We start from the raw sequence: 115,343 nt of genomic DNA, 5'->3' as shown, positions 1-115,343 counted from the left end.
GCCGCATCGGCGGCCGTGTGGTCACATGTTTCAATTCCATAAGGTACGATTAAAAGGCCGGCTACACCGCAACTCAGAATACTATCTAACCAGTTTCAATTCCATAAGGTACGATTAAAAGCCCGTTGTTCTATCAGCTAAATCTTCACTGAAAGGTAGTTTCAATTCCATAAGGTACGATTAAAAGCGTGTATTGCTTGGCGGTTGCACCTTCGTAGTCGTGTTTCAATTCCATAAGGTACGATTAAAAGAGAAATAACGTCGAGGTGCTGTTCCATGATGTGATGTTTCAATTCCATAAGGTACGATTAAAAGTACACACTGGTAGGAACGTAGGCCCTGATTTCTTGTTTCAATTCCATAAGGTACGATTAAAAGTCAAGATTTCGTAAGCTACGATTTCGGAGATGAGGTTTCAATTCCATAAGGTACGATTAAAAGCATTTGAAACTGAACGCATCGTAATGATGAGACCTCGTTTCAATTCCATAAGGTACGATTAAAAGCAGGATTCTCTAGATTTATACTATCAGTATTTAGATGTTTCAATTCCATAAGGTACGATTAAAAGCTAAAAGATACAAAGAGCCGATAGTTTGCAGGATTTAGTTTCAATTCCATAAGGTACGATTAAAAGCGCAGGGTTATCCTATTAATTGCGGTAGAATACTGTTTCAATTCCATAAGGTACGATTAAAAGATCTGTCCTTCTGAACGTTTACGCAAATAGATCTGCGTTTCAATTCCATAAGGTACGATTAAAAGAACAATACAAATAAGTCATAACGTAATAAAACAAAAATGTTTCAATTCCATAAGGTACGATTAAAAGACGGTAAGCAGCGACTGATCTCCGCTGTACACACGTTTCAATTCCATAAGGTACGATTAAAAGCTCCAGTAGACACTAAAGGAAGACCACTCAGATACGTTTCAATTCCATAAGGTACGATTAAAAGTCTCTCTCCAGTCTTCCTTCACGTCGGCTGTGATGGTTTCAATTCCATAAGGTACGATTAAAAGTATACAGATGTGCGTCTTTCACGCCCGATTCTATCGTTTCAATTCCATAAGGTACGATTAAAAGGACATTGACGGTGACGGTATTGTAGAACCGTTTGAAGTTTCAATTCCATAAGGTACGATTAAAAGGTAATACAAATTATGCTATTACAACACTTGTAAATGGGTTTCAATTCCATAAGGTACGATTAAAAGAGCACTGAATGCGGTTACAATCGAAGCCATGCGACGTTTCAATTCCATAAGGTACGATTAAAAGACCACCTTTAGAATACGTAAGAAACATAGAATGCTGTTTCAATTCCATAAGGTACGATTAAAAGCCACCAGGCCGGCTGCGGATAGTAAGGTTTCAGCAGTTTCAATTCCATAAGGTACGATTAAAAGCATGAAGACACAGAATTATTGCATATCCATCGATGTTTCAATTCCATAAGGTACGATTAAAAGCAGGAAGTTGGTATCACAAACGAGGATATCGCCGATGTTTCAATTCCATAAGGTACGATTAAAAGTGAGCTACGATTTCGGAGATGAGCGATATCTACACAGTTTCAATTCCATAAGGTACGATTAAAAGCTTGCCTCCGACCTCCGGTTCAGATATAGACGCAACCGTTTCAATTCCATAAGGTACGATTAAAAGTTTCCATCAAGGCGGACGGGAAAGACCTGCTAAACAGTTTCAATTCCATAAGGTACGATTAAAAGAACGTGTAAGCGTGTTTGTATCTGTGATGATATAGTTTCAATTCCATAAGGTACGATTAAAAGTGTTTTGGGGTCAAGCGGCTGGCAAGTTGGGTGAAGGTTTCAATTCCATAAGGTACGATTAAAAGGTTATACCATGTACTTTATCGCCATGGCTCAGACGTTTCAATTCCATAAGGTACGATTAAAAGAACTATGTGGCCGCAAACGAGGTTTATAATTCAGTGTTTCAATTCCATAAGGTACGATTAAAAGGTCATCAGCAGAGCGGCCGCATCAGCGGACGCATGTTTCAATTCCATAAGGTACGATTAAAAGGGCGGCGGATTTCCGGGTAGGTGATAAAGACTACTTGCGTTTCAATTCCATAAGGTACGATTAAAAGGAAACAATCAGACCTCCCATCTTGTTGTTAGCCTGTTTCAATTCCATAAGGTACGATTAAAAGATACCCGTGTTTGTCTTGAGATATAGTCCTTTCAACTGTTTCAATTCCATAAGGTACGATTAAAAGCCATAATTAGATAGTGTTCTGTACAGCGGTGTATTGTTTCAATTCCATAAGGTACGATTAAAAGCGTGCCGCCGCTGCACCTAGGGAACTCCCTCCCCCAGTTTCAATTCCATAAGGTACGATTAAAAGTCATGCAGGTATAGTGATTTGGCGGCGGAATATACGTGTTTCAATTCCATAAGGTACGATTAAAAGCCAAATGCCCCTGACCTGCAACGGTGGCATCATTGGTGTTTCAATTCCATAAGGTACGATTAAAAGCCAGTTTAACCAGCGCCAATCGTTTATCTAATATGCGTTTCAATTCCATAAGGTACGATTAAAAGAGCAATATATCAGCCTCATTAGCACGAGCCTTAGTTCGTTTCAATTCCATAAGGTACGATTAAAAGTCTGAATGATTCTCAACTTCGTGTACTTATGAATTGTTTCAATTCCATAAGGTACGATTAAAAGCCTGTACGGTCATATTCCGGCACAGCATAGTCAGTGTTTCAATTCCATAAGGTACGATTAAAAGCTTCGGTAAATTGACTTTCAAAAACCTTTTCACCGGTTTCAATTCCATAAGGTACGATTAAAAGTCAATGTTGCAAACTCAACATCATGTGTACCTTGGTTTCAATTCCATAAGGTACGATTAAAAGTACCATAACCAAGGTAATTCAACAACTTAAAAGACGTTTCAATTCCATAAGGTACGATTAAAAGCAAACGATATTGCTCCACATTTTCCGGTTTACAATGTTTCAATTCCATAAGGTACGATTAAAAGTTCGTTTTCCAAGCTATACCATGTTCTTTATCGGCAGTTTCAATTCCATAAGGTACGATTAAAAGGTATATCGGCATCGGTGATACCTACGTACTGGGATTTCGTTTCAATTCCATAAGGTACGATTAAAAGCATTCGTGAAAGAGTTTTGCGCTCAAAGAGAGTTAGTTTCAATTCCATAAGGTACGATTAAAAGACGTGATATATATAGGGTGGCCTATAATTTCCCGCAAGTTTCAATTCCATAAGGTACGATTAAAAGCCGTGAGGTTGTTCAATCTAGCCCGCTGGATAGCCGTTTCAATTCCATAAGGTACGATTAAAAGAGGGAAACCAGTGCAGTCGGTATCATATAATCACCTGTTTCAATTCCATAAGGTACGATTAAAAGTGCCTTACGAAGAAGAAAAGGCAGATAGAACTACAGGGTTTCAATTCCATAAGGTACGATTAAAAGTTGCGGTTGCTGGAATATGCTGGACAGCATGTTTTTGTTTCAATTCCATAAGGTACGATTAAAAGTATGACTGTAATTACTTCCATGGTGGCCTAAATCGTTTCAATTCCATAAGGTACGATTAAAAGACGATAAAACCGTTGCAGGCATGGGTCATCTAGCATTGTTTCAATTCCATAAGGTACGATTAAAAGCCACCGCTGGGCACTCCGTGCCCAGCTCTGCTTGGTTTCAATTCCATAAGGTACGATTAAAAGAGTTATATCATGTTCTTTACAGGCATGGTTCCGACGTTTCAATTCCATAAGGTACGATTAAAAGCGGCTGATTGGTCGCCCGTGTTGGTCGCGGCTGAAGTTTCAATTCCATAAGGTACGATTAAAAGAAACATTTTCTATATTATCTACTTTCATAATTATAGTTTCAATTCCATAAGGTACGATTAAAAGTGAATCAATATCCATTATCCTGGATTGTATTTCCGAGTTTCAATTCCATAAGGTACGATTAAAAGTACTGCTGCCTTCGCATCTTCTTCGGTAACTTCAATGTTTCAATTCCATAAGGTACGATTAAAAGAGAAATAGATTCAGCCTGTTGGGCATTCATATGCATCGTTTCAATTCCATAAGGTACGATTAAAAGCGAGCGTGTCTTCTTGGTCAAAGAATAATAGCACAGTTTCAATTCCATAAGGTACGATTAAAAGGAAGCTCAATTCGGAGATACTGCTGCCGTTACTGTGTTTCAATTCCATAAGGTACGATTAAAAGGTTGCTACTGACCAGTTGCTGGTCAATATGTTTGTGTTTCAATTCCATAAGGTACGATTAAAAGCCTTCAAACCAATATAAAAAAATTATTAGTTTTCAGTCTGTTAGTATTGGCAAATATATAAAAAAGAAATCAAAATATTGTCGATAGTCAATAATAAAAAAAGTACTGACTATCGACAATATAGGTAAATGATTGTGTATCAATAAGTCAAAGAACGTGTGTTATAAGACTTGTTATATTGCAAATGGTAAAAGCTTTACATCGACAAGAATGAGCTATAGAAAAATATCAATGCTGCTTCGTTCTTTTCCTACAATTTGTTTGTCGAGGGCTTTCTGTGAAGGTCCACTGAAGATGATGATACTATCTTCATTCTTGTCCATGAATTTATCACTTTGCATCAGCAATTCTTTCAGTTTTGCTTCAGAAATTTCTCCCTCGAATACGGAATTCTGTATCCAGTTCAGGTATTTCCGGCAGAGCTTAAGCATTTTGTTAACTCGTTTCTCACCGAAATCGTATACTAGAATTACATACATAAGCTGTCATATTTTATTACCAATACATCTTGAACGGCTTATATTCTTCTATGGAAAGAAGATGTTTTGCCAGTTTGTAGCATTCCAGTTTTACCAGATGCCGATAACTGACCGAACGCTTCAACGAACGGTGCTGGATGGTCTCTTGAAGTCGGTCTTCTATAGCTTTTATGAAAATCTTTTTGCCGGTGGCGTTCAGTAGGCATCTGTTCAACTTCCGGTCGAAATGTTTTGTTTGAATCTCCTTTTTGTTGAGTACCTTGAAGACTACCCGATCAACAATGATAGGCTTGAAGATTTCGGCAATATCCAAAGCCAGTGAATACCGACGTTCACCCGGCTTATGCAGATAGCTGATAGTCGGATTCAATTGTGTTTGGTGGATGGCACGCAGGCATAGGGTATAGCATACCATGTTACCGAATGAAATCAATGCATTCACTTCGTTACGGGGAGGTTGTTTGGACCTGCCAGCCATTTCGAAATCGTTAATAATTAGATTGAACGCTTCGTAATAGTATTGCCGGATCTGCCCTTCTATCCCCATCAGCTCTTCTACACTGGTGGTTTCTTTGATTTTTGTGCTGAGTTGTTCAATAGGGGAGATGATGTCCACCATATCCTTGCCGCGACGGTCGTAGTATTTCAAGTTCTTGACCATGTTATAGGCAGCTCCTTCGATAAATTTTTGGGCAATGACCAGTCGTTTCTTTTTATCTTGATAGTAGGCAGTCTGTGCCAACAGCATTTTTCCGGACAACAGCGAGTCGCGAGGCATGAACGAACCGGTGTAATTCTCATAATAATCGAAGAAATGTACCGCTACATCCTTTTGTCCTAAAAAATTAAACAAGGAGCTGTTAGCCCGCAGACTACCGAATACATAGAATTCGCTGATGTCTTCTATCGGTAGGTAACGTGATTGTGTATCTGGAGAGGGCAATTCTCCATCTTCTGATACCGGTGTGAATTTTAGGGTATTGTCCTTGCGTTCCAGTATGCCTGGATTGAACAGGTAAAATGTCTTTTTCATTCTTCTTCCTCCCTGCTATAACAAAATTCATAATAGCTGCAATTTTTGCAGATTCCTTTTTTCTGTAAGGGTGGACATGCATCATCGGAAATGATTCGGACGATGTCTGTTTTCATATCTTCGATTTCCGAACGGTCTGGCTCGCTCAAAAAAACTTCTTGTGTCCGACGAAGGGTAGGGTATTCCAGGATGCCGGTCACACCTGCTATCCCGTTCTGCTCGAATACATAAAGATAATATTTCAGTTGCCATTCATGGGCGATTTCCACTTTATTCGATTTCTTGATTTCGTGGATAACCTTGTTCTTGGCATCGTAGAAATCTACTTTGATTCCATCCAATTCTATCTCTTCGTACTTGGCGGAACGTTGTGGATAGCTGTCTTCGTGGATGAGTTTACCTTCGAACACCAGGTCGGAGGTGTGTTCGAAATTAATACCATTGGCAAACAGCCATAACTTACGTTTGCATACTTGGTAATAGTTGAAATGTGTGCCGGTGATTTTCATATAAAGTTGAAATGTACCAATGACTTTTCAAAAGGTCATTGGTACATGTAATTAGTCATTATAATTGATGTTCATAGTCAAATGCCATCATTCTGCTTATTAGAGAATTCTTTGCATTTTCCAACGCCTCGGCAGTTTCCGATTCTGTCACAATGTAGCTGGCACAAGGCAAAGTAACGTATAATTCAGCACCCGCATTCTCATCCACTATCGGTTTAGCCTTTGGCTTTTCACCATCATCAACCAATTTCGCACGGATAGCAGAAGCGATTGTATTTGCATTATCACTTATGGCAACCGCCAATGTTTCCATCAAACTGAATGTACGAGCCTGATTGGAAGTGATTCTCCAATTGATCAAAGCATCTGCCAATGCAGGAATTACTTTTTCACGTTCTTCTTTAGGCAAAACCAAACACTTCCCAAAGGCATTCATACTTTCTACCCAGCCTTTCTCTTTTAAGAAACTAATCATTTCTTTTCTAATCTCCGGTTCATGCTGATTCGTAGATACGCAAAATAAAGTACGCAAATCAATCGCAATATCATAAACAAAAAGACCAGTTGTCCTTTTGTTATCCGGAATCCAAATTCTACGGTTCAAAGAACGATTATTTTTATCCAAAAAATCTTCAATTTCTTCTTCTGTCAATAATTTATTAGTTCCCTTTATACGAACATTTACAGGATGATAATCAGGATGATCGCTTCTATCAAACGAAATACACTCTTCATCAATTCCAGCTAATAAAGGATGCAATGGACGCATAGCAGATATAGACAAAGGGCTTCGACGTTTTAATACACTTTTTTCATCTTTCTGCTCTGACTCCTCCTCATTATCACTACTTATAGCCATATTTTTGGCTCGCATCCACCCACCAATAAGCTGATCTACATAGGTAGGATTACAAGTAGCCCAAGGCTCTTTAGGCTTCAATATCTTATTATTCTCCTTTTTTATTTCGATTTCATAATTGAATGTAACAGGGGATACTGGTACATTCAAATTATCTGTCAACAACTGAAGGACAGACCTTTTAACCTGTTGACCACTTGAAAGAGGTAAATACTTATTAAACCGAGCATCATAATAAGTCTTTTGTCCCTTTTGAACACAAAAAACTGTATGCTCTGCATGTTTCAATGCACGCAAATAAATGTAAGGATTCATAATCATTTCTTTTTAATATTAGTAAACGTTGCGTAATGAAATCTGATTAAAGTAAGAAAATATGGTACATTGTCAGAAGGCATAGTATTAACAATTGAAGCTATTTCTTTCAATTTCTCCACATTATCTGCACTTTCAACGACATTGACCATATTTTTCATAAAGCTCATCTTATTGTTTGCTTCCAACACCATCCTAACTTTATTCTCATTCACCGTTTTAGCTCTTTTAGCACTTGAACATTCATAAAGCTCAAATGCAAATTCTTGAGCTTTATCCCATAATTCTTGATTGTTTAACATTGCCATAATCCAACTTTGATATACATTAAAATTTATTATTTGTTCTTCCTTATCGGATAATTTTGGTATTTCTCCTTCCAAATATTCCTTCAATCCTTTAGGTTCCATTGCATAAAGACCAATTACTCCTTTTTTACATCCTTCCGAGAAAGCTTGAGCAGTTCCCCATAACTTCTCAGCTTTTCTCCCCGATTCTATTCCAAAAAATTTTGTATACAAATCAACAGGAGCTATAATTTGTGATAAATCAAAAGGAATAAAACCAATAGTTATATTCATTTGTCCAAATCCATATACATATCCCAATAATTTTATATTCTTATACTTACGAGCTATACCTATTAAGATTTTTGTCCATGAAACTGTTTTTATAGTAAAATCTTGTCCTTTCAATACAAAAGGATTAAAATTCGCCATATAATTATTTTTATCAAAACCTCTACTGTATTTATGCGATAACCAATTGCCATTCCATGTTACAATCTTATTACCAGGCAATTTTTCATTATTATTCAGAAGTTCCCTATAAATATTCCATCCATCATATATGTCAAGAAGTATATTTCTATCATAAAATAGAATAGACAATCCACCTTTATAGTCTTTTACATTACCTTCTATTCCTACTCCAAGTGCTGCCCCAAACCAAGAGTAAAAAACATCTTCTCTACTTATCTTATTAGAAAGATTTGAAACCTGTCCCGAAGTTGTAGCAAATTCCTTTTCATCAGATGCAGGATATCCAATAGCCACACTTGCGTCAGAACATCCTTTTTCCATAACCTTGTTTATAAAAGTATTTAACTTTTGTTTTCTTTCTTCTTGCGTCAAAGTCTCAATCTTCTGTTTCTTTCCCTTCCCTAACTGTTCTAACTGAACAAAAGGAGAATTTTGCGCCCAATACAGATACTTATTACTATCAAAAAACAATGGATAAAAGACTTCCAGGAAAAACTGCTCCGCACTATACGAAGTACCATACCTCGTATTATATGCTTCCAAAAATATTTTACCAATAACAGATGTTACCATACTTACAACATTTCAAACTGTTTATAATATTCAGGTTTGGCATAAGCCAAATCCAGTCCCATACTTTCAGTATAACTTTTATCCGGTACCACAAATGGATACGTTCCCACTTTTACGACTTGTAGATGATTAAATCCTACAGATTTAAAACTCATGGGTATCTCCATTTTAGTCCGTTCACCACTATCTCCCTCTTTATACGATTCTACATCCGATTCCAAAATGCAAGATACAGAGTTGATATTCAGTGCCTCCAACAAAGTCGATTTGGCACGGTGACATAACTTCTTAAGTATCCATTGATTATCCTTGAAAATGACACCTGAATAATCGATGTTCATGAAACGGGTATCAGGGTAGACCTCATCCAACATCTGTTGAACCTTGTTTTCTTCCAAGACTGTCCCATTGGGTAGAACTGCATAACTTCTCTGAAGGACCTCTTCATCGTATGGCAGTGCGTCATTTCCCGTATAAGGAGCCATCACATAAATCGGTTTATAATGGCCTATCGTTTCACGGCTACGTTTCCTGTTTATCCGACCAAATCGCTGAATCAACGCATCGATTGGAGCGCATTCCGTTATCATCATGTCAAAACTGATGTCAAGACTAACTTCAACGACTTGGGTTGATACCACTATACATGCTTCCTTACTGATGTTATAATGGTTCTTCAAACTATTTTCCAAATGTTGACGGTCTATCCTCTTGAAATGACTATGAATTAACATGATAGGAATATCCGGATAATCCGTTTGAAGCGACAGATAAACTGCTTGTGCCCTCTTGACCTGATTACATACCACGAGAATCTTATTATTATCAGAAAGAGCTTTTTCCATTGCTGGGAGAGCATCTTCCAATTCATTTATTTTATGAATCACATGCCTATTAAATTCATTCAACTGATCAGAAGAAAGATACACCTCATATACTTGTGACGGTCCACCAAGTATTTCTAATATCCGATTATATAAAATCCGAGGCATTGTGGCTGTTCCCACATGTATCCTGCATTCAATATTTGCCAGTATTTCAATGATTCTTAATACGATAGCTTGTATTTCACTAGAATAAGTATGTATCTCATCCAATATAACATCACATCTATATAAATCGGCCAGCATTGCCTCATATCCTTTTACTCCATAGACAATAGAAGCCATCTGATGAGGAGTCATCACTTTAATGGAGGCACCTATGTGCTTTTGCATAATACGTTCTTCCCATTTCCCCTGTTCCAATTTCAGATTAGAAGCCGCATGCAAGAGATGGATTTGTGCGTTCGTATCCTTTAAATCTGATTTCAAGCGGTCATACATAGCATTAATCGATGCCTGGAAAGGCAATGTGTAAAAAATACGTCCTTTACATCTCCTCAACAAGAAATCCGTTTTTCCAGCTCCTGTCGGTGCTGTAACAAGCGTATGTTTACGCGCATCATCTACCTTACATAAAGATAAAGGATATAAACTGTTTTGTCTGCAATAAAAAGATAGGTCTGGCAAGATAAATAATTTGCCAATTTCATCTTCTGTTTTATCACCCAAAGCTGATGCCAAATGATCAGCTCCCATCAAAACTCCTTTCCATACAGAAAAACCTAAACCAATCTTTTCACAATAGGATAGCGCATAATTGTAATTGTCTTCTGCTTCGTCTAAAGTAATCTCATGAACGGCTAAACCTAATGAAGACAATATACCTAAAGCATCAGGTACCCATGAAGTGAAATCTTTGGAATGGATGCCGAAACTGTCTTCCATATCTTCCAAGTCAAGCAATCCCAGTTCATGTATATCTTTATAAATGGACTTGTGGTGTGCCACTATCATTTCGATGGCGACTTTTCTTTCCTCCTCTTCTAAAATTGAAAGAAAGAACAAAGAAGCAATTTCATGTCTGAAAATAAAATCACAAGGGCGTACATACCCATGTTTCAATGTCTTTTGGAAAACACTACTTGCCTTGCCTATATCATGCAATATAGCACCTTTTCTAGCTAAAGAAGCGTCAAGACCGATATTGCGTGCTATACTTTCGGCTGCAATGGCAACCAAAAGCAAATGTTCAGACAAAGGAATCAAACCATTATCCTCATGCTTGGCTAATATGTAATCATAGCTATTCCCCATATAATCACAATATAGATTGGCCGTCTATCTCCAGCCAACCGTACATAGGTGTATTATCAAACCGATTGTATCCAACCATAAAAGATTGCTTTGATTTGCCAAACCGCATTTCAAACCCCTTAATGGAATTAAAGCTGCTTTCATCCATCTCTTTAATCATGGAATCTGGAAGGAGTATATCTTCATTACGACACAAACAGACATGTTGCGTGCTTGCCTTTAATGCTTCACCATAATCTTCAAATGCCAAATACAATATGGGGTCAATCATAATTCCCCGATTCAGGACAGCCTTTTCCCGTATTTTTTTCTTGCCATTGAATCCCCTTGTTTGAGTCTGTTCTTGCTGCACGTCGATGGATGAGTAAGATAACCGATAACGTTTTATTTTACTTATCACACCATTTTGAGAAAGAGTCTCAGGAAAGAGTTTCTTTTCGATACCCTCCAATGTGGACGGAGACAAAAACTGTTGGCTATAGGTCAATCCGTCACGAACAGCTGTCCAAGGTTTTATAAAACCAAACTTTCCTGTATATTTGACAACGTAATACATGATATATTGATTTTTTCAAGTTAGTATATTGCTCCAAATCCAATGCCTGTAGAGTTGCCTATTCCAACATTCCAGGCAAAAGCTTTTGTTTCAGGTTTCCCTTTTATATAGATAGGACATAAGCTTGCTTTGTTTCTTATGTTGCGGTAATTGATATACTTGATTTTTTTCTTTTCATATGTTAAATCAAATCCTATTTCAAGAGTCTTATCGCTAGGTAGGCCAGCCTTTTGCATTTTATGAAGTAATGTCTCTTTCATTAGATCATTCGATTCAGGATCTTCGAAAGTGTAATGTTTGTCCTTTAGATTTTCAGGAAAGGATCTTTTCAGGAAAATAGGACTGCCTAAAGAAAAAATTTCTTTGGAATTGAAATCAGGAGTTTCTTCAATTGATATATCTGTTATTCTCATTCCATTGAATAGTTCAGGTGTTCTACGTATTTCATCTATTATTATTTTAAGCTTTGCATCATCATAAAAACTAATAAACCAATATGCTCCATCAGTAAAATTAAATCCTTTTTCAACCTGCTTGCCATTATGTAGCCACGAAAATGAATACAAAGACATAATATCATGCAACTCGTTTTTCCCTAACCATTTATGTATTGTACCAACTAATTTCTGTTGGTAATTAAATGGGATTGTTTGGGTATTTGCTGTAGTTCTTAAATGTATCCTCATATTTGTTGAATATTATATGCCTCATTTTAATACTTTTCAACGAAAATAGGAAATTTAAAGGAAATTTTTCCCTTTTCGACTATGTTTATCAACACATCCCTCCATACTCCCTGAAACAATTTGTTCCGCAACAACTTTTGTACGGATAAAATCCGCTATATTTACCACATCCGATTATCTTTGTACATCGTTTGTTAACGCTAGCATACTATGAATAGAATCTTTACAAGCCTGGCAGCAGTCGGATTGGCACTGGCTGTCTATGCGGCGGAAGGGGAAACCTCCGTGGCCGGAACACCGCTTCGGGTGATTCCGATACCTGTGAACATCGAACTGGAACAGGGAGTGTTTATCGTTCCCGAACAGGGTATGACCTGCTACATCGAAGGGGAGCGGGCGGAACAACTGACCGGCTACCTGGAGCAGGGTCCCCTGAAATGGATACCGGTGGAGAAGGCGGGAAAGGCCGATGTGGTGATAAAAATTGCTGACAGGAAACCACGCAAGGGGGAAGCGGAGGACGACCGGACGGCGGAAGGATATTCCCTACAGATTACTCCGAAACGGATTACGATACGGGCTGCCGGAGAAGCCGGTGCCTTCTATGCCTTACAGACCCTCCTGCAAATGACGGAGGAGAGGAGGAACCGCCGGCTGGTGTGCTGCACGGTGGACGACCGGCCGCGCTTCGCATACCGGGGACTGCACTTCGACGTGTCCCGACATTTCCGCTCCAAGGAATTCCTGATGAAACAGATGGATGCCATGGCGCTGCTCAAGCTGAACAAGATGCACCTGCACCTGACCAACGGCACCGGATGGCGCCTGGAGATTGACCGCTATCCGCGCCTGACGGAGTTCGCGGCATGGCGGCCCAACCGCTCGTGGATGGACTGGTGCGAGGCCGGTACCAGGTATTGTGAGCAGGATACGCCGGGAGCCTACGGGGGGTATTACACGAAGGAGGATATCCGCCAACTGCTGGCATACGCCGAAGAACGGCACATCCAGGTGATTCCGGAAATCGAAATGCCGGGACATAGCGAAGAGGTGCTGACGGCTTATCCGGAACTCTCGTGTACGGGCGAGCCTTACCGGCATAGCGACTTCTGTGTGGGCAAGGAGGCTACCTTCACCTTCCTGGAGAATGTGCTGACGGAGGTCATCGACCTGTTCCCCTCGGAGTATATCCACATCGGAGGTGACGAGGCGGGAAAGGGCAGTTGGAAGACTTGTCCGGATTGCCAGCGGAGGATGAAGGAGGAGGGGCTGAAGGATGTGGACGAATTGCAGAGTTACCTGATTCACCGCATCGAGGCGTTCATCAACTCGAAGGGGAGGAAGATGATCGGCTTCGACGAGATCCTGCAAGGGGGACTGGCACCGAACGCTACGGTGATGTCCTGGCGGGGAACGGAAGGCGGTATCCGGGCGCTGAAGTCGGGACACGACGTGATCATGACACCGGGAAGTACCTGCTACCTGGACTATGCGCAGGACGCGCCCTTCAAGGAACCGGTCTCCATCGGTGGGTACAGCCCGCTGGAGAAGGTCTATGGCTACGAACCGGTGGAGGAGGGCCTGACGGAAGAAGAGGCGGCTCATCTGCTGGGGCTTCAGGGGAACCTGTGGTCGGAATACATCACGGAGGATGACCATGCGGAATACATGTATTATCCGCGGGCGTTCGCCATTGCCGAAATCGGCTGGAGCCGGCCGGAACAGAAGGACTACGCTGGTTTCCGCAACCGTTCCCTCGGGCTGATTGACCTGCTCCGGGCACAGGGATACACGACCTTCGACCTGGCCAACGAATACGGGGAACGGCGCGAGAGTCTGGCTCCGGTTACGCATCTGGGTAAGGGATGTAAGGTGATCTACAACCTGCCGTACAGCCCGCAATATCCCGCCGCCGGAGAGACGACCCTGACCGACGGTATCTGCGGCGGATGGACCTACGGCGACAAGAAATGGCAGGGTACGCTGGAGGATTTCGATGTAACCGTCGACCTGGGGAAGGTGCAGCCGGTACACTACGTGGGGGCCACATTCATGCATTCGCCGGGTGCCTGGGTACACGTGCCGCAAAAGGTGGAGGTATCTCTGTCGGTAGACGGAAAGACGTTCACACCCGCCGGAACCGCATGGTGCGACATCCCCGACGACGTGCCCAAGCTGCTCCTGAAAGAATACGGTACGGTGTGCCAGGGAGAGGCCCGTTACGTCCGTGTACATGCCGTGAAGAATCCTCGTCCGGGTGCCTGGCTCTTTACCGATGAAATCGTGGTTAATTAATAATGAATAATGAATAACGGGGAGACCTTGTCCATTCGTCAACTGACCTCTTGTGTGGGGATGATTTAAAAGCCAGTGTATAGGTGGTTGGTTTTAGGACGCACGGACCGTGCGTCCCTACATTTGCGATTGTATAGGGTTTGTAGAGGGGGATGGTAGTCGTGGAGTATTGAATCGGGAAAAGTTATGGGGTGAAATGCATTTGGGTAGACAAACCTGTAATCAATGAAGAGCGATGTTGTTTCGTGTAGGGACGCACGGCTCGTGCGTCCTCTTTTTCACCGACGATGACACCTTCAGTTCATGCATGTATTCCTTGACCCCTTGTGTGGGGATGATTTAAAAGCCAGTGTATAGTTGGTTGGTTTTTAGGACGCACGGACCGTGCGTCCCTACATTTGCGATTGTATAGGTTTCGTACAGGGGATGGTAGTCGTGGGGATTGAATCGGGAAAAGTTATGGGGTGAAATGCATTTGGGTAGTCAAACCTGTAATCAATGAAGAGCGATGTTGTTTCGTGTAGGGACGCACGGCTCGTGCGTCCTCTTTTTCACCGACGATGACACCTTCAGTTCATGCATGTATTCCTTGACCCCTTGTGTGGGGATGATTTAAAAGCCAGTGTATAGTTGGTTGGTTTTTAGGACGCACGGACCGTGCGTCCCTACATTTGCGATTGTATAGGTTTCGTACAGGGGATGGTAGTCGTGGGGATTGAATCGGGAAAAGTTATGGGGTGAAATGCATTTGGGTAGTCAAACCTGTAATCAATGAAGAGCGATGTTGTTTCGTGTAGGGACGCACGGCTCGTGCGTCCTCTTTTTCACCGACGATGACACCTTCAGTTCATGCATGTATTCCTTGACCTCTTGTGTGGGGATGATTAAAAAGCCAGTGTATAGGTGGTTGGTTTTAGGACGCACGGACCGTGCGTCCCTACAGAGAGAAATGGTTCCGGCCTTAGTTTGGGGGCGAAAAAGCGGAGGAGCGGAGAGCGGCGAGAAGAAACGCAGGCTGTTTGAGCGAAGCGAGTTCCTGCGTTTCCGCCGGGAACCGCTTCGGAGCCGTCCCCAAACGGAAGCCGGCGTTTTTTCTTTTTGTTACCTTTTTCTTTTGGACGCCCAAAAGAAAAAGTAAAAGCACCTTGAAAAAGTAAAAGAGCATCAAACCGAAAAACGCCCTTTCCGAAAAATCATCCAGACTTTCGGGAAGAGCGTTTCATGAGATATAGAAGTCGTATTGAGCCAACAACGTCCTGCGTGTAAATGATGGTTTGTGTAGTGGAGATAATATATAAAAGTTGTCTAGTTAACGTGTTGTGATACTACCGATATACGAATGGCCGGCCAAGGCTCAATACCTATTGAAGAAAGAATGCCGATGTGTGAGTTATCCTGAAAATGTTATCCTGAAAACGAGTCCTGAAAAAATCTTTTTCCCTTCCTAAAAACTATTACCTGAAATATCTTGGAGTGATTCACTTACCCGTTGAAATGTGAAGTATATCTTTGACCTATGGAGTAGTGCCTGTGTGAGAATAAGTAAAAGGGAGTTTTGTTTTTGATTACGGTGCAAAGGTATCACTTTTCGGAAAAACCGGATGCATCACCCGTGGAAATTCTGCATTATCTCCCTGATTTATTGATTTAAGTCAATTGAATGAATAATGAATAATGAAAAACAGAGATGGCTTAATCATTCGTCAACTAACTTCATGTGTGGGGATGATTTAAAAGCCAGTGTATAGCTGGTTGGTTTTTAGGACGCACGGACCGTGCGTCCCTACATCTGTGATTGTATAGGTTTCGTACAGGGGATGGTAGTAGTGGGGATTGAATCGGGAAAAGTTATGGGGTGAAATACATTCGGGGGGACAATTCACGTCCCTACAGAGGAAGATGGTTCCGGCCTTAGTTTGGGGGCGAAAAAGCGGAGGAGCGGAGAGCGGCGAGAAGAAACGCAGGCTGTTTGAGCGAAGCGAGTTCCTGCGTTTCCGCCGGGAACCGCTTCGGAGCCGACCCCAAACGGAAGCCGGCGTTTTTTCTTTTTGTTACCTTTTTCTTTTGGACGTCCAAAAGAAAAAGTAAAAGGAGACGCCTTACCGAATCGCCGGAACCGTGAGGAACCGCGTACCCGGGAAATACTTCTCCAGGTAGCGCCGGATATACGCCTGCGTATCCTCCTGGATAGTCGTATCCTTCACCGGCGGATAAAGGTTATAAAGCACCGTATCGAGAACGATGTTCCGGCTACGGATAGCCTCGAAACTCAGCAGCGTATGGTTGATGCTGCCCAGCTTGCCCGAAGTGACAAAGACGAGCGGATAATGCTTCTGCGCCACATAGTCGATGGTGAGGAAATCTTCGGTAAGGGGAACCATCAGACCGCCGGCTCCTTCCACCAGCACCCGGTCGTAGCGGCGGGCCAGTTCGAGGGTAGCCCGTTCAATCTTGTCGAAATCGATGGGACGTCCGTCGATGCGGGCGGCCAGGTGAGGCGAGCAAGGATAAGAGAAAATCTCGGGCATGGTCAGCCCTTCCCGGTCCTCGGGCAGGTAACCCGTACCCATGATGCGGCGGTGCAGGTCGATGTCTTCGCTATGGCCGACATTGCCGGTCTGGATGAACTTCTGGGTGATGACCCGGTGGCCTTCGCCGGTAAGTTCCTTGGCCAGCCAGGCTGTACAATAACTCTTTCCGGCATCCGTATCGATGCCGCTCACGAAATAAATGTGCTGTGTATTCATAAGGTTTTGTTTTGAGCGATGATATAAATGGGGTGATAAGTCAGGGTGACGTTTCCGTCTGCCTGTGCGAACCGGCGGGTATAGTCTTCGCTGAAGGCCTGGAGGCGTCTGCGGGTCCATGTCCGTTTCTCGGTGCCGGTGACGCCGGTCAGCTTCAGGTGACGGAGGACGGCCGTCGGGTCGGCAAAGGGGAGGGAAACAACTTCTTCGGCGGCGTAGCGGACATCGAAATGCAATGCGACCAGCCGCCGTACTTCGTCCAGGGGCAGGTAGTCCAGTCCGTGACCCGTCAGGCTCCGGATTTCGTGCATGTTGGACGGTCCGAAGGTGGTGAAGGCCAGGATGCCGCCGGGCTTCAGGAAGCGGTGGCTACGGGCAAAGAAAGCGGCCGGGTCGTTGAACCATTGCAGGGTGGAACAGGAGGTCATCAGGTCGGTCCCTGAAGGGAACTCCAGTTCCTCGGCATCGCCGGCCACGAAACGAACCAGGCCGTGGCAGGCAGTCTGTCCTCTCTCGGAAATCAGGCTCTCGACCAGTAAATTTTCTACACATTCTTCCATCTCCGGACAGAGGTCGTTCAGCAGTAGGGTCTCGGGCTTCAGGGTGTGCAGGAGGATGGAGGAATAGCTGCCGGTGCCGCAACCGAACTCCACGACGTTCCGGAAGTGGAAGGCATCCCCTCCGGTGTGTTGAAGGACCAGCCGCATCATCTTCTCGGCCACCTGCTGCTGGACCCGTGCTTCCCGATCGTAGGTGCCGCGGGCTTTGGCGAAGCGTTCGGCTATCAGTCGTTTGTCCATACGTCTTGCAGGTATCGGTGAAACAACGCTTCCTGGTAATGGGCATCGGCGGTCTGGCAGACGGGTACGCCCAACTTCTGCCACGCCTGTACCTGGTTGGCGGGAGGGATGATGCGGTCGGCGGTGCCTACTACACCGAGGTCCCACACCGCTTCGCACGGAGGGAGTGCGGCGTACCGGGCGGCGATGGAGGCCAGCTCTTCGCGCAACTCTTCCAGTGGACGACGGGGCGTGCGTTGGAGGAAGGCCTTGAAGGCGGCGCTATCGGCACACATCCGGCGCAGGAACTTGTGGAGGGAGACATCGGTCAGCCCGTCCAGGGTTCCCTGGAAAATGGCGGGAGGAATGCCGCAGGTCTCGTCGATGGGGAAGGGGGTGCCGTTGATGGCTATCCGCCGGCTGACGGGAAGCGGGGTGCGGGGCATGATGCGGGTGGCCGCCCAGACGCCCATCGACCAGCCTACCACCCGGATGTCGGTGTATTCCGTCAGGAGCGAGGCGTCGAAGTCGAGGGTCCGGTAGTCGTAGCAGAGCATGTAGTCGCTATCGGCGGGACGGTAGTTCTTGAAAGGGGTTTCATCGGCTCCCCAGCCGGTAAAGAAGAGCAGGAGACGCGGATGATGTTCGTGTATCAGATATATCTGTTTCATGGAATTTTCGTTTTAAAGGGTTCAGGACTTTTCGGGGATGCAGGCGATGAGCCGGAGGATTTCGTCTTCGCGGACACCGGCCGTCAGGGAGAAGCGGATGCGGGAGGTGCCTTCGGGGACCGTAGGCGGACGCACGGGAAGGGCATAGAAGCCGTGGCGTTGCAACTGGTCCGCACGGAGGACGGTGTCGGCGCTCGGACCCACCATCAAGGGCACGATGTGGCTGGTGCTGGGACAGGCGTACGACCGTGCCGTCAGGGCATCGCGCAACAGGCGGCCGATGTGTGCCAGGTGTGCGCGCCGTTCCCGCATGTCGGCCAACTTGCGCACGATGAATAGGGTCCAGGCGATGTTGACGGGGGGCAGGGCGGTGGTGAAGATGAAGGTACGCATCCGGTTGATGAGGTAGTCGCGTACCACTTGGCGGCAGACGATGTAGGCTCCGGAGGAAGCGGCGGCTTTTCCGAAGGTGCCTACCAGGAAATCGATGTCGCCGATGCAACCGGCTTCTTCGGCGCAACCCAGTCCTTGCGGGCCACGTACGCCGAAGGCGTGGGCTTCGTCGACGTAGAGCAGGAGGTTGTCGTACCGTTTCTTCAGGGCTACCAGTGCGCGCAGGTCGGCTTCATCGCCGTCCATGCTGAAAATGCTCTCGGTGACGAGGATAATCCGGCTATAGGCTTGGTGATGCTCTTCGACGAGCCGGCCGGCCTGGGCGAGGTCGTTGTGCCGGTAACGGATGCACCGGGCTGCCGAGAGGCGGATGCCGTCAATCAGGCTGGCATGTACGAGCTTGTCGGCCAGGATGAGGGTCTGGGCATCGCTGACGGCGGGTAGGATGCCGGTATTGGCGTGGTACCCGCTATTGAATACCAGGGCAGCTTCTGTCCCGAAGAGCCGGGCGAGTTCGTGCTCCAGCTCGGTATAGCCGGTGAAGTTGCCGGTGAGCAGGCGGGACGACGAGGAGGTGGGCAGGAAGGTATCGGGGGTCAGTGTCTCCAGAAATGCTTCCCGCAAGCGGCGGTCGGCTGCCAGTCCGAGGTAGTCGTTGGAGGAGAGGTTCAGCATGCGCTGGCCGTTGACGATGACGTCCCGGCCGTCGTGTATGAGGGCTGGAAGGTGACGCAGGTTGCTGGCCGCTTCCAGTTGTTGGAGTTGTTGGTGCATGAAGTCCATATTTCTTTGAGTTGACTAGGTTTCAGTTGACTGGGGCTTACTTTTTCTTTTGGGCGTCCAAAAGAAAAAGGTAACAAAAAGAAAAACCGCCGGCTCAAAACTAAGGCCGGAATTGGGCGTTTTCTTTGTGTTTCCGCGCTTGGTTCCGAAGGTTGTTACCTAGTGGCGGTTTATAGGACGCACGGGCCGTGCGTCCCTACATTCGCATTCTGCGATGTTTCCGCGCTTACTACCTGGTGGCGGTTTATAGGACGCACGAGCCGTGCGTCCCTACATTCGTATTTAGCGATGTTTCCGCGCTTGGTTCCGGTTCCCTGTAATCCGTGGATTCTAATCTGCGGCCTGTCCCAATCAACTTATAACTAACTTTTAACTTTTAATTTTTAACTTTTAACTGATTAACGTCTTTATGAGTCCGCTGGTAAGTCGGGTCAACTCTTCGGGGCGGATGATGAACGGTGGCATCAGGTACACCAATTTGCCGAACGGACGTACCCAGATACCTTCTTCGACGAAGCGTTTCTGCATCCGGGCCATGTCGACGGGTTCGCGGGTCTCGATGACTCCGATGGCACCCAGGACGCGGACATCGGCTACCTGGGGGAGTTCACGGGCCGGAGCGAGCTCGGCTTTCAACTGGGCCTCGATGCGCTGGACCTTGCCTTGCCAGTCGTATTCCGGCGAGGTGAGCAGGCGGACAGAGGTGCAGGCGATGGCGCAAGCCAGCGGATTCCCCATGAAGGTAGGACCGTGCATGAAAACGCCCGGGGTATGGTTAGAGATGGTGTCGGCTACCTGGTTGGTGGCGAGTACGGCCGAGAGGGTGAGATACCCTCCGGTGAGCGCCTTGCCGATGCACATGATGTCCGGTTCCACACCGGCATGTTCCCAGGCGAAGAGTTTGCCGGTACGGCCGAAGCCGGTGGCTATCTCGTCGAAGATGAGCAGGACCTGATGCTCCCGGCAGAGGCGGGCGGCTTCACGCAGGTATTGCGGATGATAGAACCACATGCCTCCGGCTCCCTGTACGATGGGTTCCAGAATCAGGGCGGCCAGGGTATCGGCATGGGCTTCGAGGGCTTCTTTCAACGGCAGGATGTCGTCCGGATTCCATTCGCCGTCGAAACGGGAACGGGGCTGAGGGACGAAATGACGGACCGGAAGCGCGGGACCGAAGAGGGAGTGCATGCCGGTGACGGGGTCGCATACGGACATGGCATTCCAAGTATCGCCGTGGTAGCCGCTACGGATGGTGATGAAATTGTTTTTCCGGGCCAGGCGCGCTTCCGAGGCTCCGGACAGGCTCTTGGCGTACCAGTACTGTACGGCCATCTTCAGGGCGACTTCGACGGCTACAGAGCCCGAATCGGCATAGAATATCTTTTGCAGGGAAGGGGGGACCAGGGGCAGCAGCAACCGGCCGAGCTCGATGGCCGGGTCGTGTGTGAGTCCGCCGAACATGACGTGCGACATGCGGCTCAGCTGCTCTTCGGCGGCACGGTTCAGGACCGGATGGTTGTAGCCGTGTACGGCGCACCACCACGAGGACATTCCCTCGATGAGCGTGCGTTCCTTGTCGGGGTCTTCCGGGTCCTCGATGGTGATGGTGGCTCCCGAAGCCCGTTTCACCTTGTAGACCGGGAGCGGACGGGTGGTGGAGGTGTACGGATGCCACAGATGCTCCCTGTCGAACTGGGCGGAATCGAAGGTATAGCCTGCCTCGCGGATGAGTTTCTTGTCGTCCGAAACCTTCGAGCCGAGGGTGGTGAGCAGGTCGCCCACGATGGCGGAATTGACGCCGATGTACAGGGCCTTCTGTACGGCTTCGTGGCTGAGCTGGGAGCGTCCGCCGGCAAAACGGAGGTAAGCGGTAGGATTGATGAAGCGGAACAGGGCGATGGTGACCAGCACCTCTTCTTCGCTCAAGGGCGGCTGGTTTTCCAAGGGTGTTCCCGGAATGGGGCTGAGCAGGTTGATGGGGATGGACTCCACGTGCAGGTGCTTCAGGGTAAAGGCGAATTCGATGCGTTGTTCCATCGTTTCGCCCATGCCGATGATACCGCCGCAACAGATGTCCATGCCCACGTTGCGGGCAGCCTGTAGGGTATCGATTTTTTCCTGTTGGGTGTGTGTGCTACAGAGGTGGGCGAAGTAGGAGGGAGCGGTCTCCAGGTTGCAATGGTAGCGGGTGATGCCGGCATCGTATAAGGCCCGCAATTCGTCTTCGTTGAGGAGCCCTAAGGAAGCACACAATTGAATGGAGGAATGCCGCCGGATATGGCGGGTGGTTTCGCAGAGTTGTGCGAGTTGTCTGGAGGAAGGTTTCCGTCCGCTGGTGACCAGCGAGAAACGGTTGACGCCTTGCCGTTCGTTGTACCGGGCATGTTCCAGGCATTGCCGGGCCGGTAACAAATCGTAGGTTTCGGCTTGGGTCTTGTAATGTGCAGACTGTGCGCACCATTTGCAGTTCTCCGGACACTTGCCGGATTTGGCGTTGATGATGGAACACATGTCGAACTCACGCTGGGCGCGGGCTCGGGTAATCTCGTGCGCGGCCGTGTAGAGGGCCTCGCGGTCGGCCGTGTTGGCCAGCCAGGCGGCCTGTTCGGGCGATATGTCAAGCCCTCCCAGTACCTGTTGCTTCAATGTTTCAATGGTCATAGAATTGGAGATTGTCTGCACCGTGCCCCCCTGTTTCCGGAGCGATACGTCGGTCATGTCCGCACGCAGGCATCCGATGGTGACGCTACGCCCGATGCTGGCAAAGGCACCGTAGGCGTTCCGGCTCCATCGGCGGAAACGTAACTGAGTGGATGATTTCTGTTTCTTTTTCACGGTTGCATGTTTTTAAAAGATTTCCGCAAATGTAGGAAATTTCTTCGTCAAACCATGCAAACCGTGCGGAAATAGCGTTCCAAATCGTCCGGGAATGAAACCAAAGAGACCTTAAAAGTCCTTTCCCGGCTGACCGGTTATGCCGTCGTTCTCTATTTTTTCCGTATATTTGTGCATTCACCTTTAAAAACAAGATTCATGAAACAAAAAAACAAGAACCTGACATTCCAAGATGTGAAAGCTCTTTTCGAAACCGATTTGACAGATCTCTGCACCCTGGCCAGGGCATGCAGCGATGTTGATTCATTCAAAAGCAAACTTACCGACTATCTGAAGTCGGATGCCGTGATACCGGATAGGCCGGCCGTGCGTAACCTGGAGCACCTGCTGGCATACGACGGAAAGACTGTGTGCGAACTTTCGACCGGGGAAGAAGTTCCGGTACGGACCCTTACGATGTGGTGGGAATGGCTGACGGCACAACCTTCGGCCGAAACACCGAGTCTGGATTTCCTGCTGGATGTGTACCATCAGTTCCGCCGCCTGTATGTGCCGGAACCGGAAAAGCCCACCAAGGAACAGGTCCGGAAATGGATGCGCCGGTGGCCGGGAGGACTGGACGAGGACGTGAAGCACATCCGTCGGGCGAACAAGGCACGCATCATCGACATGCTGGTGAAACGTATCGAACACGTACATGCCGCGAACAGCCGCTATTCCTTTGCCGAGGGAATGACCTACGAAGAAAAAGTGGACAAGGTAAAGGAATGGTGGTACGATTACCGTTTCCAGCTGGCCATGGCGGCCCGGAGCGTCCGGGAAATCAACAAGGCACTGGACCATACCTTGCCGGATGAGCTGGTCCGTCTGTATCACGAAGCCCGGAAAAAGGGAATCCCGGTCTTTGTCACCCCCTATTACCTGTCGTTGCTGAACCCCTACGATACGGGGTATGACGACGCTTCCATCCGTTCGTATGTGCTGTATTCGGCCGAACTGGTGGAGACCTTCGGCCGGATACGTGCCTGGGAGAAGGAGGACATCGTGGAAGCCGGGAAACCCAATGCGGCCGGCTGGCTGCTTCCTGAAGGACACAACATCCATCGCCGTTACCCGGAAGTGGCCATCCTGATTCCGGATTCGATGGGAAGGGCCTGCGGAGGATTGTGCGCTTCCTGCCAACGCATGTACGATTTCCAGAGCAAGCGGCTCAACTTCAATTTCGAGAAGCTGAAGCCGAACGAGACGTGGGAGCACAAGCTGCACCGCCTGATGAAGTATTTCGAGGAGGATTCCCAACTTTGCGACATCCTGATAACGGGTGGCGATGCCCTGATGAGTCAGAACAAGACCTTGCGGAATATCCTGAACGCGGTGCTGAAGATGGCCCGCAACAAACGGGCGGCCAACCGGAAGCGTCCCGACGGACAGAAGTACGCGGAGATGAAGCGGGTACGTCTGGGTAGCCGGTTGCCGGTCTATCTGCCGATGCGCATCAACGACGAGCTGCTGGAGATTCTGGCCGATTTCAAGGCGGCCGCCGAGAAGGAGGGCATCACCCAGTTCTATCTCCAGACCCATTTCCAGAGTCCGCTGGAACTGACACCGGAATCGAAGGAAGCTATCCGACGCATCCAGTCGACGGGGTGGACCGTGACCAATCAGCTGGTGTTCAACGTGGCGGCTTCCCGACGCGGACATACGGCCAAGCTCCGTAAATTGTTGAACGAATACGGAGTGTTCTGCTATTATACTTTTTCTGTCAAAGGGTTCCGCGAGAATCATGCGGTCTTTGCACCCAATAGCCGCTCGATGCAGGAGAGTTGTGAAGAGAAGGCCATCGGGAAAATCGGTGCGGACGAAGAGCAGGCTTTCTTGGAACAATATGCCGCCAGCCGTTTCAAAAGCTCGGAAATCCGGAAGTTCTGCTCGGAAAAGGAGATTCCGTTCCTGGCCACCGACCGGAACGTGCTGAACCTGCCGGGTATCGGGAAGAGCATGACGTTCCAACTGGTGGGCATTACGGCCGACGGTTGCCGGATGCTGAAGTTCAGTCATGACGGGACTCGCCGTCATAGCCCCGTGGTCAATCACGAGGAAGCGGTGTTCATCCGGGAGAACAAGTCGGTGCACGCGTATCTTTGTCAGTTGGAGGGCATGGGCGAACGTACCGAGGACTATGAGAGTATCTGGCGTTATACCGAAGGGGAGACTGAACGGCGGTTCCAGTTGTATCAGTATCCGTTGCAGGAACCGGGGGTGACTTCGGAGTTTACTCATGTCTGAGCCCTTTTACTTTTTCTTTTGGGTGTCCAAAAGAAAAAGGTAACAAAAAGAAAAAACGCCGCCTCAAAACTAAGGCCGGAATATTTATTCAATCTATTCCGCTCATTTTTTAGGCTCTTTGGGGGATTTGAAGTAATGTTATTTCGATTACGTCTTCATGTAGGGGCGCACGCTTCGTGCGTCTGCCTCTTCATCGACTGATGATACATTTTAGTTCGTGTATGATATATATGTCCTGACTCCTTGTATAGAGACAATTAAAAGGTCTGTTATATGTAATACGGTATTCCGGACGCACGGACCGTGCGTCCCTACTTATCAACGGAATTGTATGATTTTGCAAAATCAACTATAAACCATGCAAATACCTTGTAAGGAATTTTGCGGATGACGGGGAAATGAGTAATTTTGCCGGCTCGAAAACCCGAATCGATGAAAAGAAAGGAATACAGAAAAACAGGGTGGTTCCTACTGCTGCTGTTCTCATTATACTGGTGCGGTATCACACTGTTCACCCACTCGCACGTGGTGAACGGAGTGGTCATCGTGCACTCGCATCCTTTCCATACCGGGCATGCCCATACGAAGGCTCAATACGAGACCATTCTCTATCTGTCTGCCATCGTTTCTTCGGGTAATGAATCCACTTCGGTAGATTTACCTTTGTGGCTGATTCTGCTTGCCGTTCTGATAGTCAACCCGACGAGCGGCAAACCTGTGCTCCGTGAAAGCCGGAGCCATTACCTGCGGGCTCCTCCTGTTCGTCTGTAAGTCTGAAAAGTGCCGTTTCTGGCGTGAAACGGCTGTAAATGAATTACAAACGAAACATTAAACTCATGAAAATACTTACCATTATCTTATGGGGAGCAATTTGTATATTGTTTCCACAACACGCGTATGCGTATGAACCGGTGACTGACGGGTCGGATGCGAACCTGATCGGTCACGTAGTAGACAAATATTCGGGAGAGCATCTGCCGTTCATCAGTGTGGCCTTGAAGGGAACTACCATCGGAACCACTACGGATGCCACCGGGCATTATTTCATGAAGAACCTGAAAGAAGGGACATTTACCGTGGTAGTCTCTTCGGTAGGGTACAAGACGGTACAGAAGGAGGTCGCCCTGAAGAAAGGTCAGACCATCGAGTTGAATTTTGAAATCGAAGAGGACCTGATTGCCATCGAGGGAGTGGTGGTTTCGGCCAACCGGAACGAGACGACCCGACGCATGGCGCCGACACTGGTGAACGTGATGTCGATGCAGACCTTCGAGAATACCAATTCCACCTGTCTGGCGCAGGGACTGAACTTCCAGCCGGGAGTGCGGGTGGAGAACAATTGCCAGAATTGCGGGTATCAGCAGGTACGTATCAACGGACTGGACGGTCCGTATACTCAGATTCTGATTGATTCGCGTCCTATCTTCAGCGCACTCTCGGGCGTATATGGGCTGGAACAGATTCCGGCCAACATGATTGACCGCGTGGAAGTGATGCGTGGCGGCGGCTCAGCCCTGTTCGGCTCATCGGCTATTGCGGGTACCATCAACATCATCACCAAGGAACCGAGCCGTAACTCGGCACAACTTTCACACACGCTGACCGGTATCGGCGGATTGAATGTGTTCGAGAACAATACGATGGTGAACGCCTCGCTGGTGACGGATGACCAGAAGATGGGGCTGGCGCTTTTCGGTCAGAACCGCGAACGGAGCGGCTACGACCACGACGCTGACGGATATACGGAACTTCCGAAGCTGGAGAACCAGACGGTGGGTTTCCGTTCGTACATCAAGACCAGCACCTATTCGAAACTGACTTTCGAGTACCATCATCTGGAGGAGTTCCGCCGGGGTGGCGACATGCTGGACCGTCCGGCTCACGAAGCGAACATCGCCGAACAGACGGAGCATAGCATCAATACCGGGGGACTGAAATTCGATTATTTCTCACCCAACGAGAAACATCGCCTGGGTGTGTATGCTTCGGCCCAGCACATCAAACGTGACAGCTATTACGGAGGCGGACAGGACCTGAATGCCTACGGCGCGACGACCGACCTGACTTGGGTTGCCGGAACACAATACGGTTTCCATTTTGACCGTTGCCTCTTCATGCCGGCCGACCTGACCGCCGGTCTGGAATACAACCAGGACAATCTGAAGGACAACATGTGGGGCTACAAGCGGTATACGGACCAGGAGGTGCGCATCGTGAGTGCCTTCGCCCAGAACGAATGGAAAAACGACCAATGGAGTTTCCTCATCGGCGGCCGTCTGGACAAGCACAACCTGCTGGACCATCCGGTATTCAGCCCGCGTGTGAACCTGCGCTATAATCCGACCGAGAACATCAACCTGCGTGCCAGCTATTCGTTCGGTTTCCGTGCGCCGCAGGCCTTCGACGAGGACCTGCACATTGCCAACGTGGGTGGAAACGTGTCGATGATCAAACTGGCCGATGACCTGAAGGAAGAGAAATCGCAGAGCTTGAGCCTCTCGGCCGATATGTACCATAGCTGGGGCGACTGGCAGGGCAACCTGTTGGTGGAAGGTTTCTATACCGACCTTTCGGACGTGTTTGCCCTGACCGACCTGGGTGTGGAAAACGGGGTGCTGATGATTGAACGTGGCAATGAGAAAGGAGCCACGGTATACGGATTGACGGTGGAAGGTAAGCTGGCTTGGCGCAACATCTGGCAATTGCAGGCCGGAGTCACCCTCCAGAAAGCCGAGTACAAGGAAGCCCGTTCGTGGAGCGATGCCGGCGATGTGGCTCCGGAAAAGCGCATGTTCCGTACACCGGATGCCTACGGCTATTTTACGATGACCTACAACCCGATTACGCCGTTGACCGTGGCATTGTCGGGTACCTACACCGGAAGCATGCTGGTGGAACACCACAAGGGATATATCTCGGAAAACCGGACGGAAAAGACCCGCAAGTTCATGGATGTGGGGCTGAAAGTAGGGTATGATTTCAAACTTTACAAGAGCATCAACCTGCAGGTAAACGCGGGTGTACAGAACCTCTTCAATGCGTACCAGGATGATTTCGACCAGGGTGCCGACCGTGACTCGGGCTACATCTACGGACCGGGCATGCCGCGTTCGTATTTTGCCGGAATCAAGTTGAGCTATTGACGAGAAGTTTATAATGTTGTGTAAGGGCGAGGGATTCTCGCCCTTACTTGTTGAATGGGGCTTTATATCGGGCATGATGGGGCATCCGGATTTTGGGGCTCGAATGTGTTTATTAGGACGCACAAGCCGTGCGTCCCTACATTTTTGTTTCGGTCAACTGGTATCTACTTACCTAGGCAATTCCATGACAAAGCGGGTACCTTTATCCAGTTCCGATTCTACGTAGATTCGTCCGCCGTGCAAGGAAACAACCTGGCGGCACAGGCTGAGTCCGATACCCGAACCGTTCGGTTTGGTGGTAAAGAAGGGGACGAAGATACGTTCCTTCACTTCGGGTAAAATCCCCTCTCCATTATCCGATACAAGGAAACGGATGCCGTTTGCCATCGGCTCCGCAACCACTTCCACTTCCGGTGACGGCCGCCGGCTACAGGCTTCGCGGGCATTCTTCAGGAGATTCAGGAAGACCTGTTCCATCTGAGGTCTATCAGCGTTCCAGACCATTCCTTCTTTTGCTACCCGGAAACGGACGTAGTGCTCGGCCACCAAACCTTTCAAATCTTCAAAGAAAGCATCCACTTCGATGCAGGTCTTGACCGGGGGTGAGACACGGGTCAGCTTCCGGTAATTCTCTACGAACTCCATCAGTCCCTTGCAACGCCGGTGGATGATGTCCAGTCCCTGCGAAATGGAGGTACGGGTGTGTTCGCTCTGCGGATATTCCCGGCTCCGTTCGCTCAAGGTATCCGACAAGGAGATAATCGGTGTGATGGAATTCATGATTTCGTGGGTGAGTACCCGGATCAGTTTCTGCCATGCCTCCATCTCCGTCTTTTCTAATGCCGAATGGATATTCTTCAAGGTGATGATGCTGCGTTCCCTTCCTTTGATGGTAATCAGTGTAGACGAGACGGCCAGTTCCAGGCCGGGTGTCTGGTTGTTCAGGCGGACAATCTGATGATGTTGTTCCAGTGCTTCGGGAATCTCGCCGGGAAGGGTAGCTGTATCGCCCAACAGGTGAAGCGCCGCCTTGTTCATCCAGTCAATCCTTCCGGTAGCGCTACAGACGATGACTGCCGTGTCTACCTTGTTCAAGAGATTCTCGTAATACTGGTATTTGGCTTCCTCATTCAGCAGATTCCCCTTAAGTTCCTGGATGACCTTCGTCAGTTCCGAAGAAAGTTCCCGGATTTCCTTGTCAGCAAAGGCCGGCGGAACGATACCGCTGAAATCCTTCCGTTTCAGACAGGCGATGGTCCGCTTCAGGTTCTCCACCGTTCTCCGCTGGATGCGGTACATGCTGAAGCAGATGCCGATACTTATCAATGTACAGGCGAAGCTGGAAAACAAAAGCCCGTGCACGAAGCCGACTACCCCTACGGCAACGCAGACTACCAGGGCGAGGATGTGGGTCAGGAGGCAATACGAGAAGGTTTTCATAGGCTACAGGTTCAGTTTGTCGATTTTCCGGTAAAGGGCGAAACGGGTAATGCCCAACATTTCGGCGGCCAGGGAATAATTTCCTCCACTCTGACGGAGCGCCCGTTCGATGGCCCGGCGTTCCAGTTTCTCCAGGTTCAGTTCCTCGTCATCGAAATCCCTGGCTTGTCCTTTCTGCTTCGGCAGGAGGAAGTCTTCGGGGCGCAGGATGTGGTTCTCGCTCAAGATGACCGCCCGTTCGAGGATGTGCTGAAGCTCGCGTACATTGCCCGGCCAGGCATACTTCAGCAGCTTGTTGCGGGCTTCGCGGTTCAGTCCGGTGATGGATTTATGGTATTTCCGGTTGTAGGTATCCAGGAAATGCTGGGCCAGCAGGATGATGTCTTCTCCCCGTTCACGGAGCGGAGGGATGTGCAACTCGATGGTATTGATGCGATAAAGCAGGTCCTGACGGAACGAGCCTTCGTGTACTTTATCCGGCAACTGGGCATTGGTGGCACAAATCAGCCGCACATCGATATGGACAGGCTCTACGGCACCCAGGCGGACAATCTGCCGTTTCTCCAGTGCCGTCAGCAATTTGGCCTGCATCGGAAGCGACAAGTTCCCGATTTCATCGAGGAAAAGCGTGCCGCCCGAAGCCATTTCCATCCGTCCGGGCTTAGCTTTATGGGCATCGGTAAAGGCCCCTTTCTCATAACCGAAAAGTTCACTCTCGAACAACTGTTCCGGAATGCTCCCCAAGTCGATGGTGACGAAGGCTTCCGTAGCACGGGGAGAGAAATGTTTCAGCATCCGGGCCACCAAATCCTTTCCGGTACCGTTTTCGCCCAGAATCAGGATATTGGCATCTGTATCCGAGAGACGGAAAATCGTGTCCTTGACTTGACGCATGGCCGGAGATTCGCCGATGAGTTCAGGCAGGGAAGCATCGTTGCGCAAAGCCGTAACCTGTTCCTGCAGGCGGTCTACTTCTTTTCTGGACTTGCTGAGCTTGACGGCCGAGAAGAGGGTAGCGAGTAGCTTCTCCTTCTCCCACGGTTTCGAAATGAAATCGGTGGCACCGGCCTTGATGGCCCGGACCGCTTTCTCCGTATCGGAATAGGCGGTCATGAAAATCACAATCGCTTTCGGGTCGATACCCAGAATCTCTTCCAGGTAATCAAAACCTTCCTGTCCGCTGATGGCATCGCGGCAGAAGTTCATGTCCAGCAGGATGACATCGGGCTGGAAGGTTTCCATGAAGTGTTTGATGCGTGTGGGTTGCGTGGTAACCTTAATCTTCTCCATGTAAGGCTCCAGCAACAGGTTCAAGGCGAACAATACGTCTTCGTTATCGTCTATAATCAGAATTTTTCCTTTTTCTTCCATTTCCTTGGGTGTGGTGGTATTCATGCGTATGTTGTATTATGCAGACAAAGATACGATAAAATCCGTTGTGTTGTGTGTGCGATTTCGCACGATTTTTGTGCGGAATCGCACGGAAACGATGAATAGAAAGTTATTATATCTGTCTGATAATTAACAGGTTGTTTCGATGGCACGGTTTTTGAATCTGTCTATGTGTAAAATTGCATGAAATGACGACTATGAAAAGAAAATGGATGCTATGGCTGTTGGCCTGTTCCGGAATTACCCTTTCGGCACAGACGGAAACAGATAGGCAGGTATTTACCCTCGACCATGCCATCGCATTGGCGCAGGAGCAATCGCCCGAAGCGCAGGCGGCCCGACATACGTATCGGTCGGCCTATTGGAGCTACCGCTCTTTCCGGGCCAATTACCTGCCTTCGGTATCGCTTATATCCAACCCGTATCTGAACCGACAGATTAATAAGGTAACTCAGCCGGACGGAACCGAATTATTCATCAGGCAAAACCAGCTCAGTACGGATTTGGGGCTTCAGATTAGTCAGAACCTTTCACTGACGGGCGGTAATTTCTTTGTCCAGACCTCCAGCCAGCGCATGGATGAACTGGGAACCGGAGCAACTGCCTATAGTACCCAACCGATATCCATCGGCTATAGCCAGTCCCTCTTCGGGTACAATTACCTGAAATGGGACAAACGCATTGAGCCGGTCCGTTTCCGTGAGGCGGGGAAAGCCTACGCGGAAACGTTGGAACTCATTGCTTCGAAAACCTGCGAACTGTTCTATTCGTTGGCAACCGCCCAGACGAACCTCAACATTGCGGCCGCGAACTATGCATCGGCCGATACCTTGTACCGATATGCACGCGGACGGTATAACATCGGGAATATCACCGAAAACGAGATGCTGCAACTGGAGGTGAACAAGCTGAACGAAGAAACGAACCTGATGCAGGCACGCATCGAAGTGGAGGATGCCATGCTGACGTTCCGTTCCTTTCTGGGAATCCGGGAAGATGTGACGATAGAAGTAGAACCTTCGGACAGTCTTCCTTCGTTCGAGATTCCGTTGGATGAAGCGCTCCGACAGGCATACGCCAACAGCCCCGACATGGATATGTATCAGCGACTCCGCCTGGAAAGCCGTAGTCAGCTGGCTTCGGCCAGGGCTTCCCGGGGACTGAAGGCAGACCTGTATCTGCAATTCGGCCTGTCGCAGACATCGGACAAGTTCAAGGAATCGTATCGTGACCCGCTCGACCAGCAATACGTCAGTCTTTCCATCGCCATTCCGATATTGGACTGGGGAAGAGGAAAAGGAAAGGTGCGTGTGGCGAAATCGCAGGTAGAACTGGTAGAAACCCAAGTGGCACAGGGAATGACCGATTTCGAGCTGAATGTACGCAAGATGGTGCGACAATTCAACCTGCAAGGCCGGCAAGTGCTGGTAGCCGCCAAGACGGACCGTACGGCACAGAAACGTTATGAAGTGGCCTTGCGGCTGTACCTGTTGGGCAAATCAACCATCCTCGACCTGAACGCCGCCACTACCGAAAAGGATGCGGCACGCCGGAACTATATGACGGCCATGCAGACGTACTGGACGCTTTATTACGGCCTGCGGAGCATGACGCAGTATGATTTTGAACACGACCGTCCGTTGTGGCATAATCTTCCGACCGAGCTATAGGGCACTTATAAGCATGCTATTACCGGTAAGTTGCTCAGTTAATAGTAGAGTGAGAGCCTGTATAGAATGACTAGTATTAGTGAGAATTGATATACTAACATTGATAGTCAATTTGAAAATAATCCGGCCTCTGTTTTGAGGCGAAAGAGCGGAGAATCGGATTCCGATGAAAAGAAGCGCAGGCTGTTTGAGCGAAGCGAGTTCCTGCGCTTCCGGCGGAAGACGTTTCGTAGCCGCCTCAAAACTGCAGCCGGCGTTTTTTCTTTTTGTTATCTTTTTCTTTTTGACGTCAAAAAGAAAAAGTAAAAGCGAACTTAAAAACTAAAACCTATGGATATAAAACTGGAAAAGAAACCCTGGTACATCCGTTACCGCTATAGCCTGATAGGCGGCATAGTCCTGCTGGCCGGACTCATCTATGTCATTGTATTGGCGGCAGGTCCCCGTCGGTTACGCATCAAGCTGGAGAATGTGCAGACCGCCGAAGTGCGTCATGCCGACTTCCTGGAATACGTAGATGTAGAAGGTATCGTACAACCGATTATGACCATCATTGTCAATACCCGTGAAGAGGGGAATGTACACCGCATCGTAGCCGAGGAAGGCAGGCTTATGAAACAAGGAGACACCATTCTGATACTTACCAATCCGAACCTGATGCGTGACATCGAAGACCAGCAGGATGAATGGGAGAAACAACGTATCTCTTACCAAGAGAAGGAACTGGAGATGGAGCAGAAGAGCTTGACCCTGAAGCAGCAGACGCTGGAAGCGGAATACGAGTTGAATAAAATCCGCAAGAGTTATGCCCTCGAAAAAGAAGAATATACGATGGGCATTCGTAGCAAAGCCCAACTGGAAGTCTCGGAAGATGAATTCAACTACAAGACGGCGTCCACCCGCTTGAAACTACAGAGCCTGCGTAGCGACTCGGCCATGACGGTTATCCGGAAGGAACTGCTTCGGAATGACCTGGAACGGGAATATAAGAAGATGGAACGGAGTCAGAATCGGGTAGAGGAACTGGTAGTCCGTGCTCCGATTGACGGGCAACTGAGTTTCGTGAAAGTGACTCCCGGCCAGAAAGTCGGTGCCGGAGAGAACATTGCCGAAGTGAAGGTGATGGACCAGTTCAAGATACACACCTCGCTCAGCGAGTATTACATCGACCGGGTTACTACCGGACTTCCTGCCACCATTTCTTACCAGAACCGGAAATATCCGCTGAAGGTTACGAAGGTGGTACCTGAGGTGAAGGACCGCATGTTCGAGGTAGACCTGGTATTCACGGACAGCCTGCCGGAAAATGTCCGTCTGGGAAAGAGCTTCAGGGTGCAGATTGAACTGGGACAACCAGAAAAGGCGTTGGTGGTTTCACGCGGCAATTTCTACCAGCAGACAGGTGGAAACTGGATTTACAAATTGAATGCCGACAAGACCCGTGCGGTGAAAGTACCTATCACCATCGGGCGCCAAAACCCCGTCCAGTATGAAATTACCGAAGGGTTACAACCCGGCGATTGGGTAATTACGACAGGATATGATAACTTTGGCGACGCGGAAGAGCTGGTACTTTAGGGAATTAATAATTAAAAATTAAAAACGAGGGGACTGGTCAACTGGTATCAGATGTCTAGTCAACTAAAAGATAACGAAGATATGAAAACATTGATTTATGCCTGGCGTTTCCTGACACGCGCCAAATCGTATACTATCATCAACCTGATAGGTTTGTCGTTCAGTCTGGCTTGTTGCATTGTCTTGACACGATACCTTCACCAAGAGCAGACGGTAGATACGCATTGTATCGACCGGGAACATGTGTATGGAGTGAAAAACATAGTCATGGGAAACGCTTATCAGGGACAGGTTGTCAATCAACAGGATAGCGTATGGATTGATCCGACGTGTATCGAACATTATACCCAGGTAATACCGCTGAATCAGGACTATGTGCTGGAAGGGAATCACCGCTTCGCGGCAAGAGTCATCGTAACGGACAGTGTATTCCTGCAACTGTTCCATTACCCGTTGGTTCAAGGTAAATCCTCCCTGGCAGCTCCCAACTCGGCGTTGTTGATGAAGGATTTTGCCACCAGGGTATTCGGGGAAAATACGAATCCGGTAGGAAAAGTCCTGCGGTATTCCAACGGTAAGGATGTAATCGTAGAGGGCGTGCTGGACCGCCCATCCAACAAGACCTCCCTGAATTTTGACCTGATTCTTTCCCAACGGTTATCGGATGATAATGCATGGAATCGGATGGAACTTGAATTTTATACATTCTTCCCGGGAACGGACATGAATCACCTGGCTGAAATCGGCAGGATTCCCCGTTATATCAATCCTCCGCAATATGACAGCCGGAAATTTACTTTTGAATTCATTCCGGTAGAGGACATCTATTGGGACCGGAGCATGCAGCATGATGAAACCGATATGTTTGTTGTAGGGAATCGTTTTTACTTCTGGATATTATGGGGGGTATATGTACTGTTATTGCTTGCCGGTGTCCTTAATTTCATCAATATCTATCTGATTACGATGCTACGGAGGGGTAGGGAATACGGTCTGAAGAAGGTTTTCGGAGCCAGAGGGAGTCATCTTTTCCGGCAGATATGGACCGAAAACTTCCTGTTGGTAGGAAGTGCTCTGTTCATTGCCTGGGTACTTGTCGAACTCTCACATCCCTGGATGAATCGGTTGTTCGGTGATACCATCAGCTATTCGCCCTTCGACCTGTGGCTATCGGTAGCTCTGTTGGTTTTCTTACCGGTACTGGTTTCGATATATCCGTATCTGAAATATACGTTGGCTTCTCCTTTGGTATCAATCCAATCTGTCAACATGGGCAGGCAGTCAATCCGTTCGCGTATGGTATTCCTTTGCGTACAATATGTATTGACCTTTCTGCTGGTTCTCCTATCGTTCTATTTCAATGGGCAATTGAATCTGATGCTTGAAACGGATCCCGGATTCCGTACGAAAGATATTGTGATAGCCCGACTCGTCTACGAATCCAATGACTATAGCAGCTATACTCCAGAAAGCATCCGGCAGCGCCAGCAACGGGTTAAGGCTTTGGACGACAAAATGAATGCCTGTCCCGATATAGAAGCCTGGGAAGCCAGTTTTGCGGACATTCTGAACGGTGACTATGAAGATGTTTTCATAAATGGACAGGGAGAGAAGATGAAACTGACTATGCGTATGGCCTCACCTCATTTTTTTGAGGTGTATGACATCGGTTTTGTGGAAGGAGCCTTGCCTGATATGTCTGAAGATAGGGGGCTGTTCAGCGCCGTCGTATTGAATCAATCCGCTTTAAAGGCAATGGGATATGAAAGTTGCAGGGATGCCGTCATCAAGGAAGAGACTCCTATGGCGACACGTGGATTAGGTAACAGCTCTTTATCGGTATCGGCCGTAGTAAAAGACTATTATGGAGGACATCTTTCACTGGGGAAGAAACCTACCGCGTATTTTGTTGGAAATTCCATGAGCGGAGATGTCTATCAGATAGCCTGTGTTCCCGGTAAGCTGGATAAGGTATTGGAATATCTTCGGAAAACGGAACAGGAAATTTACGGTAGCGAGGATTTTGAATATCAGATTCTGGAAGAAAATATCCGGAAAATCTATGATACTGACCGGAGGGTAGCTTCTGTCTATACGCTATTCGCCGCTATTACTATACTGGTATCCAGTCTGGGATTGTTCGGCATATCGTTGTTCGACATTCGTCAGCGGTACCGTGAAATCGGTATCCGGAAAGTGAACGGTGCACAGAAAAAAGATTTATATCGGTTGCTTTTCCGTAAGTATCTATGGTTATTGGGAGTTGCCTTTATCATTGCTATACCTGTCGCCATAACCTTCATCTATCGTTATACGGAAAATTTTGCGGTCAAGGCACCGTTGAGTATCGGAATTTTCCTGTTGGCTATCGCAATTGTGGCCGTAATTTCGATGGGAACTTTGTTCTGGCAAGTGAACCGTGCGGCACGGATCAATCCGGCAGAGGTAATTAAGAGGGAATAAGACTTAATCAGTTAATAATTAATAATTAAAAGTTAAAAACGAGGAGTCTAGTCAACTAGTACCTGAAACCTGGTCAACTAAAATATAACGAAGAAATGAAAACACTGATTTATGCCTGGCGCTTTCTGACACGCGCCAAATCGTATACCATCATCAACCTGTTGGGCTTGGCGTTCAGCCTGGCTTGCTGCATGGTACTGATAAGGTACCTGCATTACGAACTGACGGTTGATGCAAACTGTATTGATTCCAAGAACATCATCGTTCCTTTGCGGGATATAGAAGGTAACATTTACCCCAGTGACAATCCGAAACCCACAGAAAAGGTGAACTGGGGTATCTCCGATGATTACATCATAGATCGTTGCCGGCTGTTTACCCTTGAAAATGAAAACATCATCCAGGGGGAGGTGAACTACCGGACGCGTCTGCTGGCCGCTGATTCCACGTTTTTCCATTTCTTCCGTTATCCGGTAATAGCGGGCGAGGCTGTACTTGATACGCCCGATGCCGCCATTCTGACCCGCAGCTATGCCAGACAGTTGTTCGGTGAGAAGAACCCGATAGGAGAGGTACTGGAGTATAGTGGTAAGATGCTTACCGTGCGTGGTGTGATTGATCGCCCTTCGTGCAAGACCAGCTGGGATTTCGATTTGCTTATCTCCTTGAATCACAGAGATGATTGGAGGCAACTGAACATCGAACTGATGCGTGTGTTACCCGGACTTGATTTGAATGAAGTGAACGCCCGCAGCAATGTCTACCATGAAAATGTCTACCATGAACAGGTGCGCTATCGTTTTATCACTTGGAAGGACTTTTACTTCGAACCGACTGTAGCCGATAAGTATAAAAGCATCCTGCATTTCGGTAACCGTCACTACTTATCCATTCTGTCGGTTGTGACTGTGCTGCTGTTTCTTGTGGGTGTGCTCAACTTCATCAACCTATACTTGGTATTCATGATGAAACGCACGCGCGGATACGGCATCAAGAAGGTGTTCGGTCTGAGCCGTAGAGCACTCTTTGTGGAAATCTGGCTGGAAAACTTCCTGCTGGTGGCAGCCTCGCTCTTTGTGGCGTGGGTGCTGGTTGAAGTGACACAAAGCTTCTGCGTACAACTGTTGGGAGAAACCGTAACCTATACGGTTTTCGACCTTTGGCTATCCGTAGGTATTCTGGTATTACTTCCGTTATTTACTTCAGTCTATCCTTGGCTGAAGTATGGTTATAACCGTCCGATTACCTCCATGCGGAACCTGTCATCGTCACGCATGTCTGTAGCTACACGTATTGTCTTTTTGGGTATACAATATGTCATAACCCTGTCACTTATCATTGTTTCCATCTATTTCAAGAGGCACTTTGATTTGCTCATCGAGACATCTCCAGGCTATCGGACAGAGGGAAACGTGCGGGTGGAATTAGCGCATGAGACTACGACTTTCGGTTTGGATGCAGCATATTGGGAGCGACAGAAACTAATCCGTGAAAAACTGAACGAATGTCCGCATATCGACTTCTGGACTTGTACCTCGTCTATGATACAACAGAAAAGTCACTCCATCTGTCAGATTCTGAACGACCGGAACCAGTCTGTCCCCATGCTGACGTGCTACGTGACAGCCGATTTCTTCCGCCTCTACGACTTGAAGGTGGTGGACGGGCAGATACCCGAAGGTATTACCCAATTCGTTAATCAGCAGATGGTACTGAACCGTGCAGCCATGAAGGCATTGGGATATAGAAACCGTGAGGAAGCCTTTGTGCGGAGTGAAACTCCTTTATGGATCAGCGAGTCACAAAGTGGAGAAATAGAGGAAGGAGGCACTTCATTAATGCCGGTTGCTGCCGTCATCGAGGACTATTACCCGGGACATTTGTCCGAAGGAATCCGTCCGATGGCTTTTCTTGTGGGGCCCGAGTTCTGGATGGGACATACACTGATACGGGCCAAAGAAGGACGGGAGAAGGACTTGCAGGAATATCTGCGCCGCATCGTAAAGGATATGTATCATACGGACGATTTCATTTATGAACGGCTGAAGGACATGACCGCACAATTATATAAGGAAGACCGTCATATCGCTCGTGTCTATTCCACCTTTGCGCTGGCTGCTATCCTTGTTTCTTGTTTGGGACTGTTCGGCCTGTCGCTGTTCGACATTCACCGGCGCTATAAGGAGATAGCCGTACGTAAAATTAATGGAGCACAAATGCTGGATATCTGTCTGCTTCTTTCCCGCAAGTATCTACTGGTGCTGGCAACAGCTTTTGCCATAGCCGTACCATTGTCTGTTGTTTTCATTTTGAATTATACCGAAGGCTTTTCTGTCAAAGCTCCGATGGACGCAGGTATGTTTCTGTTGGCCTTGTTAGCAGTGGCGGTTATTTCGATGGGTACTTTGTTCTGGCAAGTGAATCGTGCAGCACAGATTAATCCGGCAGAAGTAATAAAAAGAGAGTAAATTAGTTAACAAGTGGACGAGGATGTAGAAGGACGAGATTCGTATAAGCCTTGTCCTCGTAGCCTGGAGCCATGTTCCCTTGTCAACTAAAAAATAAAAGAAAAGAAATATATGATACTACATTACTTGAAAATCGCTTGGCGGAATCTGTTGAAGTACCGTACACAGAATATCATCTCCATTATCGGATTGGCGGTGGGTCTGTTCAGTTTCACTGTCTGCTTTTATTGCAGTCGTTTCATAGAGTCCAGAGACCATTGTTTTATCAATCACGGTCGGATTGCGCAACTGTGTCTGTACGATTCTACGGCTGGGCATTATTTCTCCGGTACTCCGGTTCCATTGTCGCATGACTTGCGTAATTTGACCGATCAGTTGGAGGCTGTATCGTTTGTGGCCTATCCGAGAGAGTGTCCTTTCGACATCGAAGTGAAGCCCGGCAAGTCATTGCCTTATGAACTCCGGAGGATGGAAACAGACGGTCTGTATGCCCGTCTGTTCACTCCCCGTATTCTGGCCGGAAGTTGGATAACGGCCAGCCATACTCCCAATGCGTTGGTAATGACCCGCAAGACAGCAGTCCGTATCTTCGGAAATATAAATGAAGCGATCGGAAAAACATGTACCATGACCCGAAAACTTCCTACTTCACCGGAGTCTACTCCTTTTGAAGGAGGTATTGTATACACCATACAGGCTGTAATGGAGGATACACCGATGAACAATTCCCTTCATTTCATGGAAACGCTAGATATGCTGGTATTGAACGATAGTGAAGGAGTACTTCAGAGTCCCAAGAACCGGGAGATGACAGGAGGAAACACGTATGCCCTGCTTAAGCCTGAAGTAGACTTCCGTCAACTGGAAACGGTCTTGGCAGAACGAATCTCTACCTGGCAACTGTATGGAACGACTTATAAAGTGAAGGAGTTTCCCATCGGACAGCTCCCTACGTTCAACCGTGGGCTGTCTGTCGCCAGCGGAATAACTGCCGCAATGGGACTGCTCATCCTGTTGGTAGGTCTGGTCAATTTCTTCCACTTCCTGATAGGGTCTTATTTCAACCGGACCAGGGAATTCAGTCTGATGAAGGTGAACGGATGCAAAGATCGGCAGCTCTTCTACCTGTTGTTTACCCAATCACTGCTTGTAATGCTGATAGCCTCGTTGTTGATGTTATGCGGTATCGAACTGACCGAAGGACGGATGGACTACTCGCTTCAATTCTTCTCCATGACATTCGATAAGACCTTATTGCTGGAACAGGCTGCACAATATATCCTTCTGCTGATTGTCTTGTGTTCAGTTGTCTGTGGGGTTTCTACGATACGTATACGCCGTATGACGATACAGACCGGCCTGAGAGGCGAACAACATCACCGGCAAAAACATCGGGGACGTAACCTGATGCTGGGAATGCAGTTCTTCATCTGTTGGGCCTTCGTAACGCTGACCGCAGGATTGTATCTACAGGCTGAGAAGACCAGCAGTACGCTGTTGAATACGTTATCTAGGCAGGAGAAAGCTTCCATCCTCAGTATTCCGTTAGGTTATCAGTTCCTGACTCAGGCAGACAAGCAACAACTGATAAACCGTTTCAAAAGCCATGCCGCTGTCAAGGATGTTCTGCTGGCGGATATCGGTTATCTTCAGGGAATGTCCGGTAATTGCATGATGACTGAAAAAGATAATCAGGACTCATGGATAGAAGTAAACATTATGTCCGTGCCAAAAAATTTCTTTACATTCATGAACATACCGCTGGAACAGGGACACGGTCTGAATACGGCGACAGACATGGTGGCTGACCGTACCTGGCAGCAACGGATGGAGAAGGATGTGATGGGAATGACTCTTTACGATTCGCAACGTGGGTATACGGTGTGTGGTATTTGTCCGTCTTTCCAGAACGATACATATACTCAAAGTGTCGGGTTTGTTTTCATCAGCAGTGAGAATTTCAACGGTTATATCGGACATTGCTACCTGAAATGTGAGAGCGGACAGGCAGATGCTGTTCGGACCTGGGTGGAACAGGTACTTCGGGAAAGCTTGCCGGAAAGTGTTACCGCACAAGTAAATACCTTGACAGATGATATCCGTGAAGATCAACCTTTGGAAAATAAGCTGAAAGACATCGTCTTGTTTTTTGCCATAGTCAGTATCGTTCTTACGTTGTTGGGGGTCTATTCCAGTATTACGCTCGATACAGAACGCAGACAGAAGGAAGTGGCTATCCGTAAAGTGAACGGAGCAGGTGTCTCACAGATTATCTTGCTTTTCGCCCGTCTGTATATTATCCTGCTGACAGGAAGTGCGGTATTAGCCTTCCCTTTGCTCTACTTCGCACTGATGCAATGGAAACGGATGTATACTGTATTCTTTGATTGCGGCTTCTTTTTCTGGGCAGGCATCTTCATATTTGTGGCTGTAATCACGACCTTGACCGTTATCTTCCGTATTCTACGGATTGCCCGACAGAATCCGGCAGAGGTAATTAAGAGGGAATAGAGCTTGATCAATTAAAAATGAATAATTAATAATTAAAAACAAAGGTTCTGGTCAACAGGTATCTGATACCTGGCCAACAATAAGAAGACTAATTATGATACTGAATGTAACACTGAAAATGATTGTACGGAGCTGGTGGCGGAACAAGGTGTTTTTCCTTGTCTCTGTGGCCAGTTTGGCCTTGGGATTGGCCTGTACCAACCTGCTGATGACTTATTTTATACACGAACATGGATTGGAAGGAGATAACCCTGACCGTGACCGCATCTTTTTCCTGCAACAGGATGATCCGATGACGGAGGGAAAACGAGTGGCTTTTGCAGCGGCCGAAATACCTTGGCAACTGAAAAACAGTTATGCCGAGGTGGAGGATGTCTTGTGCTTGGGCAAATTGGATTTACTCTACTGCAAAGTGAATGAACAGAAGGTGGAAAGAGGCTTCATGATGCTGTCTGCTGATACAACGTTAACGCGTTTTTTCGATTATCGTACCGCAGAAGGTAGTTTGGAACAAGTACTTCGCCAACCTGGTAAGATGGCTTTAAGTGCTACCTGCGCCAGGAAACTCTTTGGAAGCGGACAGGCTCTGGGGGAACAGGTGGAAGTACACATGCGGTTCGGTGAAACCCGGACTTACGAAGTGGCGGCGGTGCTCAAGGAACGCGAACAGTCGCTTCTGCATTTCGACATGTTGATTGCTCATGATCCCGACTTCTTCTGGGGTGGAGTTCCCTTGCTGAAACTTTCTGAAGGAACAGATGCCACTCGTTTGGCCGACAAGATAAACGCCGATAAGGTGCCTACCCTGATGCCTGACCAGACGAAGTATTATCTCGATCCGTTGGACGCCATCTGCTTTACTACACCAGATGACGCTTCACAGCAAGTCCTCGAGTTTATCAGCCAGACCCCCGTACAGACACTTTATATCAGTCTGCTGGCCGCGATACTGATATTGATTATTGCCTGTTGTAACTATACGAATATGAGTCTGAGCCGTCTGTTGCAACAGTTGCGTATGATTCATGTGGAAAAACTGATGGGAGGAACGTTGCAGCACATCCGTATGCAACTCTTCGGAGACGCGTTTCTGACGGTAATCCTGGCGTTCGGCGTATCGTTGCTGCTGATAAATGATTGCCTGGCTATATTTAATGACTTGGTAGGGGCACAGCTTACGATGGGTTTCTTTTTCAGTAGTCAGGCATTACCATGGTTGCTCGTTTTTGTTCTGCTGATGTCCGTCATACCGGCATGGTACATCAGCCGGAAATTGTCCCGATTGTCTTTCAGTGAATATCGCACGCTCTATAGCGGACGACGCAAGCAACGTTTCGTAGCTGTGCTGGTGACGGTTCAGTTTGTTATCTCCATCGGCCTGCTGCTGGCTACACTTGTTGCCCGCAAGCAGATGTCCTTCACCGGACAACAAGCTTTGCGTTATAAGGACTGCATCGAAATTGGAGATGCGTTTGGTGCTCCACTGGCACCTTTCAAGGCTGAACTGGAAAAGCAGGTAAGGGGTATTGAATCCATGACGCTCTCCAAAGCTTCCATACTGAATGCCTGGATACGTCAACTGACCATTCAGGTTCCTGGCGGTGAGGAAGTACGCACAAACCTGTTGACACTGGAAGGCGATACTACGCTGCTTCATACTTTGCGTATCGAACAGTTGAGTGGTGACCGGCCAAACCGTCTCTTGGAACAGAAGATACGTCCGGTACTGGTAAATGAAAGTTTTATCCGCTTACTGGTACCCGTAGATACAGAAGTAATCGGACATTCCTTACGTGAGTTTGATCCAGAAGCAAGTGACAGCCTGGCGGTAGTAGCAGGTGTCGTACGGGATTTTGCGGTGAACTCGTTGGAAGAATCGGTAACACCACTTGTCATCAGCCTATTGTCAACAACCGATTTACAGAAAGGATTTTATTTGCAAGTTCGTTTGCAACCTGAAAACCGTGCGGAAAGCCTGCGACAGATAGAAGCTGTATGGAGCAAGTTTTATCCCGGTCAGCCTTTCCAATATACAGATATGCACCAGGAGTTTATGAAGCGTAACGAAAAGGTACTTTCATTGTCGCACATCCTGACGTTCTATGCCCTTATCGGTCTGCTGCTGACAGGCTTCGGTCTGTTCGGTATCTCTTGGTATGCTACCCGTCAACGTGTACGCGAAATCAGTATCCGAAAAGTACACGGTGCTACACGCGGACAGATTATCTGGTTACTCAACAAGCCCTTCTGTCTCTATGCGGTGATAGCCTATGTAGTAACTATGCCTATTACCTGGTGGTTCATGCAACGCTGGCTGGAGCAGTTCGCTTATCGCGCCTCCCTTTCGGCAGGTATTTTCATATACCCATTGCTGATTATATGGGGTGTCTCGGCCCTCATCGTCTGCTTTCAAGGCTGGATGCTGAGCCGGGTGAAGCCGGTGGAGGCGATGAAGAATGAATAAATGAAGAATTGAAATATAAAGCATGATTCAAGTAAAACAAATAACATTGAAGATTATGATTAAGACCGTAAATTTGCAGAAAATCTTCCGTACAGAGGAAGTTCAGACATTGGCCTTGAACAATGTAAATATTGAAGTAGAGAAAGGAGAGTTTGTTGCCATCATGGGACCATCCGGTTGTGGAAAATCTACCTTGTTGAATATCCTGGGGCTGCTGGATAACCCTACAAGCGGAAGCTATTTCCTGAATGGAACAGATGTTTCCAAATTCACGGAATCTCAGCGCACGAATATCCGTAAAGGAGTTATTGGTTTCGTTTTCCAGAGCTTTAACCTGATTGATGAACTGAACGTGTATGAGAACATCGAACTGCCATTGCTTTATATGGGAGTTCCTTCATCGGAACGGAAAAAGAGGGTGGAAGAGGCTATGAAACGGATGGACATCATGCACCGCGCCAAACATTTCCCCCAACAGCTTTCCGGAGGACAACAGCAGCGTGTGGCGATCGCCCGTGCCGTAGTAGCGAATCCGAAACTGATTTTGGCCGATGAGCCTACCGGTAATCTGGACTCCAAAAACGGCAAGGAGGTGATGGAGCTCTTGAGCGAACTCCATAAAGAGGGAACTACCATCGTTATGGTGACACACTCCAAACACGATGCCGGATATGCCGGACGAATTATCAATCTGTTTGACGGTGAGGTGGTAGCCGAACTGAACCTGTAAAAGATTGTTCCAATTAATAAATACAAAGGACAGTACTCCCTTGATGGATGCACTGTCCTTTGTATAGCTTTTGGGGCAAACGTGTATTGCATGACTACGACATGTGGATAGTCATTGTTTTTGTTTATTTTCTTCTTTTTCTATTATTTTGCATACCTTATCTATTTCTCTAAGTGAAGGCATAATTTCAGGGTCTATCCATGTAAGAAAATCACTGATTATCGCATACATACCTTTTACATAAGAGAAATCACATTTCCTGTTTACAAAACATATCGGCTCATTATGGTTGATGCGGTTACGCAGTTCACGAACCTGCACTATAATATCGTTAATCTCCTTGCGTCCAAATCCCGAAGGCAACTTCTTAAAAATCCGGCAGGGTACACCAGCCAAAAGCGCATAGTGGTGCGTTTCATAAAAGCTGTTCCAGAAGCCCAGTGTCTGTTCGGCTATTACTCTGCCAGTCGTAACCCTGACACCCCGATCGGCAATTTTCTTTTCTGCCTTCAGAACCTCTTTCAATATATAGTCATTGGTAACTTTTTTCTTTGTCCGCTTGTTCGTATATGTCAGGGAAGGAGCAATCATGAATCCAGCCTTCTGGTTGATAATCCAGTTGCCATCGGAGAAATGGTGTGCCAGCGCATAATGCAGCTGGTTACGCAATATAACCTCAAATGAAGACAGTAATGGATGAAACGCCTGTGCTATCTTCATGTTGGCAAAATAGAGCATGACCGCCTTGTTTTTGTTGCGGTTGGTCGCCCTGTAATATTTGGCGACCCTCGAATTGGAATATAATCTGACTACTTTTTTATATTTCATTTTGCATATTCAAATAAAAGCAGTATCTTTGTATCGTAATGCTTGGTAAAGCCTCTGTTATCAAAACACGTAACCAAGTCAAGGATATACCCGTTCATCAAGAACGGGTTTTTTCGTGTATGACCATCCCTTTGTTTTACCATGCAAAAATAGCGAAAAAAGAAGGAAAAGCAGCTTTGTGGTAGAAAAAATACAAGAATAAAAAGCACTGTATCACTTGAGGTGTGATATAGTGCTTTTTGACTTTCATAAGTTTATGAATATATCCAATATATAAATTTCATTCTGCCTTAAGAAGTATTCTTTCATACCAATTCCGTAAAATCGTTACAAGTATCTGTAATACGTATACACAAAGTACCAATTATCGCCGTAAATTTGTTTCCAGAAGAACCAGATAGAAAAGAAACGATGACACTGAACGATTTTCTAGATTTTGTAAAGACCGGACAGGCACTGAGCACTCCGGAGATTCACGAATTGATGAACAGAATGAGCAATGAAGCCCGGAAGATTACTTTTCGGCTGAATAGTGCTTACCATACTCCGGAAGAAGTGAATGCCCTTTTATCGGAACTCTTCGGGAAACCGGTGCCCGACAGCTTGCGTGTATTCCCCCCGTTCTATACCGATTTCGGGAAGAACATTCAGGTGGGTGAGAACGTATTCATCAACGCCTGCTGCCATTTCCAGGACCACGGCGGTGTAATCCTCGGCGACGGTTGCCAGATAGGGCATAACGTGGTATTCGCTACCCTGAATCACGGCCTATCTCCCGAAGACCGTCCCCATACCTATCCGGCTCCGATTGTTTTGGGAAGGAACGTATGGGTCGGTTCGAACGCTACCATCCTGCAAGGGGTTACGATAGGCGACAATGCCATTGTCGGAGCAGGAGCTGTAGTGACGAAAGATGTGCCTGCCAATACGATAGTGGGTGGAGTGCCTGCCCGTTTCATCAAGCGCATTGATTGAAGAACGTAAAAGAAGAATACAATCAGAATTTTCAATCTTTCCGGATTTGTCCGTTTTATTCCGATGATTTTTGTAAATTTGTCTGCCAATACATTCGCCTATGCAGACAATTCTAATCATCGAAGACGAAAAGCGGGTAGCCGACTTGCTGAAAGCAGGGCTGGAAGAGAACGGGTATCAGACCATGGTGGCCTACGATGGAGCCATGGGACTACGGCTCTTCCAGTCCTTTTCGTTCCAACTGGTTATCTCTGACATCATCCTGCCGAAACTGGACGGTTTTGAACTTTGTAAAGAAATCCGCAAAATCAACGAGAAGATTCCTATCCTGATGCTTACCGCTTTAGGCTCTGCCGATGACAAGCTGGAGGGATTCGATGCCGGAGCAGACGATTATATGGTAAAACCTTTCGATTTCAGGGAACTGATAGCCCGGGTAAAGGTTCTTCTGAAACGGAGTGCCGAACCGGTTGTCGCAAGTCCGAAACAACTGACCTATGCCGACTTATTCATTGACCTGGATCTGATGGAAGTGAAACGGAACGGAATCTCTATCAAGTTGTCGCCCAAAGAATACAATCTGTTGGTATACATGACCACAAATGCCGGACGGGTCATCAGCCGGGTAGAGATAGCCGAGAAGGTATGGAATACCCATTTCGATACCGGTACGAATTTCATCGATGTCTACATCAATTACCTGCGGAAGAAGATTGACAAGGATTTCGAACCGAAACTTATCCATACCAAACCGGGGGTAGGATTCATTCTGACGGATGCGCTATGAAGATACGGACAGCCCTGACCTGGAAGAATACAGTAGTGACGGCAACCGTCTTTCTGCTTTGTATGGTGTTGATTTACCTGGTAAGTGAACACACTCGTAGCCAGACCTTTTTCCATGATTTGAAAAGCGAAGCAGTTACCAAAGCCCACCTGTTCCTGCAGAACCAGGTGGATGCCCAAACCATGCAATCCATTTACCTGAACAACCGGAAGTTCATCAATGAAGTAGAGGTAGCGGTCTATACACCGGATTTCCGGATGCTTTACCACGATGCGGTACAGAATGACATCATCCAGGAAAACCGGGAGATGATAGACCGCATTTTACGGGAAAAGGAAATCGAATTCTACATCGGGAAATATCAGGGGATAGGAATCCTGTATGTACTCGATGGGAAACAATACATCGTTACGGCAGCCGCATACGACGGCTATGGTTACCAGAATCTGCTGGAGCTTCAGAAGACGTTGGGGATTCTTTTCGTTGTCGGTCTGTCTCTTTTGTTTGTGGTCGGTTATTTCCTGGCTCGTGCTTCCCTGAAGCCGATACGGGATATTGTCCGCAAAGCCGAAACCATTACCGCTTCACACATCGACCGCCGACTTCCGGTCAAGAACGAGAAGGATGAACTGGGTGAACTCAGTACGACTTTCAATGCTTTGCTGGACAGACTGGAGATATCATTCAACTCGCAACGGATGTTTGTCAGCAATGCTTCTCATGAATTGCGCACTCCTTTGGCTGCCCTCATTGCGGAACTGGACCTGGCCTTACAGAAAGAGCGGACCGAGGAACAGTACCGGAATTCCATCCGGCATGCACTGGACGATGCCCGGCGAATGACAAAACTTATTGACGGTCTGCTGAATCTGGCCAAGGCTGATTACCAAAAGGAACAGTTGAAAATGGAGGAAATCCGTCTGGACGAGTTGTTGCTCGATACCCGGAACCACTTGCTCAAGGCACACCCCGACTATCACATCGAATTGCTTTTCGAACAGGATGATTCGGATGACGACCGGCAGATAACGGTCCGCGGGAACCTGTATCTGCTGAATATCGCCTTTGCCAACCTGATAGAGAACAACTGCAAGTATTCGGCAGACAAATCCTCGTTCGTACAGATTTCCTTTTGGGAGAAATGGACCATCATCCGCTTGTCGGACGACGGAGTGGGCATGTCCGAAACCGATAAGAAACACTTGTTCACCTTGTTTTACCGGGGTGAACAGGAAAAGATGGCCGAAGGTCATGGTATCGGTATGACTTTGGTGCAACGAATTATCCAGTTGCATGAGGGGAACATCGCTGTCCATTCGGAGCAGGGAAGAGGAACCACCTTTGTCATCGAGCTGCCCCATGTATAAGTTTGTTTCATTCTTTTCTAATAGTTTTCTAATACGGCTTTAATACCTTTCTAACGGCAGTTCAGCCGGACATCTTCTACTTTTGCGGCGTGAAAAGAGAACATAATCATTCATCTTTAAAACCGAAGCATTATGTGGAAGAAAAACAAACACAAGGCAAGCTTCGCCTTCCAAGCCGAAAAGGTATTCCTGGCCGCAGCTCAGCCGCTGGGGAATGTGTTCAACCATTTCCAGACTTCACCGGTTGGTCTGGATGCGGAAGAAGTCATCAAGAGACAGTCGGTTTACGGCAAGAACGAAGTAGAACACGAGAAGAAACAACATCCGGTTTCTGCTTTCATCAAGGCATTTATCAATCCCTTTATCGGGGTATTGACGGTACTGGTCATTGTTTCCTTTGTCATCGATGTGTTACTGGCTGACCCCGGCGAACAGGATTGGACCGCCATTGTCATCATGTCGACGATGGTGTTTGTCAGTACACTCCTTCGTTTCATCCAGGAATGGAAAGCCAACCTTTCCAGCGAATCGCTGCTGAAACTGGTAACGAATACCTGCTATGTGATACGGCCGGACCAGCCGACCGAAGAAATCAGTATTGCCGAACTGGTACCGGGAGACATCGTGCGGATTGCCGCGGGAGACATGATTCCGGCCGACCTTCGGCTGATTGAAGCCAAGGACCTTTTCGTAAGCCAGTCCTCGCTCACCGGAGAGTCGGACCCTATTGAGAAATGTCCGCAACCGAAAGGGAAGAAATACAGCAAAGGAAGTGTCATCGAACTGGAGAACATCTGTTTCATGGGCTCGAATGTGGTGAGCGGTTCAGCCGTCGGAATCGTGCTGGCAACCGGTAACCAGACCTATCTGGGAACCATAGCCCGTAGCATTGCCGGACATCGGGCGGCCACAGCTTTTGATAAAGGTATCAGCAAAGTAAGTTTCTTGTTGGTGCGCTTCATGCTGGTGATGATTCCTTTCGTTTTCCTGGTAAACGGACTCACCAAAGGCGACTGGCTGGAGGCCTTCATCTTTGCCGTATCGGTAGCCGTGGGGTTGACTCCCGAAATGTTCCCGATGATTGTAACGGCCAACCTTTCGAAAGGAGCGCTGACCATGTCGAAAAAAAAGACCATTGTGAAAGACTTGAATGCCATCCAGAATTTCGGGGCAATGAACATCCTGTGTACCGACAAGACCGGTACCTTAACCTGCGACCAGATTGTGCTGGAGAAATACATCAATGCCGACGGTAGTCAGGATTCGGAAAAACGCATTCTGCGTCATGCCTATTTCAACAGTTTCTTCCAGACCGGACTCAAGAACCTGATGGACAAGGCCATCCTTTCGCACGTGAAGGAACTTTCGCTGGAATACCTGAAAGACAATTATAAGAAGGTGGATGAGATACCCTTCGATTTCACCCGTCGGCGGATGTCGGTGGTGGTGGAAGACCGGCAGGGGAAGCGTCAGATTATCACGAAAGGTGCCGTGGAAGAGATGCTGGAAATCTGTACGTTTGCCGAGTTTGACGGTGGCGTACATCCGTTCTCATCCGAACTGAAACGGAAGGCTCAGGAAATCAGTGAGCAGATGAACCGTCAGGGTATGCGGGTCATTGCCGTAGCCCAGAAGAGTTACCTGGACAAGGAGTGTGATTTCTGTGTAGAGGATGAAAGCGACATGGTACTCATCGGTTACCTGGCATTTCTGGATCCTCCCAAGCCATCGGCTGCCCGTGCCATCCGACAATTGCATGAACATGGCATCGAAGTGAAGATTCTTTCGGGAGATAATGACGCGGTGGTACGTACCATTGCCCGTCAGGTAGGGATTGATACCCATAACGCTTTGACCGGTCCGGAACTGGCTGCCATGACAGACGAAGAACGCCGAAAAGCGGTCGGGGAGGTAACGGTATTCTCTAAGTTGACTCCTCTTCAGAAGACTCAGATTATTGCTCTGTTGCAGGAACAACAGCACACGGTAGGATTTCTGGGCGACGGTATCAACGATGCAGCGGCCTTACGGCAGTCTGATATCGGAATTTCAGTGGATTCTGCGGTCGATATTGCCAAGGAGAGTGCGGACATTATCTTGTTGGAGAAAGATCTCATGGTACTGGAGGACGGAGTTCTGGAAGGACGGAAAACTTTCGGGAATATCATCAAGTACGTCAAGATGACGGCGAGCTCCAATTTCGGAAACATGTTCAGCGTAATGGCAGCCAGTGCCTTCCTGCCGTTCCTGCCGATGCTACCCATCCACTTGCTTATCCAGAACCTGCTGTACGATGTTTCGCAGACCACAATTCCGTTTGACCGGATGGATGCGGAATACCTGCGGAAACCCCGAAAATGGGATGCTTCGGACTTGAGCCGGTTCATGATCTGTATCGGTCCCATCAGCTCGGTATTTGATATCGTGACGTATCTGGTGCTGTGGTATGTATTCGGTTGTACGTCGTTGGAACATCAGACCCTGTTCCAGTCGGGATGGTTCATCGAAGGATTGCTCTCGCAGACCTTGATTGTCCACATGATCCGTACGCGGAAGATTCCGTTTATCCAGAGTCGTGCATCCTGGCAGGTAACCGGACTGACAGTACTTGTTATGGCTATCGGTATACTGATTCCGTTTACTCCGCTCGGACATTCCATCGGACTGGAATCCTTGCCGCTCAGCTATTTCCCCTGGCTGGTGGGCATCCTGCTGACCTACTGCATCCTGACTCAACTGGTCAAGAGCTGGTACATCCGTCGTTTCGTGAAATGGCTATAAAGATAGAATACCTCAGTAAAGTACCCACTTCATCAGTGGGTACATACAAAGGTTTTCCGATCGGGTCCGATTCCTTTCAAAGTCAAGGATTTCCAGTGTGACGGTAGGGAAGAAGGAAGCTGACGGATTCCGTCTTCATCGATGGTCAGTCCTCCAAATCCGAAAAGTACCGCCTGCAACAAACCGCCGGCTCCTGTCATGAAATAAGGATTCTGCGAAGTAGGGGTTTCTGCCAATACACCGAAGGGAGGACGTTCATGAGGAACAAAACTTTTCAGGAACATCTGATAAGCCTTTTCAGGTTCTTGCATACGGGCATATTGCACGGCAAAGATGGCATAAGACATAGCCGGGCCATTCTGCTGGTCAATCTTATTTTCATAATAACGCAAATCCTGACGTATCAGTTTAGGGTCTGTACGTAACTCTAACGGATATGCCAACAGATTGGCATCGGCCTGCTTGATGGTTTCGCCCTGGTACCCTTCGTATTCCTGCAAGGTACCGTCTTCAAAAGTCAGAATACGCAGGTTGTCTGCAATGTCTTTCCAGATTTCCGGACAAGAACGCTTGCAAATAGCTGCGGCCTGAGTGGCGTAGCGTAAAGCCAGAATGGCACTTCCGTTGGTAAAGGCATTATCCGTAACGCCATTCGCATATTCATCGGCCCCTGTAACGTTGCAGATGGAGTAGCTACCGTCTGTCCGACGGGTTACACGGCTGGTCAGAAATTCTGCGACTTCCTGCAACAACGGATATCCTTGTTCGGCCAACCACGTCGTATCTCTGGTGGCCCGAAAATACTGGAAACAGGCAATACCCACATCGGCCGTAATGTGATGTTCGAAAGGACCCGTCAACGCAAAGGTGGGGGTAGCTTCTTCTCCGGCATCGTCCGATTCCCAAGGAAACATGGCACCTTTGTAGCCGAAAGAAAGGGCACGTTTCCGTGCTGCCGCCAACCTGTCGAACCGGTAATCGAGCATGGAGCGGGCCATAGAAGGCTGAAGCAACAGGAGGGGAGGGTACATCCACATTTCAGCATCCCAAAAGATGTGACCGTTATATCCCTGTGAGGACAACCCCATGGGAGAGATACTCAGTCTGCTTCCGACGGCACCGGAGCCATACAGATTGAATAAAGCGAAGCGGACTTGTTGCTGGGCTTTCAAGTCTCCTTCTATCTCAATATCTCCTTGCCACAATTCCTCCCAAAGCTGGTGGTGGCGGCTTAATAATGCTGTATCTCCTTCGTGCAACATGTACACGACCCGCCTTTCCGACTCGTTGACAGGGTCTTGGAAATCACGGGTAGAGCAGGTGGATGCCACCAAGGAAACAGCCGTTTTTTCTCCTTTGGAAAGCGTGGCCGTCAAGGAAGCGGAAGCCTGCTTCTTATCTCCTTGGTATCTCCAGCAGGAGGTATCGTAAAGAAACGACGAACTGGCGCAAACACTTTGTTTCCCTCCTCGAGACAAAGCCTGTACGCGCAGAATATCGGTCCGTCCGCCTTCTCCCCAAATGGTACGGTATTCCTTCTGGGGAGACCGATACTCCTGTGCTGGAACGCTCATTTCCGTATATAAGGAAACTTGAATATCCTGTAAAGGAAAAATACTGAGATGAATCAGCCCGCTATAGGCTACATTCCGAAGTGTAGTAGCCGAACATCGGACTTCTACCTTTTGGGGAAGCACAAACGAGGTAGTCAGTGTGGCGAATTTCATGTCTAAGGTCTGCGACCACCGGGACATGTCTTTCAAACGGATGGTGTCGCCGTCCACTATCAATGAAAGCCGGAACGGATTAATACCTTGCATGACTTTACTTACCTGGTTGTCAGCAATGTCAAATACATGGTTTAATACGACACTCTGTACTTCGAAAGGATTTCGTCCGGTCTGTAATCCGATACTTCCATTGGCCAAGGTTACTCCAGTGTAACCGACCGTATCTGTTGCGACCAGGTGCCAGCCATCACTTTTCTCTTCGGCCTGAGCAGAAGAGAAAAGTGACAATGACAGGAAAATTCCTGTAAATAATAGTTTATTGTGTAACATCCTTGGTATAATTATCAGTTACGAGGCTTGAATGTGACGGCCTGTCCACCTCCAGGAGCCATTTGGACTGTCAGGACATCTGTAGAAGTGACACGCTTGTTGGTAATCCGATAGGAAGTGGGATTATTTTTCCAGTCGGCATCTTCTCCATCGGCATAGATCGTGGCTTCGTAAGTCTTACCGGCCTCAAGGAAGGTCAACGGAATGGTCAACGTACGCGGTTCTTCATTGGTGGATACACCTAAGAAATAATTCTGTTTGGCCTTACGGACTACGGCGATGTATTCACCCGGTTCTCCCTGCAAGGCTTCCGACCAGTCACAATCGGCATCGTAATCGCGGAAGAACTGGAAAGCCGGATGTCCTTCGTAGTTTTCAATCAGGTCGGACGCCATCTGGAGCGGAGAATACAGAATCACCCAGTTGGCAATCTGCTTGGCCAGAGTCGTGTTCACACGGCTGTTCCCTTTGTCCTGGTCGTTCCATTTCTGGCGGGTAGGCAAATCCCGTGTATTTTCAAAGAGGATATCGAAAGTACCCGGAGTATAGTCCATCGGTCCCGAAAGCAGGCGGGTAAACGGCAGCACAATTTCATGCGACGGGGTATTTCCGGCACTCCAGGCATTCCACTCCATTCCTTTCGCTCCTTCCTGCGTCATCAGGTTCGGGTAGGTACGGCGGATACCGGTTTCCTTGATCGGTTCATGTACATCCAGTGTGGTCTGGTAACGGGCAGCCGTTTCCACCACCTTCCGGTAATGTCTTACGGCAAACTGGCCGTGGTGCGAATGTCCGTCCGGATATCCTCCGGCATATCCCGTCTTCACACTATGGATGCCCCATTCGGCTGTCCACTCGTAGGCATGTTCCAATTGCCTCTCGTAATTATAGATATTCCCTCCGGTTTCGTGGTGACCGATAATCTGGATATTCTTTTCGCGGGCATAATCAGTAATTTCTTTCATGTCGAAATCCTGATAGGGCTTGGTGAAATCGAACCGTTGTTGGGTACCCCAACTTTCCCAGCCTTCGTTCCAACCCTCGAATACGACTCCCTGAATCTGGTTACGCGCGGCAAAGTCGATGTATTTCTTGGCATTCTCGGTAGTGGCTCCATGGCGTTCATCCATTTTCCATGTCTGGATTCCCAAGTGCATGCCCCACCATACGCCTACGTATTTCATCGGCTTGATCCAATAGGTCGTTTCCAGCTTACAAGGCTCGTTCAGATTCAGAATCAGAGAAGAGTTGATGAGTCCGACCGCTTTGTCGGCTATCTGTACCGTACGCCAAGGAGTCTGGAACGTACCGCCTGCATAACGGGCTTTGACGCCATCGGGCCAGGGAGCCAGATTGGCCTTGAACCCGTGAGGACCGTGGGCAACGAGCGTCATTTCCGGGTAATCCACCAGTTGCGCTTCGTGGATGCTCGCATAGATGCCTTTGTCGGTCCGGAGGGTCAATGGGGTATTGGCATTTTCTACTTCCGATAACTTCAGTTTCCGGTATTCCAGCTCGTAGGTGTCGAAACTGGCTGGGATTGACCACGAAACCGCATCGGCAGCAAAGTTGAAAGCCGTCTGCTCATCCATGACAAACAGACTGTCTACACCCGGTACCTGGTATTCGTAACGGAAACCGATGCCATCATCAAAAATCCGGAAGCGCGTAACGAGTTCGGTACCTTCAGGGTTGGAAAGGTAAACGGCCATTTCATTGTAATGGTTGTTGTGCTGCTTGTTTTCCCCCCAAGGCATGGTCCAGTTTTCGTTGACAGAATCGTATTTATATTCCTTTACCCGAAATTTATCGGACAGGTTGACCCCATTCTTCCCGGTCAGTCCCAATTCGGAAGGAGCAATGAAAGCTTTCTTGTTGACGTCGACCTGATAAAGCATTTCACCCTTATCGTTTACCTGGAAGTTAAGAGAAATATGTCCGTCGGGCGACTGGACTACCTGCGCAGATGCCTGATAGATACCGCAGGACAAAAGGAAAAGTACTAGACAATTCTTTTTCATAGTATATGCAATTTATAGAATATGTGCAGTTGTTTGAAGGTTCGTATGAACAAAGATAGGATATCTGTGCTATCTTTCAAATTCTTGTATTACTTTTTTGCCGGACATGATTAAAGTTTTTGTACATTTGTGTAACCAAAGATTTTCTCATGAAACAATTGACTATTACAAGACTGACTGAAACCGGCCGTATCGCAGCCGTGCAAGTCCCGACTATTCTGAATGAGGCAGGAATCGCTTTCCAACCCATCGATGAACTGAACTGGTCAGAGTATCCCTACAAACCTAAGGTAGAATTCCGTATCGCCCATACGGGTCATTCGTTATTACTTCATTATCGGGTAACAGAACAGAGTGTACGTGCTGTGGCCGAGTCAGATAATGGACGGGTATGGGAAGACGCTTGTTGTGAATTTTTTATTCAGCCGAATCTGCAGGAGCCTGTTTACTATAATTTTGAATGTAACTGCGCTGGAACACTTTTGTTGAATTGTGGAAAGGTAGGCGACCGTCATCCGGCGCCGAAAGAAGTGTTGGCCAGTATCGACCGTTGGAGTTCCCTCGGTCGGGAGCCGTTTGAAGAACGGATAGGGGAGTGTAGCTGGGAGCTGGCTCTGGTGATTCCTGCATCAGCGCTCTTCAATGATACAATTACCGATTTCGGCGGACGGACCCTGCATGGTAATTTCTACAAGTGCGGCGATTTGCTGCAGGTACCTCACTTCCTTTCCTGGAATCCGATTCAGCTTCCGAAACCGTGTTTCCATTGCCCGGAATTTTTCGGAGAATTGATTTTCAAGAAATAATCATTCACCGGAATGTAACTATCAAAAACGGACAAGTTTTCACGTCAGAAAGCTTGTCCGTTTTTTCTTTTTGTCTGTTGACTATATTACTTTTTCAACCATTTGTCCAACCAGCCGAAGAAAGTGCGTTGCCACAAGATACTGTTTTGAGGTTTCAGTACCCAGTGGTTTTCGTCCGGGAAAATCAGAAGCTCTGCCGGGACGCCACGCAAACGGGCTGCATTGAAGGCAGCCATACCTTGTGAAGCCAGGATACGGAAGTCCTTTTCACCGTGGATGCAGAGAATCGGAGTATCCCATTTATCGACGAAGAGATGCGGAGAGTTGGCATAGCTGCGCTGTACGGCCGGATTCTGTTTGTCCCAGTACGGACCACCCAGATCCCAGTTGGTGAACCACAATTCCTCGGTTTCCAGATACTGCTGTTCCATGTTGAAGAAACCATCGTGGGCAATGAATGCTTTGAAACGCTTGTTGTGGTGGCCTGCCAACCAATAAACGGAATATCCGCCGAAGCTGGCACCTACACAACCCAAACGGTCTTTATCGACATAAGGTTCCTTGGCGATGTCATCGATGGCACTCAGGTAATCGTCCATGCAATGGCCGCCGTAATTGGTACTGATTTCTTCCAGCCATTCCATACCAAAACCCGGAAGTCCCCGACGGTTCGGAGCGATGATGATATAGCCGTTCGCAGCCATCAGCTGTAGATTCCAGCGGTAGCTCCAGAACTGGCTGACCGGACTTTGCGGACCGCCCTGACAGAACAACAGCGTAGGGTATTTTTTGTTCGGATCGAAGTTGATCGGATAGACTACCCAAGCCAGCATGTCTTTCCCATCGACTGTCTTGATCCAACGTTCTTCTACCTTACCGGTTTTCAGTTGACTGAACAGGTGGTCGTTCTCTTGGGTAATACGGGTTACTTCGTTCTTTTTCTTCAGATTAACTGTAAAGAGCTCATCGGCTTCACTCAATGAATGACGTTTGGTGAGCAGCTCCTTGTCATTCAGCATGGCTACTGATGTGTAATCATACATGCCATCGGTCAGTTGTTTTACCTCACCTTTCAGGTTTGTACTGTGAACCATGCTGGTAGCATGCCATACCCCCACGAAATACAACGTCTTGCCGTCAGGTGCCCAGCAATAATCGTCTACACCCGACTGGAAGGCTTCGGTAACGTATGTTTTCTTACCGGTAGCCAGATCCATCACACAGAGACGGTTGCGGTCGCTTTCGTATCCGTCGCGTTCCATGCTCTGCCAAGCGATACTCTTGCCGTCCGGCGAGAATTTCGGGTTTGTGTCATAACCCATATTCTTGTCAGTGGCATCTTCTTTACACAGGTTGCGGGTCTGCTTGCTGGCAATATCGTATAGATAGATATCCGAATCTGTAGAAGTTGAATATGCTTGTCCGGTCTTCTTCCGGCAGGTGTAAGCCACCTGTTTGGAGTCTGTACTCCAAGTCAACTGTTCGATTCCGCCAAACGGTTTCATCGGCGATTCATACGGTTCGCCAGCCAATATATCGGTAGCCTCGCCAACCTGATTGCCATCGAAGGAGGCGACAAACGGATGCGGAACGGTTTCTACCCATTCGTCCCAATGCTTGTACATCAGGTCATCGATAACCATACCGCTGGCCTTATCCAGATCCGGATATTTGTCGACGGTACGTTCACCGTATTTCACTTGCGAGATAAAGAGTACCTTGGTTTCATCAGGCGAAAAGGCGAATCCTTCGATACCTCCTTCGTACGAAGAAAGCTGCTTGCGGTCTGTACCGTCCGGATTCATTTTCCAGATCTGACCTCCTGAAAGGAAGGCCAGGGTAGAACCGTCTTTCATCCATACGGGGCTGCTTTCACTGGCGGCAGTTGTCGTAAGCAGCGTATTTCCCGTTCCGTCGGCATTCATGACATAAATGACCGTATGTCCTTTGTTTTCTTTTACACTATAGTAAGAAACAGTGTAAGCGATACGTTTACCGTCGGGTGAAACACAGGAACTTCCGATACGTCCCATCGCCCAAAGAATTTCGGGAGTAAGGCGTCCATCCTGAATTGTAATTTCCTGCTTACCAATGATGGGAGTATCTGCCTGTACAGACTCAGCTCCGCAAACCGGAGCCGCTGTTAGCATCATGGCCGCAGTCATAGCCATTAAATCTACTTTTTTCATACTTTTCTGTTTGATTGTTTATCGTAAAGTAGGACAAAGTTACGAATAAAAAACGATTTTACTTTCCATGATATAATCTTTTGACTAAAATTCCATGAAACGTTGCTCATGCTTACCATCAAATGACATCCTCTTTTACATGAAATGTCCGTTTGCCTCAGGGAAAACAAACGGACATTTTGTGTAAACATATTTTATTGAACCACCGTTATAGTTTGTTTACCTATTTCGTGATTTCGTTGTACACTTTCAGGTTTGTGATGCGACTCTTGAAGGCTCCTGCCTTTTCGAGCGGGAATACCAACGTACGCACATAATTCATGGAGTCTTTTCCTGCATTGAAATAACGCTTCTGGATATCCATCTTTTCCATCAATTTCCCATTGATAGATAAAGAAGTAGAAGCGTTGTCTCCCTGTATCTTTACAGTGAGCTTTTCACCCGGATACGGACGGAAATTGAATGTATTCAGATAACCGTCACGGGCAAATCCGAACAGTCCGCTCACGGGGTCTGCCAGATAGAAAACAGCATCGGGCGAACGGAAAAGTTCTGTACCATAAGACTCAGAAACTGCCTCAAGGTCGAAAGTGACAGTGTATCCATAACCGATCTCGCAGATAGGCAAGGATTCTCCTGGAAGTAATTCTGCGTCTTCATATACCAGTCCGGGGTGTTTTCCTACTCTTCCCAACTGGTTGACTCCAGGAGCCTCACTCAGCAATTGGCGTTTCGAATCAAATTCTTCATAAGGTACACTTGTTTGGGCATCCCAGGTCTTCGTGGCCAATGTCTGTAATGCCGGGAACAGACGGTGATGGATATCTTTCACTGAAATACCATTACCTACGTGATCATTCCATACAGCAAACATTCCTCCCAGGATAGCCGGATCTTTTTCTTCGAATACAACTTGCCCTACATGCGCAGGCGTCCAGTTTTCGTACAGATATTGAGTGTTCAGATAATCGTAATAATAACCGGCTGCCGGCACAATGTAGATCAGTCCGTCAGGAATACTGATTAACTTGTATCCTTGTTTGACCATATCCTTTGGCTCGGCATAGCCGTTGTACCAGGCGCTCATGATGACATTTTCTGATTTCACAGGTGTATCACCTTGCGCATGAGTCAAGGCTCCCCATACACATGCTTGCTTACCGAAACTTTCTACATAACGGATATACCGGTCTGTAAAGGCCCGGAACTTTTCTACGACATCTTTCTTTTTATTGGAATATTCATCGGTACCAATGTGTACACGCGGACCACGGAAAACCGGCTCATCGCCTTCCAGGTATTCCTTGAACAGAGCATCCATGAAAGTATAAGTTTCGGGATTGAACAAATCCAGATGATCCATGCCATATTCTTTACTACCCAATTCCGGCTTGTAATGACTGAAAGCCAACGTATGTGCCGGAGCATCTATCTCCGGTATGATTTCAACGAACTGTGCGGCTGCATCCAACTGAAAATCTACAAATTCCTGTTTGGTATAATATCCGTCGCGGGCCGTCAGTCCGGGGAAGGTTTCGCATTCCAGACGGAAAGCTGCGTATGTCTTATCCCAGTCGTGACCGAAGAACTGTTTGAAGCCGTTATCGTTCAGATGTACCTGAAGTACATTCATCTTGTAATAAGACATTATTTTAACAAGGTCTCGCAGGTAAGTCATCGGGATGAACTTACGGCCGCAATCCATCATGAATCCACGTATGGCATAGTCTGGCCAGTCACGTATTTCTCCTACCGGTAACTGATGGTCTTCAGTCTGTTCACAAATCTGGAGTAGCGTACGTGTCGCCCAATATACGCCAGTCGTTTCAGGAGCAGTAACTGTTACAGATTTAGTCACAGAAAGCGTATATCCTTCTTTCCCCAATTTCTTGTCGTTCTTTAAAGTCAGGTAGAAGTCTCCTTCCTCCGGTTTTCCTTCCACTACCTGCATGGCGAAGCCGAACTGTGTCTTCCAGTCTGAAGCAAAAGCTTCCGCTACATGCTTCAAGGATGCATCACCATATACGATGCGGGATTTGTCTGTAGGGATGAAACATCCTTCTTTGCCTTGCCATTCCTTCAATTCCGGAATTACGAACGGCTTGGGGTTCTGTGCCGGAAGCTCCATCCAGGCTGTACATAGCAGAAATGTTCCTACAAATACGTTTTTCAAAAGATTCAATCGGATCATGATAACAAAGTTTAAAATAGATATGCATGCAAACATACATTATTTTTTCCGTATAAGAAAAATAATCTCTATAAAAGTGTCGTCCTGGAGCTGATGGACAACCATAAAAAAAGCGAAGAACCGAGGCTTGTTCACCTCGCTTTCTTCGCCTTTCTGATTTATGGTTCGAAACGAATTATTTCTTTTTCATCCGTTCCTGACGTTCTTTCTGTAAACGTTCCTGTTCTTTCTGCAAAGCTTCCAGCTTAGCCATCAGACCGCTTTGCTTCTGCTTGGAAGGTTCTTTCTTGTTGGCTTCCAACTGGGCCAGCAACTTCTTCTCGTCAGTCATCTTACGCATTACCCACATGGTCAGGATACCAATCAAACTGGAAATGAAGTAATAGTAACTCAAACCAGATGCATATTCATTGAAGATGAAGAAGAACATGATAGGCATGATATACATCATCCACTTCATAGCCGCCATCTGAGGGTTGGCACCTGTATCCTGCTGCTTCATCATGATGATCTGTTGGATGACAGTCGCTGCACTGAACAAGAGACAGAACAGACTCAAGTGGTTACCCAACAAAGGAATGTGTGTACTCCAACTGATCAGGTCATCGTAAGAAGACAAGTCATCCGCCCACAGGAAACCTTGCTGGCGGAGTTCGATTGCATTCGGTACGAAGAAGAACAACGCCATGAAAACCGGAGTCTGCAAGAGCATCGGCAGACAGCCACCCATCGGGCTGACTCCATACTGGCTGTACAGGGCCATAGTCTCCTGCTGTTTCTTCAGCGCATCTTCCTGATTCGGATATTTCTCGGCAATCTTGTCGACATACGGTTTCAAGGCACGCATCTTGGCCGATGAAATGAAAGATTTCCAGGTAGTAGGAAGTACCAGAATCTTTACTATGATGGTCATCAGCAGGATAACGATCCCCATGCTCAATCCCCAGCCGGACAACCAGTCGAACAGGTTGATGGTGAACCAGCGGTTAATCCATCGGATAATCGGCCATCCCAAGTAAACCAAGTCTTCCAGTTCCGGATCCTTGTCCTTGAAGATCAGGTCATTGCTGGCCAGCAAGGTCTTGAAGTGGTTCGGTCCGAAATAGAATTGGAAATTACTTGGTTTCTCACCTGTCGGGTCGAAAGCGGTCTTCATTTCAGCATCGTAGGCCTTCATGTATCCGCTTCCCTGAGTTTCCATGGTAGATTCCAATGTGGCGTCTTCAAAAGTCTTTTCAGCGATGAATACACAAGAGAAATACTGGTTCTTGAAAGCAATCCAATCCAATGCTTCCGGAATGGTTTCCTTATCATCCTTCGTCTCGCTCAGGTAATCCGAGCTGTCATCTACCGGCTTATAAGTAAGCGAGGTGTAACGTTGCTCGAAGGTATAACCCTTTTCCATCTGACGGGCGCGCTGGCTCCAATCGATGTTCATGGTTTTGGTAGACGAAGAGAAGAAATTCTTCATGCCTACAGCCTGTACGGAGAAATCTACCATATAAGAATGCGGCAACAGCTTGTAATTGAAGTCCAGATAGCCTCCGTTACCTGCGTTCAAACGCATCGTTACAGTACTGTCGGTCACATTCATCGGCTGGAAGTACATGTTTTCCGTCAGAATATTCTCGTTCTTTCCATCGAAGCCGAAGTTCATCGTAGCATCCTCACCATCGAATAACACCAGAGGCTGTTTCTGCTGGTCGGTATACTCTTTCAGCATCGCCTTGCTGACACGTCCGCCCTTGTTCGTAAAGGTCAGCTGTATCAGCTCATTCTGTAAGGTGGTGAACTGTTCGGTTCCGGTAGTTGCCTGAAAGAACGCCGATGTAGAATCCAGCTGGATTGTCTTCTCGGCGGCCGCTTCCTGGGCTTCCTGCAGTTGCTGCTGTTTCTGAGCAACGGCTTGAATTGAATCTCGATAATGTTGTTCGCGTGCCATTTCCTCCGGACTGGGGCGGTTATAGATACCAAAGCCTACGATGACCGCACCAATCAGAGCAAATCCCACTAACGTGTTTTTATCCATTTTATTTTGTTTTCAGATTAATACCCTTAGTTATTTATCAATTGCAGCTTTGATAAATGACAAGAACAGAGGATGTGGTTTCAGTACTGTACTGCTGTATTCCGGATGGAACTGAGTACCGATGAACCATTTCAAGGTAGGAATTTCGATAATTTCTACCAGATCAGAATCCGGATTGATACCTACACACTTCATACCGGCATTTTCAAATTCAGCCTTGAAGTTGTTGTTGAATTCATAGCGGTGACGGTGACGTTCCTGAATGTGTGTGTTCTGATATGCCTGATAAGCCCGTGACTCCGGATCGAGTACACATTCGTATGCACCCAGACGCATGGTACCACCCATGTTGGTAACAGATTTCTGTTCTTCCATGATGTCAATGACATTGTGCGGAGTTTTTTCATCCATTTCACGGCTGTTGGCATCGGTATATCCCAATACGTTGCGGGCAAACTCAATGGCCATACACTGCATACCCAGACAGATACCGAAGGTCGGAACATTGTGGGTACGGCAATATTTGATGGCAACGAATTTACCTTCGATACCGCGCTGACCGAATCCCGGACAGATAATGATTCCGTCCATGTCCTTCAGACTTTCTTCCACGTTTTCGTCAGTCAGTTTTTCACTGTTGATGAAATGAATGTCTGCTTTACGGTCGTTGTAAGTAGCAGCCTGAGACAGAGCCTCCAGGATAGACTTGTAGGCATCCTGCAGATCGTATTTTCCTACCAGACCGATTTTGACCTTTTCTGTCGCTTTGTAACGGCGGTCCAGGAAGTCTCTCCAAGGGCCGAGGGTAGGAGTTTCGCCTACCGGCAGTCCCATCTTACGCAGGATAGTCACATCCAGTCCCTGTTCCTGCATGCGCAGAGGTACTTCGTAGATGGTCGGCATATCCTTCGACTGGATAACAGCGCTTTCGTCCACGTTGCAGAACAAGGCGACTTTCTTCTTCAGATTAGTGCTCAGTTCATGTTCGGTACGCAATACCAGAATATCCGGCTGGATACCCACAGACTGCAGTTCCTTGACGGAATGTTGGGTCGGTTTGGTCTTCAATTCACCGGCTGCTGCCAGATAAGGTACGTAAGTCAGATGAACACACAAGGCATTTCTGCCGAGTTCCCACTTCAACTGACGGATACTTTCCAGGTAAGGCAAAGATTCGATATCACCTACGGTACCACCGATTTCAGTGATGACAAAGTCAAATTTATACTTGTTTCCAAGCAATTTGACGTTACGCTTGATTTCATCAGTAATGTGAGGGATAATCTGAATGGTCTTACCCAAATAGTCTCCATGACGTTCTTTGTCAATTACACTCTTGTAGATACGGCCTGTGGTAATGTTGTTGGCCTTGGTAGTCTGGATACCTAAGAAACGTTCGTAATGACCTAAGTCCAAGTCGGCTTCGTGTCCGTCGACGGTCACATAGCATTCGCCATGTTCGTAAGGATTCAATGTACCTGGGTCAATGTTGATGTAGGGGTCAAACTTCTGGATTGTTACGCTGTAGCCTCTGGCCTGCAGCAATTTACCGATAGATGATGAAATGATGCCTTTTCCTAATGAAGAAGCAACACCACCTGTCACGAAAATGTACTTTGTTTCTGCCACAATATGAATGTTTAAAATTATCAACTACTTTTTCGAAGTTGCAAAAATACAAAAAAAGCCGAAAACAATGAAATAAACGGCCAAAACATTTCCACTAATTTAGATTCATATCGTTCTCCTAACAATATTTGTTGAAGTTTACGCCGAGTAGAAAAAATAAATTGTACATTTGCGTAAAATTACGAACTGAAGAAATGAAAAAATCAATAGGTGTTTTACTGTCAGTCTTGTCGATTGGAGGTGGGTATACAAGCGGTATGGCTGCCGTTCCCGCTATGTCGCAAACGGCGGTAGTCAATGATTCTTTGGTGGAATCGAGCTTTCTACCGGGTATGTTTATCCAGCCGGGACAGGAAAAAGTTAAGTTCTATAAGTTGATAAACGGCTTCCGTAAACAGTACGAGGATGCCATGGAGCGTTGGGATGATATTTATCTGATCATTACCGGACTTCGTACCGATCCGGATTATTATAAACTGGTAATACCTGCCACTTACTTTTCCGATCCGATTGCCGAATCGATGAGTATTGATGCCTGGAAGCCGAAGATTCCTTTTGTCAAACAGACATTGTTCGAGAAAGAACTCGAAAAGGTTCCTGATTTGGAAAAATCCAAACGGATAGATGAAGGAGTCAACCGCCAGTTGCTCTATTTCTATACGCATTATCCACAGCTTGTAAAATTGAATGAAGAACAACTGAAAACATTGGATGTACCACAAGTTACGGTTGTGGAACAGAAATCCGCGAAGGAGGAAGTAAAGAAATTCATTCAGCCGAATATTCCTTCAGGGCAGGTCGTAGATAAGGATTTGTTGGTTTTCAAGCCTAATTTCTGGACGAAAGGAGGAAACAGTTACCTGCAATTCTCTCAAAACTATATATCCGACAACTGGTATAAAGGTGGTGAAAGTACAGTCTCACTTCTGTCCGGATTTGTCTGGCAGGCCAATTACGACGACAAGCAGCGTACGCAGATTGAGAACAAGATAGAATGGAAGCTTGGTTTCATTACAGCTCCATCAGATACATTGCACAGTTATAAAGCCAACAATGACTTGCTCCGTATCAGCTCCAAGATTGGTTATAAGGCCATAAGCAACTGGTACTACACCCTCTCAGGAGAATTCAAGACCCAGTTCTTCTCAAATTATGAAACGAATACGAATAATCTGGTTTCCAGTTTCCTTTCACCGGCTGAGCTGAACCTGGGTCTCGGTATGGACTACAAGTACATCAAAGATGGCATCTGTAACCTTTCCGTACTGATAAACCCTATCAACTATACGTTGTATAGCATTGCCGATGACCGGTTGGACCCAACGAAATTCAACATCAAGGAAGGGCACAAACGGGAGAGCGTCTGGGGTTCGAAGGTGGAAGCTACCTGGAAGTGGAAACTCATGGAAACGTTGATGTGGGAGTCCCGATTCTCTTATACAACCAACTATGAAAAGGTATTGGCCGAATGGGAAAATACATTTACATTTACTTTCAACAAGTATCTTTCCACCAAACTCTTCTTTCACGGAAGATTTGATGATGGGGTAACGAGGGAACCCGATGACAGCTACTTACAGCTTCAAGAATTACTGAGTTTCGGTCTGAACTATACCTGGTAATACGGGTAATAGTTTACACCATTTTATTTATCCTAAAACAAAAGACAATGATTCCATTCCAAGTTCCATCGTTTGTAAACATTCTGGATTTTATCGGAACCTTTGCTTTCGCTATCAGTGGTATCCGCCTGGCTTCAGCCAAGCGGTTCGACTGGTTCGGGGCATACGTAGTCGGTTTGGCAACTGCCATCGGAGGGGGTACCATCCGTGATGTCCTGTTGGACGTCACTCCTGCGTGGATGACTACGCCTGTCTATTTAATCTGTACGGCCATTGCCATGTTCTTTGTCATTGCGTTCGGGAAATACGTCATACGGTTAAACAATACATTCTTTATCTTTGACAGCGTCGGCCTGGCCTTGTTTACGATTGTAGGTACCGAAAAGAGCCTGGCTTTAGGATATCCTTTCTGGGTCGCTATCATCATGGGTAGTATTACCGGTGCGGCGGGAGGTGTTATCCGCGACGTATTCATCAACGAAATACCTTTGATATTCCGTAAGGAAATATATGCCATGGCATGTGTCATCGGAGGTATCGCTTATTGGCTTTGTCTGAGAATGAATCTGGAGACCAGTGTCTCTCAGATTATCGGAGGCAGTGTAGTACTTATAACACGTATCCTGGCTGTCAAGTACCGGATTACCTTACCTATCTTGAAAGGAGATACAGAAGAACATGGCAGTTAGATGTTGGGGATTAATCGGCGGGTTGCTTTTTGCAAATGTAGCGATGGCACAGCCGACAGACAGCATAAAAGTCGCACGACTGTTAGAGGCCGCAAAAACCTTACCGGCCGATAGCAGCCGTGCGCTGTTTTTTGCGGAACGGTTTATCGGGACGTCTTATGTTGCCGGGACATTGGATAACCGGAACCCGGATGAGAATCTGGTTGTCTGTCTGGACAGACTGGATTGTACTACTTTTGTTGAAACGGTTGCAGCTTTGGTCTTGTGTGACAAACAGCATTCCACCAGCTATGCATCCTTCAAGAAGAACCTGACAACTGTACGATACCGAAACGGTGAACGTAACGGGTATCTGTCCCGTCTGCACTATTTCAGTGACTGGATAGCAGACAACGAACGAAAAGGAATCGTAAGGGAATATACACGTACAATCAGCGGATATACCTGGCCTGTAACACTGAATTTCATGAGCCGGCATCCGGATTCCTATCCGGCATTGAAAAATGCCCCGGAACTGGTAGAGCAGCTGAAGCAGATGGAAGCACCATGGCATTCTTACACGATGCCTTACATCCCTAAAGGCTGGTTGAACAGGCAGCCTGAAGAATTACCTATAGTGAACGGGAGTATTCTGGCCTTGACAACAACCATTGACGGATTGGACGTCACACACGTTGGTTTCGCTTGCTGGATAGGAGGAGAGCTTCATCTGCTGCATGCTTCTTCGCAGAAAGGGAAGGTCATCCTTGACCCACTGACGCTGTATGAGTATCAGAAAAATAAAAAGACCCATACCGGAGTACGGGTCATCGCTATTCTTTAGGAGGAAAAACGGGTACGCAACGCATCAGATACATGATTTTCTTCTGACGCTTGAACATATAGCTGCTCGGCTTCCCGGAATTGAACTTGTGAGGGTTGGGCAGACTGGCAGCAATCAAGGCGCACTGGCCTTTAGTCAATTTGGAAGCGGTTGTCTGGAAATGTTCCCGTGCCACTGCTTCTGCTCCATAGATGCCGTCTCCCATTTCAATGGAATTCAAGTAGACTTCCATAATCCGTTCCTTGTCCCATACCAGTTCTATCAATACTGTAAAATAGACTTCAAACCCTTTGCGAATCCAGGACGAAGAAGGCCACAGAAATACATTCTTGGCGGTCTGCTGGCTGATGGTACTGGCACCTCTGGCTTTCTTCCGGGTCTTGTTTTCCTTGATTGCCTTATTGATTTCCACAAAATCGAATCCGTGATGCGAGGCGAACCGGTTGTCCTCAGAAGCGATGACTGCCATGGGTAAATGACGGGAAATCTTTTCTTTGGGGACCCAATGATGTTCCAGTTTGACCGATTCACCGTCTACCACTTGTCCGATGGTACGGATTATCATCAAAGGAGTCAGGTATACAGGTATAAACCGATAAGCGACGACAGCCAGAATGGACGAGGCGAAAAAGAAAATGACCAGATTCCGGAGCAATCTGAAAAACTTCTTCCGCATGATTAGAAATGAATGGATGTACATACCGATAAATAAAAAGTGTCAAAGACATTGGAATATCTTTGACACACTTGTATTAAAACGTTTTACTGATTTGACTCTCAGAATTAGTTCAATGTTCCGTTTTCTGCCTGTTGAATCATCTTCTGGCTTGCATACATATAAACTTCTACACGACGGTTCTCCTGACGTCCGGCAGCTGTACTGTTGTCGGCAACCGGATTAGATTCGCCCAAGCCTTCTACAGTCTTAATCTGGCTGCTGCTGGCACCGCAACTCAACAGATAGCTGGCAACACTCTGTGCACGTTCCTGTGACAGGTTCAGGTTTTTCTGAACGCTCTGTTCAGCTGTAGAGTTCTTCCAGCCCTGGTTGTCGGTATATCCGTATACATTGACATCCATATCCGGATTCTGCTTCAATACGTTATTGGCAAATTTGCTCAAGGCAGCTTTTGCATTGGAGCTCAACACTGCACTACTGGTATTGAACAGGATACCGGAGTCAAAGGTAACTTTTACAGCCTGAAGACCATTGTTGTCTGTTACCTGTTCTACCTGTGCGCCTTCGATTTCTTTAGCCTGCTCTGCAGCCTTGTCCATCTTCTTGCCGATTAATACACCTGCGCCTGCGCCTACAGCTGTACCAACAGCTGCGCCGATGGCCGCACCTTTACCTTGTCCTACGACACCACCGATGATGGCACCTAACGCACCACCACTACCGGCACCTATCAAGCCGCCCTTAGCAGTGTTTGACATGCCACAACTGCTCATTACCAGACATGCGCTCAACAAGAAAGCCATTGAATTCGTTTTCTTCATTTTCTTAAAATTTTAATTGTTTAGTTATTTAAATAGTTATTGTGTTTCCTATGCTTGTTTCAGCAGAAGAAAGCCTATTGAAATCTGTACTTCTTATTTTATAACAAATTGATATACTAGAATGTTACAGATATTCAGGGACAAATATACACATTTTTTTCATTCTAAATACTACAAAAAGGAAATACAGCCGTGATAGAATAAAATTGTCAGCAAATGACCAGAAAAAAAGGACTTTAGACCAATATCGCTTACGGCTGTTGTCTCTTCATGATACAAGACGGGGCATTCCTGAAAGCAAAAACAGGGCGTCTGTTTTGCGGACGCCCTGCCTTTCCTATTTCATCCTAACGGTCGTATCAATAGGCGAAAAGCGGATATTTCTTCATCGTCTCATTGACACGGGCACGTACAGAAGCAATGACTTCTTCGTTGTCTACATTCGACAACACAGTCTCAATCATTTCTGCAATTTCAATCATCAGGTCTTCTTTAGCTCCACGGGTAGTGATAGCCGGTGTTCCTAAGCGGATACCCGAAGTCTGGAAAGCAGAACGAGTGTCAAACGGTACCATGTTCTTGTTGACTGTGATGTCGGCAGATACCAATGCCTTTTCGGCAACCTTACCAGTCAAATCCGGATATTTGGAACGGAGGTCAACCAACATGGAATGGTTGTCTGTACCACCTGATACGATGGTGAATCCTCTATCCATCAACGCCTGTGCCAAGACTGCAGCATTCTTCTTTACCTGCTTCTGATACTCTTTGTATTCAGGCTGCAGACATTCGCCGAAAGCAACGGCTTTGGCTGCAATGACATGTTCCAACGGACCACCCTGGATACCTGGGAAGACTGCAGAATCCAACAATTGAGACATCATCTTGATTTCGCCCTTCGGAGTCTTCTTTCCCCATGGGTTAGGGAAGTCTTTTCCCATCATGATGACACCTCCACGCGGACCACGCAGGGTCTTGTGTGTGGTAGAAGTCACGATGTGCGCATATTTCACAGGATTGTCCAACAGTCCGGCTGCAATCAAACCGGCTGGATGAGCCATGTCAATCATCAACAAAGCGCCGACCTTATCAGCAATCTCGCGCATACGTTTATAATCCCATTCACGAGAATAGGCAGAACCTCCACCTACAATCAATTTCGGACGTTCACGCAAAGCAATTTCTTCCATCTGGTCATAATCCACACGACCGGTTTCCTTGTTCAGGTTGTATTCACACGGAGTGTACAGGATGCCGGAAGTATTGACTGCAGAGCCGTGAGAGAGATGACCTCCATGAGCCAGGTTCAGCCCCATGAACTTATCACCCGGGTTCAGTACAGCCAGGAAAACTGCGGCATTAGCCTGTGCACCTGAGTGCGGCTGAACATTTGCCCATTCTGCTCCGAATATCTGTTTCAGACGGTCGATGGCAATCTGTTCGCTCTGGTCTACTACTTCGCAACCTCCATAGTAACGTTTACCTGGATACCCTTCTGCATATTTGTTGGTCAGGCAAGAGCCCATAGCTTCCATCACCTGGTCGCTGACAAAATTTTCTGAAGCAATCAGCTCAATACCTTTCAACTGACGCTGATGTTCTTTTTCAATGATACTAAAAATTAATTCATCTCTTTTCATGGAATATTATCTTTTTAAAGTTACGCAATCTATATTAGAACATGACTCCCACTGAGAAACTCATGACATTCCTCCGGTATTTTAATGAGATGTCCATCTCATTGTACGGAGACTCCGTCTGGGCTTGATTGTATATGACCGATTTCGTCAGATTATGCAACCCTATTTCGTACCGGAAGTCAAAGAATATGTTGGAGACATTGACGGCCAATCCTATTACAGCACTATAATTGAACGGATGAATCTGCTCCAGAATATCCTGTTGGTAGAAACCGGTAAATTCATGTGATGTCTGCTCCTTCCAGGTCCAGGCCACCTGAGGACCGATAAAAAAAGACATCCCGTAGGGTGCGGCATCAACGAATTTATACCCATACAGCAGAGGAATGTTGACTGAAGTGATGGTGTTTTTTATCAAGGCTTCTCCTGGAAGGATACTGGAATTTTCAATATTATTCTGCACCGAAACACTTCCTTTCGAAACATTGTAGGAAAATTCCGGTTGGATGAAGTGATGCTGTTTCAAATTGAAACGTAAGAAAAAGGCACCGAAATAACCGACCTTATAGTTGTTCTGTAAGCCTCTGACCGTTTCGGAACCGATTCTGAACTCATCAGTGAAGAACATGGAAGAATTGAAGCCTCCTTTGACCCCCAGATTGATCTTGCTTTGTGATTTCGACAAGGTCAGCATGGGAGCCGTTGCCTTCTGTGCCAGAAAAGGAACAGGGAACAGGCAACTTATCAGGAATAAGGAGATTCTTCGATTCATTGTCATTTCTTTTTCTTTTCTACAGACCAGCCGAATTTGCCGATTTTCTCGCCCAATTCATAATATCCTCCATGAGCATACACCAACAGGTTGGATTGGCCCAAATCGAATTTTCCGGTAGCGTCGTCCAGGTATCTGGTATCTGCCTTTACATTGACTACATCGGCAATAAACATGTCATGCGAACCCAACGAAACGATTTCTTTCACCCGACATTCGATGCAAAGCGGAGATTCTTCGATGATGGGAGCCTTGACCATGGCGGCTTTACCCGGTGTAAGTCCCATTTCCTGAAACTTGTTGAAGTCTTTTCCGGAACGGACACCGCACCAATCGGTAGCAAAAGCCATATCCTTTGTGGTCAGATTAATGACAAACTCCATGTTTTTCTTCAGGATAGGATAGGAGTGGCGTTCCGGACGTACTGAAATATAACACATAGGCGGGTTGGTACACAAGGTACCTACCCACGCTACGGTAATGATGTTATATTCTTCTTCGCAACTGCCACAACTGACCAATGCAGCCGGGAGTGGATAAATCATGGTTCCAGGTTTCCAGTCCTGCTTCATGCTTACAGAAGTTTGATGTTATCAATCTGCTGCTCTTTTTCGCAATAATGGCATTTCAGCAATCCCTTCTCCTTATCTATTACATGAAACCAGGTCAGCATCGGTTCGTTGTTTGTAATGCATTTCGGATTGTTGCATTTGACGATTCCTTTCAGTTCGTCCGGCAATACGACCTGTTTCTTTTCGACAACCTCGTAGTTGCGGATGATATTCAACCGGATGTTCGGGGCAACGACAGCCAGCCGGCTGATCTCCTCTTCCGAGAAGAAGCGGTCGGCAATCTTTACGATACCTTTTTTACCGAGCTTCTTGCTCTCGAAATTGTTACCGATGGTAATGTTGTTCGTTTCGTGCTGCAAATCCAGCAATGATACGACAGTAAATAGTTTCTCTGAAGGTATATGGTCGATGACAGTGCCGTTCTCTAGAGCGGCCACCTGTAATTCTTTTTTATCACTCATAATATCTATATATTCAGTTAAGCTTTGATTATCGGGCTGTGTCAGCCTTCACTTCGTCCAGTGTAATTCCCAGCACATCGCACAGGATGGCCTGACGGGCATAGAGACCATTCTGGGCCTGCTGGAAATAATAAGCTTTCGGATTATCGTCTACATCATAAGCAATCTCGTTTACGCGGGGCAGCGGGTGCAGGATGCGCAGGTTCGGACGGGTCTTCGCCAGCATCTTATTATGAAGTATGTATACATCTTTTACCCGTTCATACTCCATCAGATCCGTGAAACGTTCCCGTTGTACACGTGTCATATAGAGAATATCAGCGTCGGCAATCGTGTTCTCGTTGAAGTCCGTATGTTCTTCATACCGGATGTGATGCTCTTTGCAGTAGAGCTTGTATTCTTCCGGCATCTTCAGTTCATCAGGAGCGATAAAATGGAAGGTTGGATTGAAGTGACGCATGGCCATCAGCAGCGAATGTACGGTACGGCCATATTTCAAATCGCCCACCAGGTAGATATTCAAGTTTTCCAGCGTACCTTGTGTCTTGTAAATGGAATAGAGGTCCAGCATAGTCTGCGACGGATGCTGGTTGGCACCGTCTCCGGCATTAACAATAGGAACAGGGGCTATTTCACTGGCATATCGTGCGGCACCTTCCAGATAATGTCTCATGACGATGATGTCCGCATAGTTACTTACCATCATAATGGTATCTTTCAGTGTTTCTCCCTTTGAGGAACTGGTTACCTTCGGATCGGTAAAACCGATTACTCTGGCACCTAAACGGTTTGCTGCTGTTTCAAAACTCAGCCTAGTGCGTGTAGACGGCTCAAAAAACAAGGTGGCTACTACCTTTTCAGCCAAGAGACGGCGGTTAGGTTTCTTCTCAAACTCCCTTGCCATTTCCAACAAATAGAGAATCTTTTCTTTGGAATGCTCGGCAATTGTAACTAAACTTCTATTTTCCATATCAAACGGTCTTTTTGAATTAGTTTTTTTATACCGGAGTTCAAAGGTAGATAAAAAAAATAAAAGTTCAATCCTTTTCCGAATATTTAAAATGAACTTTCTTGAAATAGGCTGATAATACAAAGTTTTTCTATACTTTTGTACCGAAATTGGTATTATTTCTTTTTTCATCATGAGAAAAAAATTCATCTATGTATTATGGGGATTGCTAATCCTCACTGTAGCAGCCATTGCAATCATATTTTCAGCCATTGCAAATGGTAAAATAGGTTATGTTCCTCCGGTGGAAGAGTTGGAGAATCCGAATCTGAAATTTGCAACGCAAATCATCTCTGACGACGGACAATTGCTGGGAACATGGTCATTGAGTAAAGAGAATCGAGTATATGTCGGCTATGAGGATTTATCGCCGAATCTGGTAAAGGCACTGATAGCCACAGAGGATGTCCGGTTCAAGGACCATTCCGGTATTGACATACGGGCCTTCTCGCGGGCAGTCGTCAAACGCGGAATCCTGATGCAGAAGCACGCGGGAGGAGGTAGTACCATCACCCAGCAGCTGGCCAAGCAGTTCTATTCTCCCACAGCCGACAACGTCATGGAGCGTCTGCTGCAGAAACCGATCGAATGGGTCATCGCAGTCAAACTGGAACGGTACTATACAAAGGAAGAGATTCTGACCATGTACCTCAATAAATTTGATTTCCTGAACAATGCGGTTGGTATCAAGACGGCTGCCAAGACTTATTTCGGCAAAGACCCGAAAGACCTCTCGGTGGAGGAAGCCGCTACCTTGATAGGTATGTGTAAGAATCCTTCGCTCTATAACCCGCGCCGTTTCAATGAACGCTGCCGTGGAAGAAGAAACGTCGTGCTCGACCAGATGCGGAAAGCCGATTATCTGACAGAGGCCGAATGTGATTCGCTGAAAGCATTGCCGTTGACCCTGAAGTTCCAGCCGGTAGACCACAAAGACGGTCTGGCCACTTACTTCCGGGAATACCTGCGTGGCATCATGACAGCCAAGAAGCCGAACAAGAGCAACTACCGGGGATGGCAGGCTCAGCAATATTACGAAGATTCCATTGCCTGGGAAACAAATCCTCTGTACGGCTGGTGCAACAAGAATACGAAAAAGGACGGCTCACACTACAATGTATATACTGACGGACTGAAAATCTATACGACCATCAATTCGCGTATGCAGCGTTATGCCGAAGAAGCCGTATACGAACACGTCGCCCAATACCTGCAGCCACGTTTCTTCAAAGAGAAGAAAGGGCGTAAGACTGCTCCTTATACCAATCAGCTGTCTGAAGAAGAGGTACAGAAAATTCTGGACCGTTCCATCCATCAGAGCGACCGTTACCGCACCATGAAGGAAGCCGGATATTCGGAAAGCGAAATCATGCAGGCTTTCAATACCAAGCATGAGATGCAGGTCTTCTCGTATGAAGGAGAAAAAGATACCATCATGACTCCGCTGGATTCCATCAAGTATTACAAGCACTTCTTACGTGCCGGATTTATGTCGATGGACCCGATAACCGGATATGTCAAGGCTTATGTAGGGGGGCCTAACTACAATTATTTCCAGTATGACATGGCGATGGTGGGTCGGCGTCAGGTAGGTTCTACCATCAAACCATACTTGTATACATTGGCGATGGAGAATGGTTTTTCTCCATGCGATATGACAAGAAACGTTGAGCAGACACTGTATGATGAAAACGGTAAGGCCTGGTCGCCCCGAAATTCATCACGGTCACATTACGGAGAGATGGTAACCCTGAAATGGGGATTGGCCAATTCGAACAACTGGATTTCCGCTTACCTGATGAGCAAGTTGAGTCCTTACGAACTGAAACGGTTGATTCATTCCTTTGGTGTGCTGAATAAAGATATCCAACCGACTGTTTCCTTGTGTCTGGGTCCTTGTGAAATTTCTGTCGGAGAAATGGTCAGCGCCTATACGGCCTTTGCCAACCGGGGAATCCGTACCGCTCCGTTATTCGTGACACGCATCGAGGATAATGAGGGGAACGTCGTAGCTACCTTCACCCCGAAAATGGATGAGGTCATCAGCGAGTCAAGTGCCTATAAGATGGTGGTTATGCTCCGTGCCGTCATCAATGAAGGAACCGGTAACCGTGTCCGCCGTTTGTATGGCATCACTGCCGATATGGGCGGTAAGACAGGTACTACCAACCGTAACTCTGACGGTTGGTTCATGGGATTCACCCCGTCGCTGGTATCCGGCTGCTGGGTAGGAGGTGAGGAGCGTGACATCCACTTCGATACCATGCGCGACGGACAAGGTGCTTCCATGGCACTTCCGGTCTGGGGACTTTACATGCAGAAGGTATATGCCGACAAGACATTGGGCTACTCTCAGGACGAAAGATTCGACATACCCGATGACTTCGATCCGTGCAAGGATAAACTGACTGAAATAGAAGAACAGAATACCGGTCGTCTGGACGACGATTTCTTCCAATAAAGAGATGCCTGGATAATCAATTCAGTGGGCGCTGCTTCCATACCGGAGGCAGCGCCCACTGCTTTTTAGAAAACGAACGTTCGTTTGATACAAAATGTCTGGATGTTTACATGAAAACGGGCGTTCGTATCAAGTAAAACGAACGCCCGTTTTTGCACTGGTTCCCAATATGCCTTAACAGCTTGTCATAGAGAAGGCTACTGCAGTTGGCTCAAATCTTTTTCTTCGATGTAGCTGAGTCGTTTTTCCAGAATCACCTCGCGGGTTTTATCGGCGTTGTCTGTCCGGAATACCAGGATTCCTTTTCCTCCCAACAGGAATGAATACAGGTAAGAAATACCGATTCCAGCGGCACTGAACTGCTGGATTGCATCGGCAGCACGTCCCGGTGTGTTGTCCAGGGTAATGGCGAATACGTCAGACACACTGGCGGAAATGCCAGCCTCTTTCAACGTATCCAATGCCCGTTGCGGTTCGGAGCAGATGATGCGGTAAATGCCATATTCTACCGTATCAGAGATGGTTGAAGCTATCAACTGAATGTTTGCCTCTTTCAGCAGGTTCAATACTTGAAGTAATGTCCCTGATTTATTTTCTACAAAAACAGATAATTGATGGATTGTCATATCATTCTTAAATTAATGTTTTACGTAAGTCTTTTACACGTACGGCCTTTCCTTCCTGTTTAGGCAGACTTCCCTTAGGTACCAGCTTCACGGTCGGGGTGATGAGAATTTCATCTTTCAACTGTCGGGTTATCTCCTTGGTAAGACGCTGCATGAAGCCGTAGTCATCTATGAATTCGTTCAATTCCACTTCGACAGTCATTTCATCGTTGGCCTCCAGATTAGTCAGCGTAATCAGGTAATCGCTTCCCAACTCTTTAAACTGCATCAGGATATTCTCAATCTGAATCGGGAAGATATTCACTCCCTTCAGAATCATCATATCGTCACTGCGTCCTTTCATGCGGTCCAGACGTTTGTGGTGACGTCCACACGGACATTCGCCGGGTAGGATACGGGTCAGGTCACGGGTACGGTAACGCAATAACGGCATGGCTTCGCGGTTGATGGTAGTCAGAATCAATTCGCCGACTTCTCCTTCAGGTACCGGCTCCAGAGTTTCCGGGTCTACAATCTCTACGATGTAATAATCTTCCCAGATGTGCATGCCGTTCTGTTCCGGACATTCAAAGGCAACGCCCGGTCCACACATCTCTGACATACCGAAAGAATTATAAGCCTTCACGCCCAACATATCCTCGATACGGCGACGCTGCTGGTCCGAATGAGGCTCTGCGCCGATAATGAGGGTCCGCAGTTTGGTATCACGGCGTGGGTCAATACCCATTTCTTCCATCACTTCGTACAGGCGTCCCGCATAACTTGGAATAGCATGCAGAGCAGTAGTACCGAAGTCGGTGATGAACTTAATCTGGCGCTTGGTGTTGCCGGCAGCAGCCGGTACGGTCAGCATACCCAGCCGTTCGGCACCGTATTGGAAGCCCAGTCCACCGGTAAACATGCCGTAACCGGAAGAGTTCTGGAAAATATCACCCGGTCGGAGCCCTACCATATACAGGCAGCGTGCTACCGCATTGGCCCATTCATCCAAATCCTTTTGGGTATGCAGGATAACGGTAGGAGTTCCTGTCGTTCCACTGGAGGAATGCAGGCGTACCACCTGTTCCAAGGGTACGACAGACATACCGAACGGATAATTGTCGCGGAGGTCTTGCTTGGTGGTAAACGGAATTTTCCGGAGGTCTTCCAAGGAACGGATATCTTCAGGCTTCAAGCCGTGTTCTTCGAATCTCTTTTTATAGAAAGGGGCGTTCATACACCGTTGCAGGGTGGTTTTCAAGCGCTCCATCTGTAGTTTCTCGATTTCCGGACGGGTCATGGTTTCCAGTTCCGGATGCAGATACATTGAATTGTTTTTCATGCTCATGTATGATTTATTTGTGTTAACTTCTCAAGTGAATGGCTGCAAATATAAACAATATATCGAGAATTCGATAGTTTTTCTTACATTTTTCATTTGTTCTTGTCTGAATTCTGATAAACGGCTGTCGGAATACCCATTCTTTGTTTATCCGTGGAATCAATATTTGAGGGATAAGCTTGTATAATTGTATCAGATTTCTTATATTAGAGGAATAAACAAAAAGACCGCATTTATGGATACCCCCGTTACACTGGAACACCTGTCACCCGAAATGGTGGAACAGACCTTGGACCGGATTCGTTCTTTCAATGCCGGACGGACAGATGCGCACGGTACCTACGTTATAAGTCTGGCCACTTCCTTCCGGCCGTATTACTCCTTGTGGCGGATTTTCCATGACCGACAGGCTCCGCTGTTCATCCGGACGCTGGCTGTAACCTTCGATGCTGCGGTAGAACGGGCCATTGTGCTGCTACAGAATTGCAATGTTATCCTGGAATATAGGGACAACAGTTTTTTTGAACCGTATTACGGTCAGAGTGATGACATTATTCCGTTCGGGAAGTACCGCGGGAAACGAATGGCGGAAATCTATTACATTGAGCCTTCTTACATTCTTTGGATAGCCAACAAGTTCCAACCGTCGGACCATCGTTATGACCGGTTGGTGGAGTTGGCCAAACTGTTTTCGGTTGTCCATTTCGAGTTGACCGTACAGAAGCGGAAGATAGCTTCTGTAAGCCAGTACGTAGGGAAGCCCGGCGATAAATTGAAGGAACTTTTCGTTACCGTATTGAATGTCCGGTTACAGGTAGACAGTTATAAACCAGATTTTTATGTCGACCAGAATATCCTGGCAGCCGACAGGGACGGGAACCGTTTCACCTTCCTGGTCAAGGCAGCGGCCCAAAGTCTCACCCCTAAAGCATTGAGTTGCCGGAGCCGGAAAATCTCCCAACATGAAACGCTGCATCTCCTTTCGGCCAAGGTCATGTCTCAATATGAAATACACGGTGTGCGTTATACCCGTCTGGGATACGTCAAGCTGGCCAAATAAGCAGGCATTGGCCTATCTGAGGGTAGACAATGCCTGCTTCACATATTCCTTTTCCAAATCATCCGGCTTCAGAATACGATCGTCATAAGCCAACAAGTCGATATCCAACGGGACAACTCCACGTGCTTTCGAGTCCGATGTCCGTCCGTTTCGGCATTCTATCTGCTTGAAACGTCTGACCAGCTCCTCGGAGCTTAACGAAGTATACAAGGATGCAGCACGGTTGAAAAAGGACCCCGACAAATTTGTTCCCCAAGGCTCAGTCTCGATGATGGTTCCCCACCGTATCGGGCCGAACAGCTGGTTTAGGGTCTGTTCCGCATTTTTCAGGTGATGGATTCCGTCTACATTTGAGCCCAAACAAAGGAGGCATTTATGACGTTCGTTCATAATTACTACATTTTGGATGCAAATTTATAAATTTCTTTGTAAATTTGCCCCATATATCAATCAACTAATGAATACCATGAAGTTTATCGGAATTATTCCTGCAAGATATGCCTCAACCCGTTTTCCCGCTAAACCGTTAGCGATATTGGGAGGCAAACCCGTTATCCAGCGGGTATACGAACAGGTTGCCGGTGTACTGGATGATGCCTATGTGGCCACCGACGACGAACGTATAGAATCAGTAGTCAAATCTTTCGGCGGAAAAGTAGTGATGACCTCTGTCCACCACAAAAGCGGAACCGACCGTTGCTATGAAGCCTATCAGAAAGTCGGGGAGGGCTATGATGTGATCGTAAATATCCAAGGGGATGAACCTTTTATCCAGCGCTCCCAACTGGAAGCCATCAAATCCTGTTTCGAGGATGAAACGACTCAGATAGCCACTCTGGTCAAACCGTTTACCGTTGAAGATGGATTCGATGCCCTGGAAAATGTCAATTCTCCGAAGGTCGTTGTCAACAAACAAATGCAGGCCATGTATTTCAGCCGTTCCATCATTCCTTATCAACGGAACAAGGAGAAAAAGGACTGGCTGGCAAATCATACCTATTACAAGCATATCGGCCTGTATGCATACCGAGCATCTGTATTGCAGGAAATTACAGCTTTGCCTCAGTCTACGCTGGAGCTGGCCGAATCACTGGAGCAGTTGCGCTGGCTGGAAAACGGCTATACCATCAAGGTAGGGGTGTGTGATGTGGAAACTATCGGTATCGATACACGGGAAGATTTGGAACGTGCCGAAGCATTTTTGAAGAATCATAAAGAAATGAAATGATGGAGTTGGACAGAACGATAGCTCCGGAAATCCAGCAGATCAGCCATTTCTCTATCATGCAACCGGAAAGGTTGATTCTGACCAATGGCATGCCGCTGAACATCCTTCGGGCAGGCAGTGAAGAAGTCGTACGCTTCGACCTGCTGGTAAAAGGCGGGCAACTCCATCAGACCCAACCCTTACAGGCAGTCCTGACCAACCGCATGCTCCGAGAAGGTACACGGTCGTTCACTTCTACCGAAATCGCTGAACGTTTGGATTACTACGGGGCATGGCTGGATTTGTCTTCTTCCGTAAGCCACGGTTATATCAGCCTGTATTCACTCAACAAATACTTTCCTCAGACACTCCGCATCCTGGCTTCGATGGTTCAGGAAGCAGTGTTTCCGGAAAAAGAGCTCAACACCGTTCTGGAAGCCAATAAGCATCAGTTTTTGGTAAACAATGAACGGGTAGATGTCTTGGCGCGCAAGCAGCTGAACCGTTCGCTGTTCGGTCCCGGACATCCGTTGGGAAGATATGCCGTATTCGAGGATTATGACAAAATTACTTCCGAAGTACTCCGGCAATTCCACGAGACACATTACCACTCCGGGAACTGTTCGGCATGCATCTCCGGAAATGTTACACCCGAAATTATCCGTGCCATCGAAGAAAACTTCGGCAACGGACATTGGGGAAAAGGGACTGTCATTTCGCAGGCACCTTGCTACTCTCCTGAACCGGAATCCCAGAAACGGGTGTTTATCGAAAAAGGAAATGCCATGCAGAGTTCCATCAAGATAGGAGGGTTTACCCTGGGGAAGAGACATCCGGATGCCTTGAAATACAAGGTCCTGGTGACGCTTTTCGGTGGCTATTTCGGTAGCCGTCTGATGTCGAATATCCGCGAAGAAAAGGGATACACCTACGGTATTGGTGCCGGAATCGTTTCTTATCCGGGAAATGGCATTCTGATAATCAGTACGGAGGCCGGCAATGAATACATTGAGCCGGTCATTACGGAAGTATACCATGAAATGGACAGACTTTGTGAAGAAAAAGTGAGTCAGCAGGAACTGACGATGGTGAAGAACTACATATTGGGCGACATGTGCCGCTCCTACGAGAGTGCTTTTTCATTGGCAGATGCCTGGATATATATCGAAAGCGAAGGGCTGGACAATGACTTCTATACCCGCTCTGTAGATGCAGTCAAAGCGGTCACTCCCGACGAGCTTCTGGAGCTGGCACAAAAGTATTTCTGCAAAGAAAACTTAATAGAAGTGGTGGCAGGTAAAAAAGTATGAACCGATGAATGATTAATCTTTGAAATGATTTATTTTTGGGCACTCAAAGTTCAAAATAGTTTAGGAAACGATGAATAAATGTGCATATATGATGGCAGTGGCATGTCTGGTACTAGGGAGTACTTCTGTTTCTGCCCAATTATCTTTAGGCTATTACAAATTTAAGGACGGGTCTGAGTATACCGGTGAACTGAAAGGGAAAAAACCTCACGGCAAAGGCCGGACGGTATTCAGAAACGGCGATGTTTACGAAGGCGAATACGTAAAAGGAAAACGTGAAGGTGAGGGCACCTATACTTTCAGTGACGGAGAACGTTACGTGGGTGAGTGGTTCGAGGACCAGCAGCACGGTAAAGGTACGTATTACTTCATGAACAACAACCGATACGAGGGGACCTGGTACACGGATTTTCAGGAAGGAAAAGGAACCATGTATTATTATAACGGTGACCTTTACGTAGGAGACTGGCATCAGGACAAGCGTAACGGAAACGGTACCTATACCTGGAAAGGTGGAGCAACCTATCAGGGAGAATGGAAGAACGACCTGAAAGACGGTGAAGGAACCATGACCTGGGAAGACGGCTCGAAATATGAAGGCCAATGGAAAAACGGTGCCCGCCAAGGAAAAGGTACTTTCTATTATACAAACGGAGATAAATATGTAGGCGATTGGGCCAATGATGTCCAACAAGGGAAAGGCGTCTATTATTTCCAGAACGGTGAACGCTATGAAGGAGATTATGTAGACGGTGAACGAACCGGACAGGGAGTCTACCTTTATCCGAACGGCGACAAATATGTCGGCCAGTTCAGTAAAGGTTGGCAGGATGGTACCGGTACCTTTACGTGGGCAAGCGGTGCCGTCTACGAAGGAAGTTGGGTAAGAAACCAGCGTTCCGGAAGAGGAAAATATAAATGGGCCAACGGTGATGAATACGAAGGCCAGTGGAAAAATGACACTGCAGAAGGAGAGGGAGTTCTACGTACAGTAGACGGCTCTGTCTATACGGGAAACTTCCTGAACGGAAAAGAAGATGGGAAAGGTACCATTATCAACAAGGACGGTGTCCGCTTTGAAGGCTTCTTCAAACAGGGCAAGAAAGACGGTCCTTTCGTAGAAACAGACGCCAATGGAAAAGTTATCCGTAAGGGAACTTACCGTTATGGACGTTTATTAGAAGAAAAATAACATGGATTTAGCTGCTTTAACCGAGAAAGTTCGGGAACTTGCTGTAGAAACAGGAGCGTTTATCCGGGAAGAACGGAAAAAGTTCAACCGTACAAGTGTTGAAAAAAAGCATGCCCACGACTACGTTTCGTACGTGGACAAGGAATCTGAACGGCGTATCGTTTCACGGCTGAAAGACTTGCTTCCGGAAGCGGGATTCATTGCCGAAGAGGGTAGTGGAAGTCTGAATGACGAAACCTACTGCTGGCTGGTTGACCCACTGGACGGAACAACCAATTTTATCCACGACAATGCTCCTTATTGCGTCAGTATCGCTTTACGGAACCGGGAAGAATACCTGATAGGGGTAGTCTATGAAATCTGCAGAAATGAATGTTTCTGGACCTACAAAGGTGCTCCGTCATTCCTGAATGGAAATGAAATCCATGTTTCATCGGTTGCTGACCCGGACGATGCTTTTCTGGCCTTGGGATTCCCCTACAATGTATATGATTATAAACCGACAGCCGTAAAACTGGTGGACCGCTGTTACGGACAAGTGGCTGGCTTACGCCTGTTGGGCGCTGCAGCTGCCGAGATGTGCTATGTGGCTGCCGGGAGATTCGAAGCACGTATTGAAGCCTATCTGGGCCCTTGGGACATCGCTGCCGGCTCTCTTATTGTACAGAATGCAGGAGGTAAGGTTACCGACTTTAAAGGGGGAGATACGTATGTTTCCGGTCATCAGGTACTCGCCTCCAACGGGAAAATCCATGATTATTTGTTGGAAATTATTGATAAGCAATAAAAAGCGTCCATTTTATTCGGTACATACAAATTTATTTCGTATGTTTGTGTGTCTAAAGTGGATAACAGTATGAATATACCGGGGATATTGGAATTCTTGAAACTGCTGGCGGCAAACAATAACCGTGAGTGGTTTCAGGCTCATAAAGCCGACTACCTGCGGGTACAAGCCGATTTCGAGGAACTTCTTTCGGCCGTTATTGCCCGAATCTCAGAATTCGACAAGTCCGTTTCACACGTGCAACCTCAGGATTGTACGTATCGGATTTATCGTGACACGCGGTTTTCTGCCGACAAATCACCTTACAAGAATCATTTGGGAGGGTACATCAATGCACGTGGTAAGAAATCCAACCACTGCGGCTATTACCTGCATCTGGAACCCGGTAACTGCATGCTGGCAGGAGGAAGCTGGTGTATGCCTGCTCCGATGCTGAAAGCTGTACGGCAGGCTGTTCTTGACAATATAGATGAGTATAAGAGTATTGTTGACGATACGGCTTTCAAGCAATTCTTTCCTGTCGTAGGAATGGAAAGTCTGAAAACAGCTCCGAAAGGCTTTCCGAAAGACTCTCCTTATATCGATTATGTAAAGCCGAAAGACTTTACGGTATCTTATAACATTCCTGATTCTTTTTATCAAAATCCTTTGTATCTGGACCGTATAGGTGAGGTTTTCCGGCAATTGAAACGCTTTGCCGACTTTACTAACTATACCATCGACGAAATGGAATAATCCATAAACGCCAACAGATGAAGGTATTTTTGATAGCAAGTAATTTCTAGAGAACAATCTTTATAAAACATGTATAACTATCTAAAAAACAATTACTAATACTATGGTTGAGACGTTGAACATCATCAAGAACGATCCATGGCTGGAACCCTATTCCGATGCCATCGTAGGCAGACATCAACATGCAATTGCCAAAGAACAGGAACTGGCAGGTAAAAAGACTTTATCTGATTTTGCTTCCGGCTATCTTTATTTCGGTCTGCACAAGGAAGACAAAGGGTGGGTTTTCCGTGAATGGGCTCCTAACGCTACAGCTATTTACCTGATAGGTGACTTCAACAACTGGCAGGAAGATCCGAAGTTCAAAATGAAACGGATACGCAAATCCGGAAACTGGGAAATCTGCCTTCCGGAAAAGGCCATGAAACACGGTGATCTGTATAAGTTGAAAGTTTATTGGGAAGGCGGATGCGGAGAACGTATTCCGGCATGGGCAACTCGCGTCGTACAGGATGATCAGACTAAGATTTTCAGTGCTCAGGTGTGGAACCCTGACAAACCTTATAAGTTTAAGAAGAAAGTTTTTGTTCCGAATGTAGGCCCGCTGATGATTTATGAATGCCATGTAGGTATGTCGCAGGATGCTGAAAAAGTAGGTACCTATAATGAATTCCGTGAGAACGTGTTGCCGCGTGTAGCAGCCGATGGGTATAACTGTATCCAGATTATGGCCATTCAGGAACATCCCTATTACGGTAGTTTCGGTTATCACGTATCCAGCTTCTTCGCTCCGTCTTCACGCTTCGGAACACCGGACGAACTGAAACAATTGATTGACACCGCTCATCAGATGGGTATCGCAGTCATCATGGATATCGTTCATTCACATGCTGTAAAGAACGAAGTGGAAGGTTTGGGCAATTTCGCCGGTGACCCTTCACAGTATTTCTATCCGGGTGACCGCCGGGAACATCCGGCATGGGATTCACTCTGCTTCGACTATGGCAAGAATGAAGTACTTCATTTCCTGTTGTCCAACTGCAAGTATTGGTTGGATGAATTCCATTTCGACGGATTCCGCTTCGACGGTGTAACCTCAATGCTGTATTACAGCCACGGATTGGGTGAAGCTTTCTGTAATTATAACGATTATTTCAATGGTCATCAGGACGATAACGCTATCTGTTACCTGACATTGGCCAACCGTCTGATTCATCAGGTAAACCCGAGAGCAATCACCATTGCTGAAGAAGTATCCGGTATGCCGGGTCTGGCTGCCCCGTTCAACGACGGAGGTTATGGCTTTGATTACCGTATGGCCATGAATATTCCAGACTACTGGATCAAGATTATCAAGGAACGCAAGGATGAAGACTGGAAACCGTCCAGCCTCTTCTGGGAAGTGACTAACCGTCGCAAAGATGAAAAGACCATCTCGTATTGCGAGAGCCACGACCAGGCGTTGGTGGGTGATAAGACCATCATCTTCCGCCTGATTGATGCGGATATGTACTGGCACTTCAAGAAAGGGGATGAGAACTTCACCGTACAGCGTGGTATCGCCCTTCATAAGATGATTCGTCTGTTGACAGCCTCTACCATCAACGGTGGTTACCTGAACTTCATGGGTAACGAGTTCGGTCATCCGGAATGGATCGATTTCCCGCGTGAAGGTAACGGATGGTCTTACAAATATGCCCGTCGCCAATGGAATCTGGTAGACAATCACGAATTGTGTTACCACTATTTGGGCGATTTCGATAAGGAAATGATTCACTTGTTGGAAGGTGTAAAGAATATCCAAAAGACAGACGTGGTAGAAATCTGGCACAATGACGGTGATCAGGTATTGGCATACCGTAGAAAAGACCTGGTATTTGTCTTCAATTTCAGTCCTACCCGTTCATTTACCGATTATGGATTCCTGGTACCGAAGGGAGCTTATGATGTCGTCTTGAATACAGACAATCCGGCCTTCGGAGGCTTCGGATTCTCTGACGATTCTATCCGCCATTTCACCTGTGCCGACCCATTGTATGCAAAGGACAAGAAAGAATGGCTGAAGCTGTACATCCCTGCACGTTCTGCAGTGGTACTAAAAAGAGTGAAAGCTTAATTTATGAATGATTACGCAAGTACAATCTATAAGAAGACCGCACGCTGGACAATAGTGGGGTGCGGTCTCCTTTTTTCTATATTCAGTTTTGTATTTCTTTATGTGTTTCAGCGGGATGTCCTCGAGGCGCTTCATTATTCGCTGGCACATGGTAAAACCGTTTTTGCCCCACTAGGCAGTGCAATCGTCATTACACTGGTATTGATTCTATTGCGTTGGGGGGTAAACAGCCTGTTAGGACTGAAGGGGAATATTCGTTCCCTTTCTTATTTCCCTTCTTTTCTGGTATTGTGTGCTTTGACAGGAATTGGGAGGGATGTATACTTATCTGACTATCACAGCTACTGGACATGGCTGATGCCATTATTGTTGGTACTGTTTGCAGCTGTCGGTTTCTGGTTGCGTCATCTTTTCCGAAACAAGTTGAATGAGGAAGGCTCAGTCTTTTCCCTGGTGTTTTGGAATGTCTTTATTTTGTTGGCCATGTGTTTCATGACGGTCTCTATAAGTAATACCGACCGTACATTTCACCATGAACTGCAAATGGAACGGGCGCTCAGACACAAGGATTACAACGAGGCATTGAAAGTGGGCAGGCATTCAATGGAGGCCAGCCGGACATTGACAGCGTTGCGTGCAATTGCTTTGACCCGTACCAACCAGCTTGGAGACAAACTCTTTGAATATCCGCAATATTATGGTTCCGACGGGTTGTTTTTTGCCAATGACTCGACAACCCAGTTGCGTTATACCAATGATTCCATCTATTACCTGTTGGGGGTAAGACCATACGCTGGAGAATCACGGATGGAATTCCTTTACAACATCTGCCAAAAAGAGACAGGTCGGTTTACGGCTCTCCATTATTATTTGGCAGCCTTGTTGCTGGACAAGAACCTGAAAGATTTTGCTAAAGAAATCTCAGACGTTTACGAAGTGGAAGATACATTACCCAGATATTATCGGGAAGCAATGCTTCTCTATCAACAGGAAATTAAAGATACTACTTCTTTATGGAAAGCTTCAGACAGTGTGATGATTCATCGTTACAAAGCATTTCAGGAGCTTCACCGAGGCGGACAGTCTGACGTTCCCGAGATAAACCACATCCGGAAAGACTTCGATGATACTTACTGGTGGTATTTCTATTACCAGAAATGAGAAGTCAACGTACTTTTTCTGCATTCTAGTAGGCTATAAAAGGCTTTTTTACTAATTTTGCACGTCAAAAACTGAAAAGAAGAAAACAAAAACAAACATACTTATGGCAAAAGAATTAAAAGATCTTACCAAAAGAAGTGAGAATTACTCACAGTGGTACAATGATTTGGTGGTAAAAGCAGACTTGGCTGAACAGTCAGCGGTTCGTGGCTGTATGGTTATCAAGCCTTACGGTTATGCCATCTGGGAAAAAATGCAACGTCAGTTGGACGATATGTTCAAAGCTACAGGACATGTGAATGCTTATTTCCCGTTGCTGATTCCTAAATCATACCTGAGCCGTGAAGCCGAGCACGTAGAAGGTTTCGCTAAAGAATGTGCTGTAGTGACTCACTACCGTTTGAAGAATGCAGAAGACGGTTCAGGCGTTATCGTTGACCCTGCAGCCAAACTGGAAGAAGAACTGATTATCCGTCCGACCTCAGAAACCATTATCTGGAGTACCTATAAGAATTGGATCAATTCTTACCGTGACCTGCCTATCCTGTGTAATCAGTGGGCAAATGTGATGCGTTGGGAAATGCGTACCCGCCTGTTCCTGCGTACAGCAGAATTCCTGTGGCAGGAAGGTCATACAGCTCACGCTACACGTGAAGAGGCTGAAGCTGAAGCACAGAAGATGTTGCACGTGTATGGTGAATTCGCAGAGAAATACATGGCTGTTCCGGTTATCAAGGGTGTGAAATCAGCTAACGAACGTTTCGCCGGAGCTTTGGATACTTACACCATTGAAGGATTGATGCAGGATGGCAAGGCCCTTCAGTGTGGTACATCTCACTTCCTGGGACAGAACTTTGCCAAGGCATTCAACGTACAGTTTGTTGACAAGAACAATAAACTTGATTATGTATGGGCTACTTCATGGGGCGTTTCTACCCGCTTGATGGGTGCCTTGATTATGACACACTCTGACGATAACGGTCTGGTTCTTCCGCCGCATTTGGCCCCGATCCAGGTTGTAATCGTTCCTATCTATAAGAATGACGAACAGCTGAAACAGATTGATGCTAAAGTGGAAGGTATTGCTGCTAAACTGCGTGAAATGGGTATCTCTGTGAAATACGATAATGCAGATAACAAACGTCCGGGCTTCAAGTTCGCCGATTATGAATTGAAGGGAGTACCTGTACGTCTGGTAATGGGTGGCCGTGACTTGGAAAACAATACCATGGAAATCATGCGTCGTGATACGTTGGAAAAAGAAACACGTAGTTGCGAAGGTCTTGAAGAATATGTAAAGAACCTGTTGGAAGATATCCAGAACAATATCTACCAGAAAGCATTGAAATTCCGTAACGAACACATCGTGAAGGTAGATACTTACGATGAATTCAAAGAACAGATTGAAAAGGGTGGCTTTATCCTGGCTCACTGGGACGGAACCCCGGAGACAGAAGATCGTATCAAGGAAGAAACAAAGGCAACTATCCGCTGTCTGCCATTCGAAGCTGACGAAGAGAGCCTGACTCCGGGTGTCGATATGGTTACTGGTAAACCATCTGCTCGCCGTGTCTTGTTTGCACGTGCTTATTAACAGTCTATAGATACGTATACGTATATAATAAAAGGTGTGTCAGAAACGGCACACCTTTATTGTTTCCAGCCACTCAGCCGATTCTAAAACTTCTCTACGATATAGACTCCTCCGATAATCAGTCCGGCCCCCAACAATGCAGTCGGTGTAATCGGCTCCGAAAGAAATAGGTGTGAAGCCCATACGGCGACCAACGGATTAATATATAGATAATTGGAAGCCCTGGAAGCTCCGATGATTCGTACACAAGCATTCCATGAGAGATAACAAAGCATGGAAGCAACAATACCTAGAAAAAGCAGGTTCCCATAAACAAGCGGATAGCATAACCGTTCCAGGTGGAATGAGGAGGGAGCAAACGGCAGGTATAGAATCATGGTAATCAGGCCGTAAAAGAAAACTTTCCGGGTAATGAATAGGGTAGAGTACTTGTTTCCCATCTGACGGAGTATCAAGCTATAGAAAGCCCAGGAAAGAGCGGCAAGCAGTGTAAGGCAATCTCCGAGAGGATTCAATTTAAGAAAGACACTTCCATTGAAAACGACTAAAGTAACCCCGGATAAAGCGACCAATGAACCGGCTATAAAACCTTTCCGTAACTTTTCCTTAAAAAAGAAGCTGGAAAGTAGAACGGTTAGTACAGGTGTTGTGCAGACTATCAGCGATACATTGGAAGCCATGGTAATCTCCAGTGCAGAATTCTCTGAAATGAAATACAATGACCCTCCAGTCAGTCCTGCCAACAGGAAGAGTCCTTCATCACGCCAAGTGTTTGCCATCAGTTTCTGATGACAGAAAGCCAATAGACATAAATAGGCCAATGAAAAACGGTAGGTGAAAATTTCTACAGGAGTCAGACCCTGATTAATCAAAGTCTTTGTTGCAATGAACGTTGACCCCCAGATGCAAACCGTCAGAACAGCTATCAAATGGAACCATGTTTCTTTGTTCCTTAAACTCAATTGCATAAAACTATCATTAAAAATCCATGCAAAGATAGATGGCTGTTTCTAAAATTATTCGTATCTTTGCATGAAAATTTTCGCGTAACATGAAAATTAAGGAAATTATTCAAGCCCTTGAGATGTTCGCGCCTCTGCCTTTACAGGACGGATTTGATAATGCCGGCCTGCAAGTTGGATTGACAGACGCGGAAGCTACAGGGGCTTTGTTGTGTCTGGACGTTACTGAAGCAGTGGTGGACGAAGCCTGTATGCTGGGATTCAATTTGATTGTTTCTCATCATCCGTTGCTTTTTAAGGGATGTAAATCCTTGACAGGAGCAAACTATGTAGAGCGTTGCATCATGAAGGCCATTAAAAATGATATCGTCATTTATTCGATGCATACCAATCTGGACAATGCACCCTTAGGCGTCAATTACAAGATAGCCGAGAAGATAGGCTTGAAGAATGTGCGGATTCTTGACCCGAAACCGGACTCTCTCTTAAAGCTGGTTACTTTCGTACCGTTGAAACAGGCAGAAGAGGTACGTAAGGCTTTGTTCGATGCCGGATGCGGTTGTATCGGAAACTACGATGCCTGCAGCTATAATCTTCAAGGTGAAGGTACATTCCGGGCGCAGGAAGGAACCAATCCTTTTTGCGGTAAAATAGGTGAGCTGCATCATGAGGAGGAGGTCCGGATTGAGACTATTCTGCCTTCGTTCAAGCAAAACACCGTCATTAAAGCGTTGAAAGCTGCCCATCCGTATGAGGAACCGGCATTCGACTTGTATCCGTTACAGAATACGTGGGACCAGGTAGGTGCGGGAATAGTAGGCGAACTTCAGGAACCGGAAACAGAAACAGATTTTCTGAAACGAATCAAGAAGACCTTTGAAGTTGGTTGTGTCAAGCATTCACGCATGAACGGAAGGCTGATTCAGAAAGTCGCTTTATGTGGAGGTTCAGGAGCTTTTCTATTGCCAAAAGCGGTAGGTATACATGCCGATGTATTCATTACCGGCGAGGTGAAATATCATGACTATTTCTTTTATGAAAACGATATCCTGGTAGCTGAAATCGGTCATTACGAAAGTGAACAGTATACGAAAGAGTTAATTCAAACAATCATAAAGGAGGCGTTTCCGACACTGGAAGTCCAGCTGACCCGTGTCAATACGAATCCGATAAAATACTTATAATTCATTATTATGGCTAAAGAAGTAAAGAAAGATCCGAACGAACTGAGCGTAGAAGAAAAACTGAAGGCGTTATATCAGTTGCAGACCATGCTGTCTGAAATCGATAAAATCAAGACGCTGAGAGGGGAGTTGCCTTTGGAAGTACAGGACCTGGAAGATGAAGTGACAGGTCTGAGTACCCGTATCGACAAGATTAAAGCTGAAATTGAAGAGTTGAAATCGAATGTAGCCAGCAAGAAAATCGAAATCGAGACAGCAAAGACTTCCATCGAAAAGTATAAGTCTCAACAGGACAATGTTCGTAACAACCGTGAATACGATGTGCTGACCAAAGAAATCGAATTCCAGAGCCTGGAAGTGGAACTGTGCGAGAAACGTATCCGTGAATTCACAGCTTCCATCAAGGCAAAAGAAGAAGAAATCGTCAAGAGCACACAGATGCTGGAAGAAAGAAAGAAGGATCTGGAAGTAAAGAAGAACGAACTGGATGAAATCATTTCAGAAACAAAGGCTGAAGAAGAGAAGCTGAGAGAAAAAGCCAAGAATCTGGAAACGACCATTGAGCCGCGTCTGTTACAGGCTTTCAAACGTATCCGTAAAAATTCACGCAACGGTTTGGGTATCACATACGTACAGCGTGACGCCTGTGGTGGTTGCTTCAACAAGATTCCGCCTCAGAAGCAGTTGGATATCCGCATGCGTAAGAAAATCATCGTATGCGAATATTGCGGACGTATCATGATTGACCCGGAATTGGCTGGAGTGATACCGGAAAGACAACTCGAAACAAAGACCAAATAAATATCGGCTACTTAATTTAAGGTCGACACATATACAAGCAACCGGCTGCATCCTTGACATAAGGGGGAAGTAGCCGGTTGCTTTGTTTACAATTCATCGTAACGGGGAATCTCTGGCAAGAATACATAAGTGCCATCCGAGTAATTGATACGGCAACAATAATGTCGCAGCCCGTTGCTGACCACCAGATAATCAACTCTTAGAACCATGTTATAACGGGTTATCTGGTCGAATACAGCCTGCGTGATTTCTACTGAAGGGGCTTTATATTCTACAATCATCCGGGCAGTCAGATCCCTTTTAAATAGAACCGTATCGCAACGCTTACGGGTCCCGTTCAGATTCACTTGCACTTCATTGGCCAATAACCCTTGCGGATATCCTTTTTCTTCCAACAGGAAACGAGTGAAGTGTTGGCGCACCCATTCCTCGGGAGTCAATGCAACGTATTTCTTACGCAAGACATCAAAGATGTAAGGCTTGCCGTTCCGGGTCATCGTCTTGAACGGATAAGAGGGTAGATTCAATGCCGTCATTTGTCAATCTATGCTAAAATTTTGAATGGTTCGAGGATGCAAAATTAGAAAGAACTTACACAATACAAAAGAATTAATTCATCTTTAATCAGGCTTGTATCCTCTCCGTAGTTCTTCACAGACACCTTTCGGCTTCGGAATCTCATATTTTTCATATATCTTTGTGAAAAGCACAGACCGTTCCGTCTGTATAAAATCATACTAACACATGAAAACGAAAGAAGAAATTGTGGCCAATTGGCTACCACGCTATACCAAGCGGGCATTGGAAGATTTCGGGAGCTATATCCTGCTGACCAACTTCAACAACTATGTAGAAATATTTGCTGAACGGTTCGGCGTTCCTGTATTAGGCAGAGACGCAAATATGATAACCGCTTATGCAGAAGGAATCACCATTATCAATTTTGGAATGGGAAGCCCTAATGCCGCCATCATTATGGACCTGCTGAGCGCAGTTCAGCCCAAGGCGTGTCTGTTCCTGGGAAAGTGCGGAGGGATATCCAAAAAGAACCAGATAGGGGACTTAATTCTTCCTATCGCGGCCATCAGAGGAGAAGGTACTTCCAACGATTATTATCCCCCAGAAGTGCCGGCATTGCCTGCCTTTATGTTACAGCGTGCCGTATCTACCGCCATCCGTAACCACTCCCGCGATTATTGGACCGGGACCGTGTATACGACTAATCGACGGATCTGGGAACACGATGAGCAGTTCAAACAGTATTTGCTCAAGACACGTGCCATGGCAGTAGACATGGAGACAGCAACTCTGTTTACGACAGGATTTGCCAACCATATTCCGACAGGTGCTCTCCTCCTGGTGTCAGACCAGCCGATGATTCCTGAAGGCGTAAAGACCGAGAAGAGCGATAACCTCGTAACCCGGCAGTTTGTCCATGAACATGTAGAAATAGGCATTGATGCCTTGCAGATGATTATGGAAGAAAAACGGACTGTCAAACACCTGAAATTTGACTGGTAATTTTACTGATTATGGCAAAAGAAATAACCTATGAAGAGATTGTGCGGAACCTAAAGAATAGGGTATATGCACCTGTTTATTTCCTGATGGGGGAAGAGGATTATTACATAGACCGCATTGCCGAGTACATTACAGACACAGTACTTAACGAAACCGAAAAGGAGTTCAATCTGTCCGTCATCTACGGTGCAGATACCGATTTACCGTCCATCATCAACGCCGCCAAACGCTATCCGATGATGTCCGAACATCAGGTCATTGTAGTGAAAGAAGCCCAGAATCTAAGAAATTGGGAAGACTTTTCTTACTACTTGCAGAAGCCAATGCCAAGTACGATTCTGGTCATCTGCTACAAACATGGCACCTTGGACAGAAGAAAAAAAGTGACAGCCGAAATCGAAAAGACTGGGGTGCTCTTTGAGTCGAAGAAACTGAAGGAGGCACAGCTTCCCGGCTTTATCTCTTCGTATTTGAAGCGCAAAAAGGTGGACATAGAACCTAAAGCGACCGAGCTGATGGCCGAGTTTGTAGGTACGGACCTTAACCGAATGGCGGGCGAATTGGAAAAATTAATTATCACTTTACCGGCAGGTGAACGGCGGATTACCTCGGAACATATTGAACGGAATATCGGAATCAGTAAGGACTATAATAATTTTGAATTGAAGAACGCGCTTATCGCAAAGGATATTTTAAAGGCTAATCAGATAGTAAAATATTTTAACGATAATCCAAAGAATAACCCGCTTCAGGTTACACTGAGTTTCCTGTTCAGTTTCTTTTCGAACCTGATGCTTGCATACTATGCGCCCGATAAATCAGACCAAGGTATCGCCACTCAATTAGGCCTCCGGTCCGCTTGGCAAGCTAAAGATTACAGTATAGCCATGCACCGATACACCGGAGTGAAAGTGATGCAGATAATCGGAGCTATCCGTACCTGTGATGCGAAATCAAAAGGAGTAGGGAACTCTTCCCAGTCTGACGGAGAACTACTGAAAGAACTGGTCTTTTTCATGCTTCATTAATATCATCCGATTTCTTCTTTCCCCAAAAAGGAGATTCTCGATAATCTGGAAAACAAGCCATCAAGTCCTTCCCGTATCCTGGCACCCCCAAAGGAAATGCCGGATGCAGGAAGGACTTGTTTTTTATAAAATCAGAAAGAAAAATCCCACTTTCGTGAGAATCGAAAAATTGGAGCCTCCCGATTCATTGGCCGTATTTTTTCGATTCTCACAAAGGCGGTCGATACGGCAAAAGATGCCATTCATCCTCCCTGAATATGTATCGCTGCGATTGGGGTATTGAATCAAACGACACGCCATCCCGTCCAGATAAAAATTCTATTTGCGATAAACAGAAACATAAAGGAGAGAGAAACGCTTCTCTTCTCAGTTTCTAATAAACTACCAACATCTCCAATTTGCAAGCTGATATTCTAAGGACGTTTACCTTCCACCTACAAGATGGGCGGGCAAAGCTCATGATGCTTTTCGTATACCTATAAATATCGAAATAGAGATGTAAATTGGATAAGGCAGACATCTCCATAAATTCTATCAGTTACTTTACATGGTAAACCGAAAAATGACAAGAGTGCTTGGTTCTTTACATTTGTAATCCATTCGGATTCCTTTTGTATTTACAATTGGACATATACAAATGTAAATAGATAAATCGGAATTCGGTCAGTTACATTTGAAAACACTACCATTCACTGATGTACAGCTAATTAACCAAGCGATACGTATGTAAATATTACAGATATAAACGTAACTGCATTTTTATACATACTACGTAAATAAGGTATAGTTCTTTATAAACCAATAGAATACATACTAAAACAAAAACTAAACTTCAATATTTTTACAATTATAGTTCCTATTTATTCAAATTTGAATGATTCTATTTGTAATTCAATAATATATTAATTGATAATCAGTCTATTATACGTTTTATCAAAAGTAATGCGACAATGCGTTTACAATTGTACTATATACGCTAATAGACATTTATACATTTATACCTATACACTTGTATTTACGGATGTACGCTAAAAAAGATAGATGTAAATTTGCATTTATAAATCCATTTATATACTTTTGTAATCAGTAACAAACCATAGAAATTTGTACCCAATGAAGGACCGTATCGCATCAATCATGCAGAAAGAAGGCTTGACTAACGCCGAGTTTGCCGAAAAGATTGGTATTTCGACTTCCTCTTTATCTCATATCTTCGGAGGACGCAATAAACCAAGCCTCGAAGTTGTCATGCGCATTCATAAAGCTTATCCGAAAATCAACATCAACTGGTTGCTTTATGGCGAGGGAGAAATGGAAGAAGAAACTCCTGCTATTTCCGATATGTCCTTCTCCCTGCAACCCGATGAGAATCCAAAATTTACGGCCGAAGACACGGAAGTTCCCGATTTTTTAAAGGAAAACGCGTCTAAGTATGGTCAATATGCACCTAAAGAGACTGTAAAAGAAGAGATTAGGTACATTGAAAAGCCACATCCGAAAATCACTGAAATAAGAATTTTCTTCGACAACGGTACATACGAAGTATTTAAACCGGAAAAATAAGGGACTGGCATCAGCTATGCCTGTTTTCACATCGATTTTAGGGTAAATTCGTTATCTTTGCATTACAAACGAATTTACCCTATTTTTATGAAGAAATATATCTTAGATTTAACAGTAACCGAGAACATCCATTTGCATGCCAATTATGTTCTCATCAAACTGACACAGGCTGCTCCGCTTCCTGAGATGCTGCCCGGTCAGTTTGCAGAAATTCGAGTGGACGGTTCAAACACGACTTTCTTACGCCGTCCGATTTCCATCAACTATGTAGACAGAACGAAGAACGAAGTATGGTTCCTGGTCCAGCTTGTGGGCGACGGGACACGTAAACTGGCTACCGTGCAGAAGGGTGATATCGTGAATGTAGTATTACCGTTGGGTAACGGATTTACATTGCCCACAGACACCTCAAAGAAAGTGTTGCTCGTAGGAGGTGGCGTTGGTACAGCACCGATGCTTTATCTGGGCGAGGCACTGCTGAAAATGGGCTGTAAACCGGTATTTCTCCTGGGTGCACGGTCGAAAAACGACTTGCTCCAATTGGATGAATTCGCCAGATTCGGTGAAGTATATACCACGACAGAAGACGGAAGCATGGGTGAAAAAGGATATGTCACCATGCACAGTATCCTGCAGCAGACCCGATTCGATATGATTTACACCTGTGGACCGAAACCGATGATGATGGCTGTAGCCAAATATGCCAAAGCAAACGACATCGAATGTGAGGTCTCATTGGAGAATACGATGGCTTGTGGTGTAGGTGCCTGCCTCTGCTGTGTAGAAAAGACCGACGAAGGTCATGTGTGTGTATGTAAAGAAGGTCCGGTATTTAATATAAAGAAATTATTATGGCAGATTTAAGTGTAAACATCGGTAAACTGGCAATGAAGAACCCGATCATGACAGCATCGGGTACATTTGGATATGGCCTGGAATTCCAGGATTTTGTGAATCTGGAAGAAATTGGCGGTATCATCGTAAAGGGAACCACCCTGCATCATCGGGAAGGAAATCCGTATCCGCGTATGGCTGAGACTCCTATGGGGATGCTGAACGCTGTCGGCCTGCAGAACAAAGGTGTGCATTATTTTGCCGAACACATTTATCCGCAGATAAAGGACATCCGTACCAATATGATTGTGAATGTGTCTGGCTCCCAGATTGACGATTACGCGGAAACTGCCCGTATCATCAACGGACTGGAGAACATTCCGGCCATCGAGCTGAACATCTCTTGTCCGAATGTCAAGCAAGGAGGAATGGCTTTCGGAGTAACTGCCCACGGTGCTGCAGAAGTGGTCAGTGCGGTCCGGAAAGTATACGACAAGACATTGATCGTAAAACTCTCGCCCAACGTAACGGACATCACCGAAATAGCCCGTGCGGTAGAAGGCGCCGGTGCCGACAGCGTATCGTTGATAAACACCTTGCTGGGCATGGCTATTGATGCCGAAAAGCGCAAACCTGTACTTTCTACCATTACCGGTGGAATGAGTGGCGCTGCCGTCAAACCGATCGCCTTGCGTATGGTATGGCAGGTGGCCAAGGCCGTACAGATTCCTGTCATCGGATTGGGAGGTATCATGAATTGGAAAGACGCTGTTGAGTTCCTGTTGGCAGGTGCTTCGGCCATTCAGATTGGTACTGCCAACTTCATCGACCCGGCAGTAACAGTGAAGGTAGCGGCCGGTATCAACGACTATCTGGACCGTCATGGATTTGCTTCGGTAAAAGAAATTATAGGAGCCTTGGAAGTTTAACTCCCGGGCGGAGATCCATATTCCGTAATACAACCCTAACAAAAACGCCCAGGCGTTTTGATGTAAACGAACTCACGAATGAATGAAAACGTCTAGGCGTTTTGAATCAAACGTGAGTTCGTTATTTCCAGTTCGATTACTTGCTCAGTAACCGTTACGGTAAACGGAAAAATATTTACATCCGTTACTTTCAAGGAAAGAGGCCGGTCCACCAGTCGGTAGTCTCAGTCATTGCCTGATAGACTCCGAAGATGGACCGGCCTCTTTCCTTTATCAGTCGAACAGCGACAATATGGAGGAAACCCCAATTGTCATTATTTTTCATTCAGCAAATCGGGACGCAAACGCTGGGTCCGTTCCAATGACTGTTGAAATTCCCATTCCCTGATTTTAGCTTCATGACCAGAGAGCAACACATCAGGAACCTTCCATCCGTTGTACTCCGCCGGCCGGGTATAGACCGGAGGAGCCAGCAGATTGTCTTGGAAAGAATCTGACAAAGCCGATTGCTCGTCCGAAATGACTCCGGGGATAATCCGCACGATGGAATCGGCTATGACAGCCGCCGCCAGTTCGCCGCCTGTCAGCACATAATCGCCGATGCTGATTTCCTTTGTGATGAAATGCTCCCGAATACGATAGTCGATTCCTTTGAAATGTCCGCAGAGGATAATCAGGTTCTGACTCAAGGAAAGTGTATTCGCCATCTTCTGGTTGAACTGCTCGCCATCGGGTGTAGTGAAGATGACTTCGTCGTAATCGCGTTCCGCCTTCAAGGCAGAGATGCAACGGTCTATCGGTTCAATTTTCATTACCATTCCTGCACAACCTCCGAACGGGTAATCGTCTACCTTCCGGTAACGGTCATAAGCGTAGTCGCGGAGGTTATGGATATGAATCTCGGCAATCCCTTTTTTCTGTGCCCGGCTCATGATGGAACAGTTGAAGAACCCTTCAATCATTTCCGGTAAAACGGTGATAATATCTATTCTCATGGTTTCATTATTTTTCAGCAAAAGTACAAATATTCTGCCGCACCCTCACCGTGCGATGAGACATTTTTGTTACTTTTGCATGAAACATCATTCGACTCACCATGACAGAAATAGAAAGAATAGACCAATTGCGTGAAGAGCTGCATCTTCACAACTACAAGTATTATGTCTTGAACGCACCGGTCATCAGCGACCAGGAATTCGACAAGCTGATGCGCGAACTGCAAGACCTGGAGGCCAGACATCCGGAACACTACGACAGCAATTCGCCCAGCGTACGTGTGGGCAGTGACCTGAACAAGAACTTCACGCAGGTGGAACATAAATACCCGATGCTGTCTTTGGGCAACACCTATTCCGAAGCGGAAGTCACCGAATTCTATGAACGTGTACGCAAGGCACTCAACGAAGATTTTGAAATCTGTTGTGAGCTGAAGTTTGACGGGACCTCCATCTCGTTGACATACGAAGATGGGAAACTGGTACGTGCCGTCACACGAGGCGACGGCGTTAAAGGCGATGACGTAACCGACAACGTAAAGACCATCCGGAGCATTCCGCTGGTATTGCATGGAGAAGGATATCCCGCACAGTTCGAAATCCGTGGAGAGATTCTCATGCCGTGGGAATCGTTTGAAAGCCTGAACCGGGAGAGAGAACTGCGCGAAGAGCCTTTGTTTGCCAATCCGCGCAATGCAGCCTCAGGGACCTTGAAATCGCAGAACTCCTCTGTGGTTGCCGCACGTAAGCTCGATGCCTATCTCTATTACCTGCTTGGCGAAAACCTGCCGCACGACGGCCATTATGAGAATCTTCAGGAAGCTGCCCGTTGGGGATTCAAGATTTCCTCACACATGAAGAAGGCACACACCTTACAGGAGGTGTTCGATTTCATCAATTATTGGGACGTAGAACGAAAGAATCTCCCGGTGGCTACTGATGGTATCGTGCTGAAGGTTAATTCTGCCCGACAGCAACGGAATCTGGGGTATACGGCCAAATCTCCCCGATGGGCCATCGCCTACAAGTTTCAGGCGGAACAGGCACTGACGAAACTGCTGAAAGTTACCTATCAGGTAGGACGCACAGGAGCAGTCACACCGGTAGCCAATCTGGAACCGGTACAGCTCTCAGGTACCGTAGTGAAACGTGCCTCGCTGCATAATGCAGACATCATCGCTTCGCTGGACCTGCACATCGGCGACAGCGTCTACGTGGAAAAGGGTGGGGAGATTATCCCGAAAATTACCGGTGTAGACCTGGCATCCAGACCTGCCGGCAGCGAAAAGGTAACGTTCATCACCCATTGTCCGGAATGTGGAAGCCCGCTGGTGCGCTACGAAGACGAAGCTGCCCATTACTGCACGAACGAAACGGCCTGTCCGCCGCAGATTAAAGGAAAGATAGAACATTTCATCAGCCGCAAGGCCATGAACATCGAAGGACTGGGTCCTGAAACCGTCGACCAGTTCTACCAGGAAGGACTTATCCGGGACGTAGCCGATCTTTACACCCTGCAGGCTGCCGATATCTGCCGGTTGGACCGGATGGGCGAGAAATCGGCGGATAACATCATCCAAGGCATCAGCCGTTCGAAGGAAGTACCCTACGAACGGGTATTGTTTGCTTTGGGCATCCGTTTTGTAGGCGAAACGGTGGCCAAGAAAATCGCAAAAGCCTTCCGCTCCATCGAAGAATTGGCGAATGCCAGTCTGGATGACCTGATACACGTTGATGAAATCGGAGAAAAGATAGCTCAAAGCATCCGGCTCTATTTTGCCAATGATAAGAACCAGGAACTTATCAGACGTCTACAGGAAGCAGGGCTCCGGTTTGAAGCCGATGAAGAAGACCTGGCTGGACAGACCGACAAGCTGCAAGGGAAATCCATCGTTATCAGCGGTGTGTTCCTGCATCATTCACGCGATGAGTATAAGGACCTTATCGAAAAGAACGGAGGCAAGAACGTGGGTAGTATCTCGAAGAAGACCAGCTTCATCCTGGCAGGAGACAATATGGGCCCCAGCAAACTGGAAAAAGCCCAGAAGCTAGGTATCCCCATCATGAGTGAAGATGAATTCCTTGCGCTCCTGGAACAGGAATAGGCTTTCTTTTCTTACTTTTCACACAGAAAAGTCAAAAAAGCTATTAAAAATAACGCATAGAAAGAAAATATTCGTATTTTTGTACACCTAAATAACGAGTTTATAATCCATTTATGATACGAAGAAGACTTAAAGGAATGGGAGTAGCCCTGATTACTCCATTCAAAGAAGACGGAAGTGTAGATTACGATGCACTGGTACGGCTGGTTGAATACCAGGTACAGAACGGCGTAGACTTCCTCTGCGTTTTGGGAACAACTGCTGAAACTCCGACATTGACTGCTGAAGAAAAGCAAAAGATAAAGAAAACCGTGATAGAACGCGTAAACGGGCGTGTACCTATTCTGCTGGGTATTGGAAGCAACTGTACCCAAGGCGTCATCGATACGTTGAAAAACGACGATTTTACGGGCGTAGATGCCGTATTGGTAGTAGTCCCATATTACAACAAGCCTTCGCAGGAGGGTATTTACCAGCATTACAAAGCGATCGCCACATCAACCAATCTTCCGTTGGTCCTCTATAATGTACCGGGACGTACAGGTGTCAACATGACAGCTGAAACAACCTTGCGGTTGGCCCGTGATTTCGAGAACATCGTGGCTATCAAGGAAGCATCGGGCAACATCACCCAGATGGACGATATCATCAAGAACAAACCGGCTAATTTTGACGTTATCTCGGGCGATGACGGTATCACTTTCCCGCTGATCACCTTAGGGGCAGTAGGGGTGATTTCAGTCATTGGAAACGCTTTTCCGCGTGAATTCAGCAAGATGGTCCGTCTAGCCTTGGCAGGAGATTATTCGAGTGCCCTACACATCCACCACAGTTTTACCGAACTGTTCAAGTTGTTGTTTGTCGACGGAAATCCGGCCGGTGTAAAAGCCATGTTGAGTATGATGGGGATGATCGAAAACAAGTTGCGTTTACCGCTGGTTCCGACCCGTATCACCACTTATCAGGAAATGCACAAGATTCTGGAAGAACTTCAAGTCAAATGCTGAGAAGACAGCAGTCCTTCTGACAGAAAATGGATGGAAACGAGCCTGTTACGCCGTTCCCATCCATTTTTTCTTTCAAGGAATTCTCCTGTAACAGGCTTGTACAGCTGGCTTTGAAACCGGATAAGTTAAATACAGTTAATAAGAATCGGGTAGTGGGGTTAAAAGTTGTGATTATGATATTTTTTTGCTTAATTTGTTAGCATACAAGAATCTTAAATCAATACCGACATTCTATGAAACCCGATAAATTCCTTACATACATATTTTCTCTGCTGACTATCTTGCTTTGCTGTGTATCTTGCAGCGATGAAAGTGAAATCGAACTCTATCTGCAAAAAGGAAACCTGCAGCAGATACCTGTCAATGACGCTACTATTTCCTGTACAGTAGGCCAACCGGATGAAATCCTTATTTTTGGAGGAGTAGGCAATTACGACGTATTCTCTTCTAACGAGAAGATTCTGTACCCACAAGTCGTCGGTAATTCCATCAGTATGGTCCCCAAAAGTGTGGGAAAGGTTGCTGTGACCGTAATGGACGATGCCCACAATGCCCAACAGGTAACAATCTTTGTGGAACCGTCTGTCCGTAAGTATTTCATTGCTGATATTTCGTACGAAATCGAGGGGGGCGATATGGAGGTGCAGGAAGCCATAAAAAGCGAACTGGCGGCCTCGGAAACGCTCTACAAGGCTTCTATGGATTTTGAATTCAACGAAAGCGAACGAGGCTATGTGAATCTGCTTCTGAATTCAAACCAGGATGAGATTCTGGTAGAGAACATTCCCTTCGTATGGGAATCTGCGACCAGACAAATCAGCATTTCATTTCCCAATAATATCTTGCGGCTAGATGAGGGTTTGTCTGTCCGCAATGGAGTCGATGAAGAAGGATGCTGGGAGGCTGATTTGACAAAAAAGTTCCTGCCGCTTTATCCTGAAGTCCACTCAGTGAAGAAAATCCTGCATTATCGGTTATGTAAATAGTTTCTTCCGTAATTTCCTCTGAATTTTGAAAGGTGAATAGGAGAAAGTGGTTTTGTATATATCTAATTAAACATAATATTGATTATATGACATTTATGGATAAGTTGTAGGAAAGGTATCTGGGTGGTTTTTACAACAAAAATGCGGCCAAGGAATTCACTGGAATGAATATCGGACAGAATTGCATGCGTCTGACCGTTTTTGCGTCACTTTCCATCAAATAATGAACCTGAACTCATTGTATGTTCAACTATCACAAGTCCAGGTTTAAACAAAAGCCATTTTCTGCCTTGTCAAAGTAGTTAAGAAACCCTTGGCGTTTAATAGTCCGGTACGCAAAATTGTGGCTATAACAGGCTGAAAAGCGGGAATACTGGCATGTGATACTCCTAGAGGTGTCACATCCTGCAGTTCGGCTAAAAAACGGTTCAATAACGTATTGTTCTTGGCTATATATCTTCATATAATTAATGCAAAAAAGCTTACCCAAGCATACGTATGTCTCCGTAAACTCAGGTAAGCTTCCTGCTAATCTAATAGATACCTATTGATTAATAGCCCAATTCTTTTTCAAGTGCTTCGTATTCAGACTTGTTCAACTTCCAGTAGATGTTCAACAGGTACTGACCCCACAACTGCTTGTTATCAGGCTTCAGTTCTTTAGCCTTTTCATAGAAAGGTTTAGCCTTTTCATACAATTCCTTAATCTTTCCTTCATTGGTAGCGTATTTCGGATCGTCCATTGAAAGGTTTGCATTTTCTTCTACGATAACCTGTGCCGGGAAGAAATAGCAGTCACCGATCTTAGAATATGATTCAGCTACGAAATCACCGTTCTTGGCGATGATTTCATTGAAAGTAGCGATAGCACCTTCGTAATCCTTCTTTTCATACTGAAGTACACCTTTAACATACATGAAGTATGGAGTCGGGTTGTTGGCAAGAATTTCATTGATCTGAGTCAGACCTTCATCAATTTTACCTTTCTGGATGTAATAATCCATCAGGTTACCGATGAAGTATTCCTGAGCAGGGAATTTTTCAACACCTTCCTTGATGGTAGCCAACCACTGTACAGAGTCAGTCTTTTCACCTTTTCCGTACACTTCAGCCAGACACATCAATGATCTGTAACCTTCATCCTTATGGTTCTTACCGATGGTTGCATATTTAATGACAGCAGCTTCATCTTTCAATGTATTGGCTGCCAGAGCTGCATAGTTGGCAATCAACGGAGTCAGTGTGTCATTCTTTACAGCGTCTTCGTCTGCAAACAAAGGATTCTGTGGTGCATCTACATACAAGCCAAAGAATTTCAAGGCGTTGGCATAGTTTCCAGCATTATAGGCATCAGAACCTGCATTTGTCAGATTCGGACGTACAGTTACCAATGTCTTTGCCAATTTCTTTCTCAACTTCGGTTTCTTCAGTTCTCCACTGTTTACCTTAGCCTGTTCTACTTCATCACACTTTGTGTAATATTCGAACATTTTAGCCAAACTGCTGTACAGTTTTGTAGTGTCAGCCTGTCCACCCGGCAAATACAGCTTCATGTTTTCTTCGTCATAGATAGCTTTCTGGAAATCACCAGCCAACTTCCAAGTTTCCGGATCGCTGGCTGTAGAAGGATCTACCAAAGCCGGTTCCAGAATCTCAGCTGCCTTTACAGGGTCGCTTTTAGCCGATTTTGCTTCTTTCACTACGCTTTCCTGTGCTGACATAGAGCATACAGTGAAAAGCAATGCTGCTGAAAATAAAATCTTCTTCATAACATTTCAAATTTAATAATACACAATTTATTCTAGTTAATTCTTGTCATCTTCATTTGCCTCTTCTGTCGGGTTCTCTTCTTGCTGATCGTCTACCGGAGAAATATATCCCTCCTCTCCTACCGGCAAAATATTTTCTTCATCCTGAGTATCATCTTCCGGCTCTGAAGTAACCTTGCATACTGAACCGATCTGGTCGTTACGTTTTTCCAAATCAATCAGTTTCACGCCTTGAGTGGCACGACCCATGATACGTACATCTGCTACTTTCAGACGAATAGTTATACCGGACTTATTGATAATCATCAAATCATTTTCATCTGTTACAGACTTGATAGCTACCAACTTACCAGTCTTATCTGTAATACTCAAGGTCTTGACACCCTTACCGCCACGGTTGGTCTTACGGTAGTCTTCGATGTCTGAACGCTTACCGAAACCGTTTTCAGAAACCACCATAATCGTTTCCTTCAACGGATCCTTGATGCAAATCATACCGATAACTTCATCTACTCCATCTTCATCGAGAGTAATGCCTCGTACACCCGTAGCCGTACGTCCCATATCGCGGACGGCACTCTCATGGAAGCGGATGGCACGTCCGTTACGGTTTGCTATCACGATTTCGTTGTTTCCGTTGGTCATACGAACCTCGATGACACGGTCATCCTCACGAATGGTGATGGCATTCACACCGTTCTGGCGCGGACGGGAATATTGTTCCAGCAATGTCTTCTTGATGACACCTTGCTTGGTACAGAACAGGACATAATGGCTGTTGATGAATTCCGTATCATTCAGGTTCTTGACACGCAGGTAGGCCGTCACCATATCATCCGAATCGATATTCAACAGATTCTGGATAGCGCGTCCCTTCGAAGTCTTGTTGCCTTCCGGTATTTCGTACACCTTCAGCCAGTAACATTTACCTTTCTGGGTGAAGAACATCATCGTATTATGCATAGTTGCCGGATAGATGTGCTCAATGAAGTCTTCATCGCGGGTTTCACTACCCTTCGACCCTACTCCACCCCTATTCTGCGCGTGGAATTCGGACAGAGGAGTACGCTTGATATAACCCAGATGCGAAATGGTAATAACCATCTGATCATCAGCATAGAAATCTTCCGGATTAAATTCTTCGGAAGCATATACAATCTCGGAACGACGTTTGTCTCCGTATTTTTCCTTTACTTCTATCAGTTCATCCTTGATGACCTTTTTACAAAGTTCATCGTTGGTCAGGATTTCTTCGAAGTATGCAATCTGCTTCATCAGTTCTTCATATTCCGCATGCAACTGGTCTTGCATCAGTCCGGTCAACTGACGTAAACGCATCTCTACGATAGCGCGTGCCTGAATTTCCGATAACTGGAAACGACTCATCAGGTTTTCGATGGCTTCATTCGGAGTCCTGGCCGCACGGATAATACGAATCACTTCATCGATATTGTCAGACGCAATAATCAACCCTTCCAAGATATGAGCCCGTTCCTTGGCTTTCCGCAAATCATAACGGGTACGGCGGATAACCACTTCGTGGCGATGTTCTACGAACAACCGAATCAAATCCTTCAGGTTCAGCAATTTCGGTCTTCCGTGAACCAATGCGATATTGTTGACTCCAAATGAAGTCTGCAAAGCGGTCATCTTGAAAAGTTTGTTCAACACGACACTCGCATTGGCATCTCGTTTCACGTCGATGACAATACGCATACCTTCACGGTCTGATTCATCGTTCACATACGAAATACCTTCAATCTTCTTTTCGTTCACCAATGAAGCAATGCTTTCAATCAGTTCTTTCTTATTGACATTGTAAGGGATTTCATTAACGATAATCTTATCGTGGGTAGGATGCGATTCGATTTCCGTCTTGGCACGCATCACGACACGTCCACGACCGGTTTCGTAAGCATCGCGTACGCCACTTATACCATATATATATCCTCCAGTCGGGAAATCCGGGGCCTTGATATAATGCATCAGACCATCAACATCTATATCGTTGTTGTCTATATAAGCTACACAAGCGTCAATTACTTCGGCCAAGTTATGAGTCGGCATATTCGTCGCCATACCTACTGCAATACCAGAGGCTCCGTTCACCAGAAGATTCGGGATACGTGTCGGCATTACCGTCGGTTCCTGCAATGTATCATCGAAGTTGTTCTGAAAATCAACAGTTTCCTTATACAAGTCCTGCATCATCTCTTCACCGACTTTCTTCAGACGGGCTTCAGTGTAACGCATGGCAGCCGGACTGTCACCGTCCACCGAACCAAAGTTACCCTGTCCATCCACCAACGGATATCGCATTGCCCAATCCTGAGCCATGCGGACCAATGCCCCATATACGGAAGAATCCCCGTGCGGATGATATTTACCTAAAACTTCACCTACGATTCTTGCTGATTTCTTGTACGGCTTGTCTGATGTGTTGCCTAGTTCCATCATTCCATACAAGATACGGCGATGAACCGGCTTAAAGCCATCTCTGACATCCGGGAGGGCGCGTGCTACGATTACCGACATTGAGTAATCGATGTACGACGACTTCATTTCCTCTTCGATGTTAATTTTTATAATTCTGTCTTGGTCTTGCATTTAAACAAATATTAATTATACATCTCTTGGCTTGTAAAAAACCATGCTAAAGTACGACTTTTAGCCGATATACGAAACATTTTATACAAAAAAAGTGTTACCTATTAAAGTTTTTTACTCTTCGGTGTCACTCTCTTAAAAAGGGTATCCTTTATTAATGTGGCACACATTTTGTTAAATAACCCATAAGGACTTTTATCCTATTAATTATAGATGTATATTTGCACTTCTGGCATAAATGCCAGGGCAATTGACTTTTTAGAGAGGGGTTAAATTATGAACAACCAATTTACGCAAAGAGTTTCCGATATCATTCAATATAGCAAAGAAGAAGCTTGCCGTTTGCACAATAGCAAAGTTGGTCCGGAGCACTTGTTGCTCGGGATTATCCGTAACGGAGAAGGCAAAGCATTTGATATATTAAGAAGTCTGTACGTAGACTTGACTCGAGTGAAAGGCAAATTGGAAACCTTATTAAAAGAAGAAGCTGAAAAGGAATCTTTCCAGGAAGAAACAGTCGAATTCACAGACAAAGCATCCAGAATTCTGAAAATGAGTCTATTGGAAGCCAGACTGATGAGAACGACTCAGACAGATTCAGAACATGTATTATTGGCAATTATGAGAGACAATCAGAACAGAGCCTCCAAGCTGCTGGAAGAAAATGAAGTAACCTACCAGAAAATAGTAGATAAACTGATACCTAAGGCAGAACCACAAGGTGGACTGGATTTCGGTGAAGAAGAGGAAGAAGAGGAAGGCATTTCACGCAAGCCGAATGCAGACAAGGGAAATGCATTCTCCCCATCCCCATCTGACACCCCATCTGCAACCAGAACCAGCGAACGGAAGCCTGCCAACGAAACACCGGTATTAGACTCTTTCGGCACCGACATGACAAAAGCGGCAGAAGCTGGGAGTCTGGATCCTGTAGTGGGACGAGAGAAAGAAATAGAACGCCTCGCACAAATCTTGAGCCGACGTAAGAAAAACAATCCGATTCTTATCGGCGAACCGGGTGTAGGAAAATCTGCTATCGTTGAAGGATTAGCCTTACGTATCGTACAGAAAAAGGTATCCCGCATTCTTTTTGACAAACGGGTGGTAGCATTGGACATGACTTCGGTTGTAGCTGGAACCAAATATCGCGGACAGTTCGAAGAACGAATCCGCTCCATCCTTAATGAACTGAAAAAGAACCCGAACGTCATTCTGTTCATCGATGAAATCCATAACATCGTGGGTGCAGGTTCTGCAGCAGGGTCCATGGACGCTGCCAACATGCTGAAACCGGCGCTGGCAAGAGGTGAAATCCAATGTATCGGTGCCACAACCCTAGATGAGTATCGACAGAACATCGAAAAAGACGGGGCATTGGAACGTCGTTTCCAAAAAGTACTGGTAGAACCAACTACCCCCGAAGAGACACTGCAGATTCTTAGGAATGTCAAAGACAAATACGAGGAACATCACAATGTGACCTATACCGACGAAGCACTCATGGCATGTGTCAAATTGACTGATCGCTATATAACAGACCGCAACTTCCCGGATAAGGCGATTGACGCAATGGATGAAGCTGGTTCACGGGTACACTTGACTAATATCACTGTTCCTAAAGAAATTGAAGAACAGGAAAAAGCTATCGAGGAAGCCCGTAACAACAAGAACGAGGCTGTTCGCTTGCAAAACTTCGAGTTGGCTGCCAGTTTCCGCGACCATGAAAAGACATTGGAGAAGGAGCTTGAAACCATGAAATTGGAATGGGAAGCTAAATCTCGCGAGAATCGTGAGGTCGTGGATGAAGAACAGATAGCCAATGTGGTTTCCATGATTTCCGGAATTCCTGTTCAACGAATGGCTGAGCAGGAAGGCAATAAGCTGAAGGGAATGAAACAGGCCTTACTGAATAAGGTCATTGCGCAGGACCAGGCAATAGAAACATTGGTAAAGGCAATTTTACGTAGCCGCGTAGGACTGAAGGACCCGAACAAACCGATTGGTACTTTCCTTTTCTTAGGGCCGACCGGTGTCGGCAAGACACATCTGGCTAAAGAATTGGCAAGAGAAATGTTCGGTACAACAGACGCCTTGATCCGTATAGACATGAGTGAATACATGGACAAGTATACGGTTTCTAAACTTGTTGGAGCCCCTCCGGGTTACGTAGGATATGAGGAAGGTGGACAACTGACAGAAAAAGTCCGTCGGAAACCCTACTCCATTGTTTTGTTGGATGAAATAGAAAAAGCCCATCCTGAAGTATACAACATCCTACTCCAGGTAATGGATGAAGGCCGTCTGACAGACAGTTATGGCAGAACCGTCGATTTCAAAAACACGGTTATTATCTTGACTTCCAATGTGGGTACGAGACAATTGAAAGAATTTGGCAAGGGAATAGGTTTTGCCGCACAAACACGCACAGATGAGAAAGAATACTCTCGGAGCGTGATAACCAAGGCGCTGAATAAATCCTTTGCTCCTGAATTTATTAATCGTTTAGACGAAATTGTAACTTTCGATCAATTGAACGAGGAAGCATTAGACAAGATTATTGATATCGAACTCAAAGGCCTCTATAAACGTGTAGAAAATATTGGCTACAAGTTAATCATAACAGATGAGGCAAAACATTTCATCGCAAGCAAAGGATACGATGTACAGTTCGGTGCCAGACCTCTTAAACGTGCCATACAGAATTATCTTGAAAACGGATTGGCAGAGATGATCATTAATGAAAATCCGGCAACTGGCAATACGATCCGCGTAGAATTGAACGCCAATAAAGACGGTGTAGACTTCATCAACGAGCCATAAGGACTGTGACGTTCTTTCAGATACAGGACAAAATGTCAGACAAGTTTTTGTCTGGCATTTTTTTTGTCCTCCTAACGGCGATATAATGAATATTATAAAATTTAGATATGATGAAAAAAGGTAATATCGGGGTTACAACAGAAAACATCTTCCCCATTATCAAAAAATTCTTGTATAGCGATCATGAAATATTTTTGCGTGAACTGGTGTCTAACGGTGTGGATGCTACCCAAAAACTTAAGACATTGGCTTCTACCGGTGAATTCAAAGGTGAATTAGGCGATTTGACAATTCATGTAAGCGTTGATAAAGAAAACCAGACAATTACCATTTCTGATCGCGGTTTAGGCCTGACTGCCGAGGAAATTGAAAAATACATCAACCAGATCGCATTTTCTGGAGCCAACGATTTCCTTGAAAAATACAAAGACGATGCCAATGCCATTATCGGACATTTCGGTCTTGGATTTTATTCAGCCTTTATGGTAGCTAAACAGGTAGATATCGTTACCAACTCTTACAAAGAAGAGGCACCTGCCGTTAAATGGACTTGCGATGGTAGCCCTGAATTTACTTTGGAAGAGACAGAAAAAGCAGATCGTGGCACAGACATCATCTTGCACGTTGATGATGACTGCAAGGAGTTCTTGGAAGAATCACGTATCCAAGGCTTGCTTACCAAATACTGCCGATTCCTTCCGATTCCTATAGCTTTTGGCAAAAAGAAAGAATGGAAAGATGGAAAACAAGTGGAAACGAACGAAGACAACATCATCAATGATACTTGTCCGATATGGACTAAAAAGCCTAGCGAACTGAAAGATGAAGATTACAAGAAGTTCTATAGAGACTTGTATCCGATGTCAGATGAACCGCTGTTCTGGATTCACTTAAATGTAGATTACCCGTTCAATTTGACCGGTGTACTTTACTTCCCGAAAATCAAAAGCAATATAGACCTGCAGAAGAATAAGATTCAGTTGTACTGCAACCAGGTCTATGTAACTGATTCTGTAGAAGGTATTGTTCCGGATTTCCTGACATTGCTGCACGGTGTAATTGATTCACCGGACATTCCTCTGAATGTTTCCCGTTCTTATCTTCAGAGCGATTCGAATGTGAAGAAAATTTCCACATATATCACAAAGAAGGTTTCAGACCGTTTGCAGTCTATCTTCAAAAATGACCGTAACAAATTTGAAAGCAAATGGGATGACTTGAAGATTTTCATCAACTACGGTATGTTGACTCAGGAAGATTTCTATGAAAAGGCAAATAAATTCGCCCTTTTCAAAGATACTGACAACAAATATTATACATTCGAGGAATATCAGACCTTGATTAAAGACAATCAGACAGATAAGGATGGTAATCTGATTTACCTGTACTCCAATAATCTGGACGAACAGTATACTTACATTGATGCAGCTAAGAGCAAAGGCTACAACGTATTAATGATGGACGGGCAATTGGATGTACCTATGATTAATATGCTGGAGCAAAAATTTGAAAAGAGTCGTTTCACTCGTGTAGATAGTGATATCATTGACCGTCTGATTGTAAAAGAAGAGAAACATGGAGAAGAATTGACGGCAGATAAGAAAGAATTCCTTTCTACTGTGTTCCAAGGACAGCTTCCGAAAGTGCAGAAAGTAGAATTTCATGTAGAGACACAGGCCTTGGGCGAAACAGCGTCACCGATTGTCATTACGCAGGCTGAATACATGCGCCGTATGAAGGAAATGGCTAATATCCAACCTGGTATGAGTTTCTATGGTGAAATGCCGGATATGTATAACCTGGTACTGAACAGTGACCATCAACTGATTAAGAAAGTACTGGAAGATACAGAATCTGCCTGTGCAGAAAAACTGGTTCCTGTAGAATCAGAAATAGCTATGCTGAATTTACGTCAGACTGAGTTACGTAAAGCTCAAGAAGGCAAGAAAGATGAAGATATCAGCACTGCCGAAAAGGATGAGCTGAACGAGGTTGAACAGAAACTGAATGAGCAAAAGCAACAGAAAACAACCATCATTAACGAATCTGCAGCAGACAACAAAGTAGTACACCAACTGATAGACTTAGCCTTGCTACAGAACAATATGTTGAAAGGTGAAGCTTTGACTAACTTTGTAAAACGTAGCATCGAGTTGATTTAAACGTCGACAAAGACATTACATATTTCTATCCTCTTTTACCCGAACCAATGGATTTCCCAGAAGTTCGGGTAAGTTTGTTTATCCTGACATTGATTCACTTTTAACTCCATCTGTAACTGATTAATTCATGAAAAAAGAGCATTTTTACTAGGAGCATTGAGTTTTTTCCTTATCTTTGTGTACATGATGTGATACATATTTATCTCTCGTTTTCATGAAAAGAACCATACTATTACTTCTCTGTAGCTTACTTACATTGACTTCTACAATACAAGCACAGAAGGTAGGGCTTGTATTGAGCGGTGGAGGAGCTAAAGGACTGACTCATATAGGTATTATCCGGGCACTGGAAGAAAATAACATCCCAATTGACTATATTACCGGAACTTCCATGGGAGCTATAATAGGCTCTTTATATGCCATGGGCTATTCTCCTGACGATATGGAGAAACTGTTAAAATCAGAAGACTTTAAGCGCTGGTACTCAGGAGATATCGAAGAGAAATACATTTATTATTTTAAAAAGAACCCTTCTACACCAGAGTTTATCAATATCCGTGTTTCCTTAAAGAATCCTTTACACAAAGTCAAGACACAATTTCTTCCGTCCAGTGTGGTAAACCCTCTTCAGATGAATCTTGCATTCGTCCAGCTGTTCGGTCAAGCGACAGCTGCCTGCCAGAATGATTTCGACAAGTTATTCGTACCGTTCCGCTGTGTAGCTTCAGATGTCTATAACAAACGGCCTATCATCTTCAATAGTGGAGATTTAGGCGATGCCGTACGTGCCTCAATGAGTTTCCCAGCGATGTTCAAGCCCATTGAAATAGATTCCATTCTAGCATACGATGGAGGTATTTATAACAATTTTCCAGTAGATATTATGATGGAGGATTTCCATCCGGATATTCTAATCGGAAGCGTCGTAAGTTCTAATCCAGGAAAGCCCAAAGAAGGTGATATCATGGGGCAACTGGAAAATATGATTATGCAAAAAACGAACTACGAAATTCCGGATTCGATGGGAATTCTGATGACTTTCAAATATACCGACGTCAATTTGATGGATTTTGACCGATACGATGAACTTCATGATAACGGCTATAACCGTGCCATCGAGCTTATGGACTCGATTAAGAGCCGTATTTCCCGACGCTCCAATCATCGGTTACTGGAGATGCGTAGAATTGCATACAAGAAGGCATTACCCGAATTCCGATTCAAGAAGATTACCATTCAAGGTGCCAATGACCAGCAGAAACGATATATCCGGAAAGAATTTCATTCACATGATAATGACATTTTCGATTTTGAAGACTTGCGACGAGGATATTTCCGTCTGATGTCCGATAATATGATTTCAGAAATTATTCCTCATGTCATCTATAATCCATTGGATGAAACATACACATTGGATTTAAAGGTAAAAATGGAGGATGACTTATCTCTACGAGTCGGAGGGAATGTCGGTTCTAATGGTGCCAATCAGGTTTATATCGGTGCTACCTATCATAGTTTGAACAATTATGCTAAGGAATTTTCTGTGGACGGACAATTGGGGCAAATCTATAACAACTTACAGATTTCCGGTAGAATTGACCTTCCTACCAGCCTACCTACCTCCTATCGGCTCGTCGCTTCCCTGTCCTCTTTTGACTATTTGAAACAAGCGAAACTCTTCAATAAAGGGAATACTCCTACATTCAATCAACAGAATGAGAAATACGTGAAGCTTTTTGTTTCTCTTCCTTTTCTAAGCCGTCAGAAAGCTGAATTCGGTATAGGAATCGCCAGACTGGAAGACCAATATTTTCAAACCAACGTCATTGACTTTGAAAACGACAAAAGAGACGCCAGTAATTATACAATATTCGGAGGCTCTGTAGCCCTAGACGGAAATACCTTAAACAGCAAACAATTTGCGACCAGTGGAAGACGTGAACGACTTTCAGCACACATATATACAGGAAAAGAAACTTTCTATGTAGGTGCCAACCCTAACGAGACTCAAAATGATTACAAGTACATCCAATCATGGCTACAATTATGTTATGAGTTAGAAAGGTACTATCAGCTCAAGCCAAATATTGCATTGGGAACCTATTTAAAGGCCTTTTATTCTTCCCGGAATTTCAGCAATAATTATCGGGCTACAATGATGCAGGCCGGAGAATTCGCTCCAACTGCTCACAGTAAAATCACCTACAATGAGGCTTTCCGTGCCAATCAATTTATAGGTGCCGGAATAACTCCCATCTATCAATTGAATTCTGTTTTCCACATCCGGGCCGGATTGTATGGTTTTGCTCCTATTTTCCCGATATTGGAAGATAATTCACACAAAGCCTACTACGGAAAACTCTTTAGTCGAATTGAATATTTTGGAGAATTGTCCATGGTTATCCGATTGCCATTCGGTTCCATCAGTGGATACGTAAACTACTACAGTTCACCGAGAAGGAACTGGAATGCGGGACTTTCATTAGGGTGGCAATTATTCGGTAACCGATTCATGGAATAAAAAAATTACAAAAAAGGCGTAGAAATATTTGGTTATTTCACAAAAACCTCCTACTTTTGCACCCGTCAAACAGAAAGGACATGGCCGCGTAGCTCAACTGAATAGAGTAGCTGACTACGGATCAGCCGGTTACAGGTTTGAATCCTGTCGCGGTCACCTCTTCTGATTAACATGTAAAGTTTGGCCACGTAGCTCAACTGAATAGAGTAGCTGACTACGGATCAGCCGGTTACAGGTTTGAATCCTGTCGTGGTCACCCTTTTAGTTAACATGATGAAGTTTTGGCCGCGTAGCTCAACTGAATAGAGTAGCTGACTACGGATCAGCCGGTTACAGGTTTGAATCCTGTCGCGG

At 46.2% G+C, this 115,343-nt stretch carries 80 protein-coding genes, 2 tRNA genes and 1 CRISPR repeat array (1 of these 83 running past the window's edge); of the genes, 45 read left to right on the top strand and 37 right to left on the bottom strand.

What is annotated here, in order from left to right; genetic code table 11:
- Positions 1–4,317: a CRISPR direct-repeat array (repeat unit 29 nt; unit sequence GTTTCAATTCCATAAGGTACGATTAAAAG) (it extends 3,773 nt beyond the left edge of the window).
- A 215-nt stretch (positions 4,318–4,532) separates the two neighbouring features.
- The 8 genes from cas2 to cas6 are packed head-to-tail and all read right to left on the bottom strand — an operon-like array spanning position 4,533 to position 12,226.
- Positions 4,533–4,796, bottom strand: a complete 264-nt coding sequence (gene cas2, locus C510_RS0105485; protein ID WP_025892580.1) for a CRISPR-associated endonuclease Cas2 — start codon at positions 4,794–4,796, stop codon at positions 4,533–4,535.
- A gap of 16 nt (positions 4,797–4,812) precedes the next feature.
- On the bottom strand, positions 4,813–5,829 hold the full coding sequence (gene cas1b, locus C510_RS0105480; protein ID WP_018710332.1) for a type I-B CRISPR-associated endonuclease Cas1b: 1,017 nt from the start codon (positions 5,827–5,829) through the stop codon (positions 4,813–4,815).
- Entirely contained in the window at positions 5,826–6,338 is a 513-nt protein-coding gene (gene cas4, locus C510_RS0105475; protein ID WP_018710331.1) for a CRISPR-associated protein Cas4, read from the bottom strand. The genes cas1b and cas4 overlap by 4 nt, the downstream gene beginning before the upstream one ends.
- 58 nt (positions 6,339–6,396) lie before the next feature.
- Positions 6,397–7,512, bottom strand: a complete 1,116-nt coding sequence (locus tag C510_RS0105470) for a hypothetical protein (RefSeq protein ID WP_025892583.1) — start codon at positions 7,510–7,512, stop codon at positions 6,397–6,399.
- A 2-nt stretch (positions 7,513–7,514) separates the two neighbouring features.
- The gene (locus C510_RS0105465; protein ID WP_018710329.1) at positions 7,515–8,846 is read right to left on the bottom strand and encodes a hypothetical protein; all 1,332 of its coding nucleotides are present in this window, start codon (positions 8,844–8,846) and stop codon (positions 7,515–7,517) included.
- A 2-nt stretch (positions 8,847–8,848) separates the two neighbouring features.
- Complete coding sequence (locus C510_RS0105460; RefSeq protein WP_018710328.1) at positions 8,849–10,984, bottom strand: CRISPR-associated helicase/endonuclease Cas3; 2,136 nt, start codon at positions 10,982–10,984, stop codon at positions 8,849–8,851.
- 4 nt (positions 10,985–10,988) lie between these two features.
- Positions 10,989–11,540, bottom strand: a complete 552-nt coding sequence (locus tag C510_RS0105455) for a hypothetical protein (protein ID WP_018710327.1) — start codon at positions 11,538–11,540, stop codon at positions 10,989–10,991.
- Between the two features lie 20 nt (positions 11,541–11,560).
- Positions 11,561–12,226 (bottom strand): CRISPR-associated endoribonuclease Cas6, encoded by a 666-nt coding sequence (gene cas6, locus C510_RS0105450; RefSeq protein ID WP_018710326.1) that lies wholly within the window; start codon positions 12,224–12,226, stop codon positions 11,561–11,563.
- 210 nt (positions 12,227–12,436) lie between these two features.
- Between cas6 and C510_RS0105445 the strand changes: the two genes are divergently transcribed.
- A complete protein-coding gene (locus C510_RS0105445) occupies positions 12,437–14,521 on the top strand; it encodes a glycoside hydrolase family 20 protein (RefSeq protein ID WP_018710325.1) in 2,085 nt (694 codons plus the stop codon).
- 2,099 nt (positions 14,522–16,620) lie between these two features.
- Here C510_RS0105445 and bioD read toward each other — a convergent pair.
- From bioD to bioA, 5 genes are all read right to left on the bottom strand, one after another.
- A complete protein-coding gene (gene bioD, locus C510_RS0105435) occupies positions 16,621–17,268 on the bottom strand; it encodes a dethiobiotin synthase (RefSeq protein WP_018710323.1) in 648 nt (215 codons plus the stop codon).
- Complete coding sequence (gene bioC / locus C510_RS0105430; RefSeq protein WP_018710322.1) at positions 17,265–18,068, bottom strand: malonyl-ACP O-methyltransferase BioC; 804 nt, start codon at positions 18,066–18,068, stop codon at positions 17,265–17,267. Before bioC ends, bioD begins: the two co-directional genes overlap by 4 nt.
- A complete protein-coding gene (locus tag C510_RS0105425) occupies positions 18,053–18,718 on the bottom strand; it encodes a DUF452 family protein (protein ID WP_018710321.1) in 666 nt (221 codons plus the stop codon). The genes bioC and C510_RS0105425 overlap by 16 nt, the downstream gene beginning before the upstream one ends.
- 21 nt (positions 18,719–18,739) lie before the next feature.
- Positions 18,740–19,894 (bottom strand): 8-amino-7-oxononanoate synthase, encoded by a 1,155-nt coding sequence (locus C510_RS0105420; protein ID WP_018710320.1) that lies wholly within the window; start codon positions 19,892–19,894, stop codon positions 18,740–18,742.
- A gap of 390 nt (positions 19,895–20,284) precedes the next feature.
- Entirely contained in the window at positions 20,285–22,555 is a 2,271-nt protein-coding gene (bioA, locus tag C510_RS0105415; protein WP_425311415.1) for an adenosylmethionine--8-amino-7-oxononanoate transaminase, read from the bottom strand.
- 372 nt (positions 22,556–22,927) lie between these two features.
- On the opposite strand from bioA, the gene C510_RS0105410 reads away from it, so the two are divergent.
- From C510_RS0105410 to C510_RS0105400, 3 genes are all read left to right on the top strand, one after another.
- The gene (locus tag C510_RS0105410; RefSeq protein WP_018710318.1) at positions 22,928–25,015 is read left to right on the top strand and encodes a KamA family radical SAM protein; all 2,088 of its coding nucleotides are present in this window, start codon (positions 22,928–22,930) and stop codon (positions 25,013–25,015) included.
- A gap of 432 nt (positions 25,016–25,447) precedes the next feature.
- Positions 25,448–25,786, top strand: coding sequence for a hypothetical protein (locus C510_RS17700; protein ID WP_018710317.1), 339 nt, complete (start codon positions 25,448–25,450; stop codon positions 25,784–25,786).
- Between the two features lie 65 nt (positions 25,787–25,851).
- The gene (locus tag C510_RS0105400) at positions 25,852–28,158 is read left to right on the top strand and encodes a TonB-dependent receptor (RefSeq protein WP_154651952.1); all 2,307 of its coding nucleotides are present in this window, start codon (positions 25,852–25,854) and stop codon (positions 28,156–28,158) included.
- 168 nt (positions 28,159–28,326) lie between these two features.
- Here the strand turns inward: C510_RS0105400 and C510_RS0105395 are convergent, their stop codons facing one another.
- On the bottom strand, positions 28,327–29,598 hold the full coding sequence (locus C510_RS0105395) for a sensor histidine kinase (RefSeq protein ID WP_018710315.1): 1,272 nt from the start codon (positions 29,596–29,598) through the stop codon (positions 28,327–28,329).
- A gap of 3 nt (positions 29,599–29,601) precedes the next feature.
- Positions 29,602–30,969 (bottom strand): sigma-54-dependent transcriptional regulator, encoded by a 1,368-nt coding sequence (locus C510_RS0105390; RefSeq protein WP_025893165.1) that lies wholly within the window; start codon positions 30,967–30,969, stop codon positions 29,602–29,604.
- 218 nt (positions 30,970–31,187) lie between these two features.
- On the opposite strand from C510_RS0105390, the gene C510_RS0105385 reads away from it, so the two are divergent.
- From C510_RS0105385 to C510_RS0105355, 8 genes are all read left to right on the top strand, one after another.
- Positions 31,188–32,660 (top strand): TolC family protein, encoded by a 1,473-nt coding sequence (locus C510_RS0105385; protein ID WP_025893167.1) that lies wholly within the window; start codon positions 31,188–31,190, stop codon positions 32,658–32,660.
- Positions 32,661–32,826: 166 nt separating this feature from the next.
- On the top strand, positions 32,827–32,985 hold the full coding sequence (locus C510_RS17300) for a hypothetical protein (RefSeq protein WP_154651951.1): 159 nt from the start codon (positions 32,827–32,829) through the stop codon (positions 32,983–32,985).
- A 5-nt stretch (positions 32,986–32,990) separates the two neighbouring features.
- Complete coding sequence (locus C510_RS0105380; protein ID WP_018710312.1) at positions 32,991–34,238, top strand: efflux RND transporter periplasmic adaptor subunit; 1,248 nt, start codon at positions 32,991–32,993, stop codon at positions 34,236–34,238.
- Positions 34,239–34,319: 81 nt separating this feature from the next.
- The gene (locus tag C510_RS0105375; RefSeq protein ID WP_018710311.1) at positions 34,320–36,701 is read left to right on the top strand and encodes an ABC transporter permease; all 2,382 of its coding nucleotides are present in this window, start codon (positions 34,320–34,322) and stop codon (positions 36,699–36,701) included.
- Between the two features lie 95 nt (positions 36,702–36,796).
- Positions 36,797–39,169 carry an ABC transporter permease gene (locus C510_RS0105370; protein ID WP_018710310.1) on the top strand — a complete coding sequence of 791 codons (2,373 nt, stop codon included), beginning with the start codon at positions 36,797–36,799 and terminating at the stop codon, positions 39,167–39,169.
- Between the two features lie 111 nt (positions 39,170–39,280).
- Complete coding sequence (locus C510_RS0105365) at positions 39,281–41,680, top strand: ABC transporter permease (protein ID WP_018710309.1); 2,400 nt, start codon at positions 39,281–39,283, stop codon at positions 41,678–41,680.
- A gap of 94 nt (positions 41,681–41,774) precedes the next feature.
- The gene (locus C510_RS0105360) at positions 41,775–44,144 is read left to right on the top strand and encodes an ABC transporter permease (RefSeq protein WP_018710308.1); all 2,370 of its coding nucleotides are present in this window, start codon (positions 41,775–41,777) and stop codon (positions 44,142–44,144) included.
- A 55-nt stretch (positions 44,145–44,199) separates the two neighbouring features.
- Entirely contained in the window at positions 44,200–44,874 is a 675-nt protein-coding gene (locus C510_RS0105355; protein WP_022340256.1) for an ABC transporter ATP-binding protein, read from the top strand.
- 111 nt (positions 44,875–44,985) lie between these two features.
- On the opposite strand, the gene C510_RS0105350 is transcribed toward C510_RS0105355, so the two are convergent.
- Positions 44,986–45,612, bottom strand: a complete 627-nt coding sequence (locus C510_RS0105350) for a hypothetical protein (RefSeq protein WP_244870452.1) — start codon at positions 45,610–45,612, stop codon at positions 44,986–44,988.
- A gap of 501 nt (positions 45,613–46,113) precedes the next feature.
- Here C510_RS0105350 and C510_RS0105340 point away from each other — a divergent pair.
- From C510_RS0105340 to mgtA, 4 genes are all read left to right on the top strand, one after another.
- Positions 46,114–46,677: a sugar O-acetyltransferase gene (locus C510_RS0105340; RefSeq protein ID WP_018710304.1), complete on the top strand. Its 564-nt coding sequence runs from the start codon at positions 46,114–46,116 to the stop codon at positions 46,675–46,677.
- Positions 46,678–46,777: 100 nt separating this feature from the next.
- A complete protein-coding gene (locus C510_RS0105335) occupies positions 46,778–47,464 on the top strand; it encodes a response regulator transcription factor (protein ID WP_018710303.1) in 687 nt (228 codons plus the stop codon).
- A complete protein-coding gene (locus C510_RS0105330) occupies positions 47,461–48,831 on the top strand; it encodes a HAMP domain-containing sensor histidine kinase (RefSeq protein WP_018710302.1) in 1,371 nt (456 codons plus the stop codon). The genes C510_RS0105335 and C510_RS0105330 overlap by 4 nt, the downstream gene beginning before the upstream one ends.
- A 129-nt stretch (positions 48,832–48,960) precedes the next feature.
- The gene (gene mgtA / locus C510_RS0105325) at positions 48,961–51,612 is read left to right on the top strand and encodes a magnesium-translocating P-type ATPase (RefSeq protein WP_025892259.1); all 2,652 of its coding nucleotides are present in this window, start codon (positions 48,961–48,963) and stop codon (positions 51,610–51,612) included.
- A gap of 32 nt (positions 51,613–51,644) precedes the next feature.
- Here mgtA and C510_RS0105320 read toward each other — a convergent pair whose 3' ends face one another.
- Both C510_RS0105320 and C510_RS0105315 read right to left on the bottom strand, forming a co-directional pair.
- Positions 51,645–53,672 carry a kojibiose hydrolase gene (locus C510_RS0105320; RefSeq protein ID WP_051086618.1) on the bottom strand — a complete coding sequence of 676 codons (2,028 nt, stop codon included), beginning with the start codon at positions 53,670–53,672 and terminating at the stop codon, positions 51,645–51,647.
- Between the two features lie 14 nt (positions 53,673–53,686).
- Positions 53,687–55,693: a glycoside hydrolase family 97 protein gene (locus C510_RS0105315; protein WP_025892260.1), complete on the bottom strand. Its 2,007-nt coding sequence runs from the start codon at positions 55,691–55,693 to the stop codon at positions 53,687–53,689.
- A 149-nt stretch (positions 55,694–55,842) separates the two neighbouring features.
- Here C510_RS0105315 and C510_RS0105310 point away from each other — a divergent pair, with 149 nt between their 5' ends.
- Positions 55,843–56,499, top strand: a complete 657-nt coding sequence (locus tag C510_RS0105310) for a carbohydrate-binding family 9-like protein (protein ID WP_025892261.1) — start codon at positions 55,843–55,845, stop codon at positions 56,497–56,499.
- A gap of 86 nt (positions 56,500–56,585) precedes the next feature.
- Here the strand turns inward: C510_RS0105310 and dpp5 are convergent, their stop codons facing one another.
- The 4 genes from dpp5 to C510_RS0105290 form a co-directional block, all read right to left on the bottom strand.
- Positions 56,586–58,688 (bottom strand): dipeptidyl-peptidase Dpp5, encoded by a 2,103-nt coding sequence (gene dpp5, locus C510_RS0105305; protein WP_025892262.1) that lies wholly within the window; start codon positions 58,686–58,688, stop codon positions 56,586–56,588.
- Between the two features lie 223 nt (positions 58,689–58,911).
- A complete protein-coding gene (locus C510_RS0105300) occupies positions 58,912–60,816 on the bottom strand; it encodes a family 20 glycosylhydrolase (RefSeq protein WP_051086622.1) in 1,905 nt (634 codons plus the stop codon).
- Positions 60,817–61,054: 238 nt separating this feature from the next.
- A complete protein-coding gene (gene yidC / locus C510_RS0105295; RefSeq protein ID WP_018710295.1) occupies positions 61,055–62,908 on the bottom strand; it encodes a membrane protein insertase YidC in 1,854 nt (617 codons plus the stop codon).
- Between the two features lie 30 nt (positions 62,909–62,938).
- Positions 62,939–64,537, bottom strand: a complete 1,599-nt coding sequence (locus C510_RS0105290) for a CTP synthase (protein WP_018710294.1) — start codon at positions 64,535–64,537, stop codon at positions 62,939–62,941.
- Between the two features lie 194 nt (positions 64,538–64,731).
- On the opposite strand from C510_RS0105290, the gene C510_RS0105285 reads away from it, so the two are divergent.
- Genes C510_RS0105285 through C510_RS0105275 form a run of 3 tightly spaced genes read left to right on the top strand, consistent with a single transcriptional unit; the run spans position 64,732 to position 67,671 of the window.
- Positions 64,732–66,159 (top strand): DUF3078 domain-containing protein, encoded by a 1,428-nt coding sequence (locus tag C510_RS0105285; RefSeq protein WP_025892263.1) that lies wholly within the window; start codon positions 64,732–64,734, stop codon positions 66,157–66,159.
- Between the two features lie 47 nt (positions 66,160–66,206).
- Positions 66,207–66,848, top strand: coding sequence for a trimeric intracellular cation channel family protein (locus C510_RS0105280; protein WP_018710292.1), 642 nt, complete (start codon positions 66,207–66,209; stop codon positions 66,846–66,848).
- Positions 66,838–67,671, top strand: a complete 834-nt coding sequence (locus C510_RS0105275; protein WP_026320114.1) for an N-acetylmuramoyl-L-alanine amidase-like domain-containing protein — start codon at positions 66,838–66,840, stop codon at positions 67,669–67,671. Before C510_RS0105280 ends, C510_RS0105275 begins: the two co-directional genes overlap by 11 nt.
- Here C510_RS0105275 and mtgA read toward each other — a convergent pair.
- The 7 genes from mtgA to pyrB form a co-directional block, all read right to left on the bottom strand.
- Positions 67,661–68,347: a monofunctional biosynthetic peptidoglycan transglycosylase gene (gene mtgA / locus C510_RS0105270; protein ID WP_026320113.1), complete on the bottom strand. Its 687-nt coding sequence runs from the start codon at positions 68,345–68,347 to the stop codon at positions 67,661–67,663. The genes C510_RS0105275 and mtgA overlap by 11 nt on opposite strands.
- Positions 68,348–68,454: 107 nt before the next feature.
- Positions 68,455–69,171 (bottom strand): YiaD family glycine zipper/OmpA-like lipoprotein, encoded by a 717-nt coding sequence (locus tag C510_RS0105265; RefSeq protein WP_025892265.1) that lies wholly within the window; start codon positions 69,169–69,171, stop codon positions 68,455–68,457.
- Positions 69,172–69,530: 359 nt separating this feature from the next.
- Positions 69,531–70,811: a serine hydroxymethyltransferase gene (gene glyA / locus C510_RS0105260; RefSeq protein WP_018710288.1), complete on the bottom strand. Its 1,281-nt coding sequence runs from the start codon at positions 70,809–70,811 to the stop codon at positions 69,531–69,533.
- A 34-nt stretch (positions 70,812–70,845) separates the two neighbouring features.
- The gene (locus tag C510_RS16125) at positions 70,846–71,589 is read right to left on the bottom strand and encodes a porin family protein (RefSeq protein WP_018710287.1); all 744 of its coding nucleotides are present in this window, start codon (positions 71,587–71,589) and stop codon (positions 70,846–70,848) included.
- A complete protein-coding gene (locus C510_RS0105250) occupies positions 71,586–72,155 on the bottom strand; it encodes a flavin reductase family protein (protein WP_018710286.1) in 570 nt (189 codons plus the stop codon). The genes C510_RS16125 and C510_RS0105250 overlap by 4 nt, the downstream gene beginning before the upstream one ends.
- Before the next feature lie 2 nt (positions 72,156–72,157).
- On the bottom strand, positions 72,158–72,616 hold the full coding sequence (gene pyrI / locus C510_RS0105245; protein WP_018710285.1) for an aspartate carbamoyltransferase regulatory subunit: 459 nt from the start codon (positions 72,614–72,616) through the stop codon (positions 72,158–72,160).
- Positions 72,617–72,644: 28 nt separating this feature from the next.
- Entirely contained in the window at positions 72,645–73,586 is a 942-nt protein-coding gene (gene pyrB / locus C510_RS0105240; protein WP_018710284.1) for an aspartate carbamoyltransferase, read from the bottom strand.
- A gap of 172 nt (positions 73,587–73,758) precedes the next feature.
- Between pyrB and C510_RS0105235 the strand changes: the two genes are divergently transcribed.
- Positions 73,759–76,086: a transglycosylase domain-containing protein gene (locus tag C510_RS0105235; RefSeq protein WP_025892267.1), complete on the top strand. Its 2,328-nt coding sequence runs from the start codon at positions 73,759–73,761 to the stop codon at positions 76,084–76,086.
- A gap of 197 nt (positions 76,087–76,283) precedes the next feature.
- Here C510_RS0105235 and C510_RS0105230 read toward each other — a convergent pair whose 3' ends face one another.
- Complete coding sequence (locus tag C510_RS0105230; RefSeq protein ID WP_025892268.1) at positions 76,284–76,712, bottom strand: amino acid-binding protein; 429 nt, start codon at positions 76,710–76,712, stop codon at positions 76,284–76,286.
- A gap of 7 nt (positions 76,713–76,719) precedes the next feature.
- Positions 76,720–78,018, bottom strand: coding sequence for a phenylacetate--CoA ligase family protein (locus tag C510_RS0105225; RefSeq protein ID WP_018710281.1), 1,299 nt, complete (start codon positions 78,016–78,018; stop codon positions 76,720–76,722).
- Between the two features lie 250 nt (positions 78,019–78,268).
- Between C510_RS0105225 and C510_RS0105220 the strand changes: the two genes are divergently transcribed.
- The gene (locus C510_RS0105220) at positions 78,269–79,093 is read left to right on the top strand and encodes an exodeoxyribonuclease X C-terminal domain-containing protein (RefSeq protein ID WP_018710280.1); all 825 of its coding nucleotides are present in this window, start codon (positions 78,269–78,271) and stop codon (positions 79,091–79,093) included.
- A 12-nt stretch (positions 79,094–79,105) separates the two neighbouring features.
- On the opposite strand, the gene folK is transcribed toward C510_RS0105220, so the two are convergent.
- Positions 79,106–79,483 (bottom strand): 2-amino-4-hydroxy-6-hydroxymethyldihydropteridine diphosphokinase, encoded by a 378-nt coding sequence (folK, locus tag C510_RS0105215; protein WP_018710279.1) that lies wholly within the window; start codon positions 79,481–79,483, stop codon positions 79,106–79,108.
- A gap of 76 nt (positions 79,484–79,559) precedes the next feature.
- Here folK and kdsB point away from each other — a divergent pair, with 76 nt between their 5' ends.
- The 8 genes from kdsB (at position 79,560) to proS (ending at position 89,195) form a co-directional block, all read left to right on the top strand.
- Entirely contained in the window at positions 79,560–80,321 is a 762-nt protein-coding gene (kdsB, locus tag C510_RS0105210; protein ID WP_018710278.1) for a 3-deoxy-manno-octulosonate cytidylyltransferase, read from the top strand.
- Entirely contained in the window at positions 80,318–81,610 is a 1,293-nt protein-coding gene (locus C510_RS0105205; protein WP_018710277.1) for a M16 family metallopeptidase, read from the top strand. Before kdsB ends, C510_RS0105205 begins: the two co-directional genes overlap by 4 nt.
- A gap of 88 nt (positions 81,611–81,698) precedes the next feature.
- Positions 81,699–82,802, top strand: coding sequence for an MORN repeat-containing protein (locus C510_RS0105200; RefSeq protein ID WP_018710276.1), 1,104 nt, complete (start codon positions 81,699–81,701; stop codon positions 82,800–82,802).
- 1 nt (position 82,803) lies between these two features.
- Complete coding sequence (locus C510_RS0105195) at positions 82,804–83,589, top strand: inositol monophosphatase family protein (protein ID WP_018710275.1); 786 nt, start codon at positions 82,804–82,806, stop codon at positions 83,587–83,589.
- 69 nt (positions 83,590–83,658) lie between these two features.
- Positions 83,659–84,324: a DUF2461 domain-containing protein gene (locus tag C510_RS0105190; protein ID WP_018710274.1), complete on the top strand. Its 666-nt coding sequence runs from the start codon at positions 83,659–83,661 to the stop codon at positions 84,322–84,324.
- 103 nt (positions 84,325–84,427) lie between these two features.
- Positions 84,428–86,440, top strand: coding sequence for an alpha amylase C-terminal domain-containing protein (locus C510_RS0105185; RefSeq protein WP_018710273.1), 2,013 nt, complete (start codon positions 84,428–84,430; stop codon positions 86,438–86,440).
- Between the two features lie 3 nt (positions 86,441–86,443).
- Positions 86,444–87,601 (top strand): DUF6057 family protein, encoded by a 1,158-nt coding sequence (locus C510_RS0105180; RefSeq protein ID WP_018710272.1) that lies wholly within the window; start codon positions 86,444–86,446, stop codon positions 87,599–87,601.
- A gap of 103 nt (positions 87,602–87,704) precedes the next feature.
- Positions 87,705–89,195 carry a proline--tRNA ligase gene (proS, locus tag C510_RS0105175; RefSeq protein ID WP_018710271.1) on the top strand — a complete coding sequence of 497 codons (1,491 nt, stop codon included), beginning with the start codon at positions 87,705–87,707 and terminating at the stop codon, positions 89,193–89,195.
- A gap of 83 nt (positions 89,196–89,278) precedes the next feature.
- On the opposite strand, the gene C510_RS0105170 is transcribed toward proS, so the two are convergent.
- Positions 89,279–90,163, bottom strand: coding sequence for a DMT family transporter (locus tag C510_RS0105170; RefSeq protein WP_022340230.1), 885 nt, complete (start codon positions 90,161–90,163; stop codon positions 89,279–89,281).
- 83 nt (positions 90,164–90,246) lie between these two features.
- Here C510_RS0105170 and C510_RS0105165 point away from each other — a divergent pair, with 83 nt between their 5' ends.
- Both C510_RS0105165 and C510_RS0105160 read left to right on the top strand, forming a co-directional pair.
- Complete coding sequence (locus C510_RS0105165) at positions 90,247–91,341, top strand: Nif3-like dinuclear metal center hexameric protein (RefSeq protein WP_018710269.1); 1,095 nt, start codon at positions 90,247–90,249, stop codon at positions 91,339–91,341.
- A 9-nt stretch (positions 91,342–91,350) separates the two neighbouring features.
- Positions 91,351–92,142: a zinc ribbon domain-containing protein gene (locus C510_RS0105160; protein WP_018710268.1), complete on the top strand. Its 792-nt coding sequence runs from the start codon at positions 91,351–91,353 to the stop codon at positions 92,140–92,142.
- A gap of 86 nt (positions 92,143–92,228) precedes the next feature.
- On the opposite strand, the gene C510_RS0105155 is transcribed toward C510_RS0105160, so the two are convergent.
- Positions 92,229–92,678, bottom strand: a complete 450-nt coding sequence (locus C510_RS0105155) for a type I restriction enzyme HsdR N-terminal domain-containing protein (protein WP_018710267.1) — start codon at positions 92,676–92,678, stop codon at positions 92,229–92,231.
- Between the two features lie 208 nt (positions 92,679–92,886).
- On the opposite strand from C510_RS0105155, the gene C510_RS0105150 reads away from it, so the two are divergent.
- The 5 genes from C510_RS0105150 to C510_RS0105130 all read left to right on the top strand — a co-directional run bounded on the left by C510_RS0105150 (position 92,887) and on the right by C510_RS0105130 (position 98,017).
- On the top strand, positions 92,887–93,663 hold the full coding sequence (locus C510_RS0105150; protein WP_018710266.1) for an AMP nucleosidase: 777 nt from the start codon (positions 92,887–92,889) through the stop codon (positions 93,661–93,663).
- An 11-nt stretch (positions 93,664–93,674) separates the two neighbouring features.
- The gene (gene holA, locus C510_RS0105145; protein ID WP_018710265.1) at positions 93,675–94,691 is read left to right on the top strand and encodes a DNA polymerase III subunit delta; all 1,017 of its coding nucleotides are present in this window, start codon (positions 93,675–93,677) and stop codon (positions 94,689–94,691) included.
- 1,113 nt (positions 94,692–95,804) lie between these two features.
- The gene (locus C510_RS0105140) at positions 95,805–96,254 is read left to right on the top strand and encodes a helix-turn-helix domain-containing protein (protein ID WP_018710264.1); all 450 of its coding nucleotides are present in this window, start codon (positions 95,805–95,807) and stop codon (positions 96,252–96,254) included.
- A gap of 87 nt (positions 96,255–96,341) precedes the next feature.
- On the top strand, positions 96,342–97,118 hold the full coding sequence (locus tag C510_RS0105135; RefSeq protein WP_018710263.1) for a dihydroorotate dehydrogenase electron transfer subunit: 777 nt from the start codon (positions 96,342–96,344) through the stop codon (positions 97,116–97,118).
- Positions 97,106–98,017 (top strand): dihydroorotate dehydrogenase, encoded by a 912-nt coding sequence (locus tag C510_RS0105130; protein ID WP_018710262.1) that lies wholly within the window; start codon positions 97,106–97,108, stop codon positions 98,015–98,017. The genes C510_RS0105135 and C510_RS0105130 overlap by 13 nt, the downstream gene beginning before the upstream one ends.
- Before the next feature lie 314 nt (positions 98,018–98,331).
- On the opposite strand, the gene trmD is transcribed toward C510_RS0105130, so the two are convergent.
- Positions 98,332–99,012, bottom strand: a complete 681-nt coding sequence (gene trmD / locus C510_RS0105125) for a tRNA (guanosine(37)-N1)-methyltransferase TrmD (RefSeq protein ID WP_018710261.1) — start codon at positions 99,010–99,012, stop codon at positions 98,332–98,334.
- 101 nt (positions 99,013–99,113) lie between these two features.
- On the opposite strand from trmD, the gene ligA reads away from it, so the two are divergent.
- From ligA to C510_RS0105110, 3 genes are all read left to right on the top strand, one after another.
- Complete coding sequence (ligA, locus tag C510_RS0105120) at positions 99,114–101,117, top strand: NAD-dependent DNA ligase LigA (protein WP_018710260.1); 2,004 nt, start codon at positions 99,114–99,116, stop codon at positions 101,115–101,117.
- 113 nt (positions 101,118–101,230) lie between these two features.
- A complete protein-coding gene (dapA, locus tag C510_RS0105115) occupies positions 101,231–102,124 on the top strand; it encodes a 4-hydroxy-tetrahydrodipicolinate synthase (protein ID WP_025892270.1) in 894 nt (297 codons plus the stop codon).
- A gap of 233 nt (positions 102,125–102,357) precedes the next feature.
- Positions 102,358–103,110, top strand: a complete 753-nt coding sequence (locus tag C510_RS0105110; protein WP_018710258.1) for a hypothetical protein — start codon at positions 102,358–102,360, stop codon at positions 103,108–103,110.
- A 551-nt stretch (positions 103,111–103,661) separates the two neighbouring features.
- Here the strand turns inward: C510_RS0105110 and C510_RS0105105 are convergent.
- On the bottom strand, positions 103,662–104,879 hold the full coding sequence (locus C510_RS0105105; RefSeq protein ID WP_018710257.1) for a tetratricopeptide repeat protein: 1,218 nt from the start codon (positions 104,877–104,879) through the stop codon (positions 103,662–103,664).
- A gap of 36 nt (positions 104,880–104,915) precedes the next feature.
- On the bottom strand, positions 104,916–107,486 hold the full coding sequence (gyrA, locus tag C510_RS0105100; protein ID WP_026320111.1) for a DNA gyrase subunit A: 2,571 nt from the start codon (positions 107,484–107,486) through the stop codon (positions 104,916–104,918).
- A gap of 276 nt (positions 107,487–107,762) precedes the next feature.
- Here gyrA and C510_RS0105095 point away from each other — a divergent pair, with 276 nt between their 5' ends.
- The 5 genes from C510_RS0105095 (at position 107,763) to C510_RS0105075 (ending at position 115,245) form a co-directional block, all read left to right on the top strand.
- The gene (locus C510_RS0105095) at positions 107,763–110,306 is read left to right on the top strand and encodes an ATP-dependent Clp protease ATP-binding subunit (protein ID WP_022340221.1); all 2,544 of its coding nucleotides are present in this window, start codon (positions 107,763–107,765) and stop codon (positions 110,304–110,306) included.
- A 110-nt stretch (positions 110,307–110,416) separates the two neighbouring features.
- Positions 110,417–112,468: a molecular chaperone HtpG gene (gene htpG, locus C510_RS0105090; RefSeq protein ID WP_026320110.1), complete on the top strand. Its 2,052-nt coding sequence runs from the start codon at positions 110,417–110,419 to the stop codon at positions 112,466–112,468.
- A gap of 214 nt (positions 112,469–112,682) precedes the next feature.
- Positions 112,683–114,989, top strand: a complete 2,307-nt coding sequence (locus C510_RS0105085; RefSeq protein WP_025892271.1) for a patatin-like phospholipase family protein — start codon at positions 112,683–112,685, stop codon at positions 114,987–114,989.
- Positions 114,990–115,071: 82 nt separating this feature from the next.
- Positions 115,072–115,145: transfer RNA gene (locus tag C510_RS0105080), tRNA-Arg, on the top strand.
- A 26-nt stretch (positions 115,146–115,171) separates the two neighbouring features.
- Positions 115,172–115,245 (top strand) — tRNA-Arg (locus C510_RS0105075).
- The last annotated feature ends 98 nt before the right edge of the window (positions 115,246–115,343 follow it).

Origin of the sequence: Phocaeicola barnesiae DSM 18169 = JCM 13652 (assembly GCF_000374585.1) — a bacterium.
GTDB lineage: Bacteria > Bacteroidota > Bacteroidia > Bacteroidales > Bacteroidaceae > Phocaeicola > Phocaeicola barnesiae.
The sequence above is the reverse complement of the archived record's forward strand: the minus strand, read 5'-3'. Positions and strand labels throughout refer to the sequence as shown.

Coding starts and splice junctions, on each gene's coding strand:
- C510_RS0105250 (WP_018710286.1), bottom strand. CDS start 72,155: ATGAAGCAGGACTGGAAACCTGGAACCATGATTTATCCACTCCCGGCT.
- C510_RS0105095 (WP_022340221.1), top strand. CDS start 107,763: ATGAACAACCAATTTACGCAAAGAGTTTCCGATATCATTCAATATAGC.
- htpG (WP_026320110.1), top strand. CDS start 110,417: ATGAAAAAAGGTAATATCGGGGTTACAACAGAAAACATCTTCCCCATT.
- dpp5 (WP_025892262.1), bottom strand. CDS start 58,688: ATGAAAAAAGTAGATTTAATGGCTATGACTGCGGCCATGATGCTAACA.
- trmD (WP_018710261.1), bottom strand. CDS start 99,012: ATGAGAATAGATATTATCACCGTTTTACCGGAAATGATTGAAGGGTTC.
- C510_RS0105265 (WP_025892265.1), bottom strand. CDS start 69,171: ATGAAGAAAACGAATTCAATGGCTTTCTTGTTGAGCGCATGTCTGGTA.
- dapA (WP_025892270.1), top strand. CDS start 101,231: ATGATACGAAGAAGACTTAAAGGAATGGGAGTAGCCCTGATTACTCCA.
- C510_RS0105400 (WP_154651952.1), top strand. CDS start 25,852: ATGAAAATACTTACCATTATCTTATGGGGAGCAATTTGTATATTGTTT.
- C510_RS16125 (WP_018710287.1), bottom strand. CDS start 71,589: ATGACAATGAATCGAAGAATCTCCTTATTCCTGATAAGTTGCCTGTTC.
- C510_RS0105460 (WP_018710328.1), bottom strand. CDS start 10,984: ATGGGGAATAGCTATGATTACATATTAGCCAAGCATGAGGATAATGGT.
- C510_RS0105395 (WP_018710315.1), bottom strand. CDS start 29,598: ATGAAAACCTTCTCGTATTGCCTCCTGACCCACATCCTCGCCCTGGTA.
- C510_RS0105365 (WP_018710309.1), top strand. CDS start 39,281: ATGATACTACATTACTTGAAAATCGCTTGGCGGAATCTGTTGAAGTAC.
- ligA (WP_018710260.1), top strand. CDS start 99,114: ATGACAGAAATAGAAAGAATAGACCAATTGCGTGAAGAGCTGCATCTT.
- proS (WP_018710271.1), top strand. CDS start 87,705: ATGGCAAAAGAATTAAAAGATCTTACCAAAAGAAGTGAGAATTACTCA.
- holA (WP_018710265.1), top strand. CDS start 93,675: ATGGCAAAAGAAATAACCTATGAAGAGATTGTGCGGAACCTAAAGAAT.
- C510_RS0105410 (WP_018710318.1), top strand. CDS start 22,928: ATGAAACAAAAAAACAAGAACCTGACATTCCAAGATGTGAAAGCTCTT.
- C510_RS0105470 (WP_025892583.1), bottom strand. CDS start 7,512: ATGAATCCTTACATTTATTTGCGTGCATTGAAACATGCAGAGCATACA.
- pyrB (WP_018710284.1), bottom strand. CDS start 73,586: ATGGAAAATAGAAGTTTAGTTACAATTGCCGAGCATTCCAAAGAAAAG.
- bioA (WP_425311415.1), bottom strand. CDS start 22,555: ATGACCATTGAAACATTGAAGCAACAGGTACTGGGAGGGCTTGACATA.
- cas4 (WP_018710331.1), bottom strand. CDS start 6,338: ATGAAAATCACCGGCACACATTTCAACTATTACCAAGTATGCAAACGT.
- C510_RS0105285 (WP_025892263.1), top strand. CDS start 64,732: ATGAAAAAATCAATAGGTGTTTTACTGTCAGTCTTGTCGATTGGAGGT.
- C510_RS0105105 (WP_018710257.1), bottom strand. CDS start 104,879: ATGAAGAAGATTTTATTTTCAGCAGCATTGCTTTTCACTGTATGCTCT.
- C510_RS0105425 (WP_018710321.1), bottom strand. CDS start 18,718: ATGAAACAGATATATCTGATACACGAACATCATCCGCGTCTCCTGCTC.
- C510_RS0105110 (WP_018710258.1), top strand. CDS start 102,358: ATGAAACCCGATAAATTCCTTACATACATATTTTCTCTGCTGACTATC.
- C510_RS0105455 (WP_018710327.1), bottom strand. CDS start 11,540: ATGTATTACGTTGTCAAATATACAGGAAAGTTTGGTTTTATAAAACCT.
- C510_RS0105340 (WP_018710304.1), top strand. CDS start 46,114: ATGACACTGAACGATTTTCTAGATTTTGTAAAGACCGGACAGGCACTG.
- C510_RS0105360 (WP_018710308.1), top strand. CDS start 41,775: ATGATACTGAATGTAACACTGAAAATGATTGTACGGAGCTGGTGGCGG.
- C510_RS0105130 (WP_018710262.1), top strand. CDS start 97,106: ATGGCAGATTTAAGTGTAAACATCGGTAAACTGGCAATGAAGAACCCG.
- C510_RS0105195 (WP_018710275.1), top strand. CDS start 82,804: ATGGATTTAGCTGCTTTAACCGAGAAAGTTCGGGAACTTGCTGTAGAA.
- C510_RS0105320 (WP_051086618.1), bottom strand. CDS start 53,672: ATGTTACACAATAAACTATTATTTACAGGAATTTTCCTGTCATTGTCA.
- C510_RS0105185 (WP_018710273.1), top strand. CDS start 84,428: ATGGTTGAGACGTTGAACATCATCAAGAACGATCCATGGCTGGAACCC.
- C510_RS0105300 (WP_051086622.1), bottom strand. CDS start 60,816: ATGGAGCTTCCGGCACAGAACCCCAAGCCGTTCGTAATTCCGGAATTG.
- kdsB (WP_018710278.1), top strand. CDS start 79,560: ATGAAGTTTATCGGAATTATTCCTGCAAGATATGCCTCAACCCGTTTT.
- cas2 (WP_025892580.1), bottom strand. CDS start 4,796: ATGTATGTAATTCTAGTATACGATTTCGGTGAGAAACGAGTTAACAAA.
- folK (WP_018710279.1), bottom strand. CDS start 79,483: ATGAACGAACGTCATAAATGCCTCCTTTGTTTGGGCTCAAATGTAGAC.
- C510_RS0105135 (WP_018710263.1), top strand. CDS start 96,342: ATGAAGAAATATATCTTAGATTTAACAGTAACCGAGAACATCCATTTG.
- mtgA (WP_026320113.1), bottom strand. CDS start 68,347: ATGCGGAAGAAGTTTTTCAGATTGCTCCGGAATCTGGTCATTTTCTTT.
- glyA (WP_018710288.1), bottom strand. CDS start 70,811: ATGAAAAGAGATGAATTAATTTTTAGTATCATTGAAAAAGAACATCAG.
- C510_RS0105445 (WP_018710325.1), top strand. CDS start 12,437: ATGAATAGAATCTTTACAAGCCTGGCAGCAGTCGGATTGGCACTGGCT.
- yidC (WP_018710295.1), bottom strand. CDS start 62,908: ATGGATAAAAACACGTTAGTGGGATTTGCTCTGATTGGTGCGGTCATC.
- C510_RS0105230 (WP_025892268.1), bottom strand. CDS start 76,712: ATGACAATCCATCAATTATCTGTTTTTGTAGAAAATAAATCAGGGACA.
- C510_RS0105355 (WP_022340256.1), top strand. CDS start 44,200: ATGATTAAGACCGTAAATTTGCAGAAAATCTTCCGTACAGAGGAAGTT.
- C510_RS0105335 (WP_018710303.1), top strand. CDS start 46,778: ATGCAGACAATTCTAATCATCGAAGACGAAAAGCGGGTAGCCGACTTG.
- C510_RS0105085 (WP_025892271.1), top strand. CDS start 112,683: ATGAAAAGAACCATACTATTACTTCTCTGTAGCTTACTTACATTGACT.
- C510_RS0105420 (WP_018710320.1), bottom strand. CDS start 19,894: ATGGACTTCATGCACCAACAACTCCAACAACTGGAAGCGGCCAGCAAC.
- C510_RS17700 (WP_018710317.1), top strand. CDS start 25,448: ATGAAAAGAAAGGAATACAGAAAAACAGGGTGGTTCCTACTGCTGCTG.
- C510_RS0105310 (WP_025892261.1), top strand. CDS start 55,843: ATGAAACAATTGACTATTACAAGACTGACTGAAACCGGCCGTATCGCA.
- C510_RS0105380 (WP_018710312.1), top strand. CDS start 32,991: ATGGATATAAAACTGGAAAAGAAACCCTGGTACATCCGTTACCGCTAT.
- C510_RS0105315 (WP_025892260.1), bottom strand. CDS start 55,693: ATGAAAAAGAATTGTCTAGTACTTTTCCTTTTGTCCTGCGGTATCTAT.
- C510_RS0105160 (WP_018710268.1), top strand. CDS start 91,351: ATGGCTAAAGAAGTAAAGAAAGATCCGAACGAACTGAGCGTAGAAGAA.
- C510_RS0105385 (WP_025893167.1), top strand. CDS start 31,188: ATGAAAAGAAAATGGATGCTATGGCTGTTGGCCTGTTCCGGAATTACC.
- gyrA (WP_026320111.1), bottom strand. CDS start 107,486: ATGCAAGACCAAGACAGAATTATAAAAATTAACATCGAAGAGGAAATG.
- C510_RS0105375 (WP_018710311.1), top strand. CDS start 34,320: ATGAAAACATTGATTTATGCCTGGCGTTTCCTGACACGCGCCAAATCG.
- C510_RS0105180 (WP_018710272.1), top strand. CDS start 86,444: ATGAATGATTACGCAAGTACAATCTATAAGAAGACCGCACGCTGGACA.
- C510_RS0105190 (WP_018710274.1), top strand. CDS start 83,659: ATGAATATACCGGGGATATTGGAATTCTTGAAACTGCTGGCGGCAAAC.
- C510_RS0105150 (WP_018710266.1), top strand. CDS start 92,887: ATGAAAACGAAAGAAGAAATTGTGGCCAATTGGCTACCACGCTATACC.
- C510_RS0105370 (WP_018710310.1), top strand. CDS start 36,797: ATGAAAACACTGATTTATGCCTGGCGCTTTCTGACACGCGCCAAATCG.
- bioD (WP_018710323.1), bottom strand. CDS start 17,268: ATGAATACACAGCACATTTATTTCGTGAGCGGCATCGATACGGATGCC.
- C510_RS0105140 (WP_018710264.1), top strand. CDS start 95,805: ATGAAGGACCGTATCGCATCAATCATGCAGAAAGAAGGCTTGACTAAC.
- C510_RS0105330 (WP_018710302.1), top strand. CDS start 47,461: ATGAAGATACGGACAGCCCTGACCTGGAAGAATACAGTAGTGACGGCA.
- C510_RS0105225 (WP_018710281.1), bottom strand. CDS start 78,018: ATGTATCTGCATCCGGAACTGGAAACCATGACCCGTCCGGAAATCGAG.
- C510_RS0105200 (WP_018710276.1), top strand. CDS start 81,699: ATGATGGCAGTGGCATGTCTGGTACTAGGGAGTACTTCTGTTTCTGCC.
- C510_RS0105465 (WP_018710329.1), bottom strand. CDS start 8,846: ATGGTAACATCTGTTATTGGTAAAATATTTTTGGAAGCATATAATACG.
- pyrI (WP_018710285.1), bottom strand. CDS start 72,616: ATGAGTGATAAAAAAGAATTACAGGTGGCCGCTCTAGAGAACGGCACT.
- C510_RS0105220 (WP_018710280.1), top strand. CDS start 78,269: ATGGATACCCCCGTTACACTGGAACACCTGTCACCCGAAATGGTGGAA.
- C510_RS0105170 (WP_022340230.1), bottom strand. CDS start 90,163: ATGCAATTGAGTTTAAGGAACAAAGAAACATGGTTCCATTTGATAGCT.
- C510_RS0105390 (WP_025893165.1), bottom strand. CDS start 30,969: ATGGAAGAAAAAGGAAAAATTCTGATTATAGACGATAACGAAGACGTA.
- C510_RS0105205 (WP_018710277.1), top strand. CDS start 80,318: ATGATGGAGTTGGACAGAACGATAGCTCCGGAAATCCAGCAGATCAGC.
- C510_RS0105275 (WP_026320114.1), top strand. CDS start 66,838: ATGGCAGTTAGATGTTGGGGATTAATCGGCGGGTTGCTTTTTGCAAAT.
- bioC (WP_018710322.1), bottom strand. CDS start 18,068: ATGGACAAACGACTGATAGCCGAACGCTTCGCCAAAGCCCGCGGCACC.
- C510_RS17300 (WP_154651951.1), top strand. CDS start 32,827: ATGAAAAGAAGCGCAGGCTGTTTGAGCGAAGCGAGTTCCTGCGCTTCC.
- cas1b (WP_018710332.1), bottom strand. CDS start 5,829: ATGAAAAAGACATTTTACCTGTTCAATCCAGGCATACTGGAACGCAAG.
- cas6 (WP_018710326.1), bottom strand. CDS start 12,226: ATGAGGATACATTTAAGAACTACAGCAAATACCCAAACAATCCCATTT.
- C510_RS0105235 (WP_025892267.1), top strand. CDS start 73,759: ATGAGAAAAAAATTCATCTATGTATTATGGGGATTGCTAATCCTCACT.
- C510_RS0105165 (WP_018710269.1), top strand. CDS start 90,247: ATGAAAATTAAGGAAATTATTCAAGCCCTTGAGATGTTCGCGCCTCTG.
- C510_RS0105350 (WP_244870452.1), bottom strand. CDS start 45,612: ATGCTCTATTTTGCCAACATGAAGATAGCACAGGCGTTTCATCCATTA.
- C510_RS0105280 (WP_018710292.1), top strand. CDS start 66,207: ATGATTCCATTCCAAGTTCCATCGTTTGTAAACATTCTGGATTTTATC.
- C510_RS0105155 (WP_018710267.1), bottom strand. CDS start 92,678: ATGACGGCATTGAATCTACCCTCTTATCCGTTCAAGACGATGACCCGG.